This window comes from Micromonospora profundi (assembly GCF_011927785.1).
In the GTDB taxonomy this organism is placed as follows: Bacteria; Actinomycetota; Actinomycetes; order Mycobacteriales; family Micromonosporaceae; genus Micromonospora; species Micromonospora profundi.
Genome location: NZ_JAATJK010000001.1, coordinates 2,986,542 through 3,101,884, shown reverse-complemented (window position 1 = coordinate 3,101,884; position 115,343 = coordinate 2,986,542). Strand labels below are relative to the sequence as shown.

94 protein-coding genes and 2 pseudogenes (2 of these 96 cut by a window edge) are annotated in these 115,343 nt (G+C 69.2%); 44 read left to right on the top strand and 52 right to left on the bottom strand.

Annotated elements, in window-relative coordinates; translation table 11 throughout:
• The 4 genes from F4558_RS13690 to F4558_RS13675 all read left to right on the top strand — a co-directional run.
• On the top strand, positions 1-794 hold the 3' end of the coding sequence (locus tag F4558_RS13690; RefSeq protein ID WP_167944419.1) for a non-ribosomal peptide synthetase. The gene continues 6,046 nt to the left of window position 1, outside the view; 794 of the gene's 6,840 nt are visible here — the last part of the coding sequence; its start codon lies beyond the left edge, outside the window; its stop codon occupies positions 792-794.
• Complete coding sequence (locus F4558_RS13685; protein WP_167944417.1) at positions 791-4,627, top strand: non-ribosomal peptide synthetase; 3,837 nt, start codon at positions 791-793, stop codon at positions 4,625-4,627. The genes F4558_RS13690 and F4558_RS13685 overlap by 4 nt, the downstream gene beginning before the upstream one ends.
• A 368-nt stretch (positions 4,628-4,995) precedes the next feature.
• A complete protein-coding gene (locus F4558_RS13680) occupies positions 4,996-5,790 on the top strand; it encodes a Tat pathway signal sequence domain protein (RefSeq protein ID WP_157552730.1) in 795 nt (264 codons plus the stop codon).
• A 249-nt stretch (positions 5,791-6,039) separates the two neighbouring features.
• A complete protein-coding gene (locus F4558_RS13675) occupies positions 6,040-6,447 on the top strand; it encodes a transposase (protein WP_053657770.1) in 408 nt (135 codons plus the stop codon).
• Positions 6,448-6,547: 100 nt separating this feature from the next.
• On the opposite strand, the gene F4558_RS31620 is transcribed toward F4558_RS13675, so the two are convergent.
• The 3 genes from F4558_RS31620 to F4558_RS31265 form a co-directional block, all read right to left on the bottom strand.
• On the bottom strand, positions 6,548-6,970 hold the full coding sequence (locus F4558_RS31620; protein ID WP_053657781.1) for a (4Fe-4S)-binding protein: 423 nt from the start codon (positions 6,968-6,970) through the stop codon (positions 6,548-6,550).
• A gap of 31 nt (positions 6,971-7,001) precedes the next feature.
• On the bottom strand, positions 7,002-7,307 hold the full coding sequence (locus tag F4558_RS13665; protein WP_197281594.1) for a GNAT family N-acetyltransferase: 306 nt from the start codon (positions 7,305-7,307) through the stop codon (positions 7,002-7,004).
• Positions 7,308-7,657: 350 nt separating this feature from the next.
• Positions 7,658-8,374, bottom strand: a complete 717-nt coding sequence (locus F4558_RS31265; RefSeq protein WP_053657775.1) for a CE1 family esterase — start codon at positions 8,372-8,374, stop codon at positions 7,658-7,660.
• 107 nt (positions 8,375-8,481) lie between these two features.
• Between F4558_RS31265 and F4558_RS32150 the strand changes: the two genes are divergently transcribed.
• Together F4558_RS32150 and F4558_RS13650 are read left to right on the top strand one after the other, a co-directional pair.
• Entirely contained in the window at positions 8,482-9,636 is a 1,155-nt protein-coding gene (locus F4558_RS32150; RefSeq protein WP_167944415.1) for a sensor histidine kinase, read from the top strand.
• Complete coding sequence (locus F4558_RS13650; protein WP_167944413.1) at positions 9,633-10,235, top strand: response regulator; 603 nt, start codon at positions 9,633-9,635, stop codon at positions 10,233-10,235. Before F4558_RS32150 ends, F4558_RS13650 begins: the two co-directional genes overlap by 4 nt.
• 250 nt (positions 10,236-10,485) lie before the next feature.
• Here the strand turns inward: F4558_RS13650 and F4558_RS31260 are convergent, their stop codons facing one another.
• Positions 10,486-10,665 (bottom strand): MerR family DNA-binding transcriptional regulator, encoded by a 180-nt coding sequence (locus tag F4558_RS31260; RefSeq protein ID WP_376767593.1) that lies wholly within the window; start codon positions 10,663-10,665, stop codon positions 10,486-10,488.
• 272 nt (positions 10,666-10,937) lie between these two features.
• Between F4558_RS31260 and F4558_RS13640 the strand changes: the two genes are divergently transcribed.
• On the top strand, positions 10,938-12,440 hold the full coding sequence (locus F4558_RS13640) for an alpha/beta hydrolase (protein WP_209273286.1): 1,503 nt from the start codon (positions 10,938-10,940) through the stop codon (positions 12,438-12,440).
• A gap of 549 nt (positions 12,441-12,989) precedes the next feature.
• Positions 12,990-13,640, top strand: coding sequence for an NAD(P)H-binding protein (locus F4558_RS13635; RefSeq protein WP_167944411.1), 651 nt, complete (start codon positions 12,990-12,992; stop codon positions 13,638-13,640).
• Between the two features lie 530 nt (positions 13,641-14,170).
• On the opposite strand, the gene F4558_RS13625 is transcribed toward F4558_RS13635, so the two are convergent.
• Positions 14,171-17,008, bottom strand: coding sequence for a helix-turn-helix transcriptional regulator (locus tag F4558_RS13625; RefSeq protein WP_245241319.1), 2,838 nt, complete (start codon positions 17,006-17,008; stop codon positions 14,171-14,173).
• A 505-nt stretch (positions 17,009-17,513) separates the two neighbouring features.
• Between F4558_RS13625 and F4558_RS13620 the strand changes: the two genes are divergently transcribed.
• Positions 17,514-18,467, top strand: coding sequence for a protein kinase domain-containing protein (locus tag F4558_RS13620; RefSeq protein ID WP_167944409.1), 954 nt, complete (start codon positions 17,514-17,516; stop codon positions 18,465-18,467).
• Between the two features lie 641 nt (positions 18,468-19,108).
• Here F4558_RS13620 and F4558_RS13615 read toward each other — a convergent pair.
• The 7 genes and pseudogenes from F4558_RS13615 to F4558_RS13585 form a co-directional block, all read right to left on the bottom strand.
• Entirely contained in the window at positions 19,109-19,288 is a 180-nt protein-coding gene (locus F4558_RS13615) for a hypothetical protein (protein WP_053659608.1), read from the bottom strand.
• Between the two features lie 430 nt (positions 19,289-19,718).
• Positions 19,719-20,585: a CPBP family intramembrane glutamic endopeptidase gene (locus F4558_RS13610; protein WP_209273285.1), complete on the bottom strand. Its 867-nt coding sequence runs from the start codon at positions 20,583-20,585 to the stop codon at positions 19,719-19,721.
• Positions 20,586-20,841: 256 nt separating this feature from the next.
• Positions 20,842-20,985 carry a hypothetical protein gene (locus tag F4558_RS13605; RefSeq protein ID WP_157552978.1) on the bottom strand — a complete coding sequence of 48 codons (144 nt, stop codon included), beginning with the start codon at positions 20,983-20,985 and terminating at the stop codon, positions 20,842-20,844.
• Positions 20,986-20,988: 3 nt separating this feature from the next.
• Complete coding sequence (locus tag F4558_RS13600) at positions 20,989-21,564, bottom strand: small multidrug efflux protein (RefSeq protein ID WP_167944405.1); 576 nt, start codon at positions 21,562-21,564, stop codon at positions 20,989-20,991.
• Positions 21,565-21,634: 70 nt separating this feature from the next.
• Positions 21,635-21,790: pseudogene (locus F4558_RS31610) on the bottom strand (alpha/beta fold hydrolase); the annotation flags it as partial.
• Between the two features lie 75 nt (positions 21,791-21,865).
• Positions 21,866-22,855, bottom strand: a complete 990-nt coding sequence (locus F4558_RS13590; protein ID WP_053660171.1) for a protein kinase domain-containing protein — start codon at positions 22,853-22,855, stop codon at positions 21,866-21,868.
• 350 nt (positions 22,856-23,205) lie between these two features.
• Positions 23,206-23,985: a transposase family protein gene (locus F4558_RS13585; protein ID WP_167947446.1), complete on the bottom strand. Its 780-nt coding sequence runs from the start codon at positions 23,983-23,985 to the stop codon at positions 23,206-23,208.
• A 137-nt stretch (positions 23,986-24,122) separates the two neighbouring features.
• On the opposite strand from F4558_RS13585, the gene F4558_RS13580 reads away from it, so the two are divergent.
• The 4 genes from F4558_RS13580 to F4558_RS31605 all read left to right on the top strand — a co-directional run bounded on the left by F4558_RS13580 (position 24,123) and on the right by F4558_RS31605 (position 26,719).
• Positions 24,123-24,398: a helix-turn-helix domain-containing protein gene (locus tag F4558_RS13580; protein ID WP_082377732.1), complete on the top strand. Its 276-nt coding sequence runs from the start codon at positions 24,123-24,125 to the stop codon at positions 24,396-24,398.
• Between the two features lie 335 nt (positions 24,399-24,733).
• Complete coding sequence (locus F4558_RS13575; RefSeq protein WP_167944403.1) at positions 24,734-24,874, top strand: hypothetical protein; 141 nt, start codon at positions 24,734-24,736, stop codon at positions 24,872-24,874.
• 678 nt (positions 24,875-25,552) lie between these two features.
• Positions 25,553-26,200, top strand: coding sequence for a deoxyribonuclease V (gene nfi, locus F4558_RS13570; protein WP_255353062.1), 648 nt, complete (start codon positions 25,553-25,555; stop codon positions 26,198-26,200).
• 252 nt (positions 26,201-26,452) lie between these two features.
• Positions 26,453-26,719, top strand: coding sequence for a hypothetical protein (locus tag F4558_RS31605; protein ID WP_231640243.1), 267 nt, complete (start codon positions 26,453-26,455; stop codon positions 26,717-26,719).
• 43 nt (positions 26,720-26,762) lie between these two features.
• Here F4558_RS31605 and F4558_RS13560 read toward each other — a convergent pair whose 3' ends face one another.
• The gene (locus tag F4558_RS13560) at positions 26,763-27,155 is read right to left on the bottom strand and encodes an ester cyclase (protein ID WP_053660964.1); all 393 of its coding nucleotides are present in this window, start codon (positions 27,153-27,155) and stop codon (positions 26,763-26,765) included.
• An 18-nt stretch (positions 27,156-27,173) separates the two neighbouring features.
• On the bottom strand, positions 27,174-27,854 hold the full coding sequence (locus F4558_RS13555) for an SDR family NAD(P)-dependent oxidoreductase (RefSeq protein WP_053660963.1): 681 nt from the start codon (positions 27,852-27,854) through the stop codon (positions 27,174-27,176).
• Between the two features lie 102 nt (positions 27,855-27,956).
• Between F4558_RS13555 and F4558_RS13550 the strand changes: the two genes are divergently transcribed.
• The 5 genes from F4558_RS13550 to F4558_RS13530 all read left to right on the top strand — a co-directional run bounded on the left by F4558_RS13550 (position 27,957) and on the right by F4558_RS13530 (position 31,607).
• Entirely contained in the window at positions 27,957-28,802 is an 846-nt protein-coding gene (locus F4558_RS13550; RefSeq protein WP_197281673.1) for a helix-turn-helix transcriptional regulator, read from the top strand.
• Between the two features lie 93 nt (positions 28,803-28,895).
• Complete coding sequence (locus F4558_RS13545; protein ID WP_053660961.1) at positions 28,896-29,504, top strand: response regulator; 609 nt, start codon at positions 28,896-28,898, stop codon at positions 29,502-29,504.
• A gap of 35 nt (positions 29,505-29,539) precedes the next feature.
• On the top strand, positions 29,540-29,785 hold the full coding sequence (locus F4558_RS32345; RefSeq protein ID WP_369814851.1) for a DUF1028 domain-containing protein: 246 nt from the start codon (positions 29,540-29,542) through the stop codon (positions 29,783-29,785).
• A 27-nt stretch (positions 29,786-29,812) separates the two neighbouring features.
• Positions 29,813-30,193: a hypothetical protein gene (locus tag F4558_RS13535; protein WP_231640242.1), complete on the top strand. Its 381-nt coding sequence runs from the start codon at positions 29,813-29,815 to the stop codon at positions 30,191-30,193.
• A 148-nt stretch (positions 30,194-30,341) separates the two neighbouring features.
• Positions 30,342-31,607 (top strand): prolyl oligopeptidase family serine peptidase, encoded by a 1,266-nt coding sequence (locus tag F4558_RS13530; protein ID WP_053660959.1) that lies wholly within the window; start codon positions 30,342-30,344, stop codon positions 31,605-31,607.
• Between the two features lie 112 nt (positions 31,608-31,719).
• Here F4558_RS13530 and pflA read toward each other — a convergent pair whose 3' ends face one another.
• The 4 genes from pflA to F4558_RS13510 form a co-directional block, all read right to left on the bottom strand.
• On the bottom strand, positions 31,720-32,472 hold the full coding sequence (gene pflA, locus F4558_RS13525) for a pyruvate formate-lyase-activating protein (RefSeq protein WP_053660957.1): 753 nt from the start codon (positions 32,470-32,472) through the stop codon (positions 31,720-31,722).
• Positions 32,472-34,709: a formate C-acetyltransferase gene (gene pflB, locus F4558_RS13520; RefSeq protein WP_167944401.1), complete on the bottom strand. Its 2,238-nt coding sequence runs from the start codon at positions 34,707-34,709 to the stop codon at positions 32,472-32,474. The genes pflA and pflB overlap by 1 nt, the downstream gene beginning before the upstream one ends.
• A gap of 98 nt (positions 34,710-34,807) precedes the next feature.
• Positions 34,808-37,210: a phosphoketolase family protein gene (locus F4558_RS13515; protein ID WP_167944399.1), complete on the bottom strand. Its 2,403-nt coding sequence runs from the start codon at positions 37,208-37,210 to the stop codon at positions 34,808-34,810.
• A 299-nt stretch (positions 37,211-37,509) separates the two neighbouring features.
• On the bottom strand, positions 37,510-37,719 hold the full coding sequence (locus F4558_RS13510; protein ID WP_053660953.1) for a hypothetical protein: 210 nt from the start codon (positions 37,717-37,719) through the stop codon (positions 37,510-37,512).
• A 349-nt stretch (positions 37,720-38,068) separates the two neighbouring features.
• Here F4558_RS13510 and F4558_RS13505 point away from each other — a divergent pair, with 349 nt between their 5' ends.
• The gene (locus F4558_RS13505) at positions 38,069-38,236 is read left to right on the top strand and encodes a hypothetical protein (protein WP_167944397.1); all 168 of its coding nucleotides are present in this window, start codon (positions 38,069-38,071) and stop codon (positions 38,234-38,236) included.
• 146 nt (positions 38,237-38,382) lie between these two features.
• Here the strand turns inward: F4558_RS13505 and F4558_RS13500 are convergent, their stop codons facing one another.
• Complete coding sequence (locus F4558_RS13500; protein WP_312877329.1) at positions 38,383-39,642, bottom strand: glycoside hydrolase domain-containing protein; 1,260 nt, start codon at positions 39,640-39,642, stop codon at positions 38,383-38,385.
• A gap of 162 nt (positions 39,643-39,804) precedes the next feature.
• Here F4558_RS13500 and F4558_RS13495 point away from each other — a divergent pair, with 162 nt between their 5' ends.
• Positions 39,805-40,467 carry an MOSC domain-containing protein gene (locus F4558_RS13495; protein WP_053660949.1) on the top strand — a complete coding sequence of 221 codons (663 nt, stop codon included), beginning with the start codon at positions 39,805-39,807 and terminating at the stop codon, positions 40,465-40,467.
• A gap of 500 nt (positions 40,468-40,967) precedes the next feature.
• Here the strand turns inward: F4558_RS13495 and F4558_RS13490 are convergent, their stop codons facing one another.
• Positions 40,968-41,954: a carboxypeptidase-like regulatory domain-containing protein gene (locus F4558_RS13490; protein WP_245241318.1), complete on the bottom strand. Its 987-nt coding sequence runs from the start codon at positions 41,952-41,954 to the stop codon at positions 40,968-40,970.
• Positions 41,955-42,245: 291 nt separating this feature from the next.
• Between F4558_RS13490 and F4558_RS13485 the strand changes: the two genes are divergently transcribed.
• Positions 42,246-42,743, top strand: coding sequence for an LURP-one-related/scramblase family protein (locus F4558_RS13485; RefSeq protein WP_053660947.1), 498 nt, complete (start codon positions 42,246-42,248; stop codon positions 42,741-42,743).
• Positions 42,744-42,921: 178 nt separating this feature from the next.
• Here the strand turns inward: F4558_RS13485 and F4558_RS13480 are convergent, their stop codons facing one another.
• The 6 genes from F4558_RS13480 to F4558_RS13455 all read right to left on the bottom strand — a co-directional run bounded on the left by F4558_RS13480 (position 42,922) and on the right by F4558_RS13455 (position 48,188).
• Entirely contained in the window at positions 42,922-43,110 is a 189-nt protein-coding gene (locus tag F4558_RS13480) for a hypothetical protein (RefSeq protein ID WP_053660945.1), read from the bottom strand.
• 113 nt (positions 43,111-43,223) lie between these two features.
• The gene (locus F4558_RS13475) at positions 43,224-44,087 is read right to left on the bottom strand and encodes a TIGR03620 family F420-dependent LLM class oxidoreductase (protein WP_053660943.1); all 864 of its coding nucleotides are present in this window, start codon (positions 44,085-44,087) and stop codon (positions 43,224-43,226) included.
• 83 nt (positions 44,088-44,170) lie between these two features.
• Complete coding sequence (locus tag F4558_RS13470) at positions 44,171-44,713, bottom strand: GNAT family N-acetyltransferase (protein WP_167944393.1); 543 nt, start codon at positions 44,711-44,713, stop codon at positions 44,171-44,173.
• A gap of 194 nt (positions 44,714-44,907) precedes the next feature.
• Positions 44,908-47,340, bottom strand: coding sequence for a DUF4132 domain-containing protein (locus F4558_RS32145; protein ID WP_167944391.1), 2,433 nt, complete (start codon positions 47,338-47,340; stop codon positions 44,908-44,910).
• Between the two features lies 1 nt (position 47,341).
• Positions 47,342-47,674: a hypothetical protein gene (locus F4558_RS13460; protein WP_245241316.1), complete on the bottom strand. Its 333-nt coding sequence runs from the start codon at positions 47,672-47,674 to the stop codon at positions 47,342-47,344.
• 124 nt (positions 47,675-47,798) lie between these two features.
• Positions 47,799-48,188, bottom strand: a complete 390-nt coding sequence (locus tag F4558_RS13455) for a hypothetical protein (protein WP_167944387.1) — start codon at positions 48,186-48,188, stop codon at positions 47,799-47,801.
• 164 nt (positions 48,189-48,352) lie between these two features.
• Between F4558_RS13455 and F4558_RS13450 the strand changes: the two genes are divergently transcribed.
• Entirely contained in the window at positions 48,353-48,727 is a 375-nt protein-coding gene (locus tag F4558_RS13450; protein WP_167944385.1) for a helix-turn-helix domain-containing protein, read from the top strand.
• A gap of 22 nt (positions 48,728-48,749) precedes the next feature.
• Here F4558_RS13450 and argS read toward each other — a convergent pair whose 3' ends face one another.
• Positions 48,750-50,468 (bottom strand): arginine--tRNA ligase, encoded by a 1,719-nt coding sequence (gene argS / locus F4558_RS13445; RefSeq protein WP_167944383.1) that lies wholly within the window; start codon positions 50,466-50,468, stop codon positions 48,750-48,752.
• A gap of 347 nt (positions 50,469-50,815) precedes the next feature.
• Here argS and F4558_RS13440 point away from each other — a divergent pair, with 347 nt between their 5' ends.
• Both F4558_RS13440 and F4558_RS13435 read left to right on the top strand, forming a co-directional pair.
• On the top strand, positions 50,816-51,490 hold the full coding sequence (locus F4558_RS13440; RefSeq protein ID WP_167944381.1) for a nucleotidyltransferase domain-containing protein: 675 nt from the start codon (positions 50,816-50,818) through the stop codon (positions 51,488-51,490).
• Entirely contained in the window at positions 51,487-52,233 is a 747-nt protein-coding gene (locus tag F4558_RS13435) for a nucleotidyltransferase domain-containing protein (protein ID WP_167944379.1), read from the top strand. Before F4558_RS13440 ends, F4558_RS13435 begins: the two co-directional genes overlap by 4 nt.
• 53 nt (positions 52,234-52,286) lie before the next feature.
• Here F4558_RS13435 and F4558_RS13430 read toward each other — a convergent pair whose 3' ends face one another.
• Positions 52,287-52,769, bottom strand: coding sequence for a sigma-70 family RNA polymerase sigma factor (locus F4558_RS13430; RefSeq protein ID WP_167944377.1), 483 nt, complete (start codon positions 52,767-52,769; stop codon positions 52,287-52,289).
• 454 nt (positions 52,770-53,223) lie between these two features.
• Here F4558_RS13430 and F4558_RS13425 point away from each other — a divergent pair, with 454 nt between their 5' ends.
• The gene (locus tag F4558_RS13425; RefSeq protein WP_167944375.1) at positions 53,224-56,088 is read left to right on the top strand and encodes an AfsR/SARP family transcriptional regulator; all 2,865 of its coding nucleotides are present in this window, start codon (positions 53,224-53,226) and stop codon (positions 56,086-56,088) included.
• Between the two features lie 25 nt (positions 56,089-56,113).
• Here F4558_RS13425 and F4558_RS13420 read toward each other — a convergent pair whose 3' ends face one another.
• Complete coding sequence (locus F4558_RS13420; RefSeq protein ID WP_053660922.1) at positions 56,114-56,935, bottom strand: helix-turn-helix transcriptional regulator; 822 nt, start codon at positions 56,933-56,935, stop codon at positions 56,114-56,116.
• A 216-nt stretch (positions 56,936-57,151) separates the two neighbouring features.
• Between F4558_RS13420 and F4558_RS13415 the strand changes: the two genes are divergently transcribed.
• On the top strand, positions 57,152-57,931 hold the full coding sequence (locus F4558_RS13415) for an SDR family NAD(P)-dependent oxidoreductase (protein ID WP_053660920.1): 780 nt from the start codon (positions 57,152-57,154) through the stop codon (positions 57,929-57,931).
• Positions 57,932-58,047: 116 nt separating this feature from the next.
• Positions 58,048-59,574 (top strand): class I SAM-dependent methyltransferase, encoded by a 1,527-nt coding sequence (locus tag F4558_RS13410; RefSeq protein ID WP_167944373.1) that lies wholly within the window; start codon positions 58,048-58,050, stop codon positions 59,572-59,574.
• 100 nt (positions 59,575-59,674) lie between these two features.
• On the opposite strand, the gene F4558_RS13405 is transcribed toward F4558_RS13410, so the two are convergent.
• The 3 genes from F4558_RS13405 to F4558_RS13395 form a co-directional block, all read right to left on the bottom strand.
• Positions 59,675-65,851 carry a S8 family serine peptidase gene (locus tag F4558_RS13405; RefSeq protein ID WP_167944371.1) on the bottom strand — a complete coding sequence of 2,059 codons (6,177 nt, stop codon included), beginning with the start codon at positions 65,849-65,851 and terminating at the stop codon, positions 59,675-59,677.
• A gap of 14 nt (positions 65,852-65,865) precedes the next feature.
• Complete coding sequence (locus F4558_RS13400) at positions 65,866-66,018, bottom strand: hypothetical protein (protein WP_157553040.1); 153 nt, start codon at positions 66,016-66,018, stop codon at positions 65,866-65,868.
• A gap of 81 nt (positions 66,019-66,099) precedes the next feature.
• Positions 66,100-69,090 carry a helix-turn-helix transcriptional regulator gene (locus F4558_RS13395; protein ID WP_167944369.1) on the bottom strand — a complete coding sequence of 997 codons (2,991 nt, stop codon included), beginning with the start codon at positions 69,088-69,090 and terminating at the stop codon, positions 66,100-66,102.
• Positions 69,091-69,208: 118 nt separating this feature from the next.
• On the opposite strand from F4558_RS13395, the gene F4558_RS13390 reads away from it, so the two are divergent.
• Both F4558_RS13390 and F4558_RS13385 read left to right on the top strand, forming a co-directional pair.
• Positions 69,209-70,456, top strand: a complete 1,248-nt coding sequence (locus F4558_RS13390) for an FAD-dependent oxidoreductase (protein WP_167944367.1) — start codon at positions 69,209-69,211, stop codon at positions 70,454-70,456.
• An 8-nt stretch (positions 70,457-70,464) separates the two neighbouring features.
• Positions 70,465-70,953, top strand: coding sequence for a MarR family winged helix-turn-helix transcriptional regulator (locus F4558_RS13385; RefSeq protein ID WP_245241315.1), 489 nt, complete (start codon positions 70,465-70,467; stop codon positions 70,951-70,953).
• A 114-nt stretch (positions 70,954-71,067) separates the two neighbouring features.
• On the opposite strand, the gene F4558_RS13380 is transcribed toward F4558_RS13385, so the two are convergent.
• On the bottom strand, positions 71,068-72,357 hold the full coding sequence (locus tag F4558_RS13380; RefSeq protein WP_167947442.1) for a poly(ethylene terephthalate) hydrolase family protein: 1,290 nt from the start codon (positions 72,355-72,357) through the stop codon (positions 71,068-71,070).
• A gap of 206 nt (positions 72,358-72,563) precedes the next feature.
• Entirely contained in the window at positions 72,564-75,011 is a 2,448-nt protein-coding gene (locus F4558_RS13375) for a non-reducing end alpha-L-arabinofuranosidase family hydrolase (RefSeq protein ID WP_167944364.1), read from the bottom strand.
• Positions 75,012-75,487: 476 nt separating this feature from the next.
• Here F4558_RS13375 and F4558_RS13370 point away from each other — a divergent pair, with 476 nt between their 5' ends.
• The 3 genes from F4558_RS13370 to F4558_RS13360 are packed head-to-tail and all read left to right on the top strand — an operon-like array spanning position 75,488 to position 78,383.
• A complete protein-coding gene (locus F4558_RS13370) occupies positions 75,488-76,249 on the top strand; it encodes a cyclase family protein (protein ID WP_053661003.1) in 762 nt (253 codons plus the stop codon).
• 12 nt (positions 76,250-76,261) lie between these two features.
• Positions 76,262-77,899 (top strand): thiamine pyrophosphate-binding protein, encoded by a 1,638-nt coding sequence (locus F4558_RS13365; RefSeq protein WP_167944362.1) that lies wholly within the window; start codon positions 76,262-76,264, stop codon positions 77,897-77,899.
• A 25-nt stretch (positions 77,900-77,924) separates the two neighbouring features.
• Positions 77,925-78,383 (top strand): hypothetical protein, encoded by a 459-nt coding sequence (locus F4558_RS13360; protein WP_167944360.1) that lies wholly within the window; start codon positions 77,925-77,927, stop codon positions 78,381-78,383.
• Positions 78,384-78,459: 76 nt separating this feature from the next.
• Here the strand turns inward: F4558_RS13360 and F4558_RS13355 are convergent, their stop codons facing one another.
• Positions 78,460-79,683 (bottom strand): MFS transporter, encoded by a 1,224-nt coding sequence (locus F4558_RS13355; RefSeq protein WP_312877328.1) that lies wholly within the window; start codon positions 79,681-79,683, stop codon positions 78,460-78,462.
• 234 nt (positions 79,684-79,917) lie between these two features.
• On the opposite strand from F4558_RS13355, the gene F4558_RS13350 reads away from it, so the two are divergent.
• The gene (locus F4558_RS13350; protein ID WP_167944358.1) at positions 79,918-80,193 is read left to right on the top strand and encodes a DedA family protein; all 276 of its coding nucleotides are present in this window, start codon (positions 79,918-79,920) and stop codon (positions 80,191-80,193) included.
• A gap of 46 nt (positions 80,194-80,239) precedes the next feature.
• On the opposite strand, the gene F4558_RS13345 is transcribed toward F4558_RS13350, so the two are convergent.
• Entirely contained in the window at positions 80,240-81,595 is a 1,356-nt protein-coding gene (locus F4558_RS13345; RefSeq protein WP_167944356.1) for a carbohydrate-binding protein, read from the bottom strand.
• Between the two features lie 445 nt (positions 81,596-82,040).
• Between F4558_RS13345 and F4558_RS13340 the strand changes: the two genes are divergently transcribed.
• From F4558_RS13340 to F4558_RS13315, 6 genes are all read left to right on the top strand, one after another.
• Positions 82,041-85,229: a penicillin acylase family protein gene (locus F4558_RS13340; RefSeq protein ID WP_167944354.1), complete on the top strand. Its 3,189-nt coding sequence runs from the start codon at positions 82,041-82,043 to the stop codon at positions 85,227-85,229.
• 91 nt (positions 85,230-85,320) lie between these two features.
• Entirely contained in the window at positions 85,321-85,686 is a 366-nt protein-coding gene (locus F4558_RS13335) for a DNA polymerase ligase N-terminal domain-containing protein (protein ID WP_167944352.1), read from the top strand.
• 141 nt (positions 85,687-85,827) lie between these two features.
• The gene (locus F4558_RS13330; protein ID WP_167944350.1) at positions 85,828-86,664 is read left to right on the top strand and encodes a TIGR02452 family protein; all 837 of its coding nucleotides are present in this window, start codon (positions 85,828-85,830) and stop codon (positions 86,662-86,664) included.
• A 276-nt stretch (positions 86,665-86,940) separates the two neighbouring features.
• Positions 86,941-88,896: an elongation factor G gene (locus F4558_RS13325; protein WP_167944348.1), complete on the top strand. Its 1,956-nt coding sequence runs from the start codon at positions 86,941-86,943 to the stop codon at positions 88,894-88,896.
• Positions 88,897-89,002: 106 nt separating this feature from the next.
• Complete coding sequence (locus F4558_RS13320) at positions 89,003-89,536, top strand: SigE family RNA polymerase sigma factor (RefSeq protein WP_053660897.1); 534 nt, start codon at positions 89,003-89,005, stop codon at positions 89,534-89,536.
• Complete coding sequence (locus tag F4558_RS13315; RefSeq protein WP_167944346.1) at positions 89,523-90,761, top strand: hypothetical protein; 1,239 nt, start codon at positions 89,523-89,525, stop codon at positions 90,759-90,761. The genes F4558_RS13320 and F4558_RS13315 overlap by 14 nt, the downstream gene beginning before the upstream one ends.
• Positions 90,762-90,826: 65 nt before the next feature.
• Here F4558_RS13315 and F4558_RS13310 read toward each other — a convergent pair whose 3' ends face one another.
• The 3 genes from F4558_RS13310 to F4558_RS13300 all read right to left on the bottom strand — a co-directional run bounded on the left by F4558_RS13310 (position 90,827) and on the right by F4558_RS13300 (position 93,720).
• On the bottom strand, positions 90,827-91,720 hold the full coding sequence (locus F4558_RS13310) for a hypothetical protein (protein WP_167944344.1): 894 nt from the start codon (positions 91,718-91,720) through the stop codon (positions 90,827-90,829).
• 128 nt (positions 91,721-91,848) lie between these two features.
• Positions 91,849-92,505 (bottom strand): alpha/beta fold hydrolase, encoded by a 657-nt coding sequence (locus F4558_RS13305; RefSeq protein WP_209273279.1) that lies wholly within the window; start codon positions 92,503-92,505, stop codon positions 91,849-91,851.
• A gap of 120 nt (positions 92,506-92,625) precedes the next feature.
• On the bottom strand, positions 92,626-93,720 hold the full coding sequence (locus tag F4558_RS13300; protein WP_167944342.1) for a bifunctional NAD(P)H-dependent oxidoreductase/GNAT family N-acetyltransferase: 1,095 nt from the start codon (positions 93,718-93,720) through the stop codon (positions 92,626-92,628).
• A 56-nt stretch (positions 93,721-93,776) separates the two neighbouring features.
• Here F4558_RS13300 and F4558_RS13295 point away from each other — a divergent pair, with 56 nt between their 5' ends.
• On the top strand, positions 93,777-94,226 hold the full coding sequence (locus F4558_RS13295) for a MarR family winged helix-turn-helix transcriptional regulator (RefSeq protein WP_167944340.1): 450 nt from the start codon (positions 93,777-93,779) through the stop codon (positions 94,224-94,226).
• A 9-nt stretch (positions 94,227-94,235) separates the two neighbouring features.
• Here F4558_RS13295 and F4558_RS13290 read toward each other — a convergent pair whose 3' ends face one another.
• The gene (locus F4558_RS13290) at positions 94,236-95,276 is read right to left on the bottom strand and encodes a LacI family DNA-binding transcriptional regulator (RefSeq protein ID WP_167944338.1); all 1,041 of its coding nucleotides are present in this window, start codon (positions 95,274-95,276) and stop codon (positions 94,236-94,238) included.
• Between the two features lie 541 nt (positions 95,277-95,817).
• Between F4558_RS13290 and F4558_RS13285 the strand changes: the two genes are divergently transcribed.
• Positions 95,818-97,551 (top strand): cellulose binding domain-containing protein, encoded by a 1,734-nt coding sequence (locus tag F4558_RS13285; protein WP_167944336.1) that lies wholly within the window; start codon positions 95,818-95,820, stop codon positions 97,549-97,551.
• A gap of 93 nt (positions 97,552-97,644) precedes the next feature.
• Here F4558_RS13285 and F4558_RS13280 read toward each other — a convergent pair whose 3' ends face one another.
• From F4558_RS13280 to F4558_RS13260, 5 genes are all read right to left on the bottom strand, one after another.
• Complete coding sequence (locus tag F4558_RS13280; RefSeq protein ID WP_167944334.1) at positions 97,645-98,448, bottom strand: SGNH/GDSL hydrolase family protein; 804 nt, start codon at positions 98,446-98,448, stop codon at positions 97,645-97,647.
• A 69-nt stretch (positions 98,449-98,517) separates the two neighbouring features.
• Positions 98,518-99,414 (bottom strand): nitroreductase family protein, encoded by an 897-nt coding sequence (locus F4558_RS13275; RefSeq protein WP_167944332.1) that lies wholly within the window; start codon positions 99,412-99,414, stop codon positions 98,518-98,520.
• On the bottom strand, positions 99,411-100,496 hold the full coding sequence (locus F4558_RS13270) for a hypothetical protein (RefSeq protein ID WP_167944330.1): 1,086 nt from the start codon (positions 100,494-100,496) through the stop codon (positions 99,411-99,413). Before F4558_RS13270 ends, F4558_RS13275 begins: the two co-directional genes overlap by 4 nt.
• On the bottom strand, positions 100,493-100,939 hold the full coding sequence (locus F4558_RS13265) for a DUF4188 domain-containing protein (protein ID WP_167944328.1): 447 nt from the start codon (positions 100,937-100,939) through the stop codon (positions 100,493-100,495). Before F4558_RS13265 ends, F4558_RS13270 begins: the two co-directional genes overlap by 4 nt.
• Positions 100,936-102,477 carry a phenylacetate--CoA ligase family protein gene (locus tag F4558_RS13260; protein ID WP_167944326.1) on the bottom strand — a complete coding sequence of 514 codons (1,542 nt, stop codon included), beginning with the start codon at positions 102,475-102,477 and terminating at the stop codon, positions 100,936-100,938. Before F4558_RS13260 ends, F4558_RS13265 begins: the two co-directional genes overlap by 4 nt.
• A 192-nt stretch (positions 102,478-102,669) precedes the next feature.
• Here F4558_RS13260 and F4558_RS13255 point away from each other — a divergent pair, with 192 nt between their 5' ends.
• A complete protein-coding gene (locus tag F4558_RS13255) occupies positions 102,670-103,380 on the top strand; it encodes a ThuA domain-containing protein (protein WP_053660872.1) in 711 nt (236 codons plus the stop codon).
• Positions 103,350-104,477 carry a Gfo/Idh/MocA family protein gene (locus tag F4558_RS13250; protein WP_167944324.1) on the top strand — a complete coding sequence of 376 codons (1,128 nt, stop codon included), beginning with the start codon at positions 103,350-103,352 and terminating at the stop codon, positions 104,475-104,477. The genes F4558_RS13255 and F4558_RS13250 overlap by 31 nt, the downstream gene beginning before the upstream one ends.
• Here the strand turns inward: F4558_RS13250 and F4558_RS13245 are convergent.
• From F4558_RS13245 to F4558_RS13225, 5 genes and pseudogenes are all read right to left on the bottom strand, one after another.
• Positions 104,425-105,192, bottom strand: a pseudogene (locus tag F4558_RS13245) (DUF2470 domain-containing protein); the annotation flags it as partial. The gene F4558_RS13250 and the pseudogene F4558_RS13245 overlap by 53 nt on opposite strands.
• Before the next feature lie 127 nt (positions 105,193-105,319).
• A complete protein-coding gene (locus F4558_RS13240) occupies positions 105,320-105,616 on the bottom strand; it encodes a DUF1540 domain-containing protein (RefSeq protein WP_053660868.1) in 297 nt (98 codons plus the stop codon).
• A gap of 418 nt (positions 105,617-106,034) precedes the next feature.
• A complete protein-coding gene (locus F4558_RS13235) occupies positions 106,035-107,558 on the bottom strand; it encodes a GMC family oxidoreductase (RefSeq protein ID WP_167944322.1) in 1,524 nt (507 codons plus the stop codon).
• A gap of 121 nt (positions 107,559-107,679) precedes the next feature.
• A complete protein-coding gene (locus tag F4558_RS13230) occupies positions 107,680-108,762 on the bottom strand; it encodes an LLM class flavin-dependent oxidoreductase (RefSeq protein WP_167944320.1) in 1,083 nt (360 codons plus the stop codon).
• The gene (locus F4558_RS13225) at positions 108,752-111,055 is read right to left on the bottom strand and encodes an LLM class flavin-dependent oxidoreductase (protein WP_167944318.1); all 2,304 of its coding nucleotides are present in this window, start codon (positions 111,053-111,055) and stop codon (positions 108,752-108,754) included. Before F4558_RS13225 ends, F4558_RS13230 begins: the two co-directional genes overlap by 11 nt.
• A gap of 161 nt (positions 111,056-111,216) precedes the next feature.
• On the opposite strand from F4558_RS13225, the gene F4558_RS13220 reads away from it, so the two are divergent.
• Positions 111,217-111,747: a MarR family winged helix-turn-helix transcriptional regulator gene (locus F4558_RS13220; RefSeq protein WP_053660859.1), complete on the top strand. Its 531-nt coding sequence runs from the start codon at positions 111,217-111,219 to the stop codon at positions 111,745-111,747.
• A 156-nt stretch (positions 111,748-111,903) separates the two neighbouring features.
• On the opposite strand, the gene F4558_RS13215 is transcribed toward F4558_RS13220, so the two are convergent.
• Together F4558_RS13215 and F4558_RS13210 are read right to left on the bottom strand one after the other, a co-directional pair.
• A complete protein-coding gene (locus F4558_RS13215) occupies positions 111,904-112,731 on the bottom strand; it encodes an SAM-dependent methyltransferase (protein ID WP_053660999.1) in 828 nt (275 codons plus the stop codon).
• Positions 112,732-113,061: 330 nt separating this feature from the next.
• On the bottom strand, positions 113,062-115,343 hold the 3' portion of the coding sequence (locus F4558_RS13210) for an ABC transporter permease (protein WP_167944316.1). The gene runs 241 nt beyond the window's last position; only the last 2,282 of its 2,523 coding nucleotides appear in the window; the start codon falls outside the window, past its right edge; its stop codon occupies positions 113,062-113,064.

Sequence of the window (115,343 nt, the reverse complement as noted above, 5' to 3'; positions counted from 1 at the left end):
TCGTGCGGCCACCTCAGCTGGAACGCTTCGCGATGGTCTTCGTCGACGAGCTGTTCGGCGACAACGGCGAACATCCCCGGGCCGCGCTGAGCGGCAACGTGTACACGCCGGTCTTCTTCCCGCCGGAGGAGAAGCTGCTGTGGCACAACGAGAACTCTTTCAACGACGAAGCCCCGGCCAAAATTTGGTTTTGCTGTCAGCAACCCGCCGAGACCGGCGGGGAGACCCCGATCGTCGACAGCCGCGCGGTCTACCGGCGCCTCGACGCCGACCTGCGCGAGGAGTTCCTCCGCAAGGGGGTGCGCTATGTACGCAGCTACGGCACGGGCCTCGGGCTGGACTGGCGCACCGTGTTCCGCACCGACAGCCGCGACGAGGTCGCCGCCCGGTGCGCGACGCAGGGATTGGAGTACGAGTGGCGCGGTGACCGGCTGCGGACCACGGCGACCCGCCCGGCAGCCGTTCGGCACCCCGTCACCGGAGAGTGGTCCTGGTTCAACCAGGTGCAGCACTGGCATCTGGCCTGCCTGCCGGCCGCCGCCCGTACCTCGCTGCTAGCCACCATGGGGCCGGACGAACTGCCCCGCAGCTGCGAGTTCGGCGACGGCAGCCCGATCCCGGACGCCGCGATGGTCGAGATCTGCCGCGTCTATCAGGAGCTCGAGGTCACCTTCGGGTGGCAGCGCGGCGACGTGCTGATGGTCGATAACTTCCTGGTCGCGCACGCCCGCAACGCGTTCCGGGGCGACCGTGCGCTGCTGGTGGCGATGGGTGACATGGTGGGGGTCCGATGAACCAGGTGCGGGGATTCCGGCTGTCGGTGCAACAACAACACATCTGGCAGCTACGCGAAGACGGCGAGGCAACCTGGGCCCAGACCCTGCTGCTGGTGACCGGTCCGCTGGACACCGGCCGGCTGAGCGCAGCCCTGGCCGAGGTGACCAACCGTCACGCGATCCTGCGCACCTCGTACCGCCGCGTGCCGGGGGTGCGCTCGGCCGTCCAGGTCGTCGCCGAGCCGGGAGCCGCACCGTCAGAGCACCGGTTCGAGGACCTTGCCCACCTGGGCGAAGCCGAACGCCAGGAGCGCCTGCTCGCCGTCGCCGAGCAGGAACGGGGCAACGCCGACGTTGTGCTGGCAAGCGTGCTCTTCGCGCTGGCCCCCGGCCGGCACGCGCTGCTGCTGACGGTCAGTCCACTGAGCGCGGATGCGGAGACGATGCGACTGCTGGTGGCAGCCCTCGCCGGCGCCTACCGCAGCGAGAAGCCGGACGAAGAGCCGGTCGCATACGCCGAGGTCGTCGAGTGGCAGCACCAGGCCGGTCTGGACGGCCCAGTGCCGGAGGCCGATGCGCTGCTGGCCGCCGCAAACGAGCCGGCGGCCACCCGGTCCTTGCCGCTGCAACGCGCCGGCGGCGACCGGTCGGCGGGCAGCAGGCGGATCGGGCAGGAACTGGCCGGGACGGCACTGCACGCCTACGCCCGATCGCGTGGGATCGCCCCGCGCAGCGTGCTACTGGCGGTCTGGCAGGCGTTGCTCGCCCGGGTCACCGCGGCGAGCGACGTCGTGGTCGGCGCCAGCCTCGGCGGACGCGGCTACGAGGAGCTGGCGGAGTGCCTCGGCCACTTCGCCAAGTGGGTGCCGATCGTCGGTCACGTTCGGCCCGGCGTCAGCCTGTCCACCCTCACCACCGAGCTCGACCGGCAGCTGACCCGCGCCGACGACCTCGAGGAGAACCTACTGGCCTCCTACGCGGCCGGCGCCACCGGCTGGGCCACCGCATTCGACTGCCGTCCCGAGCCCGGACCCTTGACGGCCGGCGCCGTCACGTTCGTCGTCACCTGGTCCGACGTGTCGGCCGAGCCGTACGGCGTGAAGCTGGAATGCCTGCTCAGCGGCGACACCGTCCGCACGGTGTGGCACTACCGCGCCGACCGGTTCGACCCCGGCTACATCCGTAGTCTTGCGGAGCAGTACGACACCCTGCTGGCCGGTCTGCTGGCCGACCCGGCAGCTCCGGTCAGCACCGTGACCTGCCTCGACCCCGGCACCCGCGACGAACTGCTCCACAGCTTCAACGACACCGGCCGGGATCTGCCCGTCGCCTGTCTCCACGAACTCGTCGAAGCCCAGGCAGGGCGCACCCCGGACGCCGTCGCGGTCCTCGACCCGGCCAGGACACTGACCTACCGGCAGCTCGACGAACTCGCGGACCGGATCGCGCACGGGCTGCGCACCGACGGCGTCGGCCCTGAGGACCGCGTCGGCGTGTGCCTGCCGCACTCCGTGGAGCTGGTGGCGGTCATCCTTGGCGTGCTGAAGGCCGGCGCTGCCTACGTCCCCCTTGACCCGGCGCAGCCATGGCGGCGGATCCAGGCCCTGGTGAGGGAGGCACAGTGCCGTATCGTGGTCACCGGTGACCCGTCACCCGCGATCGAGCAGGACGGCACGGCTGAGCGCCGCACCACGGAACAGCTCGCCGCCCACGGCCAGGGAAAACGCCGCCGGGTGTGGCCGGAACAACTCGCCTACGTCATGTTCACCTCGGGCTCGACCGGCAGCCCCAAGGGCGTCCTGGTCCCGCATCGGGCGGTCGTGAACTACCTCGCCTGGGCCGCCGCGACCTACACCGGCGGCGGCTCCGGCGCGCTCGTGCACTCGTCGATAGCCTTCGATCTGACGGTTACCAGCCTCTTCCTGCCCCTGATCACCGGCCGGTCGGCCGACCTCGACGACGGCCGGCGCGACGTCCTGGCGCTGTTCCGCGAGCTGACCACCCGCACCGGCATCCACCTGCTCAAACTCACTCCATCGCACCTGGCCGTGGCCAGCCGGGTACTCGCGCCCGGGGATTTGGCCGGCACCGCCGACTGTCTCGTCCTCGGCGGCGAGCAGCTCACCGGTGAGGCCGTGCGACCCTGGCGCCGGGACGCCCCGGCGACCCGCGTGTTCAACGAGTACGGCCCGACCGAGGCGGCTGTCGGCTGCTGCGTCCACGAGGTCGTCGGTGAGCCCGCCGCAGGCGCCGTGCTGCCCATCGGCCGGCCCATCGCCAACACTCAGCTGTACGTGCTCGACGCCGAACTGGAGCCGGTCGCGATCGGTGTCGTCGGCGAGATCTACCTCGGTGGCCGTTCGCTGGCCCGCGGCTACCTGGGCCAGCCGGACTTGACCGCGGACCGGTTCGTGCCGGACCCGTTCTCCCCGGTGCGCGGGCAGCGGCTCTACCGTACCGGCGACCTCGCCTGCCACGGCCCCGACGGCGAGGTGCGCTTCCTCAACCGGGACGACGAGCAGCTGAAGATCCGCGGCTCTCGGGTTGAGCCCGCCGAGATCCGGGCGGTTCTGCACAGCCACCCCGCCGTCGCCGACGCCGCGGTGGTCGGCGGCCCGGACGGCCGGCTGACCGCCTATTTGGTGTCGGCCGACCCGGACAGCGCCGACCTGGACCTGAGGGCCTTCGTCACCGACCGGCTGCCCGCCTTCATGGTCCCGGACAGCTTCTTGTGGATCGACTCGATCCCGCTGACCGCCAACGGCAAGCTCGACCGCGGCCGGCTGACCGGCCGGCCGACTCCGGCCCGCAAGCCAATCTCGGTGCCCACCGACGCCGTCGAACTGACCGTGGTCCGACTGATCGAGGAGCTGCTGGACCGGGCGCCGGTCGGGATGGACGAGGACTTCTTCGAGCTCGGCGGTCACTCGCTGCTCGCCGTGCGTCTCATCGCGCGGATCAACGCCGCCTGCCACACCGACCTGCCGGTCGCGGTGTTCTTCGACCAGTCCGCCGAGCGACCGGCGACCGCCGCTCACCTGGCCCGTGCCGTCCGCTCCGGGGGGATGACGGGGGAGCAGCCGATGGTGATGCTGCGCGACGGCACGGGCACGCCTCTGTTCTGCGTACACCCGGCCGGCGGCGATATCGTCGGCTTCCGCGATCTGTCGCTCAGCGGTGTCTTGCGGCGCCCGCTCTACGGAATGCAGGCCCCACCACCGGAGCAGCAGGCCGATCAGAGCGTCGACTTCCTGGCCGGGCACTACCTGTCCGCGTTACGCGAGACACAGCCTACCGGCCCCTATCTGTTGATGGGCTGGTCGATGGGCGGGCTGGTGGCCTACGAGTTGGCCCGGCGGCTGACCGCGGCGGGGGAGCAGGTCGCAATGCTTGCCATGGTCGAGACGTACCCCGGTGAGGTGCTCCCCGACGACGTCTCCGGGGAGGCCGCGCGTCACCTCGCCGGGGAACTGGGCCGGCTGCCACTGAACCTCGACGAGCTCGGCGTGCTGCTCCCGGGCGACGAGGCAACCGAACAAGTGCTCGCGACCGCCTCCACCGCTGGTCTGGTCTCCTCCGACCGAGAGCACGCAGACCTCGAACGGCGTGTGCGTCTCAACCACTTGCACGTACGGGCAGCGGCCGGCTACCGCCCCGGTCCCTACGCCGGACCGGTGACCCTGGTACAGGCGAGCCACACCACCCCCGAACTGCGGCGCGACGCCCTGGCTGTCTGGCGGCGAATCTGCACCGGCCCGGTGGTCGTCCACGAGTTGCCCGGCGAGCATTTCACGCTGCTGCGCAGACCCGCCGTGGACGATCTCGCCAAGATCCTTGAGTCGGCGGCGTGACCACCCTGCAGCGCTGCGGCGCCCGGCACGTGCGCGACGTCGTCCTGTGCGAGCCGACTCATTTCCGCGCGGCGTACGAGATCAATCCCTACGAGTCGGTTGGATCCAATGAGGACGCGAAACCACGTGCGAGCTTCCGGCATCCTGAGCGTGCGGGGGAGGCCGAACTTGCGGCTCCGGGGTGCGCCGCACCATCTGGCCCTGCCCGGCTGGGTGGACGGCGTCGCGGGCGTCGGCGGCACCCCGTGAGCTGCGAATCTTCCACCGGCTGTCGGTATCGGCGGTGGAGAGCGCCGTCCTGGCCGAGGTTTTCGCGGACGCCGTAGTGCAATCGACACTGCAAATACAAGGAGAGAAGGAGCACGGTAATGGGACAACACTTGACTCGGCGCGGCCTGCTGCGCGCTTCCCTGGTGTCCGCCACAGCAGTGGGCGCAGGGCTGGCCGTCGGTGCCGCGTCCGCCTCCGCCGGCGAGCGCCATCCCGGGCCGCCGGAGATCCCAGACGTGCCGGGTATGCATGGCGACCCGTTTAACAACGAATTCTGGTACCAGTACGACGAAGCGTTCCTCTACCACCCGTCAGTGACCGTCAAGGCGGCGCTGACGGCGATAACCGAGGAACTGGGCTCGGTGCAGGCCGCGTTCGCGTTGGCCTGGCAGGAGCACCGCGCGAACGGCACCTTCCCGGACGGGTTTGTGGCGGAGTTCCTGCCGGTCAAAGAGCCGTTGACGGTCGTCGCGGACGCCCAGTTCGATGTGATGCACCGGTTTTTCGGCCGGAACGCCGCGAAGCTGCGGTCGGCGTTCGCCGACTTCGGCCAGGGCGTGCTCTACGATCCGCGCCGTTATCCCGGCCAGCGCGTACACATGATGGACTACCCGGGCGGCACCGAGCCGCCGGGCGCCTACCACGTCTGGCACTCCATCATCCGGGCCCAGACCCTGTTGGGCATCGCCCCGAAGCGGTGGAACGCCGTCGACCGCCTCGTCGGTCTCGCCTGGGCGGCGCAATCCATCGCGAAGCCGGTCACCGATGCCACCGACAACCAGCCGCTGCCGCGGGTTGTGCTCGCCCGGCAGACCGCCGCGTGGTTGCGCCGTAGCCCGGAGGAGATGGATACCGAGTTCGACAACTTCCCGTACCCGACCGGAGTCAGCTGACGTGACGGCGCCCGGGTCGGGGAAGGGCGCGGGCGCGTCGGTGCTGCCCGGCGACCCCGGTGGGGACCTACGAAAACAACCACCGCGACTCCCTTGAGCTTGTTGTTCAAACTCGGCCTCCGGGGCTTATGGTGATGCTGGCTGGCCGTCGCGACGAGCTGGGCTGCGGGCCATCAACCGGCTGCACCGGTTGCTGCTGGAGCTTTCCCCGGCGGGGCAAAGCAGTTCCTGTCCGCACGGCAGGCACGTGTGCTGATCGCGACCATCAGACCCCGTGACATCGTGGGCAAGGTTGAGGGCGTCGACAAAAAGATCAAGACTGCGGAGAAGGACCTCAAGGAACTGGTGGTCGCCCGCGGCCGCACATTGACGGACCTGCACGGGATCGGCCCCTCAGGTGCGGCTCGGCTGTTGGCAGACGTCGGCGACGTCCGCCGGTTCGCCGACCGCGACCGGTTCGCGTCCTGGAACGGCACCGCCCTGCTGGACGCGTCCTCCGGCGACCAGAAACGTCACCGGCCTCTCCCGCGCCGGCAACCGGACGCTGCACATCATGGCCGACCCCTGCAACGGCGCCGGTGCGATGCGCCGCGCCTCCCCACCTGCCGGGTGTCAGACCATCGGGTTGCCGCCGACGGTCGCCGCAGGGGGAGGTGAGGTTCTGGACGACATCCCAGTGCTCGACGATATGACCATTGTCGAGCCGGAAGGTGTCAACGATGACTTCCTCGCTCTTTTGGCTTAGGGGGGCGTCGGGTCAGAATCGTGGCGTCTGACCGCAGGGCCCCGCGTGGTCGCAGTACGGCTGCAGACCGCTCTGCCCGCACCCACACAGGACGGTCCTCGTCTCGGCGCGTGGGCCTTCCGGCGTGTCCACGCTCAACTTGCCCCGAACGACCAACTGTCCCACGGAGTTGCGTGTGATCCGCGAGGGTTCATCCGGGATCTCCGCCCCGCCGTCCACAAGTTCGTATTGCAGCGCACCCGAGGGACAGCGCCGTACCACTTCGGCCAGACGATCGGCCTCGGCACCGTCGGGCCGGATCCACGGGCGCCGGCCCGTGTCGAAGACCTCCGGTAAGCCCCGGACACATTCGGCGGCGTGCAAGCAGCGCCTGCCCTCGAAGGTCACGGTGATCGACCTTCCGTCGTACGATTTCCTCTCGGTCCCACTGCTCATACCGACCTCCGTCGCTGCCGTGCCCAACTGTTCAGTCACTGACTCTGCTGCGGGACTGGTACACCAGATCCCCGTACTCGGGATGCCGGGCGATCCATCCCGCGAAGAACGGGCAGGTGGCCAGGACGCGCAGGTTCGCGGCACGCGCCTCGTCGAGGGCGGTGCGGGCCAGTGCTGACCCGACCCCCTTGCCCTCGTACTCCGGCGAGACCTCGGTGTGCACGAACGCGACGAGTTCCGCGGTACGGATGTACTGCGCGACGCCCGCGACCCTGGACTCCCCGTCGACCCGGGCCTCGTACTGCTTGGCCTCGGGAACGTCCTTCACTTCCACCATCACGTGTCCTCCATACGTCTTCGGGGTCGATCTGAGTCTGGAGCTTTGCGTCCCCCGGCCTCAGGCAGTGCATCGATTCGTCGATGCCCGCAGTGCGCCGGGGTGCGGGCCGACCGGATGTCGACCCCCAACCGAGTGGGTCGCTGCGCCGTCTACTTTAGATCTCCTTGGAGACCACCCACCTGCCGCTGGCGTTCCAGCGCAGAACGCCGGTGTGGCCCATTGCCACGTCGTCGACGTCGAGCAGCATGACGCGGACGGCGCTTTTGGACCAGGCGATGCCGCTGCGGTGCCGGTTGCGGGCGCGGTCGTGCGCTGCTGGCGGCGTGCCGCCTGTTCCCTCGTGGTCCTCAGACCATGGGGAGTCGCTCGGCGAACCTCCAGACGATCTCACTGGCGTCGGGGCCCGCGTGATCGGTGTAGCGGCCGTCGCCGTCAGGGCCCGGCCAGGCGTGCCCCATGTCCTCGACGCGGTACGACTCGACGACCGACAAGCCGTCCGGCGCGGTGATCGTCGTGTGCGTGTACGCGTTCCGACCCGCAGTGGCGGGCACCGAGACGGTCTCCTCGGTCAGGTCGAGGCTGTTGTTGGGCAGCCCGTCGTCGACGAGGTCGCTCACGATGGTCCAGTGTTCAACGAGTCGGGTGGCGACCAGGGGCGGCACGACCTCGTCGCGCTCGCCCTGAATGACCAGCAGTGGCACCCGCCGGGCGTGTTCGCCCATCTGGGCCCGCGCCTGACGTGCCGTGTCCAGCGGCGGTATCGAGTCCGGGTCGTCGGGGTCCACCTGATCGAGGCCGTATTCGCCGCCGGCGACCGAGGTCGCGGTGGCGAAGACGTCGAGGTAGGTCACGGCAAGGATGATCGCGGTCCCCGCGCCCGACGAGGCGCCGGCCACGTGCACCCGCGCGGGATCCGCGCGGTATCTCTCGACCACCTGCCGGGCGACACCGGCCAGCAGCGCAGGCTCCCCGGCACGCACCTGGAAGGAGAGATCTTTGACAGCGTGGAAGTCGCCGTAGGTGAGGTTCAGCCGGTCGACCTCGATGACAGATGTGGTGGACATGTACCCATGACAGCGCGGACGCAGCCGGCCCGTCGGTGGCGTGGTGTCACGGCCGCTTGTGACGTGGTGTCACTGGTCGTGGCCGCTGGCCGCCGGATAATGAGAGGGTGACCGCACGAACGACGGGCTTCACCCAGTCGACGCAGGGGAGGCTGCGCCGGCTCAACCTAGCCACGTCGCTGCCGCCCGTGGTGTTCGCCTCGGTGGTCCTGCTCTACATCGACACGCGTACCTGGTGGCACGTCGTCGTCCTGCTGCCGGGGGTGGTGGCAGCCCTGGTGGCCTTCGAACGGTGGACGGCCCGCGACCTGTCCCGGTTCGTGCTGCCCTGCGTGATCGTGGCGGGCGCGGTGTGGCCGGTGGGGGTTCTTGTCACCGATACTCCGAACGCGTTCTGGGGTATCGGCGCCGTGGGCTCCCTCGCACTGCACGAGGTCCGGCGGCGTCGAGGGCTGGCGGTGGCCGGGCTGTTCTCCTACGTCGCCGTGGTCGGTGCGGCGCGGCTGTTGGTGGAGCGGGACGACATCGGCGACGTACTGGGTGCCTATGTCCTCGTGCCGACCTTCTTCACCGTCGGGTTGACGGTCCTGACGTTGGTGGGCGAGCGGTTCTACGACCTCATCCGGGAGCTCGAGCAAACTCGGGATCGGGAGGCGGAGCTGGCGGTGGTGCGGGAGCGCGTGCGGTTCGCGAGCGACCTGCACGACATCCAGGGCCATACCCTGCACGTGGTCAAGCTGAAGATCGCGCTGACGCAGCGACTGCTGCTCCGCGACGCCGAGCGGGCGGAGAAGGAGTTGCGGGAGACGTATGCGCTGGTCAGTGACACCATCGCGCAGACCAAGGAACTCGCGTACGCCCAGCGGCGGCTCAACCTCACCGCGGAGATCGAGAACGCGAAGAACCTGTTCGAGGCCGCCGGTATCCGGGTCCGGGTGACCCGGGAGGCCGAGGTCGACGCCCGCGCCAGCGAACTGCTCGGGCAGGTGCTGCGCGAGACGACCACCAACATCCTCCGCCACGCGCAGGCCACCCAGGTCCAGATCATCCTCGCCGAGTCGGGCATCACCATCGTCAACGACGGGGTGACCACCACCACGCCCCCCGAGCTCAGGGGACTGGCGACACTCAGGCAGCGGGTGGCGGGCGACGGAGGCGAGTTGACCGTGGACCAGACGGACGAGCGGTTCCTGACGGCGGCGGTCTTCCGACCCGCTCGTGCTGGTGTGGCCCCACCGACCGCGGGGGAGGACGACCGATGACGACGATCGTGCTGGCTGACGACGAGGTCCTGCTGCGTACGGCCCTGGCCGCGCTACTGCCGATGGAAGGCGACATCACCGTTCTCGCTGAGGCCGAGAACGGAGAGAAGGCCGTCGAGGCCACCCTGCGGCACCGGCCCGAGGTGCTGGTCATCGACCTGGAGATGCCTGGCATGGACGGTCTCGACGCGGTCGCGCAGATCCGTCAAGCGCGACCGGAGCAGGTGATCCTCATGCTGACCCGGCACGCCCGCCCCGGCGTGCTGCGCAAGGCGTTGCGGCTCGGCGTCCAAGGCTTCGTCAGCAAGTCCGCCGAGCCGGCCCACATCACCTTTGTCATCGCCACCCTGCACGCGGGTAAACGCTGGATCGACCCGGATGTCTCCGCGCTGGCCGTCACCGAGGACTGCCCCCTCACCGACCGTGAAGCCGACGTGCTGCGGGTCACCGGCGAGGGCTACTCGGTCGCCGACATCGCCGCCCGGCTCCACCTCGCCCCGGGCACCGTCCGCAACTACCTCTCCAACGCCATGCGCAAGACCCAGACCCGGACCCGCCACGAAGCGGCCCGCTACGCCCGCGGACACGACTGGCTGTGAGAGCGGCCTCCGGCCCACCTACCATCACGCCGACCGCCGCGGGATCTGGTACGCGGCGCGCTCGGCCTGCACGGCGCCACCACCCGCAACGTTGATCGCCGGATGGTGAACGGGTGACGGCCGCCCGGCCGGCGGGGTCCGCTACACCCACCTCGTGCAGATGCAGCAGGGTGCCGGCCTTGGGCTACCAGCGGGACGCCTCGCAGATGAAGCCGGGGGCGAGCCGCAACCGGAGCACGTTGTCGCCCCATCAGGGCGCGCACCCGGGCGGCGGTGGTCTCGTGGATCCCGACGGCAGCCAGAGGGCGTGCAGCAGGTCGACGAAGGCGCAGGCCGACCTCGGGCCGCGCAGGCCGGTGAGCAGGCCCTGCTCCTCGTAGTAGCGCAGGAATCGCACGCTGATTCCGGTGCGAGCGGCGAGTGCACCGATCCGGACGGGTGGCGGTCATCGCCGCCTCCCCGTTCCTAGCTGACGTCCACGGGAGAGTCAGCCTACTGACGTGTCGGAACGCGGCCAGTGCCGCCACGTCACACGTGACGGTGACGTGGCGGCACTGACGCGCGGCCGCGAGGGCCGCTGTCATTGAGGCATGTCCGCCTCGGCGGTGGATGGAGGCCCGACGCGATTGTGACCTGGTTGAGCCAAAAGGCGCGGCGTCGCATCCCGGTAGGCCACCACATCGAAGAACAGGAGACCTGGACGTGTATCGAAGGCATGGCATCGCCCTGATCGGGATACTCGGCATGATCGGTGCCTTGGCCGCGGTCATCCCGGCGACGGCCGGGGAGTCGACGGCCGGGAGACCGACGGTGGGGTTGCAGTGGGCGGCGTGCCCGCAGGACGTGGTGGTGCCGCCTGCGGTACAGGGGCAGGTGCAGTGCGCGAAGGTGCCGGTTCCGCTGGACTACCGCGACTCCGACGGCACCCAGATCGAGATCATGGTGTCGCGGATCGCGAGCACGAAGCCGGAGAAGCGGCGCGGTGTGCTGATGTTCAACCCCGGCGGGCCGGGCGGCACCGGGCTGGATCAGCCGGGTTTCCTGGTCGGCCAAGGGCTGCCGGCCAGCGTCATGGATGCCTACGATCTGATCGGCATGGACACCCGGGGCGTCGGGCACTCGGCGCCGGTGAGCTGCGGCTTCGTCCTCGGCGACGCCTATTGGGCCAACATTCCGCCGTACGCGGTCGACGACGCGGACGTGACCCGGCAGGCGGAGATCGCCGAGGAGGTCGCCGCCCGGTGCGCGGAGAACGACACCGACGGGCGGCTGCGGCATTTGACGACCGCCAACATGGCCCGTGACCTGGACCGGATCCGGGCCGCGCTCGGTGAGGAGAAGGCCAGCTTCTACGGGGCGTCCTACGGCTCTGCGTTGGGTGCGGCGTACGCCTCGATGTTCCCCAGGAGCACCGATCGGATCGTGTTGGACAGCAACATCGGCGATACCCACCTCGACCGGGACGGCCTGCGGCGGTACGCGCTCGGCATGGAGCAGACGTTCCCCGACTTTGCGACCTGGGCGGCGGCGCGACACGACTCCTACGGCCTGGGTCGCACTCCACAGCAGGTGCGCAGGACCTACCTGACCCTCGCCGAACGGTTCGACCGGACACCGGCGCCCGACGGGCTCACCGGCGCCTTCTTCCGGGGCATCACGTTCGCCTACCTCTACAACGAGAGGCAGTACGGGAACCTCGCGCGGACCTGGCAGTCGTACCTGGATCCCGGCCAGGCACCGTCGCAGGCGGAGACGGCGGCGGCGGCGCCCAGCCCGAACGACAACGCCTTCACCGTGTTCCTCGCCGTCACCTGCAATGACGTCCAGTGGCCCAAGGACGTCGCGACCTATCGGCGGGCCGTCGCAGAGGACCGCAAGCGGTACCCGCTCTTCGGTGCGGCCAGCGCCAACATCACCCCGTGCGCCTACTGGAAGTACGAGCCGTCCGAGCCGCCCGTCGCGATCAGTGACAAGGGGGCGCGCAACGTGCTGGTCCTGCAGAACCGGCAGGACCCGGTCACCCCGTTGGCGGGGGGCAAGCTGCTGCGCGAGAAGTTCGGGCAGCGCGCCCGGCTGGTGACCGCCAACCAGAGCGGGCACGGCGTCTACGTGCTGAGCGGCAACGCCTGCGCGCTGAACCTCACCACGTCGTACCTCGTGGAGGGAACGATGCCGGCCAGGGACACGACCTGTCGGGGCGACTGACCCGGATCAGGAGTGACCCGAGGGCGCGGAACACGAGGTGTTCCGCGCCCTCGGCGGGGTCGTGGTCTGAACCGACCTGCGATCCGCGACGCTCCAAGCAGCATCAAAGCCTTGCCCCGCAGCGTGCTCAAGTACTTTTCCTGGGCGTTTCCGATCGCAGCCAGCGCCACGAGTTTCACGTCTGCGGTGCCACTCCTCACGACGATCGGTTCGTCTTGAACCGGCAGCGAAGACGGATGGGTCGTGGTACTGCTCTGATCGATCGGAGTAAACGTCGCCTGTGGGCTATTCCAGACGGAATTCATGTAGATCCACGAGAGCTGCTACGAGCGACCGGTGTCGTGGGCGGCCGATCGATCGCGACACAACGGTGCCGTCGACTGTTCTGGTGCAGGAGCAGGTGCGCGTCCTGTTCGCCGGCCAGCCCGGTCAGCGCAAGCTTCCCTCGCAGTACGTCTTCCGCGGCACCTGCGCCACCTGCAGGAAGGCTGGGACCAGCTACGCCCGGCGGCACACTGACCGAGCCGATCAGAAGGACTGGGGCACGCAATGAAGGTATTCATCATCGGGGTCAGCGGATCCATCGGAGGGCTGCTCGCGCGGAACCTGATCGATCGCGGCGATGAGGTCTCCGGCCTGGTACGTCGCGATGAGCAGAGAGCCGATCTCGCCGCGCGGGGCATCGATGCGCGTGTCGCCGACCTCGCGGACATCACCCCCGGCTCCCTGGCATCCATGCTCAGGGGGATCGACGCCGTCGTGTATACCGCCGGGTCGAACGGAGGCGCCAGGGAGGTCACGGCGGCCATCGATGGTGACGGCGTGGTGAAGGCCCTCGAAGCGACGCGTATCGCCCGAGTGAAGCGCTTCACGTTGGTATCGGTGCTTCCCGAGGCCGGGCGGGGCCAGGAATTCGACGAGGACGTGGAGTTCTACTTCGCGGTGAAGAAGCTCATCGACGTCGCCGTGTCTGAAAGTGGTCTCGACTGGCTGATCCTCAGGCCATCGGCGCTTGTCGATAACGCCGGAATCGGGGCGATAGCCCTCGGTCCGGCGCAGCCGCACGACGAGATCTCCCGCGAGGACGTCGCCGCCACCCTGGCGGAACTGCTCCACGAGCCCCGGATCCGCCGGCAAATCCTCGAGCTCACTCAGGGCTCGACGCCGATTGCCACGGCGGTTCAGACAAACATCCGCTGACCGGCTCGCGGCGGCGCGGATGGCTGTCGCTCGGCGCGTGACGGCCGTAGCTTCCGTCACGCGCCGAGCGGGCGTCGTCCTCAGCCGTGCGGGTGGATGCGGCACCAGGTCCACCACGTCGACACGCGGGCGAGTGCCAGTCAGGCATCGCTCTGTGTAGCACGCCTGACGAGCGCGATGTCGCCCCGGGCCTGGGTTTCTGGTCCCAGTGGGCGGGTCGAGCATCAAGTTGGGCACCGTGACGGTGGATCGAGGCGCGCTGCGCAGCGGCCGGCACCCCTGCCCGCCGTCGATCGTCGACATGTTCCAGATCGCGGACTCGGTGATCCGGTCTGGTTGCAGCCCCGGACCCGGGTCGGCTCGGACCGCGTTCTTGGCGTCGTCGCGCCGTGCCTGGGCGTCGGCGCTGTCGCTGGTGATGGTGTGCGGGGTGACGACGTAATCGAGGTCGCCCGGCTCACGGGCGGCGTCCCCGACCCAGGCCGCCATAGATGGCAGCACGTCGGGCGCTGCCCCACCGCCGGCCGGCGCTACCCGCGGCCTGCCCAATCAGGAAGTGCAAGTTCTTTGAGCTGCCTGCGGGAGGTGATGCCCAGCTTGCGGAAGATGCTGCGCAGGTGGGCTTCGATCGTGCGCGGGCTCAGGAACAGCTGTGCGCCGACCTCCCGGGAGGTCGCTCCGGTGGCGACCAACCGGGCGATGTGCAGCTCATGGGCGGTGAGCGCGTCGGTCGGCTGAGCGGCGCGTTTTCGTGGGTGTTCACCGGTGGCGCGTAGTTCGCGGGCGGCACGCTCGGCGAACGCCTCCGCACCCATATCGGACAGCAGCTCGTGGGCGGTGCGAAGTTGTTCGCGGGCCTCCCGACGGCGGCCCTCGCGGCGTAGCCACTCGCCGTAGACGAGATGGGTACGAGCGAGGTAACCGCCCATCCGGCTGTGCTTGAGCTGCGCGATCGCCTCGAGGTACTGATCCTCGGCTGCCGATCCGGCGCTCGTGAGCGCCTCTGAGCGCGCCGCCATTCCCAGCGCCCACGGCGTCCCGCTGGCACGAGCCCGGGAGCAGAGCTGCTTCATCGCCTCGACCGCTCGTTCTGGTCGACCGGCGCGGGCAGCTGACTCGATGAGCTCGAAGTGGACGAGGTTGCTGAGCGCCAGCTCTGGGGAATTGAACGCCCGTACCGCAGCGTCCTGCGCGGCCGGATAGTTGCCCAGCCCGTTGTGGAGCACCGCCATCGCGTACTGAGCGAAGGAGGCCTCCGTACTCTCGTCGGAGAAGGCGACGTCCTGGGCGGTTAGGGCGTTGAGCGCCGTGGTCTCCGCCTGGTCGCCACGCCAGGCACTCAGGATGATGTGAGCGTGCCGCAGCTGTACGCCGCCGGTGGCCTGCGTGATGGTCGTCGCCTCGGTGGCGAGCTCGCCGGCTCGGGCGAGTTCGCCCATCAGGACCGACGTGATGGACAGGAAGCGCAGCGAGTCCGGGAGCGTCGTCAGCGCACCGGCCTCACGAGTCAACTGGACGTTACGGCTGGCTAGTAGGTAGAGCAGCTCGTCGTCGAGGATTGCCACCGCGTTGCGGCCGGCCAGCCGCAGCCAGCGGTCGCTCTGGCAGTCTTGCTCGGGGTCCGTGGGCGGGCTGTTGCGAAACGCCTCGAGGGCGTGCCGCAGCCTAGGCGCTCCCGCCGCATATCCACCCGTCAAGGTCTTCGTGAGGCCATCAAGCAACAGGTCCGACGGCTGCGGCGACCCTGGCGGTGCAGGTGCGGCCCGAGCGGCCTCGGCGACCTCCAGGACGCCGCGGTCGGAGTCACCGGCCACGAGCGCCGCGTCGAGCGCGTGCAGGTAGGTCTCGCGGGCCAGGGCCGCATCGAGCGGGGTGAGGGTCCTGGCTGCGTCCAGCAGCATTCCCGGCACCTCGCTACCGCGCGTGGTGTGGAACGTGACCTGGGCACGCAGCAACTTCAGGCGGGCTGCTTGCAACGCGTCCAGCGGCCCGGCGGCCGCGATCGTCAACAGCCTCAGGGAGCTCTCGGGCGCACCGGCCTCGTGCTTGGCGTGCGCGGCTACCAGCGCCCGTCTCGTACGGTCGACCGGCTCGGGAGTCAGCTCGGCGGCTTGCTGCAGGAACGCCGCTGCGGCAGCCCACCCGCCGCGGGCTCGCGCCCGGTCGGCCAATTGCTCAAGTTCTGCGGCGGCTTCCTCGTCGGTGCCGAGCACGGCCTGCGCACGGTGCCAGGCGCGCCGGTCGGGGTCGAGCTGCGGGTCGGTGGCAGCGGCCAGCGCGCGGTGTGCGCGGCGGTGATCGGGTGGTGTGGCGGCCCGGTACACCGCCGAGCGCACCAGCGGATGGCGAAACCGCACCCGGGTGTCGATCTCCAGCAGTCCGGCGGCTTCGGCGGGTGCGGCCTCTTCGCGGGCAATCCCCAGGTGTGCGGCCGCGCGCCACAGCAGCGCCACCTCGCCAGTCGGCTCGGCGGCCGCGACCAACAGGAGCAGTTGCGTCTCGGCGGGCAGGCTACCTGAACGGCGCTGGAAGCTCTCCTCGATGCGGTGAGGAACGCTCAACGCGTCCGGCAGCTCGAACCCGCCGGCCAGCTGCGTCGGCGGCGTGCTTCGGGGAAGTTCCAGCAGCGCCAAGGGGTTGCCACGCGACTCGGCGATGATCCGGTCTCGGACCCCGTCGTCCAGCGGTGTGGGGACCGCAGCAGCCAGCAGCGCCTGCGCGTCGGTCTCGCCGAGCCCATCCAGGCGCAGCTCGGGCAGCCCGGAGAACGGGCGAACGTCGCCTCCGTCGTGGTCGCGCAGTGCGAACACCAGCGCCAACTGCTCGGCCGCCACCCGACGTGCCACAAACGCCAGCACCTGGGCGGATGGCTGATCGAGCCACTGCGCATCGTCGACGAGGCACAACAGTGGCCCCTCCTCGGCGACCTCGGCCAGCAGGTTAAGGGTCGCCAGCCCGACCAGGAACCGGTCCGGCGCGGCACCGGCTCGCTGCCCGAACGCCACGCCCAGGGCAGCCTGCTGCGGCTCGGGTAGCGCACCCGCGCGGTCCAGCAACGGCCCGCACAGCTGGTGCAACCCGGCGAACGCGAACTGCGTCTCAGACTCCGCTCCGGCCAGAATCTCCGCCCGGAACCCCAAAGGAGCCGCGACGTCGCGGGCATATTCCACCAGCGCCGTCTTCCCGATGCCCGCTTCTCCGCGCACCACGAGCGCCCCGCTTCGCCCCGCCTGCGCCCGGGCGAGCAGTTGCTTGACCGCTTCGCACTCCGCGTGCCGGCCTAGAAGATTCGCCAGTTTCATTCCCACTCGAATCTGTCGGCACTGTAAAAGTAGGTAATTGTCACCGACGCGAACCCCGTCCGCCAACCCCAGTCTAAACCGTGGACGGGGGTGGGCAATTCGGTCGCCGTATGCCGGGCCTGCCCGCACACCGGTCCCTTTGCTGGTCTGGCCCGCCCGGGCAACGGCCATCCACCGCTCTGCACGGTGGCGACCGGCGACGACATCAGGGGCTTCCACCGACGCGAAGGCGACGCCGCCGATGCCAGCCTGAAGACAACGCCATCACCGGCAACGACCGGAGCAGCGCCAGACCTCGTCCGTCCGGGAACGGCCCTGACCCGCGAGGTCGCCCCCCGCTTCGGACCGTCGACGCGAAAGGAACCGCCATGTCTGTCAGCGCTGTCATCGACGTTGCCAGGCGGAACCTCAGCCGCAGCGGTGTTCGTGCCGTGAAGTGCCTTTCGTTCTGTGTCGACCTCGCCGGTACGGCACTCATCTATCCAGTTTCCCCGGTGCCGCGAAGCGGGGTCTGGACTCCGCCCGTCGCGTAACTCCACCAAGAGCGAGCGAGAGTAGTTAGGAAATCCTGATGAGCAGGAATCGAGCCCTCTATGGAAATTATGAGGTAGGCGATCTCATTGGCTGGGGCGGTATGGCCAATATCCGCCTAGGTCGCGACATCCGCTCAGGTCGGTCCGTTGCGATAAAGGTGCTCCGCAGAGATCTTGCACTGGATCCCCTGTTCCAATCCAGGTTTCGACGCGAGGCGCGGATGACGGCTCGCCTCAGTCATCCCGCGATCGTCTCCGTCTATGACACCGGTTATAACGAGTTGGAAGGAGGATCGGCGGGTAGGGTACGAGTTCCATATATTGTCATGGAGTATGTCTCTGGCCGGCCCCTGTCGGACCTTCTCAAGGCTGGCGGACTCAGACTCAAGGACTCGATCCAGTATCAGGTCGAGATCCTCTCGGCGCTTGAGTTCAGTCATCGCGCCGGCATTGTCCATCGCGACATCAAACCGGCCAATGTGATGATCACAACGGAGGGTTCCGTCAAAATCGTGGACTTCGGAATCGCACACGACAGTGGTGATCCAGTCCCGGCGATAACCCAGGCCCACGAGATCCTTGGAACTCCCCAGTATCTCTCTCCCGAGCAGGTGCGCGGTGAGACCGTGGACGCCCGCAGCGACCTCTACTCCGCAGGCTGCCTGCTCTATGAACTACTTACCGGGCGGCCCCCCTTTATCGGTCCTGACCCGCTGTCTGTCGCCTACCAACACGTCTATGAGGAACCCGCGCTGTTCCGCTCGCGCGGTCTAGACCTCACTCCCGCGCTTGATTCCGTACTCGTGAAGGCTCTCGCCAAAGCCCGGGAGGATCGGTTCCGGAACGCGCGAGCCTTCAGAGAGGCGCTCCAGTCTGCGGCGAAGGGCATCATTAGCGAAGATGGCGGCGCCCGCTTGGGTAAGTTCGAAAACGACGCGGCCAAGGCACTCGCCATGGGCGGCCACGCTGGCATGGCCAGCGTCGACCGCTGACCGGCAGCGCAGATCAACGAGGAGGTAGCGCGCGTGATCGCTACTTTCTCGGCGGCCAACTCTTGGGCACGGGCGAGTTCGCCGGTGAGCACGAGCACTGAGGCCAGGGTGGCGAGTGCGGCGGGGAGGGCGGTCAGGGCGCACGCTTCGCGAGTGAGCCGGACGTTGCGGATGGCCAGCAGATCGGACAGCGCTCGTCGTCCCACAGCATCGCCGCGGTGCGGCTGGCCAGCCACAGCCAGCGGTGGTCGTCGTCAGCTCGGCAGTCGTGGACTTGCAGTATCTGCAGGGCACAAGGTGGGCGCACTCACCGCGTACCGCTGTATAAACCGCGTGACGACTCCGTCGAGCAGGAGGTCGACCGGCTACGGCGCCCCGGCGGGCTGGAGGCGCGCTCTGGCGGCCTCGGGCACCTCGAGCGACCCGCGGCCCCGGCCGAGACGGCCAGCGTGAAGGCCGCGTTGACCGCCTGCAGGTACGTCTCGCGGGACAACATGGGGTCGAGCGGGCGAGCGCCTTGGCGGCGTCCAGCAGCATCCCGGCGCGTCGCTGCAGTGGGCCGGGTGGAACGCGATCCGGGCATGCAGTAGTTCGAGGCGGGCCCGCTGTCGCGCGTTCACGGGCCCGCCGGCTGTCGACAGTCAGGCTCCGAGGCGGCCACGGGCGCACCGGGCCTGCGCGGCCTCCAGCGCCCGGCTCGCACGGACGGCGGGCGCCGGTGTCAGCTCGGCCGCCCGTTGCAGGAACGCGGCTGCCGCGGCCTGCGCGCCGCGTGCGCGGCGCTGGTCGGGTGGCATGGCGGCCCGGCGCAGCAACTCCACGTCGTCGGTCGGCTCCGTCGTCGCGAGCGTGCTCCAGGATCGCGGCCTTTCCGATGCCCGCTTCCCCGCGCACCACAATCGCCCCGCTGCGCCGGCGGTGTTTAGGGCGAGAGATGTTCGATGGCCACCCGCCTGTACGCCAGCCCAGGAGGTCGGCCATTCCGCTCCCACCCGAGGCTGGGATGAGTCCCGACAGTGTCGGAGTAGGTAGTTGTCACCGACGCGAACCGCATTCGTTCCCGATGCCGGCCGCCTCCGCAAGGCCGCGTTCTCAGCGCGGATGGGGTTGATGACTCGGATGCCGCAGGTCGAGACAGGCCTCGAGTACGCGGCTTTCGTCGCTGGTCAAGCGCACCGGCCGTCCAAACTGGCTGACGGACGGGACACGGCGTGCGCTGTTGATCAGGGTCGAGACCCACCCACGAGAACGTCACGAGGGCCATCTTTGGCTACCCGCGAGCTGCGCCCCCGAGAGCGCGGACGCGGGTCGCGCGGCCGGCGAGTGCGGTGTTCGCGTAGGGCCGCTGCGCCGGGTGCGCATCCCGACCACCAGGGCTGTGATGACGACAACTGCGCTGGGAACGAGGACCCCGATCGTCGCGGCGCCCGCTGCGCGATCCGTCACGACGTTGGCGATATCGGTGCGCAGCGCAGCATCGAACACGAAGGACAGGGTGTTGTACCCCGCGTGTAGCACCACTGCGATCTCGATGCCCCCGGTGCGCCAGGTGATGAGCGTGAGCCCGACGCCGAAGATCAGGTACCAGAGGTTCAGCCAGATGTCGGTCGACAGGTGGACGACCGCGAAGGCGACGCTGGAGACCAGCACACCGACGGCGAGGCCCGCCCGCGCTCCGCGGGTCCAGCCACCTGCGACGCGGAAGATGAGCCCACGGAACCCGTATTCCTCACCTGCGGCCTGCAGGGGCGTGAGCAGGAGCGTGGCGAGGAGTATCCACAGCACGTCGGTGTAACTCCATTCGGTCTGCGGCAGCGGGACCCAGTAGTGGAACGCCATGACGGCAACCCACGCGGGGGTGATCAGAAGCAGCGCGCGCCCGAAGATGTCGAACCGGAATCGCGAGATCACCGAGTGCAGCGAGGGGCCTCTCACGCCGTAGAGCCACCGCTGGATGAGCATGCTCCACGGGATGACCAGTGCGACGGAAATCATGCCGGCGGTGTGCATCAGGGGCGTCCACTCAGTGCGCCCGTCGGTGTCGATGGCGGCATCCACGAACGCCGCCATCAGGCTGAGAGCGACGCCGGACAGCGTCATCCCGACGATCAGAAGCACGATCGCGAGGATGCCACGACCGATGCGACGTCTCTCCCCGGCCAGCACCCGGTGGTACTCGACATCGGGCGGAACGGTGTGCGCTTGCTGGGTCATGAGTCTTCCTTCGAGGTTTATTGCCGGAGCAGGCGTATGAGTGGTTCGGAATTACGCGGTAAAAGCTGTCCGTGCGGCACGCACTCGAGGCGCCGAGTTGGACGATGGGGCTCTCCAGCAGGGGCCTGGCGGAGGGTCGGCCTGATCGAGGCAGGACGGTCTAGACGCCGTGAGGCTTGTCTGCCAGGTACTCGACGCGGAGCGCAGGGTCTCGCCCGACGGGCGCTGTGCCGGCGTCGTCCTTCGGCCCGCCGAGGGTCGCGGCCCCGCCCTCGGCGAGCGGTTCGTCCTGCTGCTCGGTCATGGCTCACGACACCTCGATGACGAAGGTGAGCGCGGCCCACGCCACGACGGTGCCAATCGTCGTCCAGATGACGATGGAGATGGCCTGCCAGAGCAGGACCCACCGGCGTGGAGTTCCGCCGCCCACGAGGATCGCCGACGTGATCTGGGTCGGAATGGCGAGAGGACCGAGGATGCTCGCACCGGGGACGCCGAAACGCACGAGCCATCTGTTGAAGCGCCGACGTCCCTTCGACTCCGGCTTCGTGGCTGCCGTCTCCTGGTACGTCTCCCCGAGGGCGCTCGATCGCGCTCCTGCGCCTCCGCTCACCCCGACTGGGCTGCGTCGTCGATCGACGATGGTCGTCCTGGCGCGTGAGGTGACCGCGACGACCAGCAGCACGCACAGAAAGTTCCCTGCGGCTGCTGCGACGCCTGCGACAATCGGGTGGAGACCACCGGCTATGCCGATGATGGCCGCTCCCTCGCCGTCGACAAACGGGATCGCGCCCGCCAGCATGACGATGAACGGCTGGACGATCCCGGGCACTTGGGCGACGAGCTCCTGGAAATTGCTGATGAGCTGCTCAATGGGACTCATGTCTGGTCCTCACTTTCCTGTGATGTGAGTGCGTCATGTGGCGGCGGTAGTCCCCGCCGTCGAGGGAGTCGATGAAGGTGCGCAGGGCGTCGTTGACCCCGTCAACGTGCGTCCAGAGCAGCCCGTGGGGAACGCCCTCGATTTCTACGTAGTGGGCATCGGGCAGTGCCGGGAAGAAGCGGTGGGCCGTCGCATCGATGGGCAGGATCCCGTCGGCGGTGCCGTATTCCATGGTGTTCTTTTCTGTGGTGAGCCAGTGCGGACCGTTGCCTAGGCGGATCGTGTGGTGGCCTTGTTCTCGTCATTGGCGGGTCGACGAGGCGAGTGGCCCGATGGCCATGCGATGGAAATCGTCGACGCCGGCGTGGTGTGCCAAGGCGGGTGGATCAGAATCGCGTTGTCCCACGCGTCCCATATCGAGGCGCTCGTCCGCACGGACCAGGCCCTTTGCCGCGGACTGGAGCGCTTCCCTGAACGATCGAGCGCTCTGGAACCGGTCCTTTCGGTCCTTGGCGAGCGCTGTGAGGAGCACCGCGTCAAGCGCCGGAGTCACCTCGGTGCGGTAGGCGCTGGCTCGCGGGGGCGCTTGGTGCACGTGCTGATAGGCGACGGCAACCGGGTTGTCACCGACGAAGGGCGGCCGGCCGGTCAGCAGTTCGTAGAGCAGGCAGCCCGCGGAGTACAGGTCACTGCGCGCGTCGGCGACCTCACCACGCACTTGCTCGGGAGAGAGGTACTGGGCGGTGCCGAGGAGCATGTGGGTTTCGGTTGCTGTGGCGCCGGCACCACCATCGACACGCGCGATGCCGAAGTCCACCACCTTGATTGCGCCGTCGGGAGTGACCATGATGTTGGCGGGCTTGATGTCGCGATGGACAACGCCTGCGCGATGGCTGAACTCGAGTGCCGACAGGACCGCCATCTGATGTTGGATCGACTCCTCCAGCGTGAGCGCGCCCTCGCGGAGGCGGGCCCGCAGCGACTGGCCGGCGACGTGCTCCATGACGATGAACGGAACGTTCGGCTCGTCCGCCCGACTGCCTTCGACGTGCTCATGTCCGACGTCATGAACGGAGACGATGCCGGGGTGATTGAGGCGGGCGACTGCCTGTGCTTCCCGCCGGAACCGGGACCGGAACAGCGGATCGCGGGCTAGCTCTGCGCGGAGCACCTTGACCGCGACCCAGCGCTTGAGCCGGATGTCACGCGCCAGGTGAACAACGGCCATGCCGCCCCGGCCCAGGACGTCGCAGAGCTCATAGCGTCCGCCAAGCACACGATCCGTACTCATGAGTCCTCTCAACTTTCTCGTGGTCGGTGCGTACCGGGAACGGGTTCGACGTGGATGGGTGCGTCTGGTCTGAAGACGCCCGCCACGGGGCTCCGGAGTCCATCAGTCCCCGGGTACGCCGGGGTCCGGACGCTCGATCCTGGCGACGTCATCAGGCTCGCACCGGGGGCACAGCCCTCGCGTCGGTCACAACCACGTAGGTCCTCACGGCCTAGCGCCGCCGAAGACCTCTGAACTTGCAGGCGCTAATTTGCAAGTACCGCGCTTCGCATCAGGGATTACTACGGTGGCGGCTACCTAAAGGATGTCTCGTAACTCGGTGAAGGCGTTGCCTGGCAACGGTGCTGGTGTCACCCCGCGAGGATGATGTTGTGGAGGTGGGCGATGCCGGAAGCGGTGTCGGTCAATGTGCTGGCGGCGCGGCGGTAGTCGCGCAGGATCTTGAAGCACTTCATGCGGGCCAGGGCGTGCTCGGCCTGTGCTCGGACGGTGCGGTGCTGTTTGTTCAGGTCCGCCTTCCACGGGGGTAAGTCGCTGCCGTCGCCGGGTTTGCGGTACGGGATGATCACCTCAGGGTTGCCGCGGTAGGCGCCGTCGGCCATGACGGGCCGTCCGGCCAGCTTCTGGTCGATGCCGCTGGTCCGATAGACGATGGTGTCGTTGCGGTTGCCGGGTTGCGGATCGCCGAGGGCCACGACGAGGCGGGTGTGGGCGTCGATGGCTACCTGCAGGTTCGTGCTGTAGCGGTAGTTCTTGCTCGGGGCGGCCAAGCGGTGATCGCGGGTCGGGATGAGGGTGCCGTCGACGATGGTGACCTGGTCGACCCGACGCCGGCGCACCGGTGCCAGAGCGAGCAGGGGGCCGACGGTGTCGATGACCCGATGCGCGGCGGAGTGCGACACCCCGAACAGCGGGCCGATCTGGCGCATCGTCAGGTTCGTGCGCCAGTACGCGGCGACCAGCAACACCCGATCAGCGAGGTCGAGAGACCACTGCCGTCCCGGCCGACCGTCGGCAATCGCGTCACCACCACGCTCGGCGACCAACCGGACCAGCCTGCGGAACTGGGCGGGCTGCAGCCCGGTGAACGGAAAGATCCACTCCTGGCGAGCCGCCGAGATCACCTGCACCCCAAGATGATCCACCATGGACCGACCACCAAGTTACGAGACGTCCCTTAGTGCCATGACCACGAACGTTCACGGGGTTGGTTGACACGCCGCGCGGCCTGTCGGCCGGGCGGCGTTGTGCCGGTCGGGCTGTGGCGGTGGCGGTGGCAGATCTTGTACGTGTGCGGCGGCTGAGTGATCAGGAAGGTCAGCAGCTGCTCAGAATCACCCGCCGGGGAACCGGTTCCCCGATCCGACTGCGACGGTCGATGGTCGTGCTCGCCTCGGCCGGCGGGAACATGGTGCCGGCCATCGCCCGTCTCGTCCAGGCCGATGAGGACACGATCCGGCAGGTCATCCACCGGTTCAACGAGATGGGGATGGCCAGCCTGGACCCTAATGGGCTTTACCGGGATCCGGGCGGCGTTGCTTAATGATGTTGCTGCGGGAGACTCGGACGGTAGCCGCTGGCGGGTGAGCACTCTTGGACCCTGGACGTTGAGTCCTGCACCGAGACCGTGCCCCCGTCGGTGTCCCGGGGAGGCTTGACCGTTGATGGGGTGTCGTGCCGTTCGAGCGTTGGATGCCGCTCGGGATGAGCACTGATCCATTAGGGCGCGTGCTGTCCTCCTCCTGGCTGCTGGGGCCAACCCACCACCCGAGCAGCCTGACCCCAACACCGTCAACGTTCGTGGTCACGGCACTAGCTCGTCAGCTCAGCCGGCGGACCACCGACCTGTGGAGGTCCCACCCGGGCGAAGATCAGCGGATGAGGCTGGTCGAGGCCCTGCCTGGCATCGACGGAGTTCTCTGCGTTGACGACATTCGTTGGGCCGAGGTCGACGCTGAGCTCGCGCCATGGCGCCGCGCCCCACACAACGCCCTGCTCGGAACCCGGGACCGGTTCTGAGGAGCTTGCGCCGCACGGGCAGGCCCGGAGTGCGCGCACCTTGCCTGGTCGGGTGATGTCCGTCAACCCGGACCAGCAGGCCTGACGGGGTCATCTAGGCGTGAGCTGAAGGTCGCCATAAACGACGATCATGGACTTGTGGTCGACGTCGCCCCTCGGGCACAAACCATTGCTCCACGGTGCGCGCTGAGATCGACTTCAGTGCGCACCGTTTGCGTTTCGGGCTGGTGGTCAGCCGGAGTCCGAGTTGCCGGTAGACCTCGGCTTTGTCGTCGGGGTCGGCGTCGCGCAGCACGGCGGCGATGTCGCTGAGCGCTCGGACCAGGGTCGGCGATCTGGGGAGCGGCTCATCCGGCGCGGCTCTGTCTGTTGGGTCGCTTGAAGATCAACTTCGGCTCGTTTTCGTTCGGCCTGGGTAAAGCGAACTGCAAGGCGAATACACGCCACGGCAGTACGCGGGAGTTCCGTGAGGACCGATCTCTGGCCTCGGAGATGACCCACGAACACGGTGTGCTCATTCGATATGACTTTCAAGGAAAGTTGTGGATCACCATGAGATCTCCGAAGATGATCCCAGCTTCTCGCAGCTACGATGTCTCCGTGAGTACGGTGGCTAGCGAATCCGAGGATCCGGGAACCGGTCTGGGAGCAGACGGCAATGTGTCGTCAGCTCCGGACATATCTGAAGCTCTACGCCAGCAGATGGCGTTACGCAGTAAGGTCGACATTGCTAATAGTTTGGCCACTATGCCCGAATTGGTGGCCGGCTTGGACGTCTCTTACGAAGCCGGAACCCGCCGAGTCGCGGCCGTGGCCATCGTGATGGAATCGCGGACCCTGGAAGTGAGGGAGATTTCCGTCGTTCATGGGGACGTGCACTTCCCGTATGTTCCGGGGTTGCTGGCGTTTCGCGAAGTGCCGATCCTCCTGGAGGCTCTTGAAAACCTTGCCTGTCAGCCCGACGTGCTCGTTTGTGATGGCTATGGTATAGCCCATCCGAGAAGGTTTGGATTAGCCAGTCACATGGGCGTGTTGACTGGACTGCCGTCATTTGGAGTGGCGAAGTCGCCTTTTGTCGGGACGTTCTCGGAACCTGGGGAGCGACGAGGTGGATGGTCGCCGCTTGCTGAGGATGGCGAAACACTCGGACGCGTGCTTCGTACGCAGACAGGAATTAGGCCCGTATTCGTATCTGTTGGACATCGAATTAGCCTGGATCAAGCTACCGACTTGACGCTGACACTGAGCCGCCGATATCGGATCCCCGAAGCGACCCGCCAAGCTGACATTCTCTCACGAGAAGCGCTGCGGAAGCTTCGAGAATAAGTCGAAAGGCATGTCAGTAAGCGGTCCTCGCAGGCGGCTGGACGGTGCATGAATGATGTGCGCAGGTCGTCCATGATTGCATCGCTGCGCTATATCAACCGCAAGGACTGGCAGAAGATCACCCCGCGTTGAGGGGGATCTACAACGTCCCCACCGCCGAGGCCCGGTACGAGGCTTTCGCCGCCGAGTTCGGCGACCAGCACCTGGCCTCGATCCGGCTGGGGCGCACCCCGTGGCCGCAGCGTGCCGTTCTTGGACCACGACCACGAGGCCTGCAACGTCTTCTACGCCACCGACATTCTCGGGAGCCTCGACGCAGGGGTTCCGGCAAGCCGCCCGCAGGTGCGGGCGCTTCCCGACCGAGCAGGCCGCGATGAGGTCCTGTGCCTCGTCTTCCAGCAGAGACGGAAGGCGCGTCACCGGCGGGTCTGCGGTCGGACCAAGGCCCTCAACGTCCTGACCCTCGCCTACGGCGACCGGATCACCCATCGAAGAATTTCGACCACACCACAGGCCTGAACACGGAAATCGACACACCTTCCCTTACGCTGTCCGCCTGCAATCAGGCGGTCAGCTGCCGGCGCACATCGGCTGAGTCGTGGAGGTTGGTCATCTGCGCGAATCGGCCGTTGCTGACCTTGTAGATCGCGTACTCGACTATCTCGAACGACTTGCCGGTCGGAGCGACGCCGAGCCACTCCTTCACAGGGGTGCCGGTGTTGACCACGCGTGCGGCGATGCGGTCGCGGTCGAACAGCAGCTCTTGAACCTCCCAGCGCATATCTGGAACGGCGTTGATGATGGACCGCATGTCGGCGAGGACATCGTCCCGGCTTCCGGGTTCGCCGTTCAGCATGACCTCGTCGGCGATGAACTCGTCCATACGGTCGATCTCATGGGCGTTGAGCGTCGTGATGTACCGCAGGCACCAGTCACGCATATCGTTGTCGGTCACTGCAATCATTCCTTTCGTTCAGTAGGTGATCCGGCCCTGGCGGTTGTGGTATTCACCGGTCGGACCGTCGGGGCCAACCAGGGCCAGGGCGACCGTGGCGTCGGTGCCTTCGGTGACGGTTTGGTGCCCCTTGTGACTGTTGAGGTCGGTGGCGGTGTAGCCAGGGTCGGAGGCGTTGATCCGCATTCCGGGCAGGTTCTTGGCGTACTGGACGGTGAGTGCGAGTACGGCGGCTTTCGAGCTGGCGTACGGAATCATGTATCCGTTGAAGGAGTCGTCCTCGGGGTCCAGTAGGGCGCGGGGGAAGCCGAGTCCGGAGGCGACGTTGACGATCACCGACGCGCACGACTGCCGCAGCAGGGGCAGGGCGGCCTGGGTGACCCGTACGACGCCGTAGACGTTGGTCTCGAAGGCCACGCGCATCGCGTCGACGTCCAGGTCGTCGAGGCCCCACGATGGACCCACGACGGCCGCGTTGTTGATCAGAACGTCGAGTTCGGGCAGCGACCCTATCGCCTTGTCGACGCTGGCCTGGTCGGTGACGTCGAGCTGAACCGCGATGGCTCCGAGGTTGCGGGCGGCTTCGCCGGAGGCCAGGTCACGCATTCCGGCGTAGACGGTGTGGCCGGCGGCGATCAGGCGGCGGGTCGTTTCCAGACCGAGGCCCTTGTTGGCCCCGGTCACCAAGGTTGTGGTCATGCCACCCAATGTGCGCCGCCGACGGACTGACCGGCAGGCCCTGTTCGACGGTGGGACCAGCAGTACCACCCACTGCGCTGAGTGCCGGGCATCATGGATGACGTGGATGAGTTCGCGCAGGTTCTTCGAGCATGGCGGGACCGGGTACGCCCGGAGGATGTGGGCCTGCCCCCAGGCCTCGGCCGTCGCGCTCCCGGGCTGCGTCGTGAGGAGCTGGCCCAGCTCGCCAGGGTGAGCGTGGACTACATCGTCCGCTTGGAGCAGGGCCGGGCCCGTAACCCCTCGCCGCAACTGCTGGCCTCGCTGGCCCGGGCGCTGCGCTTGAACGACCTGGAACGCGACCACCTGTTCCGGGTCGGGGGTGCGGCCGTACCGCCGACCGGGTTGGTGCCCAGACAGGTGACTGCGAGCGCGCAGCGGATGGTGGACCGGTTCCGCAACGCCCCGGTGGCGGTGGCGGTGCATACCGCGATCGGTGAACTGGTGCTGTGGAATCCGCTCTGGGCAGCCCTGTTCGGGGACCCGTCCAGCCAGACCCGGCTGGAGCGCAATGTCACCTGGATGTATTTCGCGGGCTCCATCCCCGTGACGCACACCCCCGAGGACGATGAGGCGTACGCGCGAGACCTCGTCGGTCACCTGCGCACCGCGGCCGGCCGCTACCCGGACGATCCAGACATCCCCCAGCTGATCGATCGTCTGCTCAAGGCTTCCCCCGATTTCGCGCGCCGCTGGAAAGCCGGGACGGTCGGAGAACTACGCACCAGCCGCAAAACCCTGCACACGGAGCTGGTGGGGGACATCGTCGTGGACTGCGACACGTTCACCGGCGGCCCCGGTGACCAGACGATCGTGATGATGACGGCCGTACCGGACTCCGAGGACGAGCAGAAGCTCGACCTGCTTCGCGTCATCGGTCTCCAGCAGCTTCAGCAGCGGCCGGGTTAGGACACACTGCCGTACGGCTGCTCATTGAGGTAGACCAGGTGGCCGGGCGTTGCTGGCCCAGCGGATGCGGTTATGGGGGATTGAGCACGGTTATTGATCGTCGACGACCATCCGATCGTGAGGGGCGGTCTTCGCGACACCTTCGCGGGTGTCGAGGACATCGTCGTGGTCGGTGAGGCCGGGGACGGCGCCGAGGGCATCGAGCGTGCGAAGCTGCTGGCAGCGGATGTCGTGCTCATGGACCTTCGGATGCCGAGGATGGACGGCGTCGCCGCGACCGCAACCCTGCGCGAGCGGGCCCCGACTGCCCGGGTGCTGATCCTGACCACCTTCGACAGTGAAAGCGACGTACTGCCGGCGATCCAGGCGGGTGCGATCGGATATCTCCTGAAGGACGCGCTGCCCGACGAACTCATGCGAGCCGTCCGGGCAGCCGCGCGTGGAGAATCGGTGCTCGCGCCGTCGGTGACGCAGCACCTTATGGGGCAGGTCCGGAGGCCCAGCGCCGGCACACTGACGGACCGAGAGAAGCAGGTGCTGCAACTGGTCGCGAACGGCCATTCGAATCGAGAGGCCGCTACAGCATTGTTCATCGGCGAAGCGAGCATCAAGACCCATCTGCAGCACATCTACGACAAACTTGGCGTTCGTGATCGAGCTTCGGCGGTGGCCGAGGGCTATCGCCGTCGCCTGCTCACGTGACGCCCCACTGCCGGTCGCGGTGACAGCTGTCGAGCGTGCTTCGGTACGCCGGGCGTCAGTGCGGGTACGTGCCGACCGTGACTGTCTCGATCGCCGCGCGGTGTCCGCGTACCGGTCAGCTCGGGGTTGCGGCCCTGACGGCTCGACCTGCGGTCGACAAGCTCGTCGCACACGTCCAATCCGGCGGCGGAGCGGTGGCGACCCAGACCACCCCCAACCCGTTCTGGCGTACGACGGGCTGCCGTTGCTCGTCGAGGGCCGCTCGCCGGAGGACGTCCTGACCGAACTGCTGGCCCGGGATCCGGGTCGTGAGGTGCGGCAGGTCGCCGGGCTGCTGTGCCGGGCTCAAGGACTGGCGGGACTGGGCTCAGGTGTCGATCGGCGGTTCGCCGTGGCTGGGACATGACCCGGCTTCGGAGGTCGAGGTCGTCGGCGACGATCTGCGGGTGTGGCAGGACGGCGGCCCGAACCGGCATCACGGCCGGTGGGCAGGCGTCCACATCGACCTGCCACACCGTGCGCTACCCGGGCTGCTGGCCGGCGCGCAGCGGGACCTGGTCGGCTTTCTCGACGCCCTCAGCGGATGGGCCGCACGAGTCGGACTGGAGCAGCGGGGGACCGCTCTGGTTGACGCGGTCGACAGGAACTTCGCGATCACGGCGCCGTTGGACGTACAGCCTTCTCGATAGCGGTGTGCCCGAAGGTCGACCGGGCACCAACGACCCGCACTCGGCACGTGCCCTGATCACCTGTGGCGGCGGCGGTTGCCAGCGGATCTCGCCGACACTAGGTTGAAACTATCGACAAACGTCTACGTAACAAGGTGTCGGGGGCCGTATGTCAACGTCTGTCACTCGCCGCACCGTCCTGGCAGGTGGCGCCGGTGCCGCCGTCGGCCTGGCGCTGCCCGGCGCCGCCGCCCACGCCGGTGGCCACCGCCCCACAAGCGTGAGCTTCACCCTCGACGCGAGAACACTCGACGGCGGTGAGCAGGTCACGTCGGTCACGCTCCACACCGGCCGACTCGGGTCGATCGACGCCGCCGGGCTCACACCCGGCACGTTCACCGTGCATGCAAAGGCCACCAGCCCGATCCCGATCGCTCCCGGCGATCTGATCTTCAGCGAGTACGACCTGGACCGCACGGTGACGGCGGCCCGGCTCGACAGGCACGGAAACATCGTGCTGGAGCTGAGCCACGCCGAAGGCCAACCGGGCGGTGGGACCCTCGGCTACATCCTGAGCAGGGGCCGCAACGTCCAGCTGGACCTCGTCTACACCATCACGCAGAACACACCGCTCGTCCGGCGTCACGGCCCGCCGGTCACCATCACCCGCTTCGTGCAGGGGCGGCTGTCGAACCCCGAGGTGGACGCCTTCAGCCACCACGTCTCGCGCTCGGGTATGAAGTACCGGTTGTACTCCCCGGAGCGCTCGCCCCGCCACGGTCGGCTGCCGCTGATCCTGTGGCTGCACGGCGGCGGCGAAGGTGCCTCACTGCCGGACGACTACTACGACAACGAGACCACGCTGCGCGCCAACCGCGGCGCGCTGGGCTTCGCCACCCCGGAGGCTCAACGGATCTTCTCCGGCGCGTACGTCGTCGCTCCGCAGAGCACCTCCTACTGGATGGAGGACGGCCCCCGGTTCGCCCCGCTGATCCGCGAAATCGTCGAGGACCTCGTACGCCGCAAGCGTGTCGACCCCGACCGGATCTACGTGGCCGGTTGCAGCAACGGCGGCTACATGTCCCTGGAGATGACCGTCGCCTATCCCGACCTGTTCGCCGCGTCGGTGCCGATCTGCGGCGTCGTCGAGCCGCTCGGCGGAGGGGGCCCGCCGCTGATCACCGACGCGGAGCTGGCGGGAATCAACACCCCGACCTGGCTGGTCACCTCACGCGACGACGACACCGTGCCGCCCGAGTCCAACACGATCCACGCCCACAACCTCATCCCGGGATCACTGATCACCCTGTACGACCACGTCGTATGGAACGGCTACCAGTTCCCCGGCCACTGGTCCTGGATCTACGTGGCCCGCAACGACCCGAGCCTTAACGGCACCCACATCTGGCAGTGGATGGCCCGCGGTCGTCGGTGATCGCCGCCTGCGGTGCCGGCTTGGGTCTCCACCTCGCCCCGGCATCAAGAGTTCGGCGCGGTAGGAGTGCCGTGCCCGGCGAGGTGAAAGGCAGGTCCCGGCCGGTAAGCGGTCAGTACGCCGTCAGCCCGTGATCGTGGAACTGGCCACGGACCCGACGCAGCAGCGCCTCATCCGGCGGCGGCGTGCCCTCCAGCGGGAACGGCAGGCCGAGGGCGGCGTACTTCTGAGCGCCGAGCCGGTGGAAGGGCAGGACCTCGACGCGTTCGACGGTGGGCAGGCCTGCCGCGATGGACGCGACAGCGTCGACGTTGCGGGAGTCGTCGGTGAGACCGGGCACAAGGACGAAGCGGACCCAGATCGGCGTACCTCGGTCGGCCAGGCGGTGCGCGAACCGCACTGTCGGCGTCAGCCTCCCGGTGCGGGTCACGGTCCGGTACGTGGCCGGGTCGCCGGACTTGATGTCGAGCAGCACCAGGTCGGTGGCGTCGAGCAGCGCGTCGTCGGCACGGTCGCCGAGCAGGCCGCTGGTGTCCAGGGCGGTGTGCAGCCCCATCTCCTTGCAGCCTCGCAGCACCTCGCGGGTGAAGGCGGGCTGTTGCAGCGGCTCGCCGCCGCTCACCGTGACGCCGCCGTGCGCGACCTTCAGGAAGCGTTCGTAGCGGCGGATCTCGGTGAGCAGGTCGTTGACGGCTGTGGGTCGGCCGTAACGGCGGTACTGGGTGTCAGGGCTGTGGCAGTAGAGGCAGCGCAGCGGGCAGCCCGCCAGGAACGCGACGAACCGGGTGCCCGGCCCGTCCACTCCAGTGGAGATGTCGAAGGAGTGGAGCGAGCCGGTCACCTGCGTCGTGACGGCGGCGGCCATCACAGCGATCCGTGGAAGGTCCGGAAGATGACGTCGCGTTGCTGCTCAGGAGTGAGCTTGACGAAGTTCACCGCGTACCCGGAGACCCGGATGGTCAGCTGCGGGTACTTCTCCGGGTGGGCCATGGCGTCCTCGAGAGTCGCCCTGTCCAGCACGTTGACGTTCATGTGGAAGCCGTCGCTGTCGGTGTAGCCGTCGAGCACTCCGGCGAGGTTGGTGATCCGTTCGTCACGGGTGTGGCCGAGGCCGTCGGGGGTGACGGTGATCGTCAGCGAGATGCCGTCGCGCGCGCTGCTGTACGGCAGCTTGGCGACCGACAGCGCGGCGGCGACCATGCCGTGCGTGTCACGGCCGTTCATCGGGTTCGCGCCCGGAGCGAACGGTTCACCCGCGCGCCGACCATCGGGCGTGTTGCCTGTGTGTTTGCCGTAGACCACATTCGAGGTGATCGTGAGAACCGAGAGCGACGGCTCGGCGCCCCGGTAGGTGGGCTGCCGCCGGATCTTGGCCATGAATCGTTCGACCAGGTCAACGGCAATCGCGTCGGCGCGGTCGTCGTTGTTGCCGTACGTCGGGAAGTCGCCGTCCACGGCGTAGTCGACGGCCAGGCCGAACTCGTCGCGCAGCACCTTGACGTGGGCGTGCTTGATGGCGCTCAGGCTGTCCACGGCGACCGACAGGCCGGCGATGCCTGTGGCGAGGAAGCGGCGCACAGGGTAGTCGTGCAGTGCCATCTCGATGCGCTCGTAGGCGTACTTGTCGTGCATGTAGTGGATGACGTTGAGGGCGTCGACGTAGGTCTCGGCCAGCCAGTCGAGCGTCTGGTCGTACGCGGCCATGACCCCGTCGAAGTCGAGCACGTCGTCGGTGATCGGCTCGGCGACGAAGACCTGCTCGCCGGTCATCTCGTCGCGGCCGCCGTTGATCGCGTACAACAGGGCCTTGGCGAGGTTGGCGCGGGCGCCGAAGAACTGCATGTCCTTGCCCACCCGCATGGCCGACACGCAGCAGGCGATGGCGGTGTCGTCGCTGTACGCCTGCCGGATCAGGTCGTCGTTCTCGTACTGGATGGCGCTCGTGTCGATCGAGACCTGGGCGCAGAACCGCTTGAACCCCTCGGGCAGCGCCGGCGACCACAGCACCGTCAGGTTCGGCTCCGGGGCGGGACCCAGGTTGTACAGGGTCTGCAGGTAGCGGAAGCTCGTGCGGGTGACAAGCGGACGGCCGTCGCGGCCGATCCCGCCGAGCGCCTCGGTCACCCAGGTCGGGTCGCCGGAGAACAACTGGTCGTACTCCGGTGTGCGCAGGAACCGGATGATCCGCAGCTTGATGACGAAGTCATCGACGAGTTCCTGCGCCTCCTGCTCGGTGAGCAGGCCTTCGGCGATGTCGCGCTCAAGGTAGGTGTCGACGAACGTGGCGGTTCGGCCCAGCGACATCGCCGCGCCGTTCTGTTCCTTGGTGGCAGCCAGGTAGGCGAAGTACAGCCACTGGATCGCCTCGCGGCCGGTGCTCGCCGGACCGGAGATGTCGCAACCGTACTGGCCGGCCATGGATCGCAGCTCGTCCAGCGCACGAATCTGCTCGGCCAGCTCCTCACGGTCGCGGATCACGTCCTCCGACGACAGCTGAGCGTCGAGCGACGCCTTGACTGCCCGGCGCTCGGCGATCAGGCGGTCCACGCCGTACAGCGCGACGCGCCGGTAGTCACCGATGATCCGACCACGGCCGTACGCGTCGGGCAGCCCGGTGATGATGTGCGAGCGGCGGGCGGCCTTCACGTCGGCCGGGTAGGCGTCGAAGACGCCGTCGTTGTGCGTCTTGCGGTACCGGCTGAAGATCGTCTGTACGGCCGGGTCGGGGGTGAAGCCGTACGCCCTGAGACCGGCCTCCACCATCCGCAGCCCGCCGTTGGGCATGATCGCGCGGCGCAGCGGCGCGCTGGTCTGCAGGCCGACGATGAGCTCGTGGTCCCGGTCGAGGTAGCCCGGCTCGTGCGAGGTGATCGTGGAGGGGGTGTGGGCATCCACGTCGTAGACCCCGCGACGGCGCTCCTCGACGAACATCTGCTGAAGCTGCCGCCAGATCCGTTCGGTACGGGGCGTCGGCCCGGTCAGGAACTCCGACCCGCCGGTGTACGGCTCGACGTTGTCGTGGACGAACCCGCCGACGTCGATCGTGTCGCGCCAGTCGGTGCCGCGGAACCCGCGCCAGGCTTCGTGGGATGTGGTGGCCATGGCCCCTCCTTCATCTCCTCCCAGCCTCGCCGAGTGACGACCCTGCAGTTAAGGGCCGGAGGTCCCGGACGGGCGGGACCCGTCCGGGACCTCCAATCTCAGCCGCGTGCGGCCCAGTCGCCGAGGGCCCAGTCGCGGACCTCGGGCATGTCCTCCAGGTGCTCCACCACGTACGCCTCGTGGCGGTCGAGCTGACTCTGGCACCACGCCTTGAGGTCCGCGGCGCCGCGCGGGAGGCGCTTGGCGTTGTTGATGGCGTCCATCACAAGGTGGTACCGCGATGCCTTGTTGCGCACTGTCATGTCGAACGGGGTGGTGGTCGTACCCTGCTCGATGAAGCCGCGGACCCGGAACCGGTCCGCGTCCGGGCGACCGTGTACGAGCTGGTGGATCGCGCCGGGGTAGCCGTGGAAGGAGAACACCACGTCGACGTCGTCGGTGAACAGCTCGGTGAACAGGGTCTCGCTCATGCCGTGCGGGTGGTCCTTGGGCCGGACCAGCGTCATCAGGTTGACCACGTTGACCACGCGGACCTTGAGGCCGGGCAGCCTGTCGCGCAGGATCTGTGCCGCCGCGACCGTCTCCATTGTGACGACGTCGCCGGCGCAGGCGAGGACGATGTCGGGGTCGCTGGTGCCGTCGTCGGTGCCGGCCCACTCCCAGATCCCCGCGCCACGGGCGCAGTGTTCGATCGCCTCGTCCATGGAGAGGTACTGCAACTGCGGCTGCTTGTCGATCACGATGAGGTTGATGTACGACCGCGACCGGAAGCAGTGGTCGGCCACCGACAGCAGGGTGTTGGCGTCCGGCGGCAGGTAGACCCGGGCGACGTCGCCGCGCTGGGTGAGCACCACCTGGATCAGGCCCGGACCCTGGTGGGAGAAGCCGTTGTGGTCGTTGCGCCACGCCGTCGAGGTGAGCAGCACGTTGAGGCTTGGCACCTTCTCGCGCCACGGCAGGTGCTTGGCCTCCTGCAACCACTTGCCGTGCTGCACGGTCTGCGAGGCGCTGACCATGGCGAACGCCTCGTACGTGGCGAACATGCCGTGCCGTCCGGTCAGGTTGTAGCCCTCCAGCCAACCGTGACAGTTGTGCTCGCTGAGCACCTCCATGACCCGGCCGTCGCGGCTGATCGCCACATCCTCCGGCGTCACCCGCTCCATGAAGGCGCGGTCGGAGACCTCGAAGACGCTGCCGAGCCGGTTGCTGTTTGTCTCGTCCGGACAGAACAACCGGAACCGGTCGGCGTTGCGGGTGTAGATGTCGCGCATCATCTCGCCGAGCTTGCGCGTCGACTCGGCCCGCTGCTGCGCCGGCTGGGGCACGTCGATCGCGTAGGAACGGAAGTCCGGCAGGTCCAGATCCCGGGTCAGCACCCCGCCGTTGGCATGCGGGCTGGCACTCATCCGCAGGTCGCCGTCGGGAGCCTGCTCCCGGATCATCGCCACGGGCGCGCCGGAGGGATCGAAGAGCTCTTCCGGACGGTACGACTTGAGCCAGCGCTCGAGCAGTGCGAGATGCTCCGGGTTGTCCTTGACGCCGGACAGCGGCACCTGGTGTGACCGCCACGTCCCGGTGACGGTGATCCCGTCAACGGAGTCCGGCCCGGTCCAGCCCTTCGGCGACCGCAGGATGATCAGCGGCCAGGTCGGGCGGGTTCCGTCCCAGGAACCGTCACGGGCGGCGGTCTGAATGTCGCGGATCCTCGTCCAGGCAGTGGCGAGGGCAGCGGCGAAGCGGTGGTGCATGCCGGGCAGGTCGGAGCCCTCGACCTCGATGACGTCGTAACCGTGGCCACGCAGCAGGCTGCGTACCTCCTCGGGATCCTTGCGCCCCAGCACTGTGGGACCGGCGATCTTGGCGTCGTTGAGGTGCAGGATCGGCAGGACCGCGCCGTCGCGCGCGGGGTTGAGGAAGGACACGCCCTTCCAGGAGCCCTCAAGAGGTCCGGTCTCGGCCTCACCGTCGCCTACCACCGCGATGGCCAGCAGGTCCGGGTTGTCCATGACCGCGCCGAACGCATGGACGAGGACGTAGCCCAGCTCGCCGCCCTCGTGGATGGAGCCGGGGGTGGTCACCGACACGTGCGACGGGATGCCGCCGGGGCTGGAGAACTGCCGGAACAGGCGCAGCATCCCCGCCTCGTCCTGGCTGACGTCCGGGTAGATCTCGCTGTAGGTGCCTTCCAGATAGCCGGCGGCCACCAGCGCCGGGCCGCCGTGACCCGGACCGGCAAGGTAGATCGCCTGCTGACCGGTACGCCGGATCAGCCGGGAGACGTGCGCGTAGATCAGCGACAGGCCGGGGCTGGTCCCCCAGTGGCCGAGCAGGCGCGGCTTGATGTGCTCAGGCGCCAGGGGCTCACGCAGCAGCGGGTTGCCCTGTAAATAGATCTGTCCGATGGTCAGGTAGTTGTTGGCCCGCCACCAGGCGTCCAGACGGGCGAGTTCGGTGTCGTCGAGTTCGTCGAGCGTACGGAGTTCGGATACGACCGTGGTCACGGTGGTCCCCTTCACAGATCTCTTCTTGTCAGGGCCCACGTTAGGCCCACCTGGGGTCGACCACCCGGGGCCGCATGCCGGAAGCGGAAGGACCTTCGGCCCCAATTCCAGGGCATTGCCGGTGCGATAAGGAGTACCGGGTACTCCGGCGCGTGGCGTTCTCGACTGCCAGATGTGCAGACGGTGAAGCCGCTGGTGGCGAACGGTCCGACGACCGGCGCAACCTCGGGGCACCTGGTCGGCGAGGTGCGGCCGGCGGGCTGACCGAGACTGTTCCCGACCGGCCCGCCGCCCGTGCCTCAGTCAGCGTCTTCGGTCTCGGCCAACCGGTCGGCCGAGGCCTGCTCCACAGGGTGGCCAGTGTCGTCGACCAGCCCCGGCGCCATGCTGCCGCCGTGGGCGTCCTGTGCCGCCCGGGTGCTGCGGGCCTCTTCGTCCTGCGGTATCCCGGTCCGCTGCCCGTCACGCCTCTCGTCCCGCTCGGTCATGTGCGTCCCTTCCTCGGTCATGACCAGCGGCGATACCCCAACGACCGGCCAGAAAACCGAACGTGGACGTGTCGTCGAGCAGCACGACGCCGTCCTGGGGTGGAGGGCCGCGGTGGGTGGGCCGTTCCAGAGCACGAACCGCATGAGCTTCCAGTGCTGGGGTCGGTCGCGACGGCCGCCGTGTGCACGTCGTCGGCTGTGGACAGTGGATACCTTCCGCTCGGTGGAGATCGAGCGCACCAGCGTAGGGACCTCCGTACCGTCGAACTTGGCACTCCCGTTTCTGTCATCGATGCGGCTGGGGCCACGGCGGGGGCGTGACGATTCGGTCCCGCGAGCGGCAGCGCCGAAGGTGACGGATACTCGCTGGATGACTGGACCGGACCTCGACCCCGAACAGTATCCGCCCATCGACCCGCGTGAGCCCGTACCGGACGACGCCAGCGAGCTGCTGCCGGACACGCCCGACGAACTGCCGCAGGCCCCTGTCGAACCGATGCCGGATGACGGCGACGACGGTGTGCGCGAGCCGGCCTAGCCGGTGACGGTCCGGGCGGTCCGAACGCGAGGTGTCAGACGGATCCGACGCCGCCGGAGCTGACCGCCCGCCGTCCCGTCCCCGCGCCTGAGGTCCGGCGGCGGACCGGCGGCGCCCTGCTGCGGGCCGGCACCCGACGTGAGAGTTCAGGCCCGGGTGATCCGTACCGCGTCGGCGACCACGAGCCCTGTGCCACCGGTCCAGCGGCTCACGCCGACCGTGTTGCCCGTGCCGGCCGCCAGGGTGAACACACCGATCGAGACCCATCGGCCGCCATTGGTCCGTTGGTTGACCGACACCGACCTGTTCCCAGTGGTGGTCGCCACCAGATACGGCGCCTGATCGTTGTAGCCGGCGTCGGCCGGGTACCAGACCGAGATCTCGTAGTTCCCGGTTGCCGGAATGGTCGACCGGAACCAGGCGACGTCGCTTGACGACACCGGGCTCGCGAACCGGTAGTCGGTGCCGTACCGCTGGCCGGAGTAGGCCGAGGTGCCCCACGCGGTGCTCGCCGTGAACCCGCCCGAGGTGCTGTTGTCGATGGTCGTGGTCCACTGCTGCGGCGGGGCCTGCGTGACCCTCACGTCGAGGTAGTTGCGGTCGATCTTCATCGTCACGCCGCCCCACGTCTCGGTGACGTCGCCGGCGTACTGGTGCACGCGCTGCTGGTTCGCGTAGTAGGAGTCGGGGCAGTAGCTGCCGGCCCGCGTGTCAGCCACCCCGTTCCACCAGCCGATCCAGATCTGGTCGAGCCGCGTGTAGCTCGGGTTGCCGTACGCATCGCAGACGTCCTTGATTCCGGACGAGCCACTGGAGTACATGCCGGCGAGGTAGCCCCGCGCGTGCAGTTGCTCGACCCAGCCGGACAGGAACGACAGCACCGCGGCCCGGCACGACGCGTTTGACGGGTACTGCTCGATGTCGTTGTAGATGGTGCTCGCACTGCCGATGCCCAGTGCCTGGGCGGCGTTCGCGGACCTGTTCGCCGCGGAGACGCCCTGTGACCGGGCGGTGGTGGGATCGGCGGACATCTTCGGAGCGCGGGTGCCGCACGGTGCCTGGTAACCCAGCTCGATGGGGAGCAGTCGCCATCCGTTGTTCGTCTGGTTGGCCACCCACGTGGCGGTGAGGTTGGGCTGGGAGCAGGTGCGGCTGTCCCCGCTGATGTAGATGCCTATCGCGCCGTAGGGCGAGCTGGTTCGCCAGGTGTCCATGGCGGCCTGTGACGGCGCCGTGCAGGTGTCGAACCCCCGGCCGGTGAAGGTGCCGGGTTGCGGGCCGACGGCCATCGGCGCCACGGCGGTCGAGGTTGGTGCGGATGTCGCGGCACCCGCTACCGGACTGGCCGGTGCCACGACCCCTGCGGCAACGGTGAGACCCACAAGCCACCCGGCGAAGACCCGCACGTCGCCTCCATGTGAAGAAAACCTTGGCCGTTGATGGCCTGTGTGACGGATTTCTACCACGAATCGACGGATGGCAATAGAGGGCCGAGGCGCTCGACGCGATCGAGCACTGCGGAGAAATGCGCTCGGCGTGGGGAGGTCAGGGCGGCTAGGTTGCCGGATGTGAGCACTATCGTTTCGGTAAACCTGGCAGTGCCGGAGCCCAACCCGGCCAAGGGCGTTGGTGTCACGGGCATCAACAAGCAGCCGGTGGGCCACGCGGTCACCGTACGCGCGCCGGGGCCCAAGACGACCGGGCTGCACAGCGGCCTGGTCGGTGACCGGATCTTCGACGTCGAGCATCACGGCGGTGACGACCAGGCCGTCTACGCGTACGCGCTGGAGGATTACGGCTGGTGGCAGGCGCGGCTGGGCCGGCGGCTGCCCAATGGCCTCTTCGGCGAGAACCTGACGACCGAGGGAGTCGACGTCAACGGCGCGGTCATCGGCGAGCGGTGGCGCGTCGGTGCACTGTTGGTCCTGCAGCCAACCTTCGGTCGCATTCCGTGCGCCACGTTCCAGCACAAGATGGGGGAGCCGGGCTGGGTGAAGACCTTCGCCCGGGCGAGCCGTCCGGGCGCCTACCTGCGGGTGTTGGAGCCGGGCGAGGTGCGGGCCGGCGATCCGGTGACCGTGGAGGACCGTCCGTCGCACGGCGTGTCGATCGCGATGGCGTTTCGCGCGTACATGACCGAGCCGGAACTGCTGCCTGAGCTGGTCGAGGTCGACGGGCTGCCCGACGATCTGCGTGAGACCCTCGCGGAGCGGCTTCCCCGACGACGGTAGCTCGTGATCGAGTGGTCGCGACGAGGTGCATCCAAGGCACCAGGTGGCGACGGACGGAATGATGACCCATGCTCCAGGCCCTCGTAGCGGAGCCGCCGTGCGCGGTGTGTGGGCGACCGTCAGCACGTGTCGAACTCGTCCCACCCGGCACCCGACCTGCTGACTGGCAGCGCTGGCCGTCGGCGCAGCGCAACACCTACAACACTGCCCGGCAGCGCAGCGGAGGCGATCAGTGGTGGCTGTTGTTCTCCGGGATCGCGGCGGGCAACGGATCCGGCCAACCGGTCGACGTGGCGCAGGCGGAACGGATCGCCGATGCTTTCGCCCAGCCGTACCGGTACGCGGCCGTAACCACCGCTGGCTTTTACGACGACGCCGGCCTGTGCAGCCAGTGCGACGCCCCGTACTGCCGCCAGCATTGGAGCGTCTCAAACACGGGCTACGGACGATGCCCTCACGGTCACGGCAGGAGTCTTGATCCGCACTGGTGGCCCGACGATCTATAGAGGCTTCAACGGCCGCAGGACAACTGTCGGAGCGTCGGCCATCCCCCTACCGGCCGGTGCCAACGGCTGGGTCGGGGGAACATCCGCCTCCGGTGCGTTCCTTCGACGCATCACCACCAGTGCGAGCGCGCCCAGGCCCGCGGCGAACAGCAAGCCGCCCAGGAGGAAGAACAGGGACGAACCGCTCCCCTCGTCGCTGACGGCCTTGAGCGTGGGCGGCGCGGCCTCGGGGGTGCCGTCGCCTGCCGCGGCGGGAGGGCTTGCCTCTGCCGTCGGTACCGCCGACGTCTTGGCGGGCGTCGCCACCGCGGAGAGGGTCAGCCGTACGGTCGCGGCGTCACCGGCGCTGCCCCGTACTGTCGTGCGAGCGGTGCGGTAGCCGTCCTTGACCGCGCGGACAGTGATGGGTCCTGCGGCGATCGTCTTGCCGGCGCTGGCCGTGACCGCGAACTGGCCGCTGGGGCTGCTGGTCGTCCGGTATTCGTGCCCGGCGCTGTCCCGAATGGTCAGAGCCACGCCACCGATCGCCTTTCCGCCAGCGTCGCGGACCCTCCCAGAGACCCCGCTCACCCCGGCCGCCGGCTTGTCGCCGCCGGGCGACGACGCACCTGGGCCGTGGACGTAGACCATCTTGTGGGCGTAGGTGTTCTGCCCGGCAAGCCGCACGCCGATCGAGATGTTGAGGCCGGTGGTCTCACCCGGGCGAGCCGCGGGGGCGACGAGCGTGGTGTCGAAGGTCTGGCTCCGGCCAGGACCGAGTTTCGGCTCTACCCGGCATCCGGAGGTGCATCGCAAGCCGCCGCCGACCACGACGATGGCCGTTTCGGCCCGGCTTCCGTTGTTGGTGACGCGATACTGCACGCGTACCGTCTCGTTGGGTTTCACGTTCTCCGCCGACACGCTCAGGATGCGGACGGTCTCCGGCGCGGCAGTGGCGGGCGCCGCCGACACCGCGAGCATGCCCCCGGTCAGCGTGATCAATGCGGCCGCTCGGGTCCATCGGACACGTAAGCGCGTCGTCACTTCCATCCACCTTCACCAAGGGCAGGCAACATCGGTCGATGGTGCCGCCGGCCACTATGCCCTGTGCGGGACGGGTTGCGCGATCCCACCTCCGAGCTCCGGTCGGAGGACCCAGTCGTGCCAGGGCGGGATTTGAGCGGATTGGCCGGCCGGACATATCCATGGAGCAGTTTCATCGTGATGCACCAGTTGGTGGCTGGCGCCCGCCAGAGGCCGGCACTTCCGTGCGCGGTGGGGGAGAATCGAACCATGTTTGTCATCAAGGAGCGGTTCTTCTCGATCGGCGACGACTTCGACGTGATCGACGAGCACGGCACCAAGGTCTTCCACGTCGACGGCAAGGTTCTCAGCGTCCGCAACAAAATCGTCATTGAGGACGCCTCCGGCCAGGAGGTCGCCACGCTGCACCGGCACCTGGTGGCGCTACGCCCCACGTACGAGATCCGCATCGGCGGTGAGAAGGCCGCAGAGGTCCGCAAGAAACTGATCACGCCGTTCCGCGACAAGTTCACCATCGACGTGCCCGGGTCAGACGACCTGGAGATGAAGGGTGACCTGCTCGACCACGAGTACGTGATCGAACGCGACGGCACCGAGGTGGCCGTGGTGTCCAAGCGGTGGCTGACGATCCGGGACACCTACGCCGTGCAGGTCACTGCCGGCGTCGACCCGCTGCTCATCATCGGCAGCGTCCTCGCGCTCGATCTGGCCATGGAGCGCGACAAGAAGAAGGCCGACGAGGACTGACCGCTGTTTGGCGGACAGGAGTCGGGGTCACCCATGCGGTTGTCGGAGCGGCCGGGGCGGTGGTGAGGCTTGTGGAGATCTCCATCCGCCCGGTCGGCCGACCGCCGCAGGCGTGGCAGCCTCGGCGGCCGGCCACCGACGTTCGACAAGCAGCGCAACCTGGCCCGCCGCTCGCGGCTCAGTCCGCGTTTTCGGCCTCGGCCAACCGGTCGGCCGGGGCCTGCGCCACCGGGTGGCCCGTGTCGTCGACAAGCCCCGGTGCCATGCTGCCGCCGTGGGCGTCCTGCGCCGCCCGGGTGCTGCGGGCATCCTCGTCCTGCGGCACCCCGGTCTGCTCCCCGCCACGTCGCTCGTCGTGCTCGGTCATGTGTGTCCCTTCCTTGGCCCTGACCAGCGGCGATACCCGAACAACCGGCCGGGAAACCGACCACAGACCTGTCCTGGCGGCCCGGTGCCTCCCACCACCGGCACGTCACGGTGTCAGATCAGGACTGCGGCGAGAGCGCGGAACGCGTCGGCGGGGAATGTCGTGGCGTCGCCGCCATTGAGGACCTGGACCGCCACCTCGTCGGCGCCGGCCTGATAGTGCTTGTCCAGCCCGGCAGCGACCTCTTCGGCTGTGCCCCAGGGAATCAGGGCATCGACGAGTCGGTCACTGCCGCCTGCGGCGAAGTCCTCGTCGGTCCAGCCGAATCGCCGCAGGTTGTTTGTGTAGTTCGGCAGGGCGAGGTATCCGCTCGTGTACTGCCGAGCCGTGGCGCGCGCCGCGGCGGCGTCTGCGTCGAGGACCACCGCGACCTCGGGGGCGAGCAACCGGTCGGGCCCGATCGCCGCCCGGGCCTCGGCGGTGTGCTGGGCAGGGACGAAGTACGGGTGCGCCCCGGCCGAACGGTCGCGGGAGAGCTCAAGCATCCGTGGGCCGAGTGCGGCCAGGATCCGCCGCTCGGGAGGGAGCCCGGCCGCGTCGAGACCGTCGAGGTACTCCACCATTCTCGAATACGGCTTGCGGTAGGTTGTGCCGCTGCCTTCCACCACCACTGCGTGGCTGGCGCCGAGACCGAGCAGGAACCGGCCGGGATGGGCCCGCTCCGCGTCCTGTGCGAACGCCGCCGCCTCAGAGGGCGACGAATGCCAGATGCTCACAATCCCTGACGCGACCCCGATGCGCCTGGTCCCGTCCAGGATCTCCCGGAAGCGGGGGGCGACGTTCTCCCCGAAGCCGCCCGAGAACCAGAGCCGCGAGTAGCCGAGATCCTCCAACTCCGTCGCGGCATCGATGGCCGCGCCCCGACTCGCGCTACCAAGGAAGAACGGTTGCCATACGCTGACCAGTCGCTGTGCCATACCGGAACACTACGCACCGGCTCCGGTATGAGCCCTCCGGGCCTTTCGGCTCGCAGAGGTCCGCGTAGGTCAGGAGCTGACCGTCAGCGCGAGGCCAGCACCACAGTCCACACCCCGTCGTCGGCCGCGTCGAGGTCGGCCCGCCGTATCAGACCCGCCGCCTGTGCCGTCCGGATGGACGGAAGGTTGTCGGCGGTGGTGCGGGCCAGCACAGGCAGGTCCGGCGTGTGCGCGGCGGCCCACTCGACGGCGTGTCGTGCCGCCTCGGTGGCGTAGCCGTGCCCCCAGTGGGGAGGGGCGAAGCGGTAGTACAGATTCAGGATGGGACGACCGAGCCATTGGCCGCGACGGAGACCAGCGAAGCCGATCACCTCACCGCTCGTCGTCGACTGCACCGCCCAGTAACCGAACCCGTGCGTGCGCCAGTGGTCGAGCCAGCCGTCGAGCAGTTCCCTGCTGGCCTCGACGTCGGCGTGTGGGCCGTCCGGGTTGAACTGGTTGGTCCGAGGGTCGCCGTGGATCCGGTACACGTCCGCCAGGTCCACGGCCGTGGGCGCACGCAGCAGCAACCGTCCGCTGGTGGTGGGGTGCGCCTCGGAGATCGGTGCGGTCCCAGCCTCGTTCACCTGTCGCTCCGCTCCCTCCTGCCGGGCACGTGCGGCGATCCCGCATCGCCGCCGCGCCCGCCCTCCCCGCTGACGGGCAGAACTATGCCACTCCCCACCGACAACCTGCCGCGACGCCGGCCGGCCTGCGGCTAAAGGTACGCGCGGAACGGAAAGTGGCGTCGCTGGACGGCGACCGGCCGGCGTGATGGTGGTCATGAGGTGAGCTGCCTCAGCACCGTGGGGTCGGTGATCCTGTCGTCGGCGGCGAGCATGATTGCCTTCGACAGGATCGTCGACAGCATCGGGTCGTCGTCGAACGGCAGGTGCAGCCGCCCGGTGCCCCCAGGCGCGGGGACGATGCAGAGGTAGGCGTCGTTGGGCTCCATCATGATGTTGCCGGAGCCGAGGTGGATCCGGTAGCCGCGCAGGTTCCCGCGTACGTGCAGGTAACGGTCTTCGAGGGTGACCCGGTCGGCGATGGCCATGCGGGGGAGCAGCCGGGCCAGGGCGTCCCGGCGGACCTGCGCCGACGGGGTCAGCTCGCCGACCACTGTGGTCTGCCAGTATTCCCGGAACCGGTCCTCGCCACGGTCTGCCCACTGCGGGTCCGTGGCGATCGAGGTGACGCCGACGAACAGGTCCACGTCGCGCATCGCCTCGGTGAACACCAACATCGGCACGTCCGTGACCGGTGCGGGCCGCCAGGTCGTGCCCTCCTGTCGGGCGAAGCGCACCTGGTCTGTGGAGCAGTACTGGACGTCGTAGTCGCCGAGGTTGTCCGTGTCGACAAGTTGGTGGTGGAAGGACGCCCGCCACGCACCACCGCCGAAGATCTTCGTGGCTTGGCTGTCGTACCCGCCGTCCCACCTGCCGAGGTAGCTGGCCTGCCAGCCACGGGCGCGCATGAGCGCGTTCGCCTGCCGGTAGCGCAGGATGTGCGCGGCGAACCGGTTGGAGTAGGAACTGGTCTGCTCCTCGGCCGGCGTGAGCAGGTAGACCTCACGGAACGCCTGCTTGAACGGTTGTGTCAGGCCGGTAGCGAGCACCCGTTCACGCCAGGCGAGGGTCTCGTCCACCCCGGCGCGGAGGGGATGCCACAGCCGGAACCGGTCACCGCGCACCGGCCGCCCGTCAAGACCGGCGACTGTCCACCCCTCGCTGTCCTCGCGGGGCAGGCCCGCCGTCCAGCCGCGCCCGTCGGCGCTGGTTTCCCAGAGCAGCCGCCGCCCGTACGTCCCGGTGATCGGGTGGTCCAGGAAGCGCGACACCCAGTCCGCGTACGCCCAGGTGCGCTCCTCGGACAGCAGCGACTCCACCCGCTGACGCTCGGCGGCCAGTGTCGCGTTGATGCCCTTCACCAGGTCGTGTAGCTGCTTCAGCTCAGCGGCGTGGGTCTCCTTGACTGCAGCCGGAACGCCCTTGAGCCCGACGTCACCGCGAGCGAAGGTCAGGCGTGCCTTCTCGCCCACGACCCGCACTGTCGCCTCGTACGGGCCGACCTGGGTGCGTCGGCTCCCATCGGTGTCGAGCCCGTGATCGTCGATGGCGAGTTCCATCACCTCGCTGAGTGACCATCCCCGCAGGGCGCCGAGGCGGGCCAACGCGGTGTGCACGCGACCGCGTACGGCCTTGTTCTTCACTGTCACCGCGAGCCGCGCCAGGGTCCGCACCGGCACCTCACCGTCGCGCCCTGCCAGCAGTTGCACGGCGGCGATCGCGGTGCGTTGCGCGTGGGGAAAACCGGACGCGTGCCGGGGAGCGGCCGCGGCGGTGGCGGTGACCTTCGCCAGCAGCTCCGTCGCGTCGTCGTCCGACTCCCGGGACAGCGCCCACACCAGGCCACGCAGGAGTCGGTCCGAGTCGTCGTGCACTGAGTGCCGGTGGGCGGCGAACGCCTCCAGGACCCGGCGGACGGCCTTCGCCCCTTCGGTAGCGGTCGCGAGCTGCCCGTCGAGGCCGCGCAGCCACCCCGCAGGCGCCACCGGCTTGTCGAGCGAGGCGCAGTGCACCAGCAACTCGGGTACGCCCGGCGCGGCGAGGACGTCCTCCAGGCCGGCGCGGACGAGGGGACCGAACTCGTCCCCGTTGTGCAGCAACCGGGACGGCACGCGGCGACCGGTGGCGCGGTCGAGCGCGTCCCCGAGCAGCGTGACGACCCGCAGTCGAGGTCCAGCCGAGACGAAATGGTCAGTGGCGAGTTCGTCGAACAGGGCTGAAAGCGCCGGGACCAGATCGGCAAGATCCGCAGGAGACAGGCACCCGGCGATCGCCGTCGGCAACTCCAGGTCGGCGGCGTTCTGGTAGCCCCATCCCCGCCCGGCGACATCCAGGCACCACAGCAGATCCGCCCGGGTCCAGTCCTGCACGCCGTCGGCGAGACTCCGCACGACGTAGTTCAGTGCGCTCGGCACCGAACCGGTCGCCGCCTCCAGATGCATGGCCAGCGCGGCGCGGCGGCGAAGCTCGGGCGGCCACGACTCGGTGACGGCCCACTCCGGCGTGTTTGTCACCTGCGCTGCCCAGTAATAGTCTGCCGTCCTCTGGAGCAGCGGCCGAACTCGGGCATCGGCCTCCACCAGCCCCGCTTCCACCTCCCGACGCTCCGACGCGGTCAGAGCGGGAAGCAACGACGTCCAGTCACCCACGTCAGCCACCCACCAGCGGGACGAGTCGCACGAAGGCCACCTCGGGATCCGCGAGCAGGTCGATCTCCTCGTCCAGATCCTCGACCTGGCGGTCACCCACGAGCAGCACGAACCCGTTACGGGCGAAGGCGTCACACGCCGCGTCCGCCTGACGCTCCCAGTCCAGCCGCCGGCCCCGACCGACCCGATAGCCGTTCAACGTCGCCTCCGCGTCGGTGGGTCGCACCAGGCCCCGGAAGGCCTCGGCCTGGTCGGCGTTGAACCGCGCCACCTCCTCGCGTACGCGCAACCGAACCAGCTCCCGCGCGGAGATGCGCTCCGGCAGCCCGGTCAAGGGCCACTGATCTATCGCCCTGCCCGTCGCTGTCTCATCCCGAACCGTCACCGTGGCCATCCGGCTGTGCTCCTTGCCTTGAGATGAGCGGCATCATGGCACGCTGGTCTGACGAACCGCTCCGTCAGCCGCCCGGGCAGCGGGTGTCCCCGCCGCTGCGTTCCACGCAGTGCCCCGGCGGGCCGGGCGTGGTCGGTGCCGGCGCCGGATCGAGGTCCCGGACGGTGAGCACGGCGACCGGTGCGGCGGGCACGGCGATCACGACGGTCAGCACCAGGAAAACAACTGCGGTGCGCACCCGCCGCAGCTGGTACGCGACGAGCGCGATGACGGCCGGCCCTGCGGTCGCCACAAACGCGACGACCAGCAGGGCCACGCTCGCCCGACGTCTGAGGTCTGCGAACTCGGCGGGCTGGTCGCCGTAGCTGACGCTCCACTGCTCCAAGCCGATGCCCACCCACCACCCGGCCGCAGCCATCAGCCCGCAGACCCAGACCAGGACCAGGAGTCCCACGATCGGGCCGCCCCGCCGAGCTGTGCCGACCCCTTCAGCCATCACGCGGTCCAGCCTGGACGGATCAACCCGGCCGGGCATGAGTCGGCGTACTCAGGTCTGCCGTTCGTTCCGGCCGGGCTTCCGCACGCCATCTGGCGCACACCCGCAGCGTCGTCGCCACAGTGCTCCTTGTCGACGCGCCGTCGACCCTGACGGAGGCCGGCGAACCCACGCTCGTCTTCCTCACCGAACTGGCGCGACACGTCGTCCCGGCGCTCGTCGACCACCACCGTGACGGAACCGAGCGGCCCGCGCTGCACGCGGTCCTCGTGCAGGAACTCGCGTCGAGGGGACCGACGCCCAGATCGTGCCTGCGGCTACCCGAGCCCCGGGACCCGCGACTCGCGCTGGCCGAGACGTTGCGGCAGGAACCCGCAGATCAACGCGGCCTCGCTCAACATGCGCGGGCACTGGCCACCAGCCAGCGCACGCTGAGCCGGCTGATGGCGACCGAACTCGGCCTGAGCTTTCCCCGGTGGCGGGCGATGCTGCGATGACGAGGGGTGACACCAGGCCTGCTCACATCCGTTCCGGGGTCCGGATGCCGAGAACGTGGAGCCCTTGCCGGAGCACCCGGGCGGTCAGGTCGCAGAGCACCAGACGGCTCTCCCGGACCGGGTCGTCGGCCCGCAGCACGGGACACCGCTCGTAGAACGTGCTGAACGTGGCGGCCAGCCGGTACAGGTATCCGGCGAGGTGGTGGAACTCCAGGCTCACGGCCACCTCGTCGACCACTCTGGCGAAGCCGACAAGCTCGAAGGCAAGTGCCCGCTCGGCCGGGTCGGCCAGCGAGATCTCCGCTTCCGGCCGAGCCGCCACCCCGGCCCGCCGGAAGATCGACCGGATCCGCGAGTACGCGTACTGAAGATAGGGAGCGGTATTGCCGTCCAGCGAGAGCATCCTCTCCCAGTCGAGCACGTAGTCCCGGTGCCGGTCACTGGACAGGTCCGCGTACTTGATCGCGCCGATGCCCACCGCCCGGCCCACCTCCGCCACCTCAGCCTCGCCCAACTCCGGGTTCCGCTGCCGAGCCAGTGCGGTGGCCCGAGCGATCGCCTCCTCCAGCAGCCCCACCAGCTTCACCGAACCGCCGGCCCGGCTCCGCAGCATCCGTCCATCCGGCCCGAGGATCGAGCCGAACCCGATGTGCTCGGCCCGGGCCGGCGGGGTCAGCCATCCGGCCTGCGCGGCGACGGCGTACACCATCTCGAAGTGTCGCCGCTGCGGCAGCCCGACCACGTAGAGCAGCCGGGTCGCGCCCAACGTGGCGGTCCGGTGCCGGATCGCCGCCAGGTCGGTCGCCGGGTAGCCGTACCCGCCGTCGGACTTACGGACGATCAACGGCAGTGGCTCGCCGTCCCGACCGACGGAACCCGGCGGGAACACGCAGGCCGCACCCTCGCTCTCCCGCAGCAGCCCGAGTCGGTCCAGGTCCTCGACCACGGCGCCGAGCAGGTCGTTGTAGCTGCTCTCACCGTGGAAGTCCCGTTCGGTGAGGGTCACGTCCAGCAGGTCGTACACGGTCAGGAAGTACCGCTCGGACTGCTCCACCAGCAACCGCCAGAGCCCCAACGTCGCCTCATCGCCGCCCTGCAACGCCACGACCCGCCGCCGGGACCGCTCCCGGAACGCCTCGTCGCCGTCGAACGTGGCCCGAGCTGCCTTGTAGAACGAGTCCAGGTCACCCATCGACAGTTCCTGCGCCGCGTCGGCCCCGCCGAGGTCGACCAGATGCTCGATCAGCATGCCGAAGGGCGTACCCCAGTCGCCCAGATGATTGGCCCGCAACACCCGGTGCCCCAGCCACTCCAACAGGCGCGCCGCCGCGTCGCCGATCACCGTCGACCGCAGGTGCCCGACGTGCATCTCCTTCGCCACATTGGGCGCCGAGTAGTCGACCATCACCGTCTCTGGCGCGGCGACCACCGGCACTCCCAGCCGCGAGCTGCCGGCCAGCGCGGACACCATGCTGGCCAGGGCGGCGTCGGAGACGGTCAGGTTGAGAAAGCCCGACCCGGAAAGCTCCGCCACACTGCACAGGTCGGCCAGCTCGGCGTGCCGCAGCACCTCGGCGGCGATGACGCGGGGCGGCCGGCCGAGCCGACGGGCCAGACCCAGCGCCGCGTCGGACTGGAAATCAGCCCGCTCGGAGCGCCGTACGACCGGGTCGACCCGCTCGCCCGCCACCGTCGCGAACGCCGGCGCCAGCCGGTCGGCCAGAAGCTTTTCCAAATCCATGGGGTACGCCGATCTCGCTCGGATCCGCAGCGCGGATCACCGGATGAGGATGCGGGCGGACCGAGGACGATCGATGATGACCGGCGGCTCGATCCGCCGGTCGCAGAGAAGACTGCTCAGCGCAGGCGGTCGTGGTGCCGCCGGCGTCGCCGCGCGCCGAACAGGACGTCGGGGGACGCCATCGGGTACGCGGGCGAGCTGATCATGCCGTCAGCTTAACCTGGCGGATCGGCGGCGCAACGTCATTAGCCGGCCGACCGATGCCCACCTCAGGCCGTGCAGCTGTCTGCGCCGGTTGCCTGGAAAGGATGACGCATGCGGGCCGGTGCTTGGGTAGCCTCCCGGGCGTGATCGAGCTTGTCGAACGGCATACGGCCCTCGCCGTTGTGGTCGGGTCACGGGCGTACGGGCTGCACGGCCCGGACTCCGACTACGACCGGCGTGGCGTGTACGTGGCACCCACGCAGGCGTTCTGGCGTCTCGACAAGCCGCCCACCCACCTCGACGGCCCGGCGGCGGAGCAGTTCTCCTGGGAGTTCGAACGCTTCTGCGTGCTTGCCCTGCAGGGCAACCCGACGGTTCTGGAGGTGCTCTGGTCCCCGCTGGTCGAGACGGTCACCGTGGACGGGGAACAGTTACTGGCGGCGCGGCAGGCGTTCCTGTCGAGGCGTGTGGCGGAGACCTACGGCAGCTACGCCCGGGATCAGCTCAACCGGGTGGCCGCCCGCCGCGCGCGTACCGGCGAGACGAACCACAAACAGGCAATGCACATGATCCGGCTGCTGGTCGCTGGGGTGCACGTGCTGCGTACCGGGGACGTGTTGGTCGACGTTCGCCACCTGCGTGACCGGCTGCTCGCGGTGCGGCGTGGGGAGCTGTCCTGGGACGAGGTCGCCGCCTGGGGCGCCGACCTGCTCGTCGAGCTCGCCGACGCGGCCGCCACCACCGCGCTGCCCGAACAGCCCGACCGGGATGAAGTGGATCAGCTGCTCACGGCCGTACGGCAGAGGAACCTGCAGTGACCATCTACGTGCCGTCGTGGGCCGCGGAGGCAGTCCGCGCCCTGCCTCGCCCGCTGCTGTTCGCCACCGTCAGCGGTGCGCACCTGTACGGGTTCGCGTCCATCGACTCCGACCTGGATCTGCGAGCCGCGCACCTGCTCTCGCCCGAGGAGGTGGTCGGGCTGCGCACCGGACCGCAGACGTTGCAGCACATGGGCGTGCGCGACGGTGTCGAGCTGGACGTGGTGAGCCACGATCTGCTGAAGTTCGCCAAGCTGTTGAACAGCCGCAACGGCTACGTTCTGGAGCAGGTGCTGTCGCCGCTGGTGGTCGTGACCAGCGCGGTGCACGCCGAGCTCGTTTCGCTGGCCCCGCGACTGGTCACCCGGCACCACGCGCACCACTACCTCGGGTTCGCGGCCACCCAGGAGAAGTTGTACGCCAGGACCGGGCAGCTCAAGCCCGCGCTGTACACGCTGCGGGTCCTGCTCACCGGCATCCACCTGATGCGGACCGGCCTCCTGGAGGCGGACCTCGGTGTGCTCGGAGCGAGGTTGCCGTACGTGCCGGATCTCATCGCCGCCAAGCGGGAGGCCGAGCACGGACCACTCCCCGCAGGCGCTGCGCAGCACCTCGCCACTGACGTGCCGCGGTTGCGCGCCGAACTGGAGACTGCTCGGGACTCCTCGACGCTGCCCGGGCAGGTGGACCCGACGGCGGTGGACGCCCTGCACGACCTGGTGGTGCGTACCCGATTGGGCTGAGGTCGCCGACCGGTCCCTCCCGAGATGGCCGGCGCGTGCCGACACCTTGTCGTTCAGCGGCTCGTCAGCGCGTTGCGCACATGCCGCACGCCGTAGTGCGCGCGTGATTTCACGGTGCCGACGGGAAGGCCGAGTCGGTCGGCGACCTCGCCGGCAGAGTGGCCTTTCACATACAATTCGATCAGCACGGACCGATGGGCAGGGGCCAGTTCACCGACGGCGCGCCGCAGGGTCAGCGATGCGATTGCCGTTTCCGCCGCGGCGTTCACCGGCGGCGACAGGTCCGTCTCGGCCAGGCCGACCTCCACGGGCCGCGTCTGCCGTCTGCGGTGCGCGTCGATGGCGAGGCGCCGCGCGACCTTGAACAGCCAGCGTCGCTGCGGCTCCGGGCCGGAGGGCATCTTGTCGAGGTTGCGCCAGGCTCTGACCATGGTCTCCTGCACCAGATCCTCGGCAGTGCAGGATGCGCCTGCAGGGGTCAGTCTCCTCAGATAGTGGAGCAGCGCGCCGCCGTTGGCCCGGTGGAGCTCCCGCATGTGCGCCTCGGTATCAGGTGACGTCGGCATCGTGTTCCCCCCGTCGACTTCAACAGTTCGAGGGAAGCGTAGGAGCCCGCCTGTTAATTCCTACTTTATTGCCAGTGTATTTGTTTTTGATAAGCCGCTCCGCTGCTCCGGGAAATGGGAGAAAAAGGCGTCACGAAGCCGATATTCCGAGCTTCGGAAAAACTCGATAGAGATGGGCATTGACCGTACGGTGGGAAACGTGGAGCCGCGAAAGGCTCCGTGGCGGCGCAGCTTCTCGCCGAAGGCGAGCCAGATGCGTCTCCACTTCGCGTCCGACCAGCGGTTCACGGGATGACATCACGCCTTGTACTACGGGGCCGGGTGGTCGGAGTTCACAAGCGTCCGGCCGCAACCGCCGGTACCAGCGGTCCCGTCCGAACTGCTCGCCTAAGCTTCCAATGATCACTGGCCGACGGCGACACTGATGGGGGTCGATTCCGTGACCGGGGCGCAGGACGACGTGCGCTTCGCGGTGCTAGGCCCCGTGGAGGTGTGGCGCGCCGGGCAGCCTGTCGATCCCGGGTCGCGCCAGCAACGCCTCATTCTGGCGTTGCTTCTGGCGCGGGCCGGCCAGCCGGTCGGCCTCGCGGATTTCGTCGCCCTGTTGTGGGACGAGCGACCGCCGCGCAGCGCCGCGAACATCGTGCACCTTTATCTGGGTCGGCTCCGGCGGCTGTTCGAACCCGGCCTGCGCCCTCGTGCGTCCGGCAGGTGGCTGGTGAGTGACGCGTCCGGCTATCGCATCGTGGCCGACGCCGACGGGCTGGACCTGCTGACATTCCGACGCCTGGCGCAGCGGGCGCGGGCGGCCGACGATCCCGCGCAGGCACTGGCGGCCTACGTCGAAGCGCTGGAACTGTCGCGCGGGCCGTGCGCCGGAGCGCCGGAGTTGATCAGTCGCCCGATCGCCGAATTCGAAGCCGTCGACAACGAGTACGCCGATCTGGTGCGGGAGGCCACCGACCTGGCGCTGTCTGCCGGCGCGGGGCGAGCTGTGCTTCCGATGCTGCGGCGTGTGGCCCAGGAACGTCCTCTGGACGAGGCCGTTCAGGCCAGACTGCTGCTGACCCTGGCCGCGGTCGGGCAGCAGGCTGAGGCGGTCGCTCTCTACCAGGAACTGCGCGGCCGGCTCGCCGACGACCTCGGGATCGATCCGGGCCGGGAGATCCAGGAGGCCTACCGTACGGTCCTGCGCAACGGTGATTCCGGCCTCGCCGAGCGGGCGGAAGCACCACTGCGCTCCAAGGACCCGTCGGCGGACGGCTTCTTCGTCCGCCCGGCGCAGTTGTTGCCCGACCTGCCTCACTTCACGGGGCGGGACAAGAGCCTGCGCCGGGCACTGGCGCTCATCCACGGCCGAGCTGGCGGGAACGCCCTGCGGATCGTCGCCATCGAGGGCATCCCCGGCATCGGCAAGACGAGCCTGGCGACCCACCTGGCCTACCTGGTGGCCGACGAGTTCCCCGACGGTCAGCTCCACGTCGACTTCCGGGGCCTTGATCCGGACGCCGCGCTGACACCGGGAGAGGTGCTGGAGGACTTCCTGCACGCACTTGGCGTCCGTGGACCCGACATCCCGGCGAGCTACCTGGCCCGGTCAGGGCTCTACCGCAGTGTCCTGGCCGAGCGGCGGGTGCTGATCGTGCTGGACAACGTCCGCGACGCCGATCAGGTCCGGCCGCTGCTGCCCGGCGCTCCCGGCAGCCTCGTCCTGGTCACGAGCCGGTACAGCCTGGCCGGTCTCGCCACGACACACGGGGCCCACGTGCTCACGCTCGACGTCCTGCCGACCGACGAGGCGCGCGAACTCCTGATCTCGCGCGTCGGGCGCGCCCGTGCTCTGGCCGAACGGCGGGCGCTGGACGAGATCGTCGACCTGTGCGGGGGCCTTCCGCTGGCACTCGCCATGGTGGCCGCCCGGGCCCTGGCCCGACCCGGATATCGGCTTTCGGATGTCGCGCGTGAACTGCACGAGGCTCAGGGCAGTCTCGACGGATTTGGCTCCGATGACCCGGACAGCGACCTGCGCGCCATCTTCTCCTGGTCCTACCGCAACCTCAGCCCTGCTGCCGCGCGACTCTTCCGCCTGCTGGCACTGCATCCAGGCCCGGACATCACCCGCGCGGCGGCGGCGAGCCTCGGCGGCCTGTCCGCACGCGACGCCCGCGAGGTGTTCGGCGAGCTGGTGCGCAGCCGGCTGGTCACCGAACGGCTGCCCGGTCGCTACGGCGCCCACGACCTCATCGCCGCGTACGCGCGGGAACTGATGCTCGACGCCGAGCCTGGCCCGGAGCGCGAGGCGGCCGCGGACCGGCTGCTCGGCCTCTATCGGCGGACGGCGTACGCGGCCAATCTCTTCATCAATGCCGAGATCGACGCCGACCCACCCGCGGTGCCCGACGGGGTCGTCGACGAGAGTCCGCGGGACGGCCGGGAAGCCGCCGACTGGTTCGCCGCTGAGCGTGAGGTGCTCAAGGCGGTCATGCGTCAGGCGAACGACAGGGGCCGGGTGTACGACGCCTGGCAGCTGGAGCTCACGGTGCAGGGCTTCTATCAGCGGGAGGGCTGGTGGCACGAGTGGGCGACTGTGGTGCGCGAATGCCTCGACGCGACCGAACGCGCCGGCGACTTGGCCGGTGCGGCGGAGATGCTGCGGAGTCTGGCCGGCGCCCATTTCCACCTCGGCGACAGCGACTCCGCGCTGGCCCTGCTCGAACGGGCTCTCGTGATCTTCACCGAGCTGAGCAACGCGTCCCGCGAGGCGCTGACCTTACGCAATCTGGGCGAGGTGAGCTTCGCGGTGGGCGATTACGACAGGTCCGTCGCCTGCCACCACCGGGCTCTGCGCATGGCGGAGTCGCTGGGGGACCGGACGGCTCAGGCCGATGTGCTGTGCCGCCTCGCCGACGCGCAGTACGAGCTCGGCCACCGCGCCGTGAGTTTCGAGACCATCGACCGAGCCCTGACCTTGAGCGAGCAGCTCGCCGACGACGTCCGCCGCAGCGAATGTCACCTGCGGCGGGCCAACCTCTACCTGCGCGAACGGCAGTTCGCTGAGTCCTTGGCGGATTGGACCGCGGCCCGGGAGCTCTCCCAGAGGGTCGGCCACCGCGTGCACATGGTCCGCGCGAGTGTGGGCCTCGGAGACACCGCCTACGCGATGAACGACTGGCCCGCCGCCCGCGCGGCATGGCTCCAGGCGCTCGCTCTGGGAAACGACTCGGACGCGCAGCAGGAGGAACAGATCCGGCGTCGCCTGGCCAAGCTCAGCCACGGCGCGGCGGCCTGACCTCGAGCGGGGCACGACGGGCCGTCTACCTGTCCGCGCTGCCCAGAAGCCGGGTGAGGCGCCGGGCGTCCTCCGAGCCGGCCGTGGGGTGGTAGATCACCAAGCCCTGTTCGGGCATTCCGGCGACGGACAGACGTTCCAGGTGCAGTTGCAGGGGCCCCGCGACCGGGTGTTGCAGCAGCGCGAGTTCGGTGTCACGTGTGACGACATCGTGTCGCTCCCACAACTGGCGGAAGCTCTCGCTGCGTTCCGACAGTTCGTCGACCAACGCCAGGAAGTCGGGACGGGCAGCGCCCCGGCCGACGGTGTCCCGCACGACAGCCACGAAACGGCGAGCCGTCGTCTGCCAGTCCCGGTAGAGGTCTCGCTCGGAGTCGACGAGGAAGAACGACCGCAGCCGGTTCTTCCCGGTCACCAGCTCCGGAGAGATCCGGAAGGCGTTGCGGTTGGCGGTGAGGACATCGAAGTTGCGTCCCGTCACGAACGCGGGCAGGGGCAGGAGCCGGACGAGGTTCTCGACGCTGGACGGGACCCGTTCGTCGGTCTGGTTCGCCGATTCCGCGTCGGTCGTCGCCGGTGTTGCCAGGCTCGTGAGATAGGCGGTGGCCGCGTCGTCCAGCCGTAGCGCCCGCGCCAGCGCCCGGATGACCTGGAGCGACGGTGTCCCTCCGCGGCCCTGTTCCAGACGCAGGTAGTAGTCGGCGCTGATGCCCGCGAGCAGGGCCACCTCCTCGCGGCGCAGACCCGCCACGCGTCGTCGGCCTGTCCCTTCGGGCAATCCGACGTCACCCGGGCGGAGCTGCCCCCGACGTGCCCGTAAGTAGCCCGCGAGCAGGTCCTCGGCCATATGGTCGATGCTAGCCACGGGCCGAGGCGCGGGCCGCCAGGACTGCCGGGTCGCCGGTGCCTGGGAGTGCCGATACCAGGAAGAAGGCGGCACTGCCTGTCTCGTCGCCGCCGGTTGATGCTGGTGGTGCGGCCCTCACCGCCGGCGGCGTCGCGTGCGCCAGACGCCGACGGGTGATCGCCGCGGGGACATCTCCAACTGGAAGGACCAACGATCATGAGCAAGCGGGCACTCGTCACGGGGGCCACGTCGGGCATCGGCAGGGCCTTCGCGGAACGGCTGGCCGGGCTGGGCTACGACCTCATCATCGTCGGGCGTCGCGAGGAACGGCTGAAGGAACTCGTAGCCGCCCACCCGGAGGTCAACGTCCGTGGCATCGCGGCTGACCTGTCCACCGACGCCGGGATCGACGCCATCGCCAAGGTCTGCGCGACCGAGGACATCACGCTGTTGGTGAACAACGCCGGTGTGGCGCACTACATGCCCCTGGCCGACCTGTCCGCCGAGAAGGCCCGCGAGCTGGCCCATGTCAAGACGGTGGCGCCCACCATGCTCACCCGGGCGGTCGTGGGCGGTATGCAGGCCCGCGGTGAGGGCGCCATCGTCAACGTCGCCGGCATGATCGCCTTCAGCGGTCCCGCGCCGAGTTCGGTGATGCCGCGGCGCGCGGTGTACGCAGGCGGTCTGGCCTTCGCGGTCGCCATGTCGCAGACGCTCAGCGCCGAACTCGACGGCACCGGTGTCCGGGTCCAGGTGCTGTGCCCGGGCGTGGTGGCTACCGAGTTCCACGAGCGTCAGGGCATGGACCTCAGCGCCGTACGACGGATGAGTGCCGACGACGTCGTCACCGCGAGCCTGCGCGGGCTGGAACTGGGTGAGGTCGTGGTGGCCCCTGGCGTGGAGGACGCGAGCCTGCTGAACGCGATCTTCTCCGCGGAGCTGGCCGCTTTCAACGCGCAGAGCCCGGAGTTGGCGTCCCGGTACCGCGGCAACTGACGGCCCAGCCCTGTGGGAAGGCGATCGGCGCTGGCCATCAGCCCGCCCGGTTGGCGGAGGCACCGACCCGTTACCATCGCGGGCCGTACACCGGCCGGAACAAACGTGGGGTGATCATGGCTGGCCCGTCCACCCGCTTCGTGCTCTTTCCAGGGCGCCATCACCTGCTGACCCGCTTCCAGGCTGACTACCTGAGGCGGCTCGCCGAGGACGCCGCTGCCACGATCGTCTGGGCGGTGACCTCCGCCAACCACGAGAACACCAAGCGTAATCCGGTCCCGTACCACCGTCGGGAAGCCGCGATCGAGCGATTCAGTGTGCTGAGCGGGCTGCGTTCGCTGGTCGTGCCGATCTTCGACACCGCGTACACCGACGACTTCGCCGAGGTGACCCTCAAGAACATCGCGGTAGCCACCGGACTCGAACTCACTCCCGGGGACACCTTGGTGGCATGCTCGACGCCGGAGGTCGCCAAGCTGTACGAGCGGCTCGGTTTCACGATCGCGCAGGTCGAGGCCGATCCCGAGCTACGGACCACGCCCGAACGGCCGTGGGATGTCCTGCTACGCCTGGCCGCGGGCGACGACACGTGGCGCGAGCTGACGCACCCGGCGACGATCGACGTCTTCGAGCGCTACCGCCTGGTCGACGAGATCCGGATGGTGGTCAACGACCCGCTCGTCGGCGACGAGGGTGGCCTCACCGTCACCCGCGACTACCGGACGTACGTGGAGGCCTTCGCCGGCGCAGCCGAGCGCAAGTGGGACGCCGTCCGTCAGTACGTGCAACCCGGCCGCATCGTCGATATCGGCTGCGGCGCCGGGGCGGTCCTGGAGTTGGCCGATCGGGAACCCGGCCTGCACGAGAGCGACCTCATCGGCGTCGAGGTCGCCCGACACCTCTTTCAGGAGTGCCTGCACAAGAAGGCGCAGGGCGTGTTCCGCAACGCCAACGTGTACTTCTTCCACCGGAACGTCCTCGGTGGCGCGGTCCTGAAGGAACGGTCGGTGGACACCACCCTCACCTTCGCGTTGACCCATGAGATCTGGTCGTACGGGCGGCAGCGGGAGTCACTGTTGCAGTTCGCCCGCCGTATCCACGACCACACAGTGCCCGGTGGCGTCTGGATCAACAGCGACGTGTGCGGCCCGGACGATCCCCACCGGCCGGTGATCCTGCGACTCGTGGCAGATGACGGCGACAACCCGGCATCGCCGCGCCGGGATCTCGCCAGCCTGGACTCCGCCGAGGTCAGGCGGTATGTCGGCGGACTGTCGACGCGGGCGCGGCTGGATCAGTTCGCTGTCGACTTCGCGTTCCCCTTCGACTACGAGGCCCTGCCCGACGGCTCGGTACGCCTTGAACTGGGCTCCGCGATGGATTACCTGACCCGCAAGGACTACATCGACAGCTGGCTCTCCGAGACGAAGGAACAGTTCTGTGGCCTCAGTTTCGCCGACTGGACAACGCTGCTGACCGAAGCGGGTTTCGAGATCGCTCCTGCCTCCACCGCCGTCCGCAACGATTGGGTGATCGACAACCGGATCGCGCCGGTAGCCTCTCTCACTGACCTCGACGGCCGGCCCCTCGACTGGCCGACGACCCACATCCTCACCGTCGCCCACCGACCCTGGAATGAGTGAGCGCTCGCCCTGACGGGACGCGACCACGCAGGGTCAGAGCCTCCACGGCGATGCTTTCCGTGGAGGCTCTGACCACTGTTGGCGGACAGGTCCGGCTATCTCACAGGCGCGGGTCCTGCTGGACCTTGAGGGCGTTGAGGATCGGGTCGCCCTCGCCCTTCTCGCGGCGAAGCTCGATCGTCAGATCGCCACCGGCGTGCTCGACCGTGACCGTGTTCAGGTCCGCGGTCAGCGCACCCACCTTCGCCTGTACGTCGTGGTCGTAGAGCACCACCTTGCCGTCGGCCAGCACATCGAAGGCACGCTTGCCGGCCTTCACCTTCTCGATCTCCGCGAAGTCGAGGCCGATCCGGTACGTCCCGGCGGGCGCGTTCTTGAACACGTAGCTGAACGTCTCGCCGGTCCGCTGGGTGCGGAACAGCGCGTCGTCCTGCGTACCGGCGATGTCGGCCTTCGTGGCACGCGGCTTGCCGCCGACGTATCCCCACGGCCGCGAGCCCAGCGCCTGGTCGGGCGACCAGACGAAGCCGTCGGCGCCGACGTGCCCGGCTCCGCCGACGTCGACACCCTTCCAGTAGGCCGAGGTCGCCAGGCGGACCGGCTTGAGCTGGGCTTCGCCCTTGCCGGCGTTGGACGCCACGAGCACATCCCCGACGAGTACGCCCGGCGCGACGCCCGCGTTGTCGGCCGTCGCCGTGACAGTTGTGGACTGTCCGGCCGCGAGGGTGACAGTGCCGGTCGCCGCCGCACCCGTGAGGGCCAGCCATCCAAGGTCGGCGGCCTCGTGCCCGCCGTCGCCGGTGCGCTTCTGCTCGCTGAGCCGCACCTCCAGCGGGGCGGAGCCGGTGTTGGTCACCGTCACGTCGGCCGTCGCCTTCTGGCCCTTGTCGAGGAGCCAGTCGAGGTTGCCCGCGGTGACGGTGGCGATGCCCGTGGTCAACGCCCTGTCGACCACCTCGGCCTGATCCTTCTTGGCGATGGTCACCCGGTGGCTGGCGGTGACGTAGTTCGGCGCCGAGATCTGCACAGTGTTCTCGCCGACAAGCGCCTGAGCCTTCCACCGGCCCTTCACGTCGGTGGTGATGACCCGTTCACCACTGGGCCCCGTGAGCGTGACGATCGCGCCCTCGATCGGCTTGCCGTCGTTCTTGTCGGTGACCGTGCCCTCGATCGTGCCCGAGGCCGGGAGGGTGTACTCCAGCCCCAGGCCGGCCTTCAGTACCGGCTGGTTGAAGGAGTACTGGCCCGCGGGGTTGCGCGTCAGGCTCTGCACGCCGACCGTCGCCGACGACCCTCGTGTGAGGGGGTTGTCGCCGCCGACGCCGTCGCCGTACCCGATCTGGATCCGTCCGTCGGCGATCAGGGTGACCGAGAAGCTCACACGGGCCGTCCGGTCGTTGTAGAAGGCGACGTTGCGCCACTCGATGACCTGCGCCACCAGCCCGTCCACCTCGGTGGTGCCGAAGTAGATGCCAGCCTCGTCGTCGACGATGAGGTCGTCCCAGAGCGGATAGATCGCGTCGATCGGACTGGACGACGGCAGCGCCGTGTTGTTCCCCAAGGTGCTGGCGCGGTCGAAGGTCAGCGTGCCGTTCGTCGTCACGCACACGCCGTCCCAGGCCGTGTCGTAGAACGGGAACAGGAAGCTGGAGTCGAACCACAGCACGCCGCAGCTGTCGTCGCCGTGCCACCCGGACTCCTGCGTGCCCTGGCGGTAGAGCCCGTCGGTCACCTTCATCGAGTACGAGCGGCCGGCGGGGGCCACCGGCACCGGACCCGGCTCCGGCTGTTCGGGTTGGGGCTCCGGCTCCGCCGCGTCCGCACGCGGATCGAGCGTCACCCGCAGCGCGGCGATTGTCGGGGGCTTCAGACCCTTCGAGCCCCGCAGCTCCACCGTCAGCGGACCACCGTCGTGCTTCACGACGGCGGTACGCCAGTCGGCGGCGTTCGGCCCCACGGCCGCGGCCGGGTCGTACGCGTACTCCGTCAGTGTTCCGTCCACGAGGACGTCGAACACCCGCTTGCCCTTGGCCACCTTCTCGATCTCGGCGAACCCGAAATCGATCGCGTAGGTGCCCTTGGGCGCGTCGGGGAAGCGGTAGAACAACTGCTTGTCGGGCGTGGTGCGCTGTGACTGGAACAGGGCGTCGTCCGTCGTACCCGCGATCGCGGTCTTCGTGGAGGCGACCTTCGTCTTCCCCTCGTAGCCCCACGCCTTCGTGCCGGCGGCCTGGTCGCCGAGCCAGGTGTAGCCGGAGCCGTCGGTGAACTTCGCGCCACCGGCGTTGACGCCGACCTGGTACTTCGTGGTCGTGAGCGTCACAGGCACGTAGGTCTTGGACTGGCGTCCGGAGTCGGACCTCACCACGATGTTCGCGCCGAGAGTCCCCGGCTTGGCGCCCTTCGAGGAGAGGGAGACCTTGACGGTCGTCGACTGACCCGGGGCGAGGGTGCCGCCGTTCGACGAGAGCGACAGCCACGGCAGGTCGGTGAGCAGGTCGTCCTCGACGTCGACAAGCACGACGTCGTCGGCGACCTGGTCGGCCGCCCACAGCGCGCCGGTCGAGTCGGTTTCGAGGCCGCCGCCCTGGGTCGCCTTCTGGCCCGGGAACCACCACGCGTTGACCAGCGAGCAGTCGTCGGGGTCGACCTGCAGCAGGCGGGTTGGTCTGTTGAAGGTGAGGTCGGTGTACCAGATGGTGTCGGACGCCTGGTTGTACGCCAGGCCCATCACCTCGGGCAGCGGCGGGGCGCAGAAGGACAGCAGCGCACCCGGCTTGTCGTGCGACGTGCCGGCGACGGTTCCGATCATGCCGTTCGCCCGACCACCGACGTAGAACACGTCCCGCATCGGGTTGTAGGCGAGGCCGGTCAGCTGCAGCGTCGACCAGTCGCCAGTGATCTGCCGCGTTTCCTTGCCGGTCTCCCGGTTGAAGCAGTGGATGAAGCTGGCCGGGCTGTCCTCCATCTGGCACATGTCACCGGTCTTGGTGTCCAGCGCCATGTCGAACGCCCGGTACGCGGGGTTCCACGACGCGTCGAAGACCTTCCCGGTCGGCTTGCCCGTCACCGTGTAGGCGGTGTTGGTCCGCTTGTTGTAGTCGTGGACCCAGACGTCGCCGTCGTACCCGATGCCGGTGGGCTCCTTGTCCTCGATCCTGCCGGGGATGGGGATCCGGGTGATGACGTCTCCGCCGGAGGTCGCGCCGACCTTGCCGGCCGCCTGTGCCTCCGCGGCGCTCGACGTCGCCGCCTTGCCGTCGACGTTCGACGGCTTCATGCCGCTCGCACCGGCCTTCCAGGCGGCGAGGTCGATCGTGCTGGCCGCGCCCTTCCCGGTGCGCGTGGTGGCGCCGGAGGCGTCCAGGTCGGGGTGACGCGCGGCCTCGCCCAGGTTGTACGTGAGGGGGGCGGAACCGTTGTTCGTCAGTGTCAGTGAGCCCACACCGTTCTGGTCGGTGCCCAACAGCGCGTCGAGGCCGTCGGCCTTCAGGCCGGCGACACCGGTGGCGAGACGCGCGTCGATCTTCGCCTTCGCGTAGAGCTTGTCGAGGGAGAAGGGGTACGCCGCGGTCGTGTAGTTCGGCGCGTCGACGGTCATGGTGTAGTCGCCGACCGGAAGCTGGCGATGCACGAGACCCGTCGCGTTTGTCGTGACGGTCTCCACGAGCCCGAGCTTGTTCGTGAACGAGACCTTGGCACCGGCCACCGGCAGCCCGTCGTTCTGGTCGACGACTGTCGCGTCGAGGTACCCGAAGTCAGGCATGTCGTAGGTGACGACCATCCCGTCGCGCAGCACCGGGGCGCTTTCGGAGAACCGGATGCCGTCGACGCCGGCCCAGCCCTGGATGCCCGTGATGGCGTGCCCGCCAGCGGTCACCGGGTCGTCGGACCCGACGCCGTCGCCGTACCCGAAGATCACCGTGCCGGAGCGGGTGAGCGTGGCCGAGAAGCTGACCGGCTCCGTGTACTCCGACCGGATCGGATAGGCCCAGAGCTTGGCCTTGCGGTACTCGATGACGAACGCGTCCTCGCCGCCGACCTTTGTGGCCGCCGTGAAGACTCCGCCGCCGGAGGCGAACTCGACCGGGCTCTGCACGTAGAACGGGAAGATGCCCGCGCCGCCGGTGCCGGGCCCGGTGGTGGTGTCCGGGGAGATCACGCCCCGCAGGCCGATACCGAGGCTGTCGTGGCTGCCGTTGTAGAGCGCGACCGGGAACGGCAGCTTCACCGTGGCCCACACTCCGCTGGTGAACGCGACCGGGTCGGTACCGCGCAGGTACTCGCCCTCGGAGACGGCGCAGCTGTAGCCGCCCTTGTCGACGACGAGCCCGACGGGGATCTCGCGCGACTCGTTCTGCGCGCCGACGGTAAGCGGGACCGTCGTGGGCGAGAAGCAGGCGTTGGGCTTGACCGTCAGCGCGTACCCGCCCTCGGGGACGCCGGTGATCGTGAACGCGCCGTTGGCGTCAGTGCGTACCGGCTTCAGCGGCGTGTCCTTGACGGAGACGTCGGCGTTCGGGACGGGCCGCTTCTTGTCGTCGACGACCCGGCCGCCGATGTCGTGCTTCGTGGCGGCCGTGAGCGGCAGCTTGACGGAGGTGTCCTGGCCGAGGGTGATCGTGACGTTGGTGGTCGCGGTCAGGTAGCCGAAGACCTTGGTGCTGAGCTGGTAGTCGCCGACCGGGAGGTTCGTGGTGAACCGGCCGTCCTTGTCGGTGCCGATCGACCGGCTGAACGGCCCGCTGATCGTCACCTCGGCCGCGGGGACCGGGGCGCCGTTGGCGGTGACGACACCGGTCAGTGTGCCGCCCTCGCGGGGCGCGAGTTCGAGCAGGCGGACGAGGTCGAGCCGGCCTTCGCCGTACTTGTTGTTGACCTTGGCGGTGCCACCGCACTCGGTGTCGTCGACGTCGACGGCCGACTCGCCGAGCAGGCGGCGGGTCTCCTCGACCCGCCCGATAAGGGTCGGGTCGTAGCTCCACAGCGCCGCGACGGCGCCGGCGACGTGGGGTGCCGCCATCGAGGTGCCGGACATCTCGACGTAGCTGTTGCCCGGGTACGACGACAGGACGCCGTCGCCCGGAGCGGAGATCTCGGGCTTGATCCGGTCGCCCTCACCTTCGCCCTTGCGGGAGAACAACGCGAGTCTGCCGTCCGATGAGTAGGCGCCCACGGAGTAGGCGCTCTCGGCGGAGCCGGGCGAGGAGACGGTGTCGCAGGCCGCGTACGGCGTGGTGTTGCCCGACGACCAGACGCTGAAGATGCCCGCGGCGGTCCACGCCTCGTCGATGGCCTTGAAGAAGTCGTCGAAGCTGTGCTCGACGGTCTGGCCCCACGAGTTGTTGACGACGTGCGGGCGCTTGGACGGATCGGGGTTGTTGCCCTGGGTGTCGGTCGGGGCGAGCAGCCACCAGCCGGAGCGCAGCAACGACTCGACGCCAGTGCTGTCGCAGCAGCCGTTCGTCGCGATCCACTGCGCGTCCGGGGCGACGCCGACGTGGTTGGTGCCGTCGTCGCCGACCATGGTGCCCATGGTGTGCGTGCCGTGTCCGTTGTCGTCGCACGGGACGCCCGTGCACGTGCCCCGGCCGGCCATCCAGTTGTAGTTGTGGTCGACGGTGCCGTCGGGCTTCGTGCCGCGGTACTGGTGCACCAGGGCGGGGTGGTCGAACTCGACGCCCGAGTCGAGATTGGACACGGTGATGCCCGCACCGGTGGCGCCCATGGCCCATGCCTCGGGCGCGTGGATGGCCTCCAGGCCCCAGGGGATCGTGCCGTCGTTCGGGGCGGCGGAGCGGGCAGCCTGCTCAGCCGGGCTCTTCTCGTCCACGGGCTTGACCAGCGCGACCTGCGGCGTCGCGTGGATCTCGGCGACCTGCGTCATCGAGGCCACGTCGAGGGCGAGCTTCTCCGTGCCTCCCTTGACGAGCACGACGTTGGCGACCGGGTAGGAGGTGTATGTGACGCCTGCCCGGTCGAGCTCGGTGGAGACGGATGCCAGGGAGGTCTTCGCCGCCGCGTTCAGCGCGTCGTAGACGAACCGACCACGGGCGGCCCAGTCGGTGATCTTCTTCGCCGGGGCGAGGTCTGCCGGGGTGTCGAACCTGATCCAGAAGTCGGAAGTCGGTTCCGTACGGAAGCGGTCCTTCAGGCTCGACTCGATCTTCTTGTCGGCCGCGCCGGGATCGGGCTCAGCGGCGGACGCCGGTAGTGGCTGGATGATGCTCAGGCCGACCACAACGGCCAGCGTTGCCGCGAGGGCTTTGAATCTCATGGGGGTCCTTCGGCCTACAGGGGTTGGTAGGGGTCGTGGCTCTCGTGGCCGTCGGCACCGTCGGCGTCGGAGTCGTCGCGGGCGCTGTCGTGCGGCTCCCGCGACAGATCGAGAGGTGGCTCGTGCTCGCTGGCGGAGCCGTCACGTGCGGCAGGTCGCTCAGGCATGCATCGCCCAATGGCTATGGATCATGCAGCCATGCTCGGTGCGGACGAGTGACCTTAGCTATCCAGCGGATACGTCAATTTTCACGAAATGTTGTCGAGGGATTCGTCTTCTGCGAACACTCCGGCCTCCACCGCCTTGACCGCCAGCGCGGTCCGGGAGGTCACCTTCAACTTGCGCATCGCCGCCCGCAGCTGCTGATCCACAGTGGCCGGCGACTTGGCCAGGATCCGGCTGATCTCCCGGTTCGTCTTGCCGGCCACGACCAGTTGGACCACGTCGAGTTCGCGAGGTGAGAGCTGGTCGCCGTACCCGCGTCGGCCACCGCGCCACAGCCGCGGGACCTCTGCGCCGTGCTCGCGAAGCCGCTGCGCCACACGGTCGGCATCGCCGCGGGCCCCCAGCCTGAACAGCTGCTCGTACTGTGCCGCCAGCAGCTCACGGCCCTGTTCGACCTGGCCGTGCGCTTCGATCTGGCCCTGCGCTTCGAGCTGGCCCTGCGCGATGAGCGCCTCGGCTTGACGTTCGCGGGCGAGCATGGCGTCGTAGGGACGCGGCAGCGCGTCCCAGGCACGCGCCGCCCGGGCGTACGCAGTCGCCGCGCGGGCGTGGTCTCCGGCTGCGGCGAGCAGCAGGGCACGGCACGTGGCGAGCGCGGCGCGAGGCGCGGGCGCCGTACGGCCACGCAGTCCTCTGGCGAACTGGTCGCCCAGGCGTGCCGCGGCCCGCAGGTCGCCAGCGGCGAGGTACGCCTCGATCCGGGCGGGGACGAGGTCCGTCGCCCAGACCCAGATGCCCTTTCTCCGGACGGTGTCGATCGGCTCGTTCGTGATCTGCAGCGCCCGGCCGCTGTTCCCGTCCGTCAACCACAGTCGGGCGAGCGCGGCGGCGGCCTCCATCGTGTCGTCGGCTGCGCCGAGACGGGCGGACTCCTCAAGCACCAGCCGGAACTGCTCCTCCGCCGCGCGCCGCCGTCCGGCCGCCGCCGCCAGCCGGGCCGCGAGGCGGACGCTGCCGAGGTAGTGCGCAGGCCGGTCCCGGTCGGCATCGGCGAGTGCCGTGCTCTCGTCCGCGAGACCCTCCCACCGGCCGGTGAGCCACGCCAGGTTGGCCTGTTCGAGTCGGACGTTGTGCTGCAACCGGGACGCCCGCTCGACGTCGGCGAGGCGCAGGGCCACGGCGAGGTGTTCCTCCGCGTCGGCGTACCGACCCCAGATCAGCGCGCCGGTCCCGACATTCGCATGGATGCGGGCCACGTCGAGACGCTCCGCCGAGGTCGCGCCGTCGACGGGCAGGCCGGCGACGACGTCCCAGGCTTCCTCTTCGCCCAGCATGAGCAACGCGGCGGCCCGGTTGCCGGCCAGGTTCAGCCGTTCCGCGGGCGAATCGAATGCGGCGGTGAGTTCGGCGGCGCGATCCAGCCAACGCCGATGGGTCGCTGCCGGCCACGGCCCCGCGTACGCCCACCCGAGGTAGGTCATCGCCCGGGCCGCCTCGACCGGGTCATGGTCGAGGTTCGCCACCGCCTGCTCCAGTTCGCTGAGCGCCGCCTGCGCCTCGCCTCCGGTGATCAGGAGCCGGCCCAGGGGGTTGCGGATCTCGGCCTGCTGGCGGGGGGAGAGGCCGGGGGTCTCCAGCACCGAGCGCAGGGTACGGATCACACGGTGGTAGACCTCGTCGACTGGTTCACGACGGCCCAGTGCTGCTACTCCGGCGATGCGCGCGACCCGTGCCCGGTCCGTCGGCGGCAGTCTGGACCATGACAACAGGTCGACAAGCAGGTCGACGGCCTTGGTGTGGTCACCCGAGGCCATGGCCAGCTCGGCGCTCTGCTCGGCGTACCGTGCCCAGGACTGCGTCTCGCCCGCCTCCCGGAAGTGGTGGGCAAGGCGTGCCACCGGCAGCGGACGGATGCCCTCCAGAGCCCGGCCGGCCAGCAGGTGGAAGTGCCTGCGGTCGGTCAACGGGATCGCTTCGTAGACAGCCGTGGCGGCCAGCACATGGCGGAACCGCCACCGGCCGCGGTCGTCTCCGTCCAGGACGCCGGCGCTGGCCGCCTCCGCGACAGCGCCCCGGCATTCAGCCGGTGACAGGCCAGCGGTCATCGCGATCGTGGCCACCGATGACCGCTCGGCCAATGTGGCTGCGGCGCGCAGCACCTGCTGCGCCGTCGGCGACAGACGGCCCACCCGTTCCCTGGTGGAGTCGCGCACGGTTGGCGGCACCTGTAGCTCACGCAGCTTCAGTCGGACCCACTGCCCGTCGCGGAAGACGAGGTCGGCGCGGTCGCACATGAGGCGGACCGACTCCTCCAGAGCCAGAGGAACGCCGCCGGTCCGCTCGTGCATGAACGTCGTGAACTCCTGCGATATCGGGTTGCCGTCCAGCATCGAGGACACCAGCGCCGCCGTGTCGTCGGGTCGCATGGGCGCCAGCGCGATCCTCAGCTGGGTCACGCCGGCGGGCAACCGGGACGTCAGCCGCAGCAACAGCGATCCGACGTCGACCTCCTCCGGCCGATAGGAGATCACCAGGCTCGGTCCGTCCGATTGCTGTCGGGAGCTGACGAACAGCAGGAACTCCAACGTCACCTCGTCGGCCCAGTGTGCGTCTTCGAGCACGAGGACGTCGACACGCAGAGCCCGCAGCAGCTCGTCCAGGGCGCGGAACAGGCGATGCCGTGCCGCCTTCGCATCGCCCAGGGACTGCAACGCGGGCGGCAGGTGCGAGGACCATTCCGGAAACAGGGGCCGCAACGCACCAGCGAGTTCGGTGAGCCGCAACCGCGACACCGGGCGGTCGATCCCACGGAACGCGTCGACGATCGGTCCCAACGTCAGCGACTCGCGAAGTGGTGGGCACACCGAGACCAGGGTGGTGTGCTGCTCCGGCGCCGCCAACCACTCCCGCAGCAGTCGGCTCTTCCCGATGCCCGCCTCGCCCTCCACCAGCACGATCGCAGGTGGACGGGCCAGGGCGCCCCGAAGCGCCGCCAGCTCCCGATCACGGCCGACGAAACGCGGCGTGGAAACGGTAGGTGAGGTTCCGTCGTCCTCGGGCGAGGGGTCGAGCATGCGTGATGATCTCGCTTTTCCCTGCCCGGACACAAGACCACCAGGCGACTCGCGTCGCGGGATCCTCACCGCGGTGCTGTGGCCTTGCTCAAATCATCTTAGTCATTAAGATAACTGCATGGGCGTATCGACTGACATCTCCGTGGCGATCGCCGGTGCCGGCCTCTCCGGCCTCTGCCTCGCCCAGTACCTCATGCGCGCCGGCATCGACGTGCACGTCTACGAGCGGGACCCAGGCCCCTTCGTCCGGCGGCAGGGCTACCGGATCATCCTCGACCGGTACGGGCTGGAGGCGCTGCGCGAGAGCCTGCCCCGCCCGCTGTACGACCTCGCGCTCACCACCGGAGACGAGCCCGGCGGGCAGCTCCGTTTCACCGACAGCCGGCTGCGGGACGCATTCAGCATCACGTTCAAGGACGATCCGTACGCGACCCGCCAGGTCGACAGGCTGACCCTGCGGTCGATCCTGCAGTCCGGGCTGCACCAACGCATCCACTACGGCAAGGACGCCGTCGCGGTGGAGAACGGCGGCCCGGCCGGGCTGCGGCTGCGGTTCGCCGACGGCGGGGCCGCCTCGGCAACCGTCGTCGTGGGCGCGGACGGCGTCGGCTCGGCGCTGCGCGCGCAGCTCATGCCCGACGCGGACCCGGAGAACACCCCGATGGCGGGCATCTACGGTCGGTCACCCCTGCATCGCAACGGTCAGAGCGTCATCCCGGATGCGCTGGGTACCAGCGGGGTCCTTGCCATCGGCGACCGGCCGGGCCGCGCCTTCTTCTTCACCTCCATGCGGTTCGGCGAGAACCCGCAGGAAGCGTTCGCGCGCCTGGCCCCGGGCAGCTATGCGCCCACCGGCTACGACTACGTCATGTGGGGACTACTGCTCCGGCAGGAGGAGGTGCCCGTGGGCATCCGTGGCGACCTGCTGGCGCTGTGGCGACAAGCCAGCCTGATGAGCGGGGACTTCCACCCGCTCGTCAGGCGACTGGTCGGCACCGCCGAGCTGGACGCCACGGTGCTCAACCTCTTCGCCACCGGCCGACGCCCGCACCGGTGGGCGGTACCCCGGGCCACGATGATGGGCGACGCCGTGCACGTCATGCCGCCGTTCGGCGCCCACGGCGGCAACACGGCGCTGCGCGACGCCACCCTGCTCGGCAGGAAGCTTGTCGAGGCCCGGACGAGCGGCGCGCCGATGGAGGAGGCGATCGCCCGCTACCAGGACGAGATGGTGCCGTACGCCTTCCGTGCCGTCGACACCGCCGCCCGGCTGATGCGCCGCCTCACCGGAGACGCGGCAGCGCCACACTGGGTGCTGACCCGCGTGTTACCTCGACTGCACCGGGTCACAGTGCCGGAGGCATGATTGCGGCCATGTCCCACGATCCGGCCCGTACGTCCGCGATCGCCGATCTCATGCGCGCCGGGCGGGAGATGTCGCGGCTGTCCATGGTGTTCCGGTACGCCATCGCGGAGCGGCTGGGCCTCACAGTGAGCGACCTGGAGTGCCTGGACTACCTGGCGGACGTCGGATCCGCCACCGCGGGGCAGGTCGCCGAGCGGACCAACCTCACCACCGGGGCGGTGACCAGCATGCTCCGCCGGCTTCAGCAGGCGGGCTACGTGACGGCCGAGCGCGACCCCACGGACCGGCGGCGGGTGATCGTCACCCTGCGGCCGGAGCGGATCGCCGAGCTGACGCGACCGTACGAGCGGTTCGCCGAGCGGGCGGCGCGGCTCATCGAGGGCTACAGCGCCGAGGAGGTCCTGCTGCTGGTTCGGCACTATGACCGCATGCAGGCGATGTACCACGCCGAGCTGGACAGCCTCCGCTGCGGCGACACCGCGCAGCGGTCTGCCTGAGCCAGCGTCGCGTGACGTCGGGCAGGTGTGGGCCGCGATGTGGTGATCAGCTGTACGAGTGGGCGGGCCCGGCATCACGCCGAGCCCGCCCGTTTCACTCCGGACTTCTGGTCGTCACGCCCGAGCGACGAGCCGGAACTGCTGGTTGGTCTGTCCGTGGCAGTCGTAGAGCTGGATCTGGGCGCCGTTGGCGGTGCTCCAGGCGTCCAGGCACCGTCCGGATTGGACGTTGCTGATCGTGCCGTTGGCGTTGATGTTCCACTGTTGGTTGGTCTGGCTGTGGCAGCTGTAGATCTGCACTGCCGCGCCGTTGCCGGTGCCTGCGGCGTCGAGGCACATGTTGCCGTACACCTGGAGTTGTTTTCCTGAGGTGTAGGTCCAGGTCTGGTTGGTCTGCCTGTTGCAGTCGTAGAGCTGTACCCGGGTGCCGTTGTTACGTGAGGCGTTGGGTACGTCGATGCACCGGCCGGACTGCGTACCGACGATCTCGCCGGCGGAGGTGGGCGGAACGCTCGGCGACACGGTGGGTGTCGGCCCGGGCGTGGTGGGCCCCGGCGTGGTGGGCGTCGGGGTGGTCGGCGTCGTGGGCAGCAGCGGGCAGGTGCTTCGGTAGGTGACCACTCCGCTGGAGTCCAGCAGCGGGCAGAGGAACTGGCTGTACCGGGCGTCGTTGTCGACGAACATCTTGACGAACGGCAGCATGGTCCGGACCATCACCGGGTTCGGTCGCCCGACCATGAATCCATGGTCCGCGCCGGCGACCTCAAGGTAGACGCTCTCCGTCGTGGACGGGAGGCTGTTGTACAGGCCGGTGGCGTAGGACGGCGTGACCACCGTGTCCGCCTGCCCAGACAGGATCATCGTGGGCACCCTGTCGTTGGCGAGGTTCGACGACGGCGAGTACGGCGCGATGCCGACCACTGCCTTCAACGACGGACGCCGCATGGCCGCGCTCAACGCCCCACCGCCGCCCATGGAGTGACCCGCCACCGCCAAGCGGGTGGGGTCGACGCGATCGCGTACCGGGCTCTGCTGTGTGAGGTAGTCCAGCGCGGCGAGCAACTGGGTGCCCCGGGCCGTGTCGAAGTCGTTGCGGCTGTTGGTCTCGATGCCGATCACGACGAAGCCGTGGGACGCCAGCCAAGGACCCATCCAGGCCAGTTCGGCGGAGAACAACGCCGTGTAACCCGGCGAGATGGCGATGGCCCCGAAGGTGCCCTGGCTGGTGTCGGTCGGGTAGTAGATCCTGCCGCCGTTGAAGCCGTACCCGGTCGGGACGCTCACCGACGTGTTGGCGAAGGGGCCGTTCACGGCGGTGACGCTGCTCTGGGTGGGGTCCGGGCCCCGCTGGTACGGATTGTCGGCGGCGGATGCCGAACCGGTCGCAACGGTGATGGTGAACATCCCGACCACGGCTGCGATCCCTACCGCGGCAAGCTTCAACACCCGTCCCCGAAAACGGGCGGGTACTCGGTCGGCATTGGTGGTCCCCGAGGGCGGTGGGTGGTGTCCGTTTTCTCGCACTGTCGGTGCCTCCTGGTGGTGGGGGAGTGCGGAACGGGCAGGCTCGGCTGCGTGCCGAGCCTGCCCGTTCCGGCGGTGTCCGGTTGTCAGCGTTGCAGCGTCAGCAGACCCGGCCGGTACGGCAGGAGCCCGTAGTCGCCGCCGGAGCTGGGAGAACGCCCCTGGTAGAGCAGTTGCAGGTTGCAGGCGTCAACGGTCATCGTCTGGTCGGCGTTGCTGCGGATCAGCTCGCCGTGACTGATGTCGTTGGTCCAGGTGGCGCTGCTGTTCGCCTTGCCGGCGAACGGGTTGCTCTCCGAGGCGGCCTGCGGCGTCCACGTGCCACCCAGGCTGGTGGCCGTGAACGAGCGGAAGTAGCGCCCGTTCGCGCCGATCGCCTCGACGAGCATGAGGTACCGGTTCTGGCCCTGGAGCTTGTAGACCTGAACGCCCTCGAACAGGTTGTTCGTCGAGTCGGTCATGATCGTCGTGTAGTTCGACCCGAAGCTGCCCGGGAAGTTCCCGATGGGCATGCTGGCCCGGTAGATCCTGCCGTTGTCCCCGGCGAAGAACAGGTACATGTTCTGGTCGTCACCGATGACTGCCTGGTCGATCGGGCCGGTGCTGGAGTTGGAGATGCTTCCGGTGAACAGCGTCTGCGCCGATGACCAGCTGTTCACGTTGGTCGGATCGGTCGACGTGCGGTACGAGAACGCCGTCGGACCCCACTGATAGGCCAACACCCAGACGTTGCGCGGCGCGAAGTAGAACAGTGACGGTGCCACCGCCGCGAACGGCATCTGGTTCTGCGACGCGGATCCCATCTGGTTCCAGTTCGAGAAGAGACCGAAGTTCATCGAGCCCCACGTCGTACCGGTGTCGTGCGTCGTGGCGTAGACCAACTGCTGGCCGTTGTACGGCGCGTGGGTGAAGTCCTTCAGCGACACCCAACCCGACCTCGGCTGAGCCAGCGCACCAGTCGACGACCAGCGGTACGACGACGGAAGATCACAGGCACCCGGCGTCGGGGTCGCCGTTGGCGTCGCGGTCGGGGTCGGCGTCGGCGTGGTACCGCCGCCGAGGGACGCGAGCCGGAACTGCTGGTTGGTCTGCCCGTTGCAGTCGTAGAGCTGGACCTGGGCGCCGTTGGCGGTGCTCCAGACGTCAAGGCATCGTCCGGACTGCACGCCGCTGATGGTGCCGTTGGAGTTGACGTTCCACTGCTGGTTGGTCTGGCTGTGGCAGCTGTAGATCTGTACCGCCGCGCCGTTGCCGGTGCCCGCGGCGTCGAGGCACATGTTGCCGTACACCTGGAGTTGTTTTCCTGAGGTGTAGGTCCATGCCTGGTTGGTCTGCTTGTTGCAGTCGTAGAGCTGCACCCGGGTGCCGTTGGTGGTCGACGCGTTGGGTACGTCGATACACCTGCCGGATTGGCTACCGACGATCTCACTCGCCGAGCCGCCCGGCGGGACTGTGGGAGTCGGGCCCGGCGTGGTGGGCGTGGGGGTGGTGCCGGGGCCAGCGCTGTTCAGAGCTTCCAGGGTGGAGTTGTAGGCGGCCTTCTTGTTGCCGTTGCACTCGAACAGCAGCGGGGTGCCGCTGGAGCGCCACGAGTCGCAGTCACGCACGCCCCACACGGTGACACCGTTGCAGCGAGCCACGGCAAGGCAGTCGTTGACCACGTTGCGGTAGGTGTTTGCCTGCGTCGTGCCGGATCCCTCGATGTCCAGCTCGGTGATCTGCACGTCCACGCCGAGGGCGGCGAAGCTGGACAGCGTCGTGCGGTAGTTGCTGTTGTACGGCGAGTTGGCGTTGAAGTGCGACTGGAAGCCCACGCAGTCGATTGGCACCCCACGGGACTTGAAGTCGCGCACCATGTTGTACACGGCCTGGGTCTTGGCCCAGGTCCAGTTGTCGGTGTTGTAGTCGTTGTAGCAGAGCTTGGCGTTCGGGTCCGCCGCGTCGGCGGCGCGGAACGCCGCTTCGATCCAGTCGTTGCCGGTGCGCTGCAGGTTCGAGTTGCGACGGGCGCCGCTGTTGCCGTCCTCGAACGCCTCGTTCACCACATCCCACGAGTCGATCTTGCCCCGGTAGTAGCTGGCCACGCGGGTGACGTGGTTGAGCATCGCGTTGCGCAGCGTGGTGCCCTCCATGGACTGCATCCAGCCCGGCTGCTGCGAATACCAGGCAAGGGTGTGGCCCCGGACCTTCCAGCCCCGGGAGAGGGCGTGGTTCACGATCCGGTCCGCGTTGCCGAAGGTGAAGTTGTTCTGCTGCGGCTCGGTCGCGTCGATCTTCATTTCGTTTTCGGGGGTGATGCTGTTGAACTCGCGGTTCAGGATCGTCGTGTAGGCGCTGTCGCTGAGCTTGTTCGCGGCCACTGCGGCACCGAAGTAACGGCCGGACTGGGCTGCGGCAGCGCCGAGGGTGGTCTCAGCGGCCTGGGCGAGATTGGGCACCAGCGAAACAACGAGAGCCACAATTATCGCGGCTGTTCCGGAAATTGTGAGAGTTCGCAGTCGGGCGCGGCTGGGGGGACGGGTCCGGGAAATCATGCTGATCCTCCAGTGGTGGATGGAAGTTCCTGGTGCTGTTCCAGTGGGAGGCCCCGCTCGTGCGGCGGCGGCCGATGCTGAGTCCGCTTGGGCGGGCTGCGGCCCGCCTCAGGCGTCCGTCCCCCGTTGCGACTCGGCTCGGGCTACCTGACCAGCGTGTGAAGGGTTGCGGTGAGTGGTTTGATCACCGCTGGGAATTGGGTGCGGGCGCAGGGCTCTCGGTGGTGGACGTGCTCACCTGGCAGGTGGGTGGGCCTGACGTCGCGTGAGGCGCCTCCGGTGCTGAAGTGATCTTGTTAACGTTCACACTGATCGATGGACTACCAGGCTGGCAGAAAGTTCCAGGTTTTTCAACCGGTAGTTTCGGGCCTGTTACGGGTCGGGAGGCAGGCTTCGTGATCTGCCCGTGGCCGCGTGGGACAGCCTCGACCACTCGGCCAGGAGCACGACGGCCTGCGTGGATGTACCGTCGCCGCATGACGGTGCTGCAGGAGTTTGTCGCCGCTCTTTCCAGCGGCCGGATCCAGGTTGTCGACCTCACCGCCCCGCTCTCGGACCAGACGCCGATCCTGGGTCTGCCCGAGCAGTTCGGCCAGACCTGGCCGTTCCAGCTCAGCGAGATCAGCAGGTACGACGACCGCGGTCCGGCCTGGTACTGGAACAACTTCTCCACAGGCGAGCACACCGGCACCCACTTCGACGCCCCGGTGCACTGGGTCACCGGCCAACAGGGCGCGGACGTCTCGCAGGTCCCGGTGAGCCAGTTGATCGCCCCGGCAGTGGTGATCGACCACTCCGCCGACGCCGCCGATAACCCCGACTTCCTGCTCGAAGTCGCGCACGTCAAGGCGTGGGAGGCGGAACACGGTGCCCTGCCCGCCGGTGGCTGGCTGCTCTACCGCACCGGTTGGGACGCGCACGGCGACGACCCGGAACGGTACGCGAACGCCGGGCGTACCCCGGGCATCTCCGTCGACTGTGCCCGCTGGCTGGCCGAGGAGTCGCCCATCCAGGGCGTCGGCGTGGAGACGGTCGGCACCGACGCGGGTGCCGCACACTCGTTCGACCCACCGTTCCCGTGCCACTCGTTCCTGCTCGGCAAGGACAAGTACGGCCTGACCCAGCTACGTAACCTGGCGCAGCTGCCGGCGACCGGCGCTGTGGTGATCGCCGGTCCACTGCCGATCGTCTCCGGGTCCGGCAGCCCGTGCCGCGTCCTCGCGCTCGTCGAACGGTAGGACCGGCAACCGATGCGGGTAGCCGAGGTGGTCGGCCGGGTCCTCTACGGACACGGCGCACGGTACGTCTTCGGGGTGGTCGGCAGCGGCAACTTCCATGTCACGAATGCCCTCGTGGCGGCCGGCGCCCGGTTCGTGGCGGCGGCCCACGAGGGCGGTGCGGCGAGCATGGCCGACGGGTACGCCCGCACCTCCGGGACGGTGGGCGTGCTCTCGGTGCACCAGGGGCCGGGCGTCACCAACGCGCTCACCGGCCTCGCCGAGGCCGCGAAGAGCCGCACACCGATTGTGGTCCTGGCCCCGGAGGCGACAGCGCCCCGGTCGAACTTCTTCATCGACCTGCCGGCACTCGCCGCCTCGGTCGGCGCCGACTTCCATCGGGTACGCGCGACGCACGCGGCGCAGGACGCGGGCGCGGCGTACCGGGCCGCCGCCCGGGGCGCGACTGTGGTGCTGGGCCTCCCGTTGGAGGTGCAGAGCGCCATGGCCGAACCGTGGTCCGGCCCGGTCCCGGCGGTCGAGTCGACACCGGTCACCGCCCCGCAGGTCGAGCCGCTGCTGGCAGCGCTGCAGGCAGCACGTCGACCGGTCTTCATCGCGGGTCGGGGCGCCCGGGCCGCACGGGAACCGCTGATCCGGCTCGCCGACGGGTGCGGCGCTCTGCTCGCGGTCTCGGCGGCGGCGAAGGGTCTGTTCGCCGGGAACCCGTGGAACCTCGACGTGGCCGGCGGCTTCGCCACCCCGCTGGCCGCCGAGCTGATCGGCGCGGCGGACCTTGTCGTCGCGTGGGGCAGCACGCTGAACATGTGGACCACCAGGCACGGCGAACTGATCCCGCCCTCCGCCGTCGTCGTCCAGGTGGACCACGACCCTGCGGCGTTCGGTGTGAACCGCCCTGTCGACCTGACAGTGGCCGGCGAGGTGACCGCTGTCGCCGAGGCGGTGCTCGGTCGGCTCGGGCAGGACGTCACGGGGTCCGTGGACGGCGGCTGGCGTACGCCGGAGTTGGCCCGACGGATCCGCGACCACGGCCGGTGGCGGACGGTTCCGTACCAGGATGAGGGCGGCGGCGCGCCGGCGACAATCGACCCGAGGACGCTCTCCGCCGCCCTGGACGACCTGCTGCCGCCCGACCGGACGGTGGTGGTCGACTCCGGCAACTTCATGGGCTACCCGTCGATGTGGCTCGACGTGCCGGACGTGGCCGGGTTCTGCTTCACCCAGGCGTTCCAGTCGGTCGGGTTGGGCCTGGCAAGTGCGCTCGGCGCGGCGGTCGCCCGGCCGGACAGGCTCACCGTCGCCGCGGTCGGTGACGGCGGGTTCCTCATGTCGGCTACCGAACTGGTCACCGCCGTCCGGCTGGCGCTACCTCTGCTCGTGGTGATCTACGACGACGCCGCGTACGGCGCCGAGGTGCACCATTTCGGCCCCGACGGGCATCCGCTGGAGACGGTCACCTTCCCCGAGACCGACCTGGCCGCTATCGCCAGTGGTTACGGCTGCGACGGGGTGACGGTCCGGACCGTCGACGATCTCGGGCCGGTACGGCAATGGCTCGCTGGTCGGCGTACCCGGCCGCTGGTGGTCGACGCCAAGGTCAGCGGCTCGCGCGGCTCGTGGTGGCTGGAGGAGGCGTTCCGGGGCCACTGAGTCACCGCCGTGCGAGGATCCGTCGATGATCTCCGAACCGTCGCACCGCGAGTCCCTGCCGACAGTCCGGAGGCCACTGCGGCGACCGCCCAGCATCGTCGCGAGCATGTCGCTGCTGGCGTTCTGGTGGGCGTACACGATCGCCGTGGACGTGGCGTTGCTCGCCCACGTCGGTGGCGCGGGAAACTGGCTAGCCCTGGCCGCCTGCACAGTGGCTGTCGCTGCCGTGCTCCGAGGGCTCTGGCGCGGCGGGCCGACCGCCTGGCGGGTGATGCACTGGTTCGCTGCGCCGGTCGCCGCCGCGCTCCTGCTGGGGATCGGCAACCTCCTGCGCGTCGGGCCGCTCTCCGGGGCGCTGCGCTCGGGTGAGCTCGACCCGGGCATCGCCGCGGCGATGGCGTGCGGTCTGCTGGCGCTGCTTGCCCTGCTGGCCGGCGGGCTACTGGTGCGTACCTCGTCGGCCCGGGCCTGGTGTGGCCGCTGAACGCTGCCTCCGGACAGCCCGGATCCAGCAGGCGTGGATGTCTTGCTCCAGCGCTCCGACGGCCGGGCTCCGCGCGCTAGGTCGACGGGGTGACCCGCCGCCTAGGTGCGGGGCTGGTCGGAGGACGGTCGGCGGGTCGGCGCTGGCCCGGCGACGCGGTGCTGCGGCGCGCGTCCAAGGCGAGCAGGGCGAGGGCGGCAAGCGTCAGCACCCCGGCGGCGAGTGCCAGCGGGCGTGCCCCCATGGTGGGCAGGAGGCCACCGCCGAGCAGCGATCCGCCGGCGATGCCGGCGTTGAAGGCGGTGCTGACGCCTGCCGACGCGATGTCGGTGCTGCCCGGAGCCAGCTGCAGCATGCGGCTCTGCACCGCGGAGGCGAACGCCGCGTAGGCGAGGCCGATCCCGGCGAGGAGCGCGACAGTGCCGGGCTGGAGCGTGCCGAGCGCGTACAGGCCGAACAGCGAGGCAGTGCCGATGCCCAGCGGCGTCAGCAGGGAGGTGATCGGCCGAGCATCCAGGGTGCGGGCCGCGACAAGGGTGCCGACGACGCCGGCCGCGCCGGAGACGAACAACAGCGGCGCCAGCACCGCGTCGGTGAAGCCGCTGACGTCGAGCAGGAACGGTGTGACGTAGGTCTGCAGGGTCATGAAGCCGCCGATGCCGAGGGCGGTCGCGATCAGCAACAGGGCGAAGCGCCGCCCGTGCGGTGCGGTGCCCTGCGCGGCGCCGCCAGCGGCCGGGGGATAGGAGGGAAGGAGGACGAACACCACGGCGGCGATCGCCAGACCGACCCCGGCCAGCACCGCGAACGCGACACGCCAACCGGCCTGCTGCCCGAGCCAGGTCCCGAGGGGTACGCCGAGGACCGGCGCGAGCGTCGCGCCGGTCGCGAACAGCGCCACCATTCGGCCGCGCACCGCGACCGGGAAGGGGCCGACCACGGTCGCCGTGGCGATGGACCAGAACACCGCCTGAGCGAGGGCCGTCACGACGCGGGAGCCGGCAAGCACCGTGTACGTCGGCGCGAGCGCGGCGGTGGCGTTCGCGGCGGCGAACAGGAGCATCGTGACGGCGAGCAGTTGACGCCGGGGGATCCGCTGGGTCAGTCGGGTCAGCGGTATTGACGACAGTACGACCACGACGGCGTACCCGCTGACCAGCAGACCGATCTGCGAGCGGGACCGGCCGAGGTCGGGTGCGATGTGCGTCAGCAGGCCGACGGGCAGCAGTTCGGTCGTGATGAACGCGAACGCGGCGAGGGAGAGCGCGACGAGCACAGCCCTCGCCCTTCGTAGCGACACCTCCGGCACCGTGGCCACCCCCGTTCGTCGTCACCGTAATGGAGGGCCCCGACGCCCCCTCCGTTCGGGGGCCTGCCTGGTGGTCATAGCAGCCGGCGGCGGGCCAGGAGCCGGAAGGCCAGGTAGCCCGGCGGCACCGGGAGCCAGAACGTCGCGAGGCAGACCAGGATCACGGGGGGCAGATGTCTCGGGCTGGTCGTACCGGGGGAGACGGCGATCCTGATCGGTGGTCTGGTGGCCCACGGTGGTGCGCTGCCGCTGTGGGCCGTGATCCCCATGATCGCCGGCGCGGGTGGGATGCGCTGGCCGGTCTTCCTCCGGGCGAACCTGGCCGGCGGGCTGGTGTGGGCGACAGCCGTGGCGACGCTGGGCTACCTGGGCGCCGCCTCCTACCGCTATCTGGAGCGGGAACTGGGCATCGGCGAGTGGGCCCTTCTGACCCTGATCGTCGCCGGCGTGGCGTTGCGGGCGTGGCTGCACGCCCGGCGCGGCCGATCTGGCTCGCCCTGACCGGCGGCCGGCTCGAACGCCACCGGTACGCCGGCACCATCACCCGTCAGCGGCCCTGCAGGCGCTTCACGTTGTCGCCGAAGGTCCACCCCTTCGACCCGTCCCAGTTCGCCGACCAGGTCATCAGGCCCTTGAGGCCGGGCACGGAGTTCCATGCCTGCGTGACCAAAGACGTCGACATGTAGCCGCCGCCCGCCCCGATCTGCGCGGGCAAACCCGGGACCTGCTTGTCGTACGGCACGCGGATGGTGGTGCCCTGGATGGTGAGGCCGTTGTTGAGGCACTGCGTCTGCACGGTGAAGCCCTGCACGGTGCCGGCCGGGTACGAGTCGCCGGCGCAGCCGTACATGCTGCCGTTGTAGTACTGCATGTTCAGCCACCAGAGGCGGCCGTTGTCCACGTACTTCTTGATGATCGGCAGGTACGAGCCCCAAATCGAGCCGTAGACCACGCTGCCGCCGGTGACGTAGGCCGTCTCCGGTGCCATGGTCAGGCCGAAGTTCGACGGCATCCGGGCCAACACGCCGTCGATGATCCGGATCAGGTTGGCCTGCGACGTCGACAGGGTGTTGATGTTGCCACTGCCGGTCAGGCCGGTCTCGATGTCGATGTCGATGCCGTCGAAGTGGTAGGCCGTCAGGATCGGCACGATCGTCGCGATGAACCGGTCGGCGACCGCGGTGGAGCTCAGGTCGATGCCCGCGGCGGCCCCGCCGATCGACATCAGGATGGTGGCGCCGGCGGCTTTGGCCTGGCACATCTCGGCCGGGGTGGCCACCTTCACGCCAGCGTCCATGCCGTTCTCCCAGAGGACCGTGCCATCCGAGCGGATCACCGGGAACGCCGCGTTGATCACGTTGTAGCCGTGCTGGTTCAGCCGGCTGTCGGTGATGGGGATCCAGCCGAGGCCGGGGTGGACGCCGTTGGAGGCGCCGTCCCAGTTCTCCCAGTAGCCCTGCAACACCTTGCCGGTGGGCCGTGACTTCACCGCGCAGGTCCCACCCGTGGGTGGCGGCGTGGTGGGGGGAGGCGTGGTCGGTGGCGGCGTGGTGGGCGGGGGAGTCGTCGGTGGCGCGGTCGTCGGTGGCGGCGTGGTGGGTGGCGGTGTGGTTCCCGAGCATGCGCCCAGGTCACGCCACAGCGACGGGGTCGCGGCGGGGTTCCAGCCGGCGCCGGGGTGCGCGGTGTGGGTGACAAGTGCCTGGTAGAGCCGGCCGCCGTAGGTGACCTGGGCGCCCGTCTGGTAGGTGTTGCCCTCGGCCCACGCCGGGGCGGTGCAGGCGACCATCGCGACGGCGTTGGCCGAGGACACGGCCGCCATGCTGCTGGGGACGAAGGCGACGGCGGCCGTGAGGGTCATCGCCGCCCCGGCTGCCACTGCGAAAATCCGACGGCTTCTCATGGCCAACTCCCCAGGCTTCGGCGTCCCGCGACCTCCATATATTGACGTTCGTGAAGGCTAATATCAAGGATTGTTTACAGAAGGCGGGAAGTTGGGGGAGTGCGGAGTGGCCGAGGTGGCTGGTGCCGAACCGGGCCAGAGCCCCTGACCCTGACCACTTCGGACCTCGCGGCAACGCTCCGGCCTCCGGCCTCCGGCCCGGCGGCTGGGCGGCACCTGCGCCACTCCCGTCGTGCTCGACGCCGGTTGCGGTAGACGGCGAAACGTCGGCATTGGCGCCTGGTGAACGACGGCTATCCCGGGCGGCGGTCCTGCGTCGATCATTGCTCGAATCGACGTGAGTCATTCTCACCTCCGGGTGGAACGCCCGGGCGCGGAGGGCGAGAGGTCGGCACCGGCAGCCGGGCGTGACGAACGGCCCGACTCCGCGTCCCCGGAGGACCCCATGCTCAGACCCGCCCTTCGTGCTCGGCTCGCGGCCCTCACCGCCGCCGTCCTGACCGCGAGCGTCCTGACGGTCGCCACCCCGCCGTCACCGGCGCTCGCCGCCAGCACCTTCACCCCCGACGACTACTGCCTCGGCCAGTGCGCCGACATCCTGCCGCCCGGGCAGAACGGTAACGCCACGCTTGTCGCCATCCTGGCCCACCAGGCGCTCGGCACCCGCCCGGCGCATTCCAGCGACCAGCTCGACGAGTACGCGAACCTCGTCTACAACTACGCCGGGCTCACCGACGAGCAGATCGCCCACTTCTTCAACGACGCCTCGTTCGGTGTCCCCGCCGCGCAGGTCGAGAGCACCGTCTCACCGCGGTCGGACGTCACGATCGTTCGAGACAAGGCCACAGGAGTTCCGCATGTCACCGGCACCACCCGCGCCGGCACCATGTTCGGCGCCGGCTACGCCGGGGCCCAGGACCGGCTGTGGGTGATGGACCTGCTGCGCCACGCCGGTCGCGGCACGCTCACCTCGTTCGCCGGCGGCGCGCCGGGCAACCGTGAGTTGGAGCAGAGCATCTGGGCCAACTCGCCCTACTCGGAGGCGGACCTCCAGGCGCAGGTGGACGCGCTGCGCCTCAAGGGCGCCAGGGGTCAGCAGCTCTACACCGACGTGGTCGACTACATCGCCGGCATCAACGCCTACATCGACAAGTCGATCGCCGACGACAACTACCCCGGCGAGTACGTGCTGACCGGGGCTGGCAAGCCGACGCACTTCACAATGACCGATCTGATCGCCACCGCCGGTGTCGTTGGTGGGCTCTTCGGCGGTGGCGGCGGCAGCGAGATCCAGTCCGCGCTGGTCCGCGTGGCCGCCCGGGCCAAGTACGGTGCCACCGAGGGCGACCGGGTCTGGCAGGGGTTCCGCTCGCAGAACGACCCGGAGACCGTGCTCACGCTGCACAACGGGCAGAGCTTCCCGTACGGCGCGACACCGCCGGGCGCGACAAGCGCGGTGCTCCCCGACGCCGGCACTGTCGTCGCCGAACCCCTCGCGTACGACGCCACCGGCGGGGCCGCCGCCCGCGCCGGTGCCAGCAAAGCCACAAACGAACTGCTCGGCGGCCTGTCCAACCTGCGCGCGCACGGCATGTCCAACGCGGTGGTGGTCTCCGGAAGTCACACCACCACCGGCAACCCCGTCGCCGTGTTCGGCCCGCAGACCGGCTACTTCGCCCCGCAGCTGCTCATGCTCCAGGAACTCCAGGGGCCGGGGATCAGCGCGCGCGGCGCCGCGTTCGCCGGACTGAACCTGTACGTGTTGCTCGGTCGTGGTCAGGACTACGCCTGGAGCGCCACCTCCGCGTCCCAGGACCTGACCGACACGTACGCCGTGCCGCTGTGCACCACCGACGGCAGCGCCGCGACGCTGCGCTCCAACCGCTACCTCTACCGCGGCCAGTGCCTCGCGATGGAGGTGCTGGAGAAGCGCAACTCCTGGTCGCCGACGCTTGCCGACTCCACACCGGCCGGCGCGTACACGCTGCGCGCCCTGCGCACCAAGTACGGACTGGTGGCCTACCGGGGCATGGTGGACGGGAAGCCGACGGCGTTCACCAAGCTGCGCTCGACCTACCGGCACGAGGCCGAGTCGGCGATCGGCTTCCAGGCGTACAACGACCCGTCGGCGATGGGCAGCGCTGCGGCGTTCCAGGCCTCCGCCGCCAACGTCGGGTACGCGTTCAACTGGTTCTACGTCAACTCGACCGAGGCGGCGTACTTCAACTCCGGCTCGAACCCGGTCCGCCCGTCCGGGCTCGACCCGAACCTTCCGGCGAAGGCCGAACCGGCGTACGAGTGGACAGGCTGGAACCCGGACACCAACGACGCCACCTACATCCCGACGTCGGCCCACCCGCAGTCGGTGAACCAGGACTACTACGTCAGCTGGAACAACAAGCAGGCGCGGGACTTCGGGGCGGCCGACGGCAACTTCAGCTTCGGCTCCGTACACCGGGGTCAGTTGCTCGACGGCCCGGTGCGCGCCGCGATCGCCCAACGCAAGCTCGGCCGCGCCGACGTCGTCAAGATCACGGCCGACGCGGCGGTGACCGACCTGCGCGGCCAGCAGGTTCTCGGGAACCTGCTGCGGGTGCTGGACAGCACGCCTGTCACCGATCCGGCGCTCGCCGACGCGATCGGCAAGCTGCGGGCGTGGCAGCAGGCCGGCGCGCGCCGGGTGGAGACGTCCGCCGGCTCGAAGGTCTACCAGCACGCCGACGCCATCCGGATCTTCGACGCCTGGTGGCCGCTGCTGGCCTCGGCGCAGTTCCGCCCCGGCCTCGGGCCGGACCTCTACGCCGCGCTCGTCGACGCCATCGAGATCAACGAGGCGCCGTCGGGCGGCCAGAACGGAGGCCGCGACGGCACAGTGAGCTGGGCGCCGCAGGGGCAGGCGCACAAGGGCTCGGCGTTCCAGTACGGCTGGTGGGGCTACGTCGACAAGGACGTGCGGACCGTGCTCGGCGACCCCGTCGCCGGCGGGCCGGGGCGCGCGTACTGCGGCAACGGCAACCTCGGCGCGTGCCGGCAGGTGCTGCTCGACACCCTCGGCAGCGCCGCGGCGGCGCCGGCCACGACTGTCTACCCGGGTGACTCGTCCTGCGGAGCCGGCGACCAGTGGTGCGCCGACTCCATCGCCCACTCCGGGCTCGGCGGCATCACCCACCCGGTGATCGCCTGGCAGAACCGTCCCACCTACCAGCAGGTCGTCTCGTTCCCGGCGCGGCGCGGCGACAACATCACCAACCTGGCGCAGGGACGGCCGGCCACCGCGTCGAGCACCCAGTTCCTGACCAGCAACACCCCGGCCAAGGCGGTCGACGGCAGCCTCGGCAGCCGGTGGGCCAGCAGTTACAACGACAACCAGTGGCTCCAGGTGGACCTCGGGGCGGCCCGGACGGTCAGCCGGGCCGTGCTGCGGTGGGAGGCCGCCTACGGCACCGCATATCGGATCGAGGTCTCCGGCGACGGCAGCTCCTGGACGCCGGTGTTCGCCACCACCACCGGCAACGGCGGCGTCGACAACGTCACCTTCGCCCCGGTCACCGCCCGCTACGTGCGGGTGTACGGGGTCAGCCGGGCCACCTCGTACGGGTTCTCGCTCTACGAATTCGAGCTCTACGGACGGTGATGACCTCTCCGAAGGGCCGGCGGCCAACCATCCGCCGGCCCTTCGGGCATCCGCGTCGATCGGCGGGCGGTGGGGCCGGCAGGTGCGGACAATGGTGCCTGTGGAACCCGCGTTCGTCCTGCACCACCACCGCAAGCCCCGCCCGCACTTCGACCTGCGGCTTGAGGAGGGCGGTGTGCTGCGCTCCTGGGCGGTGCCCCGCGGCCTGCCGGACAGCCCCGACGACAACCGGCTCGCGATCGCCGTGCCCGACCACCACCTCGATCACCTCACCTACGAGGACGCCGACAAGTCGATCGCCGACATCGGCACCTGGGAGGAGCACGACCGCACCGAGCGTCGAATGCTGTTCACGTTGAACGGCCGCACCGGTCGTCGGCGGTACGCGCTCATCCGCACCGGTGAGGGCTGGCTGCTCCACCTCACGAAAGAGCAGCCCTCGGACGAGCGCGGTTAGAAGGTCGGCCCGCACTCCGCAGGCCGGACTGCTGGCCCGGAGCGTTGGAGCATGGTGGGGAAACTGCTTGTCGCTGGCGTACTGCCTGCCTAGCCTGCTGGCTATGCGTGCCTTTCACCTTCAAGTCCTCCCGGTGCACCGGTGAGCGGTCGTCTACGCGAGATCGCCCGGCAGACGGTGGCGATCGCGGAGTCGGGGCGCTATCGCAATGACGCCGGGGACGAGGTCGTCCTCGGCGGGGCGGTACGTGCCGCGATCGCCGGCACCCGTCATCACCTACCGGACGATGTGCTCGCACTGGGAAACGCGGAGCCCGGTGCCGGCACGGTGGAGGTGACGTACGAGTCGACGTTGCAGGCGGCCCACCGGGTTGGGTCCGATGCGGCGTGTCTGGTGTTCGCGTCGGCGAAGAACCCGGGTGGCGGGTTCCTCGGCGGGGCGAAGGCGCAGGAGGAGAGTGTCGCCCGCGCGTCGGCGCTGTACCCGTGTCTCCTTGCCGCGCCGGACTTCTATGCCTTCCACCGCGGGCAACGGGATCTGCGGTACAGCGACCGGGTCATCTACTCGCCGGATGTGCCGGTGTTCCGGGACGACAAGGGCAACCTGCTCGACCAGCCGTACACGACGTCGTTTCTGACCGCTGCGGCGCCGAACCTCGGCGCGATCGTCCGCAACCAGCCCGAGCACACCGCGGACGTGCCGGCGGTGCTGGCCCGGCGTGCGCGGCGGGTGTTGGAGGTCGCGGCCGCGCACGGGCGCCGAACAGTCGTGTTGGGCGCATGGGGGTGCGGGGTTTTCCGCAACGATCCCGCGACGGTTGCCGACGCCTTCGCCGAGGCGCTCCACGTGGTCGACCGGTTCGACCACGTGGTGTTCGCGATCCGCGACGGCCTGCCGGGCACACCCGTGTATCACGCGTTCGTGCAACGCTTTACACCAACCGCGGTGGACGGGGCCGGTGGCCCAGGTCGATGGTGAGCGTCGCAGGCGCCCGCGGGACGAGCAGCTCAGCTACGCGTACGACCGGCGGACCGACCAGGGCGTCGGTCGACACGGTCGGGTTGTCGAGACTGTGGATGAGCGGAGGCCGGGTCGCTCGAAGCTGCCCGAATTCGGTGGTGCAGGTCGCGGCGGGCGTGCAAGGTAGGACTGCACCAGGCGGCGAACGCCCGCCACCACCATCAGAACGAGGAGTGCCAATGCGAGCAGCTTCCACGCTTCGGACCCTTTCCCGTCCTACCGTGGAGCTCTGCCTTGGCCTTGTTGAACCTCGGAATCGTCGCCCATGTTGACGCTGGAAAGACCAGCCTGACCGAGCGCCTGCTCTACGAGGCGGGCGCCGTGTCCCAGCTCGGCAGCGTCGACGCCGGCACGACGCGGACCGACTCGATGGAGCTGGAACGTCGGCGTGGCATCACCATCCGGGCGGCCGTCACGTCGATCACGATCGGTGACCTGCGCATCAACCTGCTGGACACCCCCGGCCACCCCGATTTCATCGCGGAGGTCGAGCGTTCGCTGGCAGTGCTGGACGCCGCCGTGCTCGTGGTGTCGAGTGTGGAGGGGGTCCAGCCACAGACCGTCGCCATCTGGCGGGCGCTGCGTCGTATCGGCGTGCCAACGGTGATCTTCCTCAACAAGGTGGACCGCCGGGGCGCCGACGTCGACCGGGTGATGGCCCAGGTGCGCCAGCGGCTCGGGGCGCGTCCGGTCCTGCTCACCACGGTCACCGGCCAGGGCAATCGCGAGGCCCGGGTGCGGGCCGTGAGCCTCGACGCCGAACCGGTCGTGGCGGAGGTGGCGGAGGCCGACGACGCGGTGGCGGCGCGGTGGCTGACCGATCAGCAGGTACGCGTCCGCGACGTCCGGCGGGCGCTTCGACGCGCGGTGGGCCGCGCCGAACTGATCCCGGCGGCGTGCGGCTCGGCGATCACCGGGGCCGGGGTACGCCAGCTGTGCGACATCCTGGCCGACCTGCTGCCGTACGGCGAGGCACCGGACGGCCCCCTGGCGGGCACGGTCTTCGCCGTCGACCGGGACGGGCACGGCAGGCGTGTCTGGCTGCGGCTGTGGTCCGGGCGTCTGCGCGTACGCGATCGGGTGCGGCTCGGCGAGAGCCGCCCGCAGCCGGTGACCCAGATCGCGGTCATCGAGCCCGAGGGTGCGCTGGTGCGCTCCTCGGTGTCCGCCGGTCAGATCGCTGCGGTGCGCGGCGTGTCGGCCCGGATCGGCCAGCACATCGGAGAGCCGCCGCGGCGGCACGGCTACCGGTTCCCTCCGCCGACCCGGCAGGCGGTCGTCGAGCCGGTGGAGCCGGAGCAGCGCCTGGCGATGTTCGCCGGGCTGGCCGAACTGGCCGACGAGGACCCGCTGGTGGACCTGCGCCTCGACGAGCAGCAGGCGGAGGCGGTGGTCCGCCTGCACGGCGAGGTCCAGAAGGAGGTGCTGGCCGCCCTCATGGAGGACCGGTACGGCGTCCGGGTTCGGTTCTCCGGCACGCTGACCGCCTGCATCGAACGGGTCGTCGGCGCAGGCGCCGCCGAGGAGCGGGTGCAGGAACGCGGCAACCCTTACCTGGCCGGGTTGGGTTTGCGCATCGAGGCCGCCCCGGTCGGGCACGGCGTCGAGTTCCGCCCCGGTGTAGAGCCCGGGCGGTTGCCTCCGGCGTTCGTCGCCGCCACGGAGGAGGGCGTGCGGGCCGCGCTGCGGCAGGGTCGGTACGGCTGGCCGGTCACCGACTGCGCGGTCACGATGACGGCCTCCCGGTACTGGCCCCGACAGAGCAGGCCGCACCAGAAGTTCGACAAGTCGATCTCGACAGTGGCGGCGGACTTCCGCAATCTCGCCCCGGTGGTGGTCGCCGCGGCGCTGCGCCAGGCCGGTACCCGGGTGTGCCAGCCGATCGAACGGTTCGACGTCAACCTTCCCCAGTTCGCGGTGGAAAGGGTGCTGGCGCTGCTCGGCCGGCTCGGAGCGGTCGTCCACGAGACCGCCGTCACCGGCGGTTACCTGGAGGTGAGTGGCACGCTGCCGTCCGCACGGGTTCCGGGGGTCGTCGCCGCTCTTCCCGACCTCACCGGCGGCGAGGCGGTCCTGACCACCACCTTCGACCACTACGCGCCCGTCACCGGTGAGGAACCGCCGACGCTGCCCCGGCGCGGACCCGACCCGGACGACCGGGAGGCGTGGTTCCGGGCTGTACCGAGATAGACGTGTGCGTGCAGCCGGGGGGTGATCACACAACTACTTCTCCGGGCCGTGCAACTCCTGGGGTGGGTGGCTCCGTTCTACCTCCGTCACAGGGGAGGCAATCGACGTGAAAGCCGAAGACGAGCAGGCATTCCGCGAGTTCGTGACGTCAGAGATGACGTCGCTGCGCAAGCTGGCGTATGTGACCTGCGGCGACTGGCACACGGCAGAGGACGCCGTGGCCAACGCGCTCATCAAGCTCTACCCGCGATGGCGGAAGCTGGAGCGGCCCGATCTCTACGTGAAGACGATGGTCTATCGGGCAGCGATCGACGAGACCCGGCGGCCCTGGCGGCGCGAGCGGTCGGCAGGGGACGCCATGCCGGAGGTCACAGTAGGGGACCCGGTCAGTGCGGCCGACGAGCGGATGCGCCTGCGGGCCGCGCTCGACGCCGTGCCGGCCCGGCAGCGGGCAGCGGTCGTGCTGCGGCACTACCTGGGTCTGAGCCTGGAGGACACGGCCGGCGTCCTCAACTGCACTGTGGGCACGGCCAAGAGCCAGGTCTCCCGGGGCCTGGCGAAGCTGCGCGAGTCACTGGCCGCCGAGCGCATCAATCTCAACGGGAACCCGATGGAGGAGTGGACCAATGCAATTGCATGACCTGGTGGACGCCGTGACCGGCGACGAGCCACCGACGGCCCGTACCGTCGACGACATCATCCTGGCGGGCCGGCGGGCCGAGCGGCGTCGTCGCGCCGGGTTCGCGTCGGCCGGCGCGGCCGGTCTCGTCGTGGTCGCGGTCGCCGGCGCGTTCCTGCTGCCGGTCCTGGGCGCCGAGCAGGGCACCACGGCCCCGGCCCCGGCGGGGACGGCGGCGTCCGGGAACGGCGCGGCCGAGTGGTCCGATGCCGCGCCGTTCACCTTCACCTTCAAGGGGTACGACGCGGGCACCCTGCACGTGCAGGACCCGATCGTGGTGTCCACCGCATACCAGATCGCCTCCGTCTACTCCGACGGCCACACCTCGAACGACAAGCCCCTCACGAAAGAGGAGGCCGATGCTCAGGGCGACACCATCGAGCAGAAGAAGAAGGCCGGGGGGAAGCCGAGCCTGTGGGCGTACCTGACCGTCTACCGGCCGGGCGCCTTCGACCCCGCCGGGATCAAGGACGGCAGGAACGTCACAGTGGCCGGGCGCAGGGCCGTGCAGGCGACACTGCCGGTCGGCCTCGATCCGCAGAACGAGTTGGACCCGCGAAACAAGCTGTTCGCCTGGGAGTACGCCGACAATGCCTGGGCCGCCGTCACGTCGGTCTCCACCGACCAGGCCGCCCCGAGCTTCGAGGACCTGGGCGGCCTGGTCGAGGGCCTGAAGCCCAGCCGTCCGACGCCCGCCCCGGTGCCGTTCACGGTGGGCTACGTGCCGCGGGGCTACAAGCCGCTGCAGATCGGCACGCACGCCCTGCCCGGTCTCAGCGGCATCGCCACGGCCCGCGCTGGTGACTACGGCGGCGCGACGTACACCAAGCCGGCCGCGCCCCTCTCGGGCCTGACCGCACCGTATGACCAGGGCGAGGGCACCATCAAGGACGGGTTCCACATCTTCGTCACGCCGAGCACCAGCTCGAACCAGTCGCCGGAGCCCGGTACGACGAAGTGCCACAACGCCTCCAACCGGCCTGTCGGCGACGGCGGCGGCCCCGAAGTCGGCGGCTTCTGCAACGTGTGGAGCGCAGACGGAAAGGTCGTCGTCCAGGTCAGCACCGGTGGCCTCGGCAACGGCCTGTCGCAGTCCGAGCTGGAGAAGATCGCCAAGGGGATCACGGTCGCCGACGTCAATGACGAGTCGACCTGGACCCCTGCGGCCAAGGCGCTCCAGCCGTAACAACAAGCACCGGACACCACGGGCGGCTCTCTACCGTCGCTCGGCTCCGGGATGGCACAACGTGGTCACGGGCAACTGCCGGTAGTTTCGGCAGTTGCCCGCGACCGTCTGCGGAGGCGACAACTCTCTCGGCATGATCGTGAATGTGTGATCGCAGTCTTACCCGAGTTCGAGTTTCGGTACGGGTAGTCGATCGCCGCCGACGGAGAAGAGACGACGTAGCTGCAGGCGAAGTTGTTCGATCTCGTGGTTTTCGATGTGAAGCGTGACCGGGTAGATCGCGGAGCGTACTCCCCAGGTTCGGGCCGCTCCGTCGGCCAGATGTAGGCGTAAGACCGCGGAGTCAGCCGGAGCGCAACCAGCCCTTGCACGACCGGTACGTGGTGCTCGGTGACCAGGCAGTATCCGTCGTCATCGTCGGGGTCGTAGTCGTCATGCGCGGGGTTGAATGCCTGGAACTCAAGGCTGCGGGGTCGGTCGTCGAGGTCACGGCCGGCCAGTGCAACGCACAGGAGGCTACCTTCGTCGCGGATCAACAGTTCCGACGCGGTGAAGCCATTCCGGGTCCGGCGCAATAGCGCCGCAGTGAGCCTGCGTATCGGCCCGGGTGCCTCACCTGGACCGTAGAGTTGGCCGCTGTCGACATTGATGTGGCGCTGGACCTGTTCGACGGCCAGCTCCGGTTTGCTGTAGGTCAGCTCCGTAACGCCGTCCGGCCCGACGAACCGTAGTGCCACGCCGCCAGCCACGCTTGGTCCGTGTTGTTGCCACCAGCCGGCCAACGGCGCCGCGAGGACCGACAGATCACCGAGTTCGTCGGCGGTGAACCACACGACGTCACCGACGCGGTCGACGTCGATGTTGTTGAGCGTGACGTCCCTGGTTAGGGTCGCCAGCATTCCCTCTGGGTCCACGGTCTGACCACGGACGACCAGGCTTACCCCGAATCCCACAGGCACGCGACGAAGAGTAGACGCCGCTCATGTAGCGCACATCAGCCCTCGGTGGACGCGGTTACCATCCCAACGGCGCGAACAAAGGGCCTTGAGCCGTTTGCCTGACCGGCGACAAGGGCGGATGGCGTCGATCAGGCGGTGAGGAAGGCGGTCAGCGTCCTGAGGTACTCGGCTGGAGCAGCCTCGTGAATCAGGTGGCCTGCCGCGATCGTCGTCAGCCGCGCGTCGGCCAGGCGATCGGCGAGCTCGGCGATGTGCTGCTGGGGGACAGGGCTGGTGGCTCCGCCGGCGATGAGCAGCGCTGGTGCCGTGATCCGGGCGACGATGTCGGCCCATCCCGGATCCGGGGCGTCGATCTGCGGCCGGATCTGCTCGACCATGTGCCAGTCGAACGGCAGATCCCCTGCGGGCCGCTCGGGAAGCCGCGGCGGCCGGGGGTGGAGGAACCCGATGTCCTCAAGGACGAGTTTGCGGACGAGCTCCGGCCGTTCGGCGGTGACCCGGCAGGCCACCAAGCCGCCGAGGGAGTGACCGACCAGGTCCACCGCGCCGATGTCCAACCGGTCGAGGACGCCGATGACATCGTGTGCGAACAGATCCATCGTGTACGTGCCGGGCCAGTCACTGGCACCGTGGCCCCGCAGGTCAACGGCGTACACGGTGCGGTCTACACGAAGGCCCGAGGCGATCACATCCCAGTCGCCTGTGGTCATGCCCATGGCGTGGAGCAGCAGGGTGGGCGGCTTGTCCTCGTCGACGGCAGGCCACAGCCGCAATGAGAGGCGCACGTTTCCCGACCATGATGTCCATGAGTTCAGGCACCTCCTTAGCCTCTCCAACCGTCATCTCTGGCCGCAATACATTCCGCCGTGGGCAGAGCCCACCTTGCCCGGAGCGCCGATGCCACCTCACCCGAGACGGGCGACCGGTTGCCGCTGTTTCGTGAGGCGGACGGCGTCGTGCGGGGTGCCTTCAGCGGGGGAGAGGGCATAGCCGGCGCGTTCGTACAGCTGGATGTTGCGGGTGCTGCGGCGGCCGGTGAACAGTTCGTAGTGCGCGGCCTCCTGGGGGGCCTGCTGCTCGATGTGTGAGAGGAGCCAGGTGCCGATGCCGCTGCCGGCCTGGTCGGGAGCGACCATGAGGCGGCCGATCAGCCACGCGCGCTCACGCGCCCGCGCCCGCACCGCTGCCACGAGGCGCCCATGCCGCCGTACGCACCACAGGTGCCAGGTCGACATCGACTCGCGCAGTTCGTCGAGCGTTTCCCGCAGCGGCGCCAGGTCGAGGGTGTCGTTCGCGAGGGCCTCCTGCACCCAGCAGCACCGCTGGAGCACGAGCAGTTCGGCCAGGTCGTCGGGCTGGGCTGTGGTCAGCCTCAGCCCGTCGACAGGCCCGGTGACCTCACTCTCGGGTTCGGTACGCAGGGGCCGCATCGCTGAGGCCACCCGGGTCAGTTCAAGCAGCATTCTGCGGGCGGTCTCGTCGAGTCCTGCCGATCGCAGCACCTGACCGTTGCTGGTGCTATCGGCGATGCGCAGAGCGACGGTGGCGCCGATGGGCATCATCTTCAAAGTGGTGACGACCTGCTTGGCCATCTGCACGGAGCGGGTGCCGGCCGAGGTGTTGCCGTAGCTGACGAACGCCACAGGCTTCCACGCCCACTCGTGGTAGAGGAAGTCGAAGGCGTTCTTCAACGCCGCCGGCATTGCGTAGTTGTATTCGGGTGTCACCACGACGAACGCGTCGGCTGCGGCAACCCGTCGGCTCCACGCCCGGGTGTGCTCGTGCGCGTACACGCCGCTGCTGGGGTGCTCGGGTTCGTCGAGCAGCGGCAGCCCGATGTCGGCCAGGTCCGCGATGTCGAGAGTGACCTCGCCGGAAGAGGCTGCCGGAAGGGTCGCCTGGACGAACCAGTCGGCGATCGCCGGGCCCAGCCGTCCGGGGCGGGTGCTCGCGACGATGACCAGTACGTGCAGGGATGCGGCCGCTGTATTCGTTGACATGTCACAGAAGCTAGCGGAGGTTTCAATGACATGTCAACGAGTAGTACTGTGGCCAGGTGGACACCCCCTGGCTCAGCAAGGACGAGGAACACGCGTGGCGCGCTTTCCGGCGACTGTTGACAGCGCTGCCGGCACGGCTCAGCCGGGATCTGGCCCGCGACTCAGGTCTGTCGCCGGCCGACTACGAGGTGCTGAGCACGCTCTCGGAGAAGCCGAACCGGCGCTGGGCGCTCAAGGACCTCGCCGCCAAGATGGAGTGGTCGCGCAGCAGGCTGTCCCACCACGCGACCCGCATGCAGGCTCGGGGACTCATCGACAAGGAGCCCGACCCACAGGACGCCCGAGGCTGCATCCTGCACCTGACCGATGACGGCTTCACGGTGCTGGACGAAGCCGCCCCGCACCACCTTCGGTCCGTACGAGCGCGCTTCCTCGATCATCTGAGCCCGGACGAACTCGCGGTGCTGCGCAAACTGTCGACCCGGGTCGCCGACCTGCCGGACTGATCACCAGGATCATCGGGCGGCCGGCGGTGCGGTGCTGCCACGGACGACGAGGGTCGTGCCGAGTTCGTACCGTTCCTGGGCCAGGCGACCGCCCTCGGCAAGGGCCAGGGCCAGCCGGGCGGCGGTGGCACCGATCTCACCGAAGGGCTGTCGTACCGTGGTCAGGGGCGGGGTCAGCCATGGTGCGTGATCGATGTCGTCGAAGCCGGTGACGCTGAGGTCCTCCGGAACCCGCAGGCCACGAGCCCGGGCCGCGGTGTAGAGGCCCAACGCCTGTAGGTCGTTGCCGCAGACGACGGCGCTCGGCGGTGCGTCCTGGGCAAGCAGCTCAGCACCGAGTTCGTTGCCGTCGTCGAAGCTGAAGACGCCACGTCGTTCGAGGGTTTCGTCGAACGGCACGCCTGCGTAGTCCAACGCGGCGCGGAAGCCGTCCAGGCGGGCCCGCGCGGACAGGTCGTTGACCGGCCCGGTGATCACACCGATCCGCCGGTGGCCGAGGTCGAGAAGATGCCGGGTGGCGGCGAGAGCACCACTCCAGTTGTTCGCCCCGACCGCGGGCGTGGGGGAGAGGTCGCTTGTCGGATCGATGGCGACCAGCGGTATGCCGCCTGCGGCGAACCGCTTGCCGTCATCGGCGGTGATGAGGGAGAACGCAGTGATGACGGCGGCCGGCTGGCGCATGAGCAGAGGCTCCACCCACTGTTGGCCCGCGAGTATGCGCCGCCGGACATCGCTGAAGCCGACCGTGTAGTCCCTCGCGCCGGCAACCTCCTGCACACCTCGAAGGATCTCCATGGCGATCGAGGGCAGCATCTGGTGGAAGACCACCTCGATGCAGCGGGCCGCGCCGCTGGCCTGCCGTCGGCGGTAACCGTGGTCGCGTAGCAGCGCCTCCACCCGCAGTCGGGTCTGCTCGCCCACGCCACCTCGACCGTTGAGGACCTTGGAGACCGTCGGTGGGGAGACCCCGGCCAGTTCGGCGATCGTGGCGATGGGCAGGTCACCGCGCCAGGGCTTGCGGGATTGGCGTCCGTGGCCTTCATCGATCACGAACGAATTCTACGGGTGGACCATGGCCCGCCCGGTCAGCCGGTACGCCGCAGCCGCCTACCAGCCAGCCCCACTGAAATGTTCGCGACAACATTTCGTGCACCGCTGCTCCGCCGGCGACCCTCGGCTGTCACTGCGCCGGAGGTCGGGCGGTGCCACGCCAGCGCGGTGCAAGAAATCACTTTCGCGAAACCTCCTCGCCGCATCTTGACGAGAGGCCCTTCAATCCACGAAAGTCGATGCGGGCATGGTGGCGCTCCGGCTGGGAGCACGGACGCCGCCAGACATCGACGACTTCAGCGCCGGGTGCGACGGGCCGCCCTGTTAGCGCTAACGATGATTCCTCGCAGCAGAGCATCACAACCCAGCTCTGGGGTGGGCGTAACGCACCCGGCGGCAGCACCCGGAACGTCTCCATCGAGGACCTGGACGGCTGGGTGCCTCCACACCAATCGGGGCGCACCGTCACTGACGGCGACGACCGTCCCTCACCTGTACCCGCCTCTGATCCGGGCGGCCCCGAACACCTAGGAGATTGTCGATGAGAAGACCGAGAAGGACCACGATGGCCATGATGTCGGCAGGTGCCGTCCTTTTGGCATCGACGGCGGTGGCGGCAGCCCTACCGGCGGGGGCCGCTGCCGCCGGCTGTTCGGTCGACTACGCCGTGTCGTCGCAGTGGCAGGGAGGCTTCGGGGCCAACGTCGTCATCACCAATCACGGTGATGCGGTGTCGGGTTGGACGTTGACATGGTCCTACGGCGCCGGCCAGACGGTGACGCAGGCGTGGAACGCGACGGTGACCCAGAGCGGCGCGGCAGTCACGGCCACCAACGTCAGCTACAACGGGGCCATCCCCACCAACGGGACGGCGTCGTTCGGCTTCAACGGTTCGTGGACCGGCAGCAACCCGGCTCCGACCAGCTTCGCGCTGAACGGGGTGGCCTGCACCGGCGGCACGACGCCGACGACTCCCGCGCCGACGACTCCCGCGCCGACGACCCCGCCGCCGACCACTCCGCCCCCGACCACCCCACCGCCGACCGGGCCGGCGGACATCACCGTGAACAGCGCCACCAGGTACCAGACGGTCGACGGATTCGGTGCCGCCCAGTCGATCTGGGGTAGCGCGTGGTCGACTGCCGAGACGCAGACTCTGGTCGGGATGGGACCCAACCAGTTGGGGCTGTCGATCGTGCGTACCGGTCTCTCGCCGGTGTCCAGTGAGTGGGCGACGCACGTGAACTCGTTGAAGACGGCGAAGGCGTCCGGGTCGAACGTGAAGATCCTCGCCTCGCCGTGGACGGCACCTGCGGCGTGGAAGACCAACAACAGTCGGGTCAACGGCGGCAAGCTGAGGACCGACTACTACGACGACTACGCCAATCACCTGAACAGCTACGTCCAGTACATGCGTGGCCAGGGTGTGACAATCGACGTGACATCGGTGCAGAACGAGCCGGACTGGCACCCGGACTACGACTCGATGGACTGGAGCGGCACCGAACTGCGCACCTTCGTCCGGGACCAGGGCGCCAGGGTGCAGAACACCAAGCTGATGGTCGCCGAGGCGGTGAACCTGAACTACAACTTCACCGATCCGACCCTGAACGACGCGACAGCCCGCAACAACATCGGCTACATCGGCGGGCACCTGTACGGCACCGAGGAGTCGGGCCGGCTGCGGCCGTACTCCCTGGCCGAGCAGTACAACAAGCCGGTGTGGATGACCGAGTGGAACCACCACGAGGCCGACGGCAGCGGCTCCAACATCTGGGGCAACCCCGCCAACCAGGCAGTCTGGGACGAGACGCTCGACGACATCATGCGTACGGTGCACAAGTCGATGGAGGCCAACTGGAGCGCCTACATCTGGTGGTACGGCAAGCGCTACTACTCCTTCATCGGTGACGGCGAGTCCGCGTACGGGACCGTCGCGGGCGCTCCGCTCAAGCGCGGGTACGCCTTCTCGCAGTACGCGAAGTACGTGCGCCCCGGCTACCAGCGCGTCGCCCTGACGAAGAGTTCCAAGGCGTCCCCGCTGGAGGTGACCGCCTACCAGGGCGACGGGAAGATCACTCTGGTGATCCTCAACAGGTCGAACAGCGCGGTCAACAACGCAGTGGTCCAAGCCCCGCAGAACGTCACGCGGGCGGAGCACTACCTCACCTCGCAGAACGCCAACGCCGCCAGTCAGCCGACAGCCGTCAACGGGGGTCAGGCCACCATCAACGTGGGTGCCCGCAGCATCTCCACCCTCGTCTTCACCCTCTGAGGCAGCTCACCGGGCTCGTCGCCATCCGGTCAGGCCTGTGGGTGCGGTTCATCAGCCGCACCCACAGGCCCGACCGTTCAGGCGCCCTCGGCGTCAGCCGGCGACGGAGCGGAAGACCGGGTAGTAGCCGCCGGACTGGCCTGCCGCAGTCGGGTGGTAGGAGACGCCGATGTTCGCGAAATTCAAGGCGTGCAACCACTTCTCGCCGTAGCTGCACAACTGGTGCCCGACGAACTTCGACCGTACGTCGGCGAAGGTGAAGCCGGCGGCCTGGGCGGCGGTTCGGATGATGTCAACCACCAGGTTGATGCCCTCGTTGATCTTCGCGCGGGAGGTGGCGCTGAGCCCCACACACGTCGTACCCAGTTGGTAGAAGACCGGGTAGCCGACGACCACCACGCGGGCCGAGGGCGCGCGGGTGCGGATTCCGTTGTAGACGGCGCGCAGCAGGGCGGGGAGGTCTGCGCGGGCCTTGTTCTCGGCGGCCTGCACGGCTGCCACGCAGTCGGTGGTCCCGTAGAGCACGCAGGTGGTCATGATGTTGGCGAAGCCGACGTCGTTTCCGCCGACCGTGACGCTGACCAGTGTGGTGGTGGCGCTGAGCGCGCTGAGCTGCGTGTTGATCACGCTGGTGGTGGTGGCACCGGAGCAGGCGACCGAGCGGTACGACGCGGGTCGCACGTTGGTGGCGTACAGCGCCGGGTAGGCGTTGGTGCTGCGCTGACAGGAACCGCTTTCGGCGGTGTAGCTACCGGCACCCACTCCGGAGGAGTAGGAGTCGCCGAGGGCGACGTAGTGGTCGGCGGGCGCAGCCTGTGCGGGCGCTGTCAGGGTGAGGGTGGCAGCCGTGGCGGTGGCCAGGCTCAGGGCGAGAGTTGCCAGGCGGGATCTCCACACGTCGCTCTCCGGTGGTTAGGAGGATCGGTGTGAAATAGATACCACTAAATATTGATGCAGGAAAGATTCCTACATGCGTCGTGCTGAGCGGACCGGCTCGGCGAGAGGGTGACCGACGCGAAACACCGCGAGGGGTTGGCCGCCCACCCGCTCTGCGAGCCGAGCGACCGTCGCCGGGCAGTCGATGAGCTGGCTGAGCGGATGGACCGCCAGGCCGTGCCGGGCGAGAGTCAGCCACGTCCGCAGAAGGCGCCTGCCCGCGGCGATGTGGTCGTCGCCGTCGGCGAGCAGGACCAGGACGCTGCCGTCGTAACGCAGCAGGCCGCGGCCGCTGGCGGCGAGCAGGGCCGCAAGGCCCAGCCGGCGGGTGACGGGGTACGCGCGAAGCGCGGCGGACAGGGCCCACGCATCGGACCGGGACAGGGCGAGCGCCCGGTCGGTGAGCCCGTCGAGGTGGTACCGGGGATGGCGTGGGCTGAGGCGCAGCCAGTCCCGCAACTCGACAGCGACGGCTGGCGTGCCGAACATCCAGCGGTCGGCGACCTCCAGATCCGGTGCGAGATCCCGGGCCGGAACGTGCGCGATGCCGGGCTCCAGGTCGGCGATGACGTCAGCGTCGACGTACCCGGGCTCGTAGGGACCACGGGCGACCCGGCGGGCCTCGACGTCGGCGATCGTGAAGGGAGTCCGGTAGCGGTTCGCCGCGGGGATCAGTTGCGGGCCGGGGGCCGCGGCGACGGAGAGACCGAGTTCGGCGGAGACGATGAGGCAGGTCTCCACGAAGGCGCCGATGCCGAGGGCCAGATCGCGGCCGGTCGGGTCGGAGTCGGGCAGGCTGCGGGCCGCGTCGACATCGATGACGATCCTGTCGGCCTGGTATTCCGGTCGCCACGGCTGCGTGTTGTGCGCGCTCGGTGCCCGGTTGCAGATCGCCTCGTTGGCCCGCAACTGCTGCACCCAGCTCACGCCGCCGCCACCTTCTCGTAGAAGGTGTACCCGTGCAGCGGCCGTCCGCCCGCGCGCCGGTACTGGGCGGCCGAGGCGTCGTTCGTCCGCTCGACGAAGGTGCTGCGCAAGGTGCGGTACCCGTTGCTGGCGAGGTTGCGGTGCAGTTCCCGGGACAGCAGCGTCAGGTACCCCTTGCCCTGCTCGTCGGGCACCGTGCCCTTGATGATGAGGACGGCGTCACGACGGTACCGGTTGCGGGTGGCGAGGAGGCGGACCTGGTTGGTGACGCCGAGCCGGCCGCCGATGCTCATGAGGTACTCGGAGATGTCCGGCACTGTGACGACGAACGCGACGGGACGGCCCGCCTTCTCCAACCAGAGAAGCAGCGACTCGTCGAGCAGGAAGGCGAGGCCGTCCGTCTGCTCCGCCAACTGCTCGGCGGAGATGGTGGTGTAGTAGCCGAGCTGGGCGAAGCTCGCGTTGAGCATCTGCCGCAGGATCGGCAGTTGACTGCGCAGGCGCCACCGGGAGCCGTGCCGGATGACGAGCTGTTCGGCGGCGATACGGGCGTCGTCGAAGGCGAACCCGTGGTCGTGGTCGCCGGCGGCCGTACCGTCGAGGTCGACAAGCCAGGTGTCCGCCTCGAAGCGACGGTGGAAGCCATGCCGCTCGTACATCGTCGGGTAGTAGGCGGGGTTCCACGCGGAGTCCACGAAGCCGCGGTCGGCGAAGCCGGACGTGATCACCCCGCCGGTCTGGTTGGGCAGCAGCGCCACCGGGCCGAAGATCGGTCGGCCGCCGGCCCTGGCCTCGACGCCGTCCATGATGGCGGCGAAGACGTCGTCGTCATCGACGAACTCGGTGTGCCCGAACAACTGCCGGGGGCCAACCTTGGCGTCGAAGGCCGCGCTGCGGTGCATGCTGGTACGTCCCACGACGGCGCCGTGTCGATCGCGGACCAGGAACAGCTCGGCCGTGCGGCGGTGGTTCGCGATGACCGATGACAGCAGGGGCACGTACCGGTCGATGGGGTGGAGCCGGAGCGGGAAGTCGAGGAACGCCCGCAGGTCAGCCCTCGACTGCACGGGAACCAGCCTCATGAGCGGTGCACCGTCGGGCCGGACGTCTCGGTGGACAGCGGGGTGAAGGTCGGTATGTGTGCCATGCCGTCGGACTCGGCCCGCCAGACGCCGTTGCTGTAGCCCTCGGGTTCGGCGTTGTACAGGCGGATGTAGCCACCGGTCGCGTTCTTCGTGCCGTGATCGGTGACCCAGCACATGAGGTCGCGGTGGTGGCGGCTGCGGGCGAACTTCAGCAGCGCGTCGCGGTCGCTGAAGAAGGCGATGGTGCCGAGAGTGAAGGGGAACTGGTAATACACGGTGTGCCACCGGTAGCCGTCCATCCGCTTCATCTGCCGCACCATCTTGAACCACACACGGGTGAGCGTGAGGATCGAGCGCGGCCCGCGGTAGCGGGTGGCGCCGACGAACATCGCTGTCGCCTGGCCCACCGGAGGCGCAGCCGAGAAGTCGCTGGTCCTCACACCGTCACGCCCTTCACCAGGTACACGTTTTTGATCTTAGAGGCGGCGTCGGCGAAGGGGCCGGTGCCGAACTCGTGGACCTCCACCCGCAGGTCGGCGGCGGACGGATCCTCGGCGAGGGACTCGGCGAAGTCGCGGCTGACCTCGGCGAGGTGACGCAGGACCCCGGCGCGACAGGTGTCCACAAGGCTTCGACGCTGGTCGGGGTCGAGCGCCAGGTGCTCGCGAAGTTGCAGGTGGACGACCGGCCGGCTCTCCAGGTCGGCCTGCTCGGTCAACTCCAGGCAGAAGCTCTGCAGCAGGTGCGCCTGCGCATTGCCTGTGTAGAGGCCGTACTCGACGTCCTGCGGGTAGATGTTGGCGCCCATGTACGAGATCGTGCTGTCCTTGCGGCCGTACAGGAACAGCAACGGCAGCCGCATCCGGTCGACCTGCCAGGCGCGCTCCGCCTCGGCCCGCGCTTCGGGGTCGGCGATGGCGGCCACGACGTCCGGGTACGAGACCAGTCGGCCCTCGTCGCCGATGTTGTAGCGGGCCCGGGGACTGAGCAGCGCCGTCGAGTTGATCGTGCAGAGCACCTCCTGGTCCGAGGTGGTCTCCAGGTACGTCTCGAGCGGGTTGTACTGGAAGACCATCGGCAGCCGATGCTCGTCGGCCCCCAGCAGGGCGGTCCGCAGCGCGACGTCGGTACGCAGACGCCGGCGGACCCAGACGCTGAAGTCGGTCTCACCTGCGATGCCGATGGTGAGGTCGCTGGCCCCGTAGCCGGAGCGCACCTTGACGAACCGCTCCTGGAGATAGTCGCGCAGCGCCTCGGTCATCCCCTCACCGCCGACCAGGCCGCTGATGCGGTACTCAGCCCACGGGAAGTCCTCGGCGTCGAGCTTGTCGCGCAGATGCTTGAGGAACGGCGGGTACGCGGTGACGATGTAGTCGAAGCCAGGCCCGAAGTACCGCAGGGTGTCGACGATCTTCTGCAGGTCCGGTCCGGTGTTCTTCACCATGGCGATCGTGGACATGGCGATGCCCGTGTTGGTCCCGGTGGCCCAGGCACCCATCGAGTACGCATTGATGACGAACCGCCGCTTCGACGGAAACACCATAGTGGCGTAGCCGGCCAGGTTCTTGTGGACCGAGCGCAACTCCCGGCGGCTGCGGATCCAGTTGAACGGCTGACCGGACGAGCCCGACGACTCGTCGACCACGCTGCCGGCGATCTCGATCTCACCGTGCCAACAACGCTGCGCCTCCGGGTACGCCTGCACGTAGGACCGCTTGTCGGTGGGCGGGTACGACGACAGGTCGAACCACCGGAACCGCCAATGGTTGCGGCGCAGGTAGTCGCCGTACGCGGGCACGTCGATAGCGGCGAACTGGCAGGTCATCCAGGCGTGCAGCCGGGCGAACCGACCCATGTACGGACGATACTGACGCGCGGTGAGCCGCCACATCGCCGGATGGATCCGGTACAGCGTGTAGAGCCAGGTCAGGGCGAAGCTCGCGAAGCGCAACGTCCATCGGCGCAGGAATGTCACCACGCGCCCCAGGCTATTGGATCTTCGAGTGGGGCGCCTGATGCCGGATACTCGGCCGTCCTGAGTATCCCGACCCAGCAGGCGCCCACCGGGCGGGTCTTCCGCTGCGACGGCCGAAGCGTACTCCGCGTCAATGGTCCGAGGCGGCAACCGCGAGTACGGTGTCGGTTCTCGACAGGCACGGAGGGAGCGAGGGTGGCGCAGCGGAGAGCGTTGGTGGTCCGGGGCGGCTGGGAGGGGCACCGGCCGGTCGAGGCGACGGAGTTGTTCATCCCATTCCTCGAACGAAGTGGTTATGTCGTACGGGTCGAGGAGTCGACGGAGATCTACGCCGACGCCGCCGAGATGGCCGGCACCGACCTCGTCGTGCAGTGCATGACGATGTCGCAGATCACCGCGGAGCAGTCGGCGGGCCTCAGCGCGGCGGTCATCGCCGGTACGGGGTTCACCGGCTGGCACGGCGGCATCGTGGACTCGTTCCGCGCGTCCTCTGAGTACCTGCATCTGGTGGGCGGCCAGTTCGCGACCCACCCGGGTCGGGAGCCGTGCGAGCGTCACGGTGGCGAGGAGGACAACTTCCTGCCGCACACCGTGCGCATCACCGACCTCGGCCGGGAACACCCGATCACCACGGGAATCGAGGACTTCGACCTGGTCACCGAGCAGTACTGGGTGCTGCACGACGACCTCATCGACGTCCTGGCCGTGACGACCCACCCGACGCAGGAGTGGCATCCGTGGCACCGGCCGGTCACCTCGCCGGCGATCTGGACCCGACTCTGGGGTGCCGGGCGCGTCGTCGTGACCACCCCGGGGCACAGCCTCGACGTGCTGGAGCACCCGGGCGTCCGTACCGTCATCGAGAGGGGGATGGTGTGGGCGACCCGCACCGCGTCGGCGTCGTAGGTCTCGGGGTCATCTCCCGCGCGTACCTGAACACACTCGCGAACCACCCGGCGGTGAGCATCGCCGCGCTGGCCGACCTCGACGCTGCCCGGTCTGCTGCGGCGGCGGCCACCATCCCCGACGCCGAGGCGTTGACCGTCGAGCGTCTGCTCGCCCGCCCGGACGTGCAGACGGTGCTCAACCTGACCATCCCCGCGGCGCACGCCGAGATCTCGCTCGGCGCGATCGACGCGGGCAAGAACGTGTACGTCGAGAAGCCGCTCGCCGTGACGTTCGAGGACGGCCTTTCGATCGTCGAACGCGCCGCGGCGGCCGGCGTCCGCGTCGGGTGCGCGCCGGACACCGTTCTGGGCACCGGTACGCAGACGGCGCGGGCGGCGATCGACGGCGGGCTCATCGGCCGCCCGTTGTCCGCGTCGGCCGTCATGGTCACGCCGGGGCACGAGCGCTGGCATCCCCACCCCGACTTCTACTACGCCCCGGGCGGCGGCCCGCTGCTGGACATGGGGCCGTACTACATCTCGACGCTCATCCACCTGCTCGGGCCGGTTCACGCGGTGGGCGGAACCGTCAGCCGCCTGCGCCCCGAGCGCGTCATCGGCTCGGGCCCGCGTCTCGGCCAGCGGATTCCGGTTGGGGTGGACACCCACGTGACAGGCGTGCTCGAACACGTCAACGGTGCTCTCTCCACCATCACCATGAGCTTCGACGGGGTCGCGACGACTGCCGCACCGATCGAGGTGCACGGGGAGACCGGCACTCTCGCCGTACCCGACCCGAACAATTTCGACGGGCCGGTCCGGCTCTGCGCGCTCGGAGGCACCGAATGGCGCGTTGTCGAACCGCTGGCCGGTTACGCGGAGGCGTCCCGGGGCGTCGGTCTGATCGACCTTGTCACCGCCGACGGTGAGCGTCCGCCGCGCGCCGGAGGCGACGTCGCGCTGCACGTACTCGACACGATGACCGCCCTGCTCCGGTCGGCGGCCGAGGGCCAGCGGATGGAGCTGACGACGGTGGTGGAGCGACCCGTACCAGTGCCGCTCACGCCTCGGCGAGCAGCATCCGCAGCCCTTCGGCGAGGTCGGCGCTCCTGGTGACCCGGTGGGCGAACGGCAGCCGGACGTCGGTGTGCCGGGCCGGTGCCTCGGCGCGGAGCACGATGCCGTCGGCGTCGACGGCGACCGGTACGACCCGCGTCGACCCGGCGGTCAACGCGGGGTCGACACGTGCGGCGAGCTGGTCGAGGAGATCGCCGTGCCGGTCGGTGAGGTGCTGCAGGTGTACGGCTTCGTCGGCGGCGAGCGGGTCCGGCCGCGCGCCGCGATAGGCGCTGACGCTCACGCTGGTGTCGCCGATGTCGTCGGTGAGGCCGATCTCGATGGGTTCGACAGCCCACAGCGCGACGGGGGGCAGGTCGAGCAGGGACATGACGGTGTCGCAGTCGCAGGAGTCCAGGATGCCCGAGTCGAACCGGCGCGCGGTGCCCTGCATCCACACCCTGGCCCGCACGCGGGAGCGTACGGCGACCGGGACGAGTTGCGTCACGTCGAGCCGTACCGCGCCCGGCCGACCGCGAGCCGCGACCAGCAGTCCGCCGGTCCGGCTCATCGCATCCACCGCGAGGATCACCGTGCCGTCGGGCAGGACGGCGTGCGACTCGATGAGGTCGGCGCAGACGTCGCCCAACCGGAGCCGCAGGGACGGGGCAGCGGCCAGGGCCGACCGTGCCGTCACAGCGGCCCGATCAGCCGGTACGGCAGCGTGCGCGGGATGCGCCAGCTCCGTCGGTCGCCCGGCTGGGTGGAACAGCATGTCAGTCCCCTTGGCCCGTAGTGAAGGTGAATCGGCCTCGGATCGTGACAGTAGTAGGTAAGGCTAACCTTTGCCAAGCGGGTGCGTGCCGTGGGTGTGATGTCACGTCGGCACGCGCCCGTGGCCGTCAGGCGGGCTGGTAGGTGAGGCAGTCGCTGACGGTGGCGCCGGGGCCGACGGTGATGGATTCGGCAGTGCAGGCGAGGTTGGTGTTGTAGGTGCACTCGGAGCGCGCACACGCGCCCACCGCCCCTGTCACCTCGGGGATGCCGCCCTGCATCGACGACTCCACGAACGTGGCGCAGGACGCGGCGTCGCCCGTCGAGGCCACGGTGATCGCTGGAGCGTGACAGCCCTTGGCGTTGAAGCTGCACGCGGTGGCGGCACATTCACGCACGGGGGGCGACTGGAGCAGAGTTTTCATGATGTTCTCCCAAACCGTAAGGGCCGGCGCGGTAAAGAACTCGTCGAGCCGGCGTACTCAAATGTCAGTCCGTATTTGCCACGCAGGTGGGCGGCAAACCCGCCACCGGTCGGGACCTCGAATCAAAGTGTCGAACGACATCACGCTAGCAGCGCACAGTTGCCCGCACCGGCGTTTTCGTTGTCCTTGACGGTTGCGTCGGGGGTCAGGCCACATTGTTAGGTAAGTCTTCCCTTACCTGCTGGACGGCCCTGTGCGCGCTTGGCGGCCCGCATTACCGCGTCGCGGAAAGGAGAGGAAGTTCGGCAGATCCCGCAATTGCGCAACGGCGCCTTTCGGCTGCTCGGCGAACGCCACGGAATGCGAGTGGCCGGACCGTCGGCACGGTCCGGCCACGCTCTCGTCAGATCGAGAACGGTCAGCCGTTGCCCAGGATCAGGTCGGCAGCCCGCTCCCCGATCATGAGGGTTGGTGCGGCGGTGTTGCCCGCGGGAGTGGTGGGCATGATCGAGGCGTCAGCGATCCGCAGCCCGGCCAGGCCGTGCACGAGGAGTTGCGGGTCGACGACCGCCAGCGGGTCGGTGCCGATGCGCGCCGTACCCACCTGGTGATGGCCGCTGTCGGCCGAGGCCCGCACGTAGTCGCGAAGCCCGTCGCGGCTCGTGCCTTCCGGACCGGGGTAGACCTCGGACTTGATCCATTCGGTGAGCGCGGGCTGCTGGGCCACGTTCCGCAGTGATTCGAGGTGGTCGACGAGAGCCTCGGTGTCACGGGGGTCGGACAGGATGCCGAGGTCGATGAGGGGCGCGTCGGCGGGGTTCGCGGAGCGCAGTCGCACCCGGCCCTGACTGTGCGGGTGCAGCAGGATGGCGAGCGCGGTGAAGCCCTGCTCGGGCAGGTTCTCGGTGATGGTGGAGTACACGAAGCTGACGAACACCGCCTGCCTGTCGGGCTGGATCCCTCCGGCATCCCCGGAGTCCGTGATCAACTGGGCCTCGATGCCGGTCATACGTGGTGTCGGGACTGTCCGGCGGCTCTCCCACACGATGGGGCTGGCGACGTGGTCGCGGAGGTTACGCCCGACGCCGGGCAGATCCCGGACCACCTCGATGCCGTGCTGGCGCAACTCGTCGGCGGCGCCGATGCCGGACAGCATGAGGAGCTGAGGTGTGCCGAAGACGCCAGCTGACAGCACGACCTCCTTCGTGGCCCGGATCACGCGACGCGCGCCGTCCTGGAGGTATTCGACTCCGACCGCCCGGCCGTCCTCGATGACGACCTTCGTGACCAGCGCGTCGGTGATGACCCGCAGCAGTGGGGAGTCGACCACCGGTTGCACGTACGCCCGCCACGCCGTCACCCGTTCGCCATTGTCGACAGTGGCCTGGGCGTAGCTGACCCCACGGCTGTCCCCGGCGTTGTAGTCGTCGTTGTAGGGGTGCCCGGCCTGCACCGCCGCGTCGACGAAGGATGTCACAAGGGGGTCGGGGTCGGTGTTGCGGTGCACCGGGAGCGGGCCGTGGGTGCCACGGGCGCCGTCGGTCGCGCCGTCGTAGTTCTCCAGCTGGCGGAAGTACGGCTCAACCTCCGGCCAGGACCAGCCGGTGGCGCCGGCGGCGGCCCACGCGTCGTAATCGCTGCGCGCGCCGCGGATGTAGAGCATGCCGTTGAGAATCGTGCTGCCGCCGAGGCTCCTGCCGCGCGGCTGGTAGAGGACGCGGCCGTTGGCGTGCGACTGCGGCACGGTGGACAGCGCCCAGTCGACCTCGCTGGCGAAGAGGGCCCCCGCCCCGAATGGGCTGGCGATCTCCGGCCGCCCGTCCGTCGGGCCAGCCTCGATGACCGCGACGCGGTGTCCCGCGTCGACGAGCCGCCGTACGACGACGGAGCCGGCTGTTCCGGCACCGACGACCACGACGTCGGCGTTTTCGATGGTTGTCATGTTTGCCTCTCCGAAATTTCAGGGCCGGTCGAGCCGGGCACACTTCTAGTGTGCTCGCCAAATGTTCTGTGTGACAACACATCTTTAGATCAACACATCGGCTGAACCGGGAACAGCTGGTCTAGCGCCTGTCGGTGGCACCCGCGTAGGTGACGGTCGGAACGGCGAGATCCCGGCGAAGCACCGGGGCGACCTCGGTGGCGAGCCGCTCGACGGACTCGAGGATCCGCGCCTGGGGCATTCCGCCGAAGCCGACGTGCAGGAGCAACCGGCTGATCCCGTACACCTCGTGGTAGGCCGCGACCTTGTCGATCACCTCTTGGGCGCTGCCGACGACGAGGGCGCCCTGCGGACCGGTGAAGGCGTCGAACTTCTCCGGGCTGAGTACGAATCCCTCGCCCCGCTTGTGGTTGTTGTCCCGGAAGCCTGCGGTGAAGTGCGGGTACATCGTCCGCCGCGCCTCCGCACTGGTCCGGCCGACGTGACCCTGCACGCCCAGCCCGACCCGCAGGGTGGCCGGATCGCGCCCGGCCCGCTCGGCCGCCAACCGGTAGAGGTCGACGATCCGGGAGTGGCTGCCCACGGTGCCGAGCAGGACCCCGAGCATCACGGGCAGCCCTCGGGCACCGGTCTCGACGGCGGAGGTCGGCGTGCCGCCCACGCCGACCCAGATCGGCAGCTCCCTCTGAAGGGACCGGGGCGCGATGTCGGCCTCGCGCAACGGTGGGCGGAAGCGCCCGTCCGACCAGGTGAGCGGGTTCGTCTCGCGGATCCGCAACAGCAGGTCGAGCTTCTCCCGGAACAGGTCCGCGTAGTCGGCGAGGTCGTAGCCGAAGAGCGGAAAGGACTCGGTGTACGACCCGCGCCCGGCGATGATCTCGGCGCGTCCGCTGGAGAGCAGGTCGAGGGTGGCGAACTGCTCCCAGACGCGGACCGGGTCGTCGGAGCTGAGCACCGTGACGGCGCTGGTCAGACGGATCCGTCTGGTGCGTTGCGCCATCGCGGCCAGCACCATCGGTGGCGCTGTCGCCACGAAGTCCGAACGGTGGTGCTCGCCGACGCCGATGACGTCCAGGCCCGCCTGGTCGGCGACCTCGGCGAGTTCGATGACGTGACGCAGGTGCTGGTGCGGCTCGGGAAGCTGACCGGTGGCCGGGTCGGCGGTGAGTTCGCCGAAGGTGATCAGGCCGATCTCAAACGACATCGTCGGCCTCCTCTCTGGTTTGCCGTGCGGGTGCCGGTGGGATCGGGAAGTTGCGGTTGAAGACGTTGTCCGGGTCGTACGTGGCCTTGATGGCGCGCAGCCGACTGAGGGTGGGCTCGGGCCAGGCGTCGAGCAGCCGCTCCGGGGCGGTGTCGGACTCGAAGCTGAGGTACATGCCGTCGAGGTGTGGGCGCAGGTCGGCCCAGAGCTTGTCGAGTTGGGACCTGCGGTCCGCGACGGTGGCGGCGAGCACCGCGAAGTTCTGCTCCCGGTGCGGATAGGCGGTCGCGTCCCGGTCGACGTCGTTGACGGCGCCGCCCACGGACCGGAACTGCATGATCATCACGTCGCCGGAGCGGATCATTGCCGCCATGACATCCGCCGCCTCCGGGGTGATGTGGTGCAACAGTCCGCTGTGCGTGTCGCTCAGGCCCTGCCCGCGATGCTGGTTGCCGGGCGGCGCGACGATCGCCGGATACGGCGCGAGCTGGGCGTGCTGGTCGAGGATCGGGCCGATCTCCAGGAACGGACCCAGGGCGGCCTGCGCCGCTTCGACGTCGTCATCGGCGTGCACGAGGGTCACCTGGGCCATCGGCGGGTTGCCCCGGCGGCCGGGAAACAGGCTGAGGAAGCTGCTGATCTCCCGCGGCGCGTCCTCGACGAGCCGCCCCCAGCGACGGAGCACGCCGGCGGCGTCGCTCGCGTCGACAGTGAGCTGTGCGAAGACGACATCGCCGACCTCGTACGCCTCCAGTTCCAGCGCGGTGACCACACCGAAGTTGCCGCCGGCGCCGCGGATCGCCCAGAACAGGTCGGGGTGGTGCTCGGCGTCAGCCCGGACCAGTGTGGCGTCCGCCGTGACGATCTCGGCGGCGACGATGTGGTCGATGGTCAGCCCGTACCTGCGGACGAGGTATCCGATACCGGCGGTGGTCGCGAGGCCGCCGACGCCGACGTCGCCGTAGTCACCCGAGCTCATCGCCAGGCCGTACGGGGCAAGCGCCTGGGCGACGTGCCCCCAGCGGGCACCCGTCTCCAGCCGGATCCGGCGGGTGGCCCGGTCGAGCACCTCCACCTTGTTCATCCCCGACATGTCGATCACGATCCCGCCGTCGTTCGTCGACCGGCCGCTGATGCCGTGGCCGCCGCTGCGCACCGACAGCGGTACGTCCTGCGTCCGCGCGTACGCCACCGCATCCACCACGTCGGCGGCGCTGGCCGGGCGGATCACCAGGGCTGGCGCACCCTGCCGGATGTAGCTGTGGCGCACACGTTCGTACTGCGGATCGCCGGGCTCGACGGCCTTGGTGGCCAGGGACTCGGGCAGTGCGTCGTAGTCGACGCCGGGCTGGCGTCGGGCGAGGGCGACGGCCGACCGGACCGGTCCCTGTTCGGTGTGATGTCCCGTGCGCTCCTTGGCGACGGCCTCGCGCAGCGCGGGGGCGATCTCCTGCCCGAAGGTCTGGATGAGTCGTGGGTCGTCGCGGCCGATCAGGAAGGAGCTGAACCCCTCTTCGAGGACCAGCGGAAGGAGTTGGTCGACCCACTGCTCGGGTGGACCCTGGAGGAAGCCACGGTTGTGCGACGACGCGCTGACCTGGAACAGGTTGAGCAGTCGCCGGATCTCGCGTGGGTCCCGGCCCGCCTCGACCGCCGCCTCGTCGATGAGCCGGTTGGCGGTGACCCGGTCCGGCGACCGGAGGTACTCCAGTGTCGGCAGCCAGCCGTCGGCCTTCTGGCCGGTCAGTTTCAGCATCTTCGGCTGGTAGGCGCCGAGCCAGATGCCGATGTCGTGCGCCGGCGTCGGGCCGCGCTGCATGCCGGGGACCGGATAGTACGTCCCGTCGCGGCGCAGCGGCTCCGACGTGTCTTCCCATACGCCACGCAGGACGTCGATCGCCTCGCGCAGCGCCGCGACGCCCTGGCCGGCGGTCAGCCGGCGTCCACCCATGCCTTCGATTCCGTCCCAGAAGGCGCCGGCGCCGAGGCCGAGTTCGAACCGGCCGTGGGAGAGCCGGTCCAGGCTCGCCGCGGCGCGGGCCAGGACTGCGGGCGGACGCAGCGGCAGGTTCAGGACGTTCGCGGAGACGCGGAGCCGCTCGGTGCGGGCGGCCACCCAACTGAGCAGGGTCCAGGTGTCGAGGAAGTCCGGGTTGTACGGGTGGTCTTGGAAGGTGGCGAGATCCAGCCCTGCCGCCTCGGTCAGCTCGGCCAGCGCCATCACCTGGTCGGGATCCCGGGCGCTCGGCGTCAGGAACGTCCCTAACAGAAGTTCATGGCCGTAATCAGGCATTTCCTCATCCAATCCTCGATGACTGTTGTCCAGACACATCGTCTGTCGGACGCATCTTATGCTCAGCAACATATTGTCGGGCCGACGCATTCCCCTCGCCGGAGCATGGTCTGACGGGACAAACAGTGTTTGATCAACACATCGGCTGTTAGCATCGAGGGATGCCCGACGCCGTTGACCACTGCGAACTGGCAGCCGACCGTCGACGCGGTTCGAACTTCGGCTGGTCCCTCGGGATGGTGCTGCGCCGCTGGCATGAGCACGTCGAGGAGGCGTTGAAGGACCTGCCGCACGGCAGCCGCGGCTACCACATCCTGGCCGTGGTCGTCCACGAAGAGGTGCCCACGCAGGGCGCTCTGGCTGCCCGCCTGGTGATCGACCGCAGCGTCCTGACCTATGTCATCGACGACCTGGAGAACGCTGGTCTCATCGAGCGGCAGTTGGACCCGCGCGACCGACGCGCCCGTCGGATCGTGGCCACCGAACGAGGACGCCAGGCACTCGTCGATGCCGAGCGGCGGGTGGCCCACGTCGAGGACCACGTGCTGGGCGGCCTGCCCGAGGACCAGCGGGACGCCTTCCGCGACTTCGCCGAGCGCGCCGCCGAGGCCATCCACGCCGCCGCACCGGGCACGGACCCCTGCGTGGCGGTGATCAGCGTCCTACCTCCGGCGGAGCAGCCCGCCTCCTGACGTCATACCGCCCGGCCGATGGTGGCTGGCGCCGGGCGCGGCTGTGGCCCGTCGGGGCTGCCGCCGGTAGGGGGCTGTGGCCGATCGCGGCGAATACCTCCGCCGCGACGGCGTACGCCGAACGTCGGCGGGGTGACCCCGCCGACGGCGTGTGTCCTACGGCTTGCGGGCCAGGAGGCCGACGAAGGTGTGGTAGGTGTCGGTCTGGTTCGGTCCGGCAGCGTCCGGCTCCGGACGCCACTCGGCCAGCGGCACAAGCCCCGGCTCCAGCACGGTCAGCCCGTCGGCGAAGGCGAGGATCTCCTCGTCGGTGCGCCAGCGGCCGGTGCCCAGCGACTCGTTGAAGACCCGTTCGACCTCGCGGGCCTTACGGGAGCCTTCCGGGTCGCGCTCACCAGGGTCACGGAAGTGCGAGATCGCCACGTAACTGCCGGAGGGCAGCGCGTCGATCAACGTCGCCGCGATCGCCCGCGGGTCCTCGTCGTCGCCGATGTGGTGCAGGATCGCGAAGAGCAGCAAGCCGATCGGCCTGTCGAAATCGAGGAACCGCCGTACGTCGGGATCGTCGAGGATCTGCTGTGGCGACCGGACGTCCGCCTGGATCACCGTCGCGGTGCCCTCGGCGGCGAGCAGTGCCCGACCGTGCGCCAGGACGATCGGGTCATTGTCCACATACACCACCCGGGACTTCGGGTTGTGCTCGATGGCGACCTCGTGGACGTTGCCCTGGGTGGGCAGCCCCGATCCGATGTCGAGGAACTGGTCGATGCCCGCCTCGGTGACGAGGAAGCGGATCACCCGACGCAGGAAGGCCCGGTTCGCCTGACCGGCCGCCGGACCGTCCGGAGTGATCCGCAGAGCGTGCTCGGCGACCTTCCGGTCGGCCTCGAAGTTGTCCTTGCCGCCCAGGAAGAAGTCATAGACCCGGGCCACGCTGGGGATGTTCGGGTCGATGCCGGGCGGTGCCGCCTCATCGCGGGTCACAGACGTCTCCATTCAGAACGGATCAGCGCCAGCCAGAATCTGCTGACGACTCCGGCGTTGCGGCGAGTGTAGCGATAGGGAGGGTTGGATTTCCGCCCCGACTGGTACCGCTCCCAGCGAACCCGCCCGTCACCAGGACATTCATCGGACGGCACGCCGAAAGGTGGCTCCGGACGGCATTCCGCCGCCCCTGCGTGGACGCTGAACGCGGCACGCAGGGGCGGCGGATCCCCCCCCGGATCAGGTACGCCTATCGGCCGGCGGACAACACCTCGAGCATTCGGACGCCCCCGTCGCGCACCCGATTGGAGCGCCGTGTGCCGCCGGCGTTCACTCCTTGATCCCGATGCCGTTCACCGGAGGCGTACGCAGGAGCGCGCCGATGGGCAGGACTGTGGTGGCAAGCGCGAGCAGAGCGGCGCCTCCGATGATCGACATCCAGCCGACCGTCGGGACGTAGGGCACCAGTTGCCCGGTCAGCGTCCGGACCACCGAGATCAACGTGACAGCGGCGATGATGCCGCCGACGAGCAGTGACGTGCCGAGCAGACCAACCTGTTCGGCGTGCACCATCCGCTTGACCTGGCGCGTGGTAACTCCGACCAGACGAAGCAGAGCCAGCTCGCGGCCCCGGGCCAGCGCCGCCATCACCATCGTGTTGGCGGCTGCCAGGGCGGCATAACCGACCATGACGCCGATGAGCATCTTGTTCAGCCAGGCGTTGAGCGCCAGGTCCTTCTCCAACTGGCCGTTGACGGCGCTCGTATCGATCAGACCGCTGCCCGGGTAACTGTCGACAAGGCCGGCGAGGTCGGCGTCGGCCTCGGTCCGGATCAGAACCTGGTCGTCGAGGTTTGTCGCGGTGTGGCCGCTGACAGTCTCCCGGTTGAGGGTGACGTCGCCGAAGCCGAGCCCGCGTTCGTAGAGCGCGACGACTCGCAACGTCAACTGGGTGCCGTCGCCCAGCCACATCGTGGCCTGATCGCCGAGCTTCGCCCCCTGCGACGACGCCTGCAGGGTCGACAACGCCACTGTCGCGCCGCGCAGGTCGGCGAGGCTGCCCTCGGTGACCTTGAGGTCCATGGTCTTGTCGACGCCCTCGATGTCGATGCCCTGCGCGCCGACGGCCTGGGGCTCGCCCAGCACGCGGGTGATGACCTCGGTACGCCGGATGCCCGTCGCGGCGACGACGCCGGGCACCTTGCGGGCGTCCGCCACCGCGGTCTCCGGCAGCCCGACCGCCGACACCAACGCCTGTTGGGCGAGCATCCCGTCCCGGCTCTGGCTGATCGTCTGTCGTTGCAGGTTGTCCTGGAGGAACCAGACCGAACCGCCGAAGCCCACCGACAGCACCAGCGCCGTCAGCACGGTCACCATGCCCTGCGCGTTCGCCCGCAGGTTCGCGGCGGCCAGATATCCGCTGTCGCGCCACACCGCCCGCAGCACCGGGCCGAGCGCCCTCGCGGCGTACCTGTTGATCCAGGGTGCGAGCAGGGCGGCGGCGAGGACGAAGACGTACAGCATGCCGAGCGCGGCGCCCACTGCGGCCTGGCCGCGGACGGCCGTGGTGAGCATGGTGAGCGTGACGCCGGCGCCGAGCGTCAGCAGGCCGGCGACGAACCGGATCCGGCTGTTGCGGGACGACTCCACGGCGACCTCGCCGAGTGCCTCGGTCGGGCGAATGCGCACCGTGCGGCGGGCGGCGAGCAACGCCGCCGCTGCGGCCACCAGGAGCGTCGCCGCTGTCACCGCCACTGCGGAGAGTGCGCCGCCGCTGATCGGGAAGCCGTCCGGAATGAACCCGCGCGTAACCAACTGCCTGTGCACCCAGTTCGTCACGAGCAGTCCGGCCGGCACGCCCAGCACCACCGAGATGATGCTCAGCTGTACGACCTCCGCGAGGATCATCAGCCTCACCTGGCCGGGCGTCGCCGCGACCGCCCGCAGCAGGGCGAGGTCGCGGCGGCGGTGGCGGACCGCCAGCCCGACGGTTCCGGCGACGACGACCATGACGAGCCCCGCGACGTAGCCGCCGAAGATGCTGCCGAGCTGGATGAGCATTTCGCGTGCCACAAGGGCTTCGGACTGTTCCAGCTTCCCGCGTTCGGTGCCGGTGTAGACGTGCGCCCCGGCTTCGGCGGCCAGCCGTCGTACCTCGGTGACCGTGGCGGGGGAGTCCGCGCCGGGGGCCACGATGATCCCGATGGCCCCGGCGCGGCCCGGCTGCGGGCTCAGCGCTGCGGCGTGGTTGTCGGTGAAGAAGAGCGCGGACGGCCAGTCGCCGGTGACCGCTCGTTCCACGACGCCACTGACCCGGTACTCGCGGATGCCACCGGCGACGAGCACCGGAATCCGGTCGCCAGGGCGTACCTCGGCGCCGGCGACAGTAGCGATGCGGTTGTCGACGGCGACCTCGTCGTCGGCGGCCGGCTGGCTTCCGGCCAGGATCCGGAACGGCGTCAGCGCGGCGCTGCTCCAGCCGTGCGCGACGGTCTCCTGCCCCGCCGCAGTCGGCACGACCACCGGCAACGAATGGTCGACGGCGATCGACAGCACCCCCGGCACCTGCCGGAACTGCTCGGCGAGCGTGACCGGAACCGTTCCGCCTGCCA

Bases quoted from the DNA above. Each gene is read 5' to 3' on its own strand.
- F4558_RS13370 (WP_053661003.1), top strand. From the start codon at position 75,488: ATGACGGTGCTGCAGGAGTTTGTCGCCGCTCTTTCCAGCGGCCGGATC.
- F4558_RS13510 (WP_053660953.1), bottom strand. From the start codon at position 37,719: ATGACCGAGGAAGGGACGCACATGACCGAGCGGGACGAGAGGCGTGAC.
- F4558_RS13365 (WP_167944362.1), top strand. From the start codon at position 76,262: ATGCGGGTAGCCGAGGTGGTCGGCCGGGTCCTCTACGGACACGGCGCA.
- F4558_RS13600 (WP_167944405.1), bottom strand. From the start codon at position 21,564: ATGAGTCCCATTGAGCAGCTCATCAGCAATTTCCAGGAGCTCGTCGCC.
- F4558_RS13685 (WP_167944417.1), top strand. From the start codon at position 791: ATGAACCAGGTGCGGGGATTCCGGCTGTCGGTGCAACAACAACACATC.
- F4558_RS13335 (WP_167944352.1), top strand. From the start codon at position 85,321: ATGGTGCCTGTGGAACCCGCGTTCGTCCTGCACCACCACCGCAAGCCC.
- F4558_RS13300 (WP_167944342.1), bottom strand. From the start codon at position 93,720: ATGTCAACGAATACAGCGGCCGCATCCCTGCACGTACTGGTCATCGTC.
- F4558_RS13270 (WP_167944330.1), bottom strand. From the start codon at position 100,496: ATGAGGCTGGTTCCCGTGCAGTCGAGGGCTGACCTGCGGGCGTTCCTC.
- F4558_RS13485 (WP_053660947.1), top strand. From the start codon at position 42,246: ATGTTTGTCATCAAGGAGCGGTTCTTCTCGATCGGCGACGACTTCGAC.
- F4558_RS13225 (WP_167944318.1), bottom strand. From the start codon at position 111,055: ATGCCTGATTACGGCCATGAACTTCTGTTAGGGACGTTCCTGACGCCG.
- F4558_RS13315 (WP_167944346.1), top strand. From the start codon at position 89,523: ATGCAATTGCATGACCTGGTGGACGCCGTGACCGGCGACGAGCCACCG.
- F4558_RS13530 (WP_053660959.1), top strand. From the start codon at position 30,342: ATGTCAACGTCTGTCACTCGCCGCACCGTCCTGGCAGGTGGCGCCGGT.
- F4558_RS13405 (WP_167944371.1), bottom strand. From the start codon at position 65,851: ATGAGATTCAAAGCCCTCGCGGCAACGCTGGCCGTTGTGGTCGGCCTG.
- F4558_RS13680 (WP_157552730.1), top strand. From the start codon at position 4,996: ATGGGACAACACTTGACTCGGCGCGGCCTGCTGCGCGCTTCCCTGGTG.
- F4558_RS13635 (WP_167944411.1), top strand. From the start codon at position 12,990: ATGAAGGTATTCATCATCGGGGTCAGCGGATCCATCGGAGGGCTGCTC.
- F4558_RS13605 (WP_157552978.1), bottom strand. From the start codon at position 20,985: ATGACCGAGCAGCAGGACGAACCGCTCGCCGAGGGCGGGGCCGCGACC.
- F4558_RS31265 (WP_053657775.1), bottom strand. From the start codon at position 8,374: ATGTCCACCACATCTGTCATCGAGGTCGACCGGCTGAACCTCACCTAC.
- F4558_RS13665 (WP_197281594.1), bottom strand. From the start codon at position 7,307: ATGGTGGAAGTGAAGGACGTTCCCGAGGCCAAGCAGTACGAGGCCCGG.
- F4558_RS13575 (WP_167944403.1), top strand. From the start codon at position 24,734: ATGAGGCTGGTCGAGGCCCTGCCTGGCATCGACGGAGTTCTCTGCGTT.
- F4558_RS13400 (WP_157553040.1), bottom strand. From the start codon at position 66,018: ATGCCTGAGCGACCTGCCGCACGTGACGGCTCCGCCAGCGAGCACGAG.
- F4558_RS13340 (WP_167944354.1), top strand. From the start codon at position 82,041: ATGCTCAGACCCGCCCTTCGTGCTCGGCTCGCGGCCCTCACCGCCGCC.
- F4558_RS13555 (WP_053660963.1), bottom strand. From the start codon at position 27,854: ATGACCACAACCTTGGTGACCGGGGCCAACAAGGGCCTCGGTCTGGAA.
- argS (WP_167944383.1), bottom strand. From the start codon at position 50,468: ATGGATTTGGAAAAGCTTCTGGCCGACCGGCTGGCGCCGGCGTTCGCG.
- F4558_RS13285 (WP_167944336.1), top strand. From the start codon at position 95,818: ATGAGAAGACCGAGAAGGACCACGATGGCCATGATGTCGGCAGGTGCC.
- F4558_RS13235 (WP_167944322.1), bottom strand. From the start codon at position 107,558: ATGACAACCATCGAAAACGCCGACGTCGTGGTCGTCGGTGCCGGAACA.
- F4558_RS13375 (WP_167944364.1), bottom strand. From the start codon at position 75,011: ATGATTTCCCGGACCCGTCCCCCCAGCCGCGCCCGACTGCGAACTCTC.
- F4558_RS13420 (WP_053660922.1), bottom strand. From the start codon at position 56,935: ATGGCCGAGGACCTGCTCGCGGGCTACTTACGGGCACGTCGGGGGCAG.
- F4558_RS13590 (WP_053660171.1), bottom strand. From the start codon at position 22,855: ATGAGTACGGATCGTGTGCTTGGCGGACGCTATGAGCTCTGCGACGTC.
- F4558_RS13220 (WP_053660859.1), top strand. From the start codon at position 111,217: ATGCCCGACGCCGTTGACCACTGCGAACTGGCAGCCGACCGTCGACGC.
- F4558_RS13425 (WP_167944375.1), top strand. From the start codon at position 53,224: ATGGGGGTCGATTCCGTGACCGGGGCGCAGGACGACGTGCGCTTCGCG.
- pflB (WP_167944401.1), bottom strand. From the start codon at position 34,709: ATGGCCACCACATCCCACGAAGCCTGGCGCGGGTTCCGCGGCACCGAC.
- F4558_RS13360 (WP_167944360.1), top strand. From the start codon at position 77,925: ATGATCTCCGAACCGTCGCACCGCGAGTCCCTGCCGACAGTCCGGAGG.
- F4558_RS13345 (WP_167944356.1), bottom strand. From the start codon at position 81,595: ATGAGAAGCCGTCGGATTTTCGCAGTGGCAGCCGGGGCGGCGATGACC.
- F4558_RS13475 (WP_053660943.1), bottom strand. From the start codon at position 44,087: ATGGCACAGCGACTGGTCAGCGTATGGCAACCGTTCTTCCTTGGTAGC.
- F4558_RS13230 (WP_167944320.1), bottom strand. From the start codon at position 108,762: ATGTCGTTTGAGATCGGCCTGATCACCTTCGGCGAACTCACCGCCGAC.
- F4558_RS13415 (WP_053660920.1), top strand. From the start codon at position 57,152: ATGAGCAAGCGGGCACTCGTCACGGGGGCCACGTCGGGCATCGGCAGG.
- F4558_RS13620 (WP_167944409.1), top strand. From the start codon at position 17,514: ATGAGCAGGAATCGAGCCCTCTATGGAAATTATGAGGTAGGCGATCTC.
- F4558_RS13395 (WP_167944369.1), bottom strand. From the start codon at position 69,090: ATGCTCGACCCCTCGCCCGAGGACGACGGAACCTCACCTACCGTTTCC.
- F4558_RS13505 (WP_167944397.1), top strand. From the start codon at position 38,069: ATGACTGGACCGGACCTCGACCCCGAACAGTATCCGCCCATCGACCCG.
- F4558_RS13380 (WP_167947442.1), bottom strand. From the start codon at position 72,357: ATGTTCACCATCACCGTTGCGACCGGTTCGGCATCCGCCGCCGACAAT.
- F4558_RS13410 (WP_167944373.1), top strand. From the start codon at position 58,048: ATGGCTGGCCCGTCCACCCGCTTCGTGCTCTTTCCAGGGCGCCATCAC.
- F4558_RS13240 (WP_053660868.1), bottom strand. From the start codon at position 105,616: ATGAAAACTCTGCTCCAGTCGCCCCCCGTGCGTGAATGTGCCGCCACC.
- F4558_RS31620 (WP_053657781.1), bottom strand. From the start codon at position 6,970: ATGAGCAGTGGGACCGAGAGGAAATCGTACGACGGAAGGTCGATCACC.
- F4558_RS13390 (WP_167944367.1), top strand. From the start codon at position 69,209: ATGGGCGTATCGACTGACATCTCCGTGGCGATCGCCGGTGCCGGCCTC.
- pflA (WP_053660957.1), bottom strand. From the start codon at position 32,472: ATGGCCGCCGCCGTCACGACGCAGGTGACCGGCTCGCTCCACTCCTTC.
- F4558_RS13650 (WP_167944413.1), top strand. From the start codon at position 9,633: ATGACGACGATCGTGCTGGCTGACGACGAGGTCCTGCTGCGTACGGCC.
- F4558_RS13385 (WP_245241315.1), top strand. From the start codon at position 70,465: ATGTCCCACGATCCGGCCCGTACGTCCGCGATCGCCGATCTCATGCGC.
- F4558_RS13430 (WP_167944377.1), bottom strand. From the start codon at position 52,769: ATGCGGGAGCTCCACCGGGCCAACGGCGGCGCGCTGCTCCACTATCTG.
- F4558_RS13480 (WP_053660945.1), bottom strand. From the start codon at position 43,110: ATGACCGAGCACGACGAGCGACGTGGCGGGGAGCAGACCGGGGTGCCG.